Source organism: Rahnella contaminans, from assembly GCF_011065485.1.
In the GTDB taxonomy this organism is placed as follows: Bacteria; Pseudomonadota; Gammaproteobacteria; order Enterobacterales; family Enterobacteriaceae; genus Rahnella; species Rahnella contaminans.
In genome coordinates this window covers 115,343-230,685 of sequence record NZ_JAADJS010000004.1, presented here as the reverse complement: position 1 = coordinate 230,685, position 115,343 = coordinate 115,343, and the positions used below count along the sequence as shown (strand labels likewise).

Sequence of the window (115,343 nt, the reverse complement as noted above, 5' to 3'; positions counted from 1 at the left end):
TATTTCCGTCCCGATGCGCCTGACGCACCCGGTGATTTCACCGATGGCGCATTTTACGGGTTGGGCGTGCATCTTATCGATCAGGTCGTCAGCCTGTTCGGCCGACCGGAATTCGTGCATTACGATATCCGCTCTGTCAGGAATAAAAATAACCCTGACGATACGTTTGAATTGCAACTTTATTACGGCGATATCAAAGCGATCGTGAAATGCAGCCATCTGGTCATGCAGCCTTATCCGAAATTCATTGTTAACGGTGAAAACGGGTCATTTATCAAACTGAATATCGACCAGCAGGAAACCTGTCTTAAAGCCGGAATAATGCCGGGCAGCCCTCATTTCGGGCAGGAGTCAGAATTCGGCTTGCTGAAATATCAGAATCAGCGCGGTGAAATTATCACTGAAAAAGTCAATGCCGGTACCGGCGATTATGGCCGCGTTTACGACGCGGTTTACGCCACGCTGGTGCATAGAAAACCGCCTTATATTTCGCAGCAGGACGTCATGACCACCATGGAAATTCTGCATCGCGCCTTTGAGCAACCGGCTCCGGCGCTGATAAAACTCCGTTAGCCCCTCAGCGCGCCGCGCATTTTTCACGGCGGCGCGCCCGGATGACACCTCTGCGTGTTCTGTTTATACTGCCCGAAAATAAACCGCTGCAAGAAGGCGTTACGCCATGGCCGCCCGTTACATTGATATTAAAAACAGCCTGAAACAGGCGATCCTCAATAAAGAATATCGTGTCGGGGATAAAATCCCTTCTGAGCGGGAATTAGCGGCGCACTACGACGTCACGCGCGTCACCCTGCAAAAAGCGATGCATATGCTTGAACAGGAAGGCTTCATCGAGCGCATCCACGGCAAAGGCATGTACGTCACCAAAGTGATTGAAGATAACGTTTATTTGCTCAATAACGGCACCAGCGATTCTATTCTGGGTTTTTCGCGTGAATTTAAAAATCAGGTTAAAGTCTCCAGCAAGCTGATTACGTTGAACAAAATCGCTGCGGGAGAATATATCGCCGCTCAGCTGGATATTCATCCGGATGACGACGTTCATTATATCCGCCGTATCCGGCTGGTTGATAATATCCCGGTGCTGATTGAAGACTCGTATATTCCCTGCGCTGTCATAACGTCAATTCCAGAAGCCGTTTTACAAGAAGCGTCTTTATATGAATATATTGAAAACAAAACGGGCCGGAAAATTAAATTCTATAATTCGGTGATCGAGGCCGCGCTGTTCGACGAAACGCTCTGCGCATTGCTGAACATTGAAACCGGTAGCCCGATGCTGAAAGTCTCCGGCGTCACCAAGCTGGAGGACGGCAAAGCCTTCAATTACTCCATCAGTTTTAACCGCGCAGACATGTTCAAAATTAAGAACAGCTGGGTCGGGAAGTAAGATGGCGGCGTTTTACGGGCAACTTGAAGGCCGAATGTTTATACTGTCCGCAATACGCCACTCCGGAATGATAAAGTTATGTTGAGTTACCGCCACAGTTTTCACGCCGGCAACCATGCCGACGTCCTTAAACACACCGTTCAGAGCCTGATCATTGAATCTCTGAAAGAAAAAGAAAAACCCTTCCTTTATCTCGATACCCACGCGGGTGCCGGGCGCTATCAGCTGAGTGGCGAACACGCCGAACGTACCGGCGAATATCTGGAAGGTATCGCGCGCATCTGGCAACGTGATGATATTCCTGAAGAACTGGCGGCGTATATGTCTGTCGTCAATCACTTCAACCGCAATGAAAACCTGCGTTATTACCCGGGTTCGCCGCTGATTGCCCGTCAGCTGTTGCGTGAAGACGACAAACTGCACCTGACCGAACTGCACCCGAGCGATTTCCCGCTGCTGCGCAGTGAATTCCAGAAAGATGACCGTACCCGCGTTGCGCGTGCCGACGGTTATCAGCAGCTGAAAGCTCAGTTACCGCCGCCGTCACGCCGCGGGCTGATCCTGATGGACCCGCCGTACGAAATGAAAACCGATTATCAGGACGTGGTAAAAGGCATTCAGGAAGGCTACAAGCGTTTTGCCACCGGCACTTACGCGCTGTGGTATCCGGTCGTGATGCGCCAGCAAATCAAAAAAATGCTGCGTGACCTCGAAGCAACGGGTATCCGCCGTATCCTGCAAATCGAACTGGGCGTGCGTCCGGACAGCGATCAGCGCGGCATGACGGCTTCCGGCATGATCGTGATTAATCCGCCGTGGAAACTCGAGCAGCAGATGAATAACGTGCTGCCGTGGCTGCTGAAAGTGCTGGTGCCTTCCGGCACCGGTCACACCACGGTTAACTGGGTTGTCCCTGAGTAAGTAAAGATTTCCCCCTCGCTGAGACCTTTTTCTAAGGTCTCAGCTATCAAACCTATTGCAGCCATCGATCCAAACTTTGCGACAAAACGCATTCACGCGCTAAACTCACAAGCAATTTTTAAGATTAGCGACGCCGGTATGGCGTTCTTCATTTTTGACAACTCATGGAAAATCCGATGACCAAACATTATGACTATCTGGCAATTGGCGGCGGCAGCGGCGGTATCGCATCAATCAACCGTGCAGCCATGTATGGGAAAAAATGTGCGCTGATCGAAGCTAAAGAGCTGGGCGGCACGTGCGTCAACGTGGGTTGTGTCCCGAAAAAAGTGATGTGGCACGCTGCACAAATCGCTGAAGCGATCCGCAACTACGGCCCGGACTATGGCTTTGATACCACCGTAAACAGTTTCAACTGGAAAACGCTGGTCGCCAACCGTACCGCTTACATTGACCGCATTCATACCTCGTACGACAACGTACTGGGTAAAAATAAAGTGGACGTGATCAAGGGCTTCGCACGCTTTGTTGACGATCACACCGTTGAAGTGAACGGCGAGAAGATCACGGCGGATCACATCCTGATCGCCACCGGCGGTCGTCCGAGCCACCCCCATATTCCGGGTGCGGAATATGGCATCGATTCAGACGGTTTCTTTGATCTGACCGAAATGCCAAAACGCGTTGCCGTGGTTGGCGCAGGTTACATCGCGGTAGAAATCGCCGGTGTGATGAACGCGCTGGGTGCTGAAACGCACCTGTTCGTGCGTAAACACGCGCCGCTGCGTACTTTCGATCCGCTGATTGTCGAAACGCTGGTGGAAGTGATGGAAACCGAAGGCCCGGCGCTGCATAAAGAATCCATTCCGAAAGAAGTGGTAAAAAATGCCGACGGCAGCCTGACGCTGAAACTGGAAAACGGTCAAGAATTTGAAGTCGACAGCCTGGTCTGGGCGATTGGCCGCGAACCGGAAACCGACAATTTCAACCTGAAAGCGACCGGCGTGAAAACCAACGAAAAAGGGTATATCGTCGTCGATAAGTTCCAGAACACCAGCGTAAAAGGTATTTATGCGGTGGGCGATAACACCGGTGCGGTTGAACTGACACCCGTGGCCGTTGCAGCAGGCCGTCGTCTTTCCGAGCGCCTGTTCAACAACAAACCGGAAGAACATCTGGATTACAGCAACATCGCCACCGTCGTGTTCAGCCACCCGCCAATCGGCACCGTCGGCCTGACTGAACCGCAGGCGAAAGAGCAGTTCGGCGAAGACAACGTAAAAGTGTACAAATCCGCATTTACCGCGATGTACACCGCTGTCACGCAGCACCGTCAGCCGTGCCGCATGAAACTGGTATGCGTCGGTAAGGAAGAGAAAATCGTCGGCATTCACGGTATCGGCTACGGCATGGACGAAATGTTGCAGGGCTTCGCGGTCGCACTCAAAATGGGCGCAACCAAGAAAGACTTCGACAACACCGTCGCTATCCACCCGACCGGTGCGGAAGAGTTTGTGACCATGCGTTAATTCGCGGGCATTGCGCAGTGACGTAATGCACTGAAAGGCTGCCGGTTGGCAGCCTTTTTTATTGCAGTCAGTCCAGCAAAATCACTTTCGAACTGTCCGTCTCGAACATCGGCCTGCAGAGAATTTTATAACTGTCGCGGTCAAAGTGCGGTACAGCGATATCAAAGGCTTTCGCGGCCTCCAGCGTTTTGACCGTGCCCAGATAAAACCAGTGATTGATGACGTGATAATCCGTCTGGCCGCTGGCTTCTTCGACGATAGCGATCCGACCAGGATATGGCCAGCTGCGGATTTTCAGGGTACTGAGCGCATTTCTGAGACGTTCCTGATGCGCCTCAGGCGTTTCTTTACCACAACAAACGCCCGCGCATTTGCCCAGTGAAAAGCGGAAACAAGCGCGGTTTTTCGTCAGTCTTTCCAGCCCCAGCGCGCCGTAACACAGCTTTTCCTGATCGGCGATATCGCGGATTTTCTCGATTGCCGACATTTTCGTTTTAAACAGGCCAAACAGATCTTCGCTGTGAGAAAAATCCACGTCATCACTAAAGACAATTTGCGCACTTAATCCCTGAAGCCGGATGGAACACAGCTTGCGGGCGGTGCGCAGGCGTTTGTTAAACAACGGACGCCGGGTTTTGATCAGGTCAGATTCCAGCAACAATGCTCCGATCTCACCGGTTGTTTCGATGTGTTCGATATCGCGGGTCATATGCAGAAGTTTGGCTTCAGCAGGATTGCGAAAGTGCGACATCACGCGGCTGCGGATATTCACGCTTTTACCGATATACAGCGGAAAGGCGTTATCGTCGCCGTAAAAAATATAGACACCGCTGCTGCCGGGTAGATTTTCTAAGGTATGACGAAGATGTTCAGGGTACTGGTAGAGCTCGGTAAAAAGCGCTTTTTCGGGATTCCACAAATTGGCTGACCTGTTTTCTCTGCTAACTTTAACAATAAAAATGCCGTATAAAAAACAGACGAATGATACTGGTAATGCATACAGTCATCAACCTCTGGTTAACTATTTGTTGCGTTATAACTGTAAACAAGACGAAATGGAGCAGCCATTGCTACCGGAAATGATTGTCCGGCGTTCAACCATTATGGGGTGGGAAAATAAATGCGATTAAGCCTTGAAGCGCTGCTGATCCTTGACGCGTTAGACCGTCACGGCACCTTTGCCGCAGCGGCTGCCAGACTGTTTAAAACGGCTTCCGCACTGAGTTACACCGTGCAGAAAATGGAAAGTGATCTCAATATCAAACTGCTGGATCGCTCAGGCCATCGCGCCACCTTCACCCCCACCGGTCGTCTGATGCTGGATAAAGGCCGCGTGCTGCTGCGTGCCGTCAGTGAGCTGGAGCAACAGGCGCAGTATGTTGAAAGCGGCTGGGAGAGCAAACTGACTATCAGCCTTGATGCTTCCGTGCCCTTCGCGCTGCTTACGCCGCTGATCGAGCGGTTTTACGCTGAGCATCAGCATACTCAGCTGTTATTCCGCCACGACGTGCTCGCCGGTTGCTGGGAAGCGCTCAGTTATGGCGAAGCCGATATCCTGTTCGGTGCAGTTCAGGAGCCACTCACGCGCAGCGGCATTGAATATCGCCCTATCGGCTGGCTGGAATATGTGTTTGCCGTTGCCCCGCATCACCCGCTCGCCTCGATGCCGGAGCCGCTGGTGCGCGAGCAAATCCGCCAGTACCGCGCGGTAGTGGTTCACGATACGTCCCGCCACAGCACAGGCGCGGATTTGCGCGTACTTGATGAGCAGAAGATGATTAGCGTTCATGACTTTAATGCCAAAGTTCATGCCCAAATCGCCGGGCTGGGTTGCGGCTATCTGCCCCGTTATCTGGCTGCACCTCACCTTGAAAGCGGAGCGCTGGTGGAGCGCCGTCTTGATACCCAGACGCGCCGCGATCAGGCTTTTATGGCCTGGAACGAAAACGCCACCGGCAACGCTGCAATGTGGTGGCGGGAGAATTTACAGGATTTCGAGGGGATAAATACCGTTTATAGCCCGGAATAACCGGGCTGTAATTTCGGCTATCATGCCTTACGCTGCGGGGCTTTATGCACCATGGTGTAGGCATAATCGACGCCCATGCCGTATGCACCGCTGTGTTCACGCACGAGATCCATCACCGCGTCGTAAGTCTCTTTACGTGACCAGTCGCGCTGATATTCCAGTAACACTTGCTGCCAGGTCACCGGCACTGCGCCAGCCTGCACCATACGGTCGATAGAACGTTCGTGCGCATCTACGCTGGTGCCGCCGGAGGTGTCGGTCACCACATACACTTCATAGCCCTCTTTCAGCGCCATCAGCGCCGGGAACGTCAGACACACTTCGGTCCACAGTGCAGAGATAATCAGTTTTTTGCGTCCTGTTGCTTCCACTGCTTTCACGAAGGCTGCATCTTCCCATGAGTTCATCGAGGTACGTTCTATCGGTTTTACATCAGGATGTACCGCCAGTAACTCCGGCCAGATATAACCGCTGAAACTTTCCGTTTCGACCGAGGTGTAAATCACCGGCACGTTAAAAACTTTGCCCGCTTTGGCGAGAGCGACAGTATTATTTTTAAGCTGCTGGCGATCGATATTTGCAACGCCGAATGACATCTGTGGCTGATGGTCGATGAAAATCAGAGTGGAGTTCTGTGGGTCGAGCAGATCGAATTTAGACATTTTCATTTCCTCGCAGAGAGCATTGTTGGGGGACGTGTTTGTATTTAACGTTGTGCTGTTGTGCTGCTGGAATTAACAATAAGGCAGGGGATGAAAAGCAGATAGCGGAAAGAATTTGGCAACTTGTTCAGATTTTTTTGACAGGAAAGACGCAAAAGAAAAAGGCATTCCCGCCAGGGAATGCCTTTTTCTTTTGCGCTTTTTTGAAAACTTCTATTAAAAATCAGGCCGTCACGCCACCGGCAGTTTATCCAGAATAGCCTGCGCGGTATTCACGTCGGTGACCAGCGAATTAATCATACCCGAACGTACTGCACCGATAATCCCGGCGGCTTTTTCCGGCGTGGCAGCCACGCCAATGGTCAGCGGCGTTTTTCGCAGTTGTTCGACCGAAGCCGCAATCATTCGCTCCTCGCCTTCCCAGTGCAATAACTCGCCGGACTCAGTGAAGTAATGGCGCAGCACATCGCCCGCCGCGTCGCTGAGCGCCTGTTCGCCCGGCGTGGCGGTGGTGGATTCGCTCGGTTTTGGTGTATGCGTCAGTCCCACGCCGACAATCGCTGCATCGAGGCGGTCCCACAGCGAAATAATTTCTTTCACGCTCGGGTCGGCGAGAAATGCATCACGCAATTCTGCCGAAGAAATATAAGGCGCATGCAGAAAATACGGCGTGCCTTCCATCTGTTCTGCCGCGCGACGCACGAACTCGGTGATCTGAAAATGCGGCGCAGACTGCTGCATTCCGCCATTGAGCGCCACGGTCATAATGCCTGGCAGACGCGGCATACCGGCCAGCGTCACCTCGCGCACCGCCCTGCCCCAGCCGATACCCAACACCGATCCCGCACCCAAACCGGCTTCCTGTAAAAGAGAAGCCAGCGGCGTCGCCAGCGCGCCGAGCACATTACCCGGCGGCGCATCCACAACATAGGCATGTTTCAGTCCGAGACGTTTTATCAGGTCTGAAGTCATGTCTTCAGGAGAAGATAATCCCACTACTTCAATGCGCACAATCCCCGCCGCACGGGCTTTATTCAGCAGCCGGGAGATGGTTGCCGTCGACACATCCAGCTTGCGTGCAATCTCCACCTGAGACATATCAGACTCGTAATGCAGCTTGGCCACCAGGTGCATCATGGCACGCGTTGCTGCAATATCTTGCAAAATTGGCTCTTTCAGCTTGAAATTCCTTTCAGTAATGAATTACACTCAAATCGTCGATTGAGGGATTATTGCGCAACACCTGTAAAAATGCAATGTGCCGGATCGGGCTTCAACCCTTGTAAAACGGCGTGTTACGCGATTTTCCGCCCCTTTTCGTCAGGGGGAAAAGACAGAACGTCCAGTGTAATCGAGATTTTTTCATCTGTAATAAATTTCACGCAAAGGAGAGTTCCATGTCAAAAATGTCTACTTCAGAATTACGCAGCTATCAGCAGATTTGTGGCAAAAATGGCGCCATGCTGGTGATCGCCTGTGACCAGCGCGGTGCCATGCGCAGCCTGCTCGCCAGCGATCCGCAACAACAATCTGCCATTTCAGAACACGAGCTCGGGCTGATTAAAGCCGATATCACCCAATATCTCGCCAGTAAAGCGTCCTGTGTTCTCGTCGATCCGGTCTGCGCCGTGCCACAGCTGGTGGACAACGGTATTATTGCCCGCGACACCGCCCTGCTGATTGGCCTTGATGCATCAGGCTGGGATAATTCACCGGAAGGCTACCGCCAGTCACGGCTGGTGGCGAACGTTGATGCGCGGCGCGTGCGTGAACTGGGTGCGACCGGCGGCAAAATCATGGTGTATCTGCGTTCGGATCAGGAAGCGGCGAACCGTCACAACATCGATATTTTGCGTCAGTGCATTGACGATTTCGCCCGCGAAGACCTGCTGCTGGTGGTGGAGTTCCTCACCTATAAACTCGACAATGAAACCGAGGAAGAATATAAAGAAAAAGTCCCGTCACTGATTTATGGCGGCACGAAGATTTGCCTGGAATGCGGCGCGAAGGTGCTGAAACTGCCTTATCCGGGTTCAAAGCAGGCCTGCGCAAACATCACTAAACTGGCCGGCGACGTGCCGTGGGCGGTGCTTTCCGCGGGCGTAGATCATTCCACCTTCCTCAAACAAGTGGCGGATGCCATGAGCGAAGGCGCATCAGGCGTGATTGCCGGGCGTTCTCTGTGGAAAGACTGTATCTCGCTGGATCGCAGCGCGACAAAATCCCGGCTCGAATCGCTGGCGGTTCCGCGGCTGAACGAACTTCAGGCTGTTATTCAGCAATATTTCCATGCCCCGACCCGCAACCAAACTGAACAGGTGGAACATGTCTGAAAACAGAAGCGCCTCACGAAATGGCTTTACCGGCAAACGCGTCATCCTGGTAAACGGGATCCCGGCGTCAGGTAAAAGCCGGCTCGCCGTTGAGCTTTCTGAATACAGCGGCTGGCTGCAACTGTCGCTTGATGGCATCAAAAACCCGTTTCTTCAGCGGCTGCAAAATGTCGATCGCCCTTTTAACCGCGTGCTCGGGCTGGCAAGTTATCAGGTTATCTGGGATATCATCGGCGGCGCACCGCAGGGCAGCACCTTTATTGCCGATGCGTGGTTTGGTTTCCAGCCAAAAGAGGTGTTGCAGGATTATCTGCAACGGGCGGGCGTCATGCAGGTTCTCGAAATCTGGTGTCAGATTGATGCAGAACTCGCTGCGGAACGTTTTGCTTCACGACTCGGGGAACGTTTACCCGGACACGTCGGGGCAGAATATATTCCCGAATTAAAAATTCTCGCCGGAAATGCACGACCAATGACGTTAGGGCCAGTTTATTGTGTTGACCAGAATGTTATTGGACAAAATAAGCCTGTTAATATTGTTGGTATTCACGAATGGATAATGAATTCCTTCAATACACAGATTCAATAAATACGTCCATGAGGAAATATTCATTTACTGAAAAGTAAGCTAATTCTGATATCAGGACCTTGTTAATACACTACTATCATTGATTCCTTCACGTCGCCTGAAATTAATATCTTTCATTGATGACTAACAGGACTGGATAGATCACAGTTTTTATTTTAATTAAATATCATACTGAGAAAAGACCCTATTCATATGAAGAGGTATTATGTTAAGCGACTGGATTAATGAAAGTAACACCACGATTATTACCAAAATTGATGACTGGAAAAGTGCCGTGGCATTAGCTGTGCAGCCTTTAATTGATTCCGGCGCCGCCGAAAGTCGCTATCTTCAGGCGATATATGATATGCACCGCGAAATCGGTCCTTATTATGTGCTGGGAGAAGGTATTGCCATGCCTCACGCCAGGCCGGAAGAAGGTGTGGTAAGAACGGCACTCTCTCTGGTGATTGTTTCAGAAGGAGTCGAATTTGGCAGCGAAGATAATGATCCGGTTTATGTCATCTTCGCGCTGGCCGCCGTGGACAGCCATTCTCACATTGAAATGATCGCCAGCCTCTCTCATCTTTTCTGCGATGATGAAGCGGCTGAAAAATTAAAACTGAGTAAAAACAAGCAGGAAGCTTTAGACATTATCCGGCAGTTTTAGACGTGAAGTGTAGAGAGACGAACATAACCCTTAATGAACACCTACAAAGAACCTAAGGAAACGTAATGAAAAAGTTATCTATTCTTGCGGTATGCGGTGCGGGTTTAGGCAGCAGTTTTGCCTGTGAAATGAGTATTGAAGCCGCGCTGAAAGATTTAGGCGTGGAGGCGGATTTATCGCACTGCGATATTTCCAGCGCTACCTCATCCAGAGCCGACATTATTATGACCGGCGAAAACTTCAGATCACAGTTCCAGCATTACACCATCAGCGCCAATATTATTTACCTCAAACGCCTGGTGGATAAAAATGAAATAAAAACCAAGCTGACGCCTGTCCTTCAGGAAATGGGTCACCTGGCAATCTGATAATAATAACGTTTTGACTCACAGAACGTATAAATCTACAGAACAATTACCGTGAACTCTACAGGGGACACTTATGTCTTTCCTTCACTTTATTGTCAATGATGTATTAGGCCAGGCATCAATATTAATTTCGCTGATTGCCATGATTGGCCTGATTGCATTAAAGAAAAGTCCGGGGCAAGTTATTACCGGCACATTAAAAACGCTGCTCGGATTTCTGGTTTTACTTTCCGGCGCCAGTATTATTGTCAATGCGCTGACCTTCCTGGGCGAAATATTCCAGAAAGGTTTTCATATGCGCGGCGTGGTCACCGACGTCGGTTCAATCGCCGGTATCGCACAACAAACGCTCGGGCGGGAAACCGCATTAATTATGGTTCTGGCGTTTATCGTCAATATCCTGATTGCCCGTCTGACCCGCTTTAAATATATCTTCCTCACCGGTCAGGCGTCATTGTGGATGGCGACCGTCTGTTCCGTTATCGGCTATATGGGCGGCCTGCGCGGTGCGGAGCTGATCATTACCGGCGGCGTGATTGCCGGTGTGATGGCGGTCGGTATGCCGGTGCTGGCACAACCGATTGTGCGCAAAATTACCGGCTCTGATGACTTTGCGCTCGGCCATTTCTGTACTATCGGTTACATCGTGCAGGCTGGCGTGGCGAAAATCACCGGTAACGTCAACAAAAGCACCGAAGATCTCGAATTGCCGCAGGCACTCTCCTTCCTGCAAGACACCTATCTGTCGATGATGGTGGTGATGATCCCGATTTACCTGATCCCCGCCATCGCCGCCGGGCCGGAAGTCGTCGCGCCTTTCGCCAACAACGTTAACTATCTGGTCTACTCGTTCCTGCAATCCATTCAGTTTGTGGTCGGCGTTTACGTGCTGCTCTCCGGTGTACGCCTGCTGCTGGCGGAAATCGTGCCAGCATTCCGTGGCATCGCCCTGCGCATCGTGCCCAACGCCATTCCGGCGCTCGATTGCCCGGTGCTTTTCCCCTACGCACCGAACGCCGTCATCATCGGTTTTATTTCCACCACCATCGGTTCTGTCATCGGCATGTTCCTGTTTCCGAGTCTGGGGCTGGCGATGATTTTACCAGGCATGCTGACCAACTTCTTCGCGGGCGGCACGGCGGGTATTTTCGGTAATGCGGTGGGCGGACGGCGCGGCGCGATTATCGGCGGCATCTTCCACGGCCTGTTTATCACCCTGCTGCCTGCTCTTTTACTGCCGCTGCTCGGCAAGTTCGGTTTCTCGAACGTGACCTTCAGTGATTCGGACGTCATCAGCGTCGGGCTGGTATTCGGCCACATTCTCAACTTCTTTCACTAAGTGATCCGGAGGTTAAGGTTATGGACACACGCATTGAGCAAATTTTAGCGCAGCAACTGCCGCCACAGGATTCGGCGAAAGCGCTGAACGAACTGGGAAAACAGTTTCAGGAACAACAGGATCTGGACGCGGCCATTGCCTGCTGGGAACAAAGCATGGCCTGTTATGGCAAGCCGGGATTTGCACAGGCGCAATTGATGAAAGCTTATAACGTGCGGCGACGCCAGTGTTCGGAAGCCGGTGACGGTCAGGGGCTGGAGGTATATTCGGAGAAAATCGATGCGCTGATGCAAAAAAGTAAGGATGCCATCCGCTACGGTTTCTGAGGCAGAAAAAAGCCAGAACGAAGGTTCTGGCTTCTGCCATTTACTGATTCAGCGATTTCGTCCGTTGCGCAAAGCTCTTACGCAACTTTTGCAGTTTCGGTGGGATCACCGCCATGCAGTAGCGGTTCTGCTGCCCGGCACCTTCCCAGTAATTCTGGTGATAACCTTCCGCCACAAACACTTCGCCCAGCGGTTCGATACTGGTGACAACCGGATCATTATGGTCCTGCTGTGCGCGCAAAATTGCGGCTTCCGCTTCGTTTTTTTGCTGTTCACCGGCGGGGAATATCACCGAGCGATATTGCGTGCCGACATCATTTCCCTGACGGTTCAGCTGGGTTGGATCATGCGTGACGAAGTGAATATCCAGCAAATCGCCGTAACTGAGTTTCGCCGGGTCAAAACCGACCCGAATGGCTTCTGCGTGACCGGTTACGCCCGTGCAGACCTGCTCATACGTCGGGTTCGGGCGCGTGCCGCCCGTGTAAACACTTTCCACCGACTCCACGCCGATGACGTCTTTGAACACCGCTTCCGTACACCAGAAACAGCCGCCACCGAAGATAGCGTATTCGATTGTCATACAGACTCCTTGATTTAGGGGACAGAGAAATAATGGGGGCGGAACACGCAGAGATAAAGAGAAGATAATAAAAAATGCCGTATGAAATTCTTCAGTGCTGAAATTTATAATATTTTAGGCAAACTGATTTACCTTATAAAGAGTAGTGATTTTCCGTCTGATTGATCTGCATTTTTTTTCATGGCAGTATCGTTGCGATTGAAATACAGGAAATTCCCCCTATGAAAGACGTAATTGAAGGCTTCCTCAGATTCCAGAAAGAAGCGTTTCCGCAACGCTCTAAGTTATTCAAAGAACTCGCATTAAACCAAAATCCTAAGACTCTGTTTATATCCTGCTCTGACAGCCGGTTAGTGCCGGAATTAGTCACGCAGCGTGAACCGGGCGAACTGTTTGTTATCCGTAATGCCGGTAACATTGTGCCGCCATTCGGGCCGGAACCGGGCGGCGTTTCTGCCACCGTTGAGTACGCCGTAAAGGCGCTGGGCGTCAAAGATATCGTGATCTGCGGGCATTCCAACTGCGGCGCGATGGGCGCGATCGCCAACTGCACCTGCCTGGATCACATGCCTGCGGTAGCTCACTGGCTGCGTTATTCCGATGCGGCAAAAGCCATCAACGAAGCCACTGAACACGCCACACCGGAAGCGCGCGTCAACGGCATGGTGCATCAGAATGTGGTCGCACAGCTGAGCAACCTGCGCACGCATCCTTGCGTGGCGGTGGCATTAGCGAAAGGCGAAGTGACCCTGCACGGCTGGGTTTACGATATTGAATCAGGCTGTATCGAAGCATTTGATGCGAAGAGCGCCAGCTTTATTTCGCTGTCAGATAATCCGGAAGTCAGAGCCAGTTAATTAATTTTTCGCATACCGGAAAATTAATTATCATCCGGAATATTGTGGGTAATATTCCGGATGATAAATCAAAGCATCACCCCGTTCGTTATTTGAAATAATCCTTTCCAGAGCACTAAATCAGCGCCCGCTAAATCAACACTCATTATAATCTGAACGCGACACCCCCTTTTCACCAGAGTGAGAAAACCGATGCCCCTTACGCCGTTAAACCGTCTGGCCGATTTGCCTGCCGCGCAGTGGGATGCACTGGTGCCAGCGCAACAACCCTTCCTCAGCCATGCGTTTTTATCCACGCTCGAAGACAGTGGCAGCCTGGGGCCAAATTCCGGCTGGCGTGCGGAACATCTTCTGTGGGAGGAAAACGGCAAAATTCTGGCGGCCATTCCCGGCTATCGAAAACGCCATTCTTACGGAGAATACGTGTTTGATCAGGGCTGGGCGGATGCCTGCCAGCGCTCGGGCATTGCGTATTACCCCAAATGGCTGGGCGCCGTGCCGTTCAGCCCGGTGACCGGCGCACGGCTGCTGGGCGATGAGTCTGCTGCGGTCAGCCTGCTACAGGCATTACCGAATTATCTGCAAGAAAACGGCCTGACCGGCGCGCACATCAATTTTACTGACGTGCGCGCTAACCGGTTAATCGGGGCTGAACCCGTCTGGCAACACCGGCAGGGATTGCAATATCACTGGCATAACCGCGGTTATCGCGATTTTCAGGATTACCTCGATGCGCTCACGTCGCGCAAGCGTAAACAGTTTCGCAAAGAACGCGAACAGGTGGCATCACAGGGTATCGAATTTATCTGGAGGGAAGGCGCACAGGTTACTGAAGCGCAGTGGGATTTCGTCTACGCCTGCTACAGCAATACCTATCATATCCGTGGCCAGTCGCCCTACCTGACCCGCGATTTTTTCAGCCTGCTGGCAGAAAGAATGCCGGAGGCGATCCGCGTGGTGATGGCGCAGCAAAATGGCCGCGACGTGGCGATGGCGTTCAGCTTAATCAGTGGCGATACGTTTTATGGCCGCTACTGGGGCTGTCTGGCGGAGTTCGACCGGCTGCACTTCGAAACCTGTTTCTATCAGGGGATGGAATATGCGATTGCACACGGACTGGCGCGGTTCGATGCGGGCGCGCAGGGCGAACACAAACTGCTGCGCGGGTTTGAGCCGGTGATCACCGACTCATGGCACTATTTACGGCATCCGGGCCTGCGCGACGCCGTCGAAGATTTTCTGGTGGAAGAGCGTGCCGGTGTACAGCGCTGGGCCGATGAAGCCCGTGAAGTGCTGCCCTACCGGCACGTTCCGTCTTAAAGAAAGATTAATCCATCCCGACAAATCCACCGGTCTGATGCTGCCACAAACGGGCATACAGACCGCCGTGCGCCAGCAGCTCGGCGTGGCTTCCCGTCTCAACAATCTGCCCTTTTTCCAGCACCACCAGACGATCCATTTTAGCAATGGTCGATAACCGGTGCGCAATCGCAATCACCGTTTTACCGCCCATCAGCGTTTCCAGGCTTTCCTGAATCGCCGCTTCTACTTCTGAATCCAGTGCAGAAGTGGCTTCATCCATAATCAGGATCGGCGCATTTTTCAGTAACACGCGGGCAATGGCGATACGCTGACGCTGCCCGCCGGAAAGTTTCACGCCGCGCTCCCCGACGTGCGCATCCAACCCGGTTCGCCCCAGTGAATCATAAAGCTGCGGAATGAATTCATCGGCACGCGCCTGACGTATCGCCCGCTGCAATTCTTCATCCGTCGCGCCCGGCCTGCCGTACAGCAGATTGTCGCGAATCGAACGGTGCAGCAGCGAGGTATCCTGCGTGATCATACCGATTTGCGCACGCAGACTGCCCTGTGTGACATCGGCAATATTCTGCTCATCAATTAAAATCCGCCCGCCATCGATGTCGTAAAGCCGGAGCAAGAGGTTCACCAGCGTGGATTTCCCCGCGCCGGAAGGCCCGATCAGGCCGATCTTCTCACCGGGGCGGATCGCCAGATCCAGATCCCGGATCACCGGGCTGCCTTTTCCATAGTTGAAGTTCACGTGATCAAAACGGATCGCACCCCGATCAACTTTCAGCGCCGGAGCCTGCGGCTTATCCGTGACAGTCAGCGGCTGCGCGATGGTGTGCAGGCCATCCTGCACCGTACCGATATTCTCGAAAATGCCGTTCACCACCCACATAATCCAGCCGGACATATTCACGATACGAATCACCAGCCCCGTCGCCAGGGCAATAGCCCCGACGGTGATCAGCGATTGTGTCCACAGCCACAGCGCCAGCCCGGTGCTGGAAACAATCAGCAGACCGTTAAGCGTGGTAATCGCAAATGCCATGCCGGTTAACAGGCGACCAGCCAGCTGGGTTTTAATGGTTTGTTCCGTGATGGCTTCGCGTGCGTACTGCTGCTCCAGATCGGTATGCGCGAACAGTTTGAGCGTCGAAATATTGGTATAGCCGTCCACAATGCAGCCCATCAGTTTCGAACGGGCTTCGGACGATTCAACCGAACGCTGCTTCACGCGCGGAACGAAATACCACAGGCAGATTGCGTAACAGAAAATCCAGATAATCAGCGGGATCATCAGACGCCAGTCGGCTTGCGCAAACAGAAACAATGCGCTGGCAGCGTAAATCACCACGTGCCAGATGGCATCGACCATTTGTACCGCAGAATCGCGCAGCGAACTGCCGGTCTGCATGATGCGTTGGGCAATACGCCCGGCAAAATCGCTCTGGAAAAAGTTGAGGCTCTGTCTGAGGACATATTTGTGATTCTGCCAGCGGATCATGCTGGTCATGCCGGGCGTCAGCGTCTGATGAACCAGCAAATCATTCAGCCCGAAAAACACCGGCCGCATGATCATCGCCACCGCTGCCATCCACAGCAGTTCGCCCATATGGTCAGAGAAAAAACTGCCCGGCGGCGTGTCTTTGGTGAGATCAATAATCTGGCTGAGATAGCTGAACAGCGACACTTCAATCAGTGACGCCACCAGCCCGACGACCAGCAATACCGCAAAACTCGGCCAGACCTGACGCAGATAATAAAGATAAAAAGGCCAGACTTTACCCGGCGGCTCAGCCCCCGGTGCCTCCCGAAAAATGTCGATCATTCGCTCGAAACGGCGAAAAAGCATAGCATTCCCCCTCTGGAATTTCCCTGGCGACGTCGATCTTTCCCATGCCATTTCAACGCCGTAAAGGGGAAAGCTTAGTGCATTTCACCAATAACGTAGCGGCCTATTTCTTCAGCACCGCATCTTTTTGCAGCAGAGAAAGAATGAACGCCAGCACCATTACGCAGGCGGCAATCAGGTACACCGAGTGCAGCGCCGAGCCGAAAGCCTGCAAATAATCATCGCGGATGGCAGCCGGGAGTTCCTGCACCGCCTGTGCGCCCATCGAACGCGGAAGGACAGTGCCTTCCGGGATCCGCGCTATCAGCTGGTCACGCAGGACGTGGGTGAAAATCGCGCCAAACATCGCCACTCCGATGGAGCCGCCGATTGAACGGAACAGCGTGACGCCGGACGTCGCCACGCCCATCTGCTTCATCGATACCGAGTTTTGTACCGCCAGCACCAGCACCTGCATCACCATCCCAAGACCAAAACCGAGCACGCCGATGTAGAGATACAACATATGCACCGGCGTGCTGACTTTAAGACGGGCCAGTAACAACATGCCGGCGAAACTCAGCAGGGTACCGATAATCGGGAAGATGCGATAACGGCCGATGCGGCTGATCAGTCGTCCGCTGACAATCGAACTGACCAGCAACGCGCCCATCAGCGGCAACAGTTGCATGCCCGCTTCTGACGGTGACGAGCCTTTTACTACCTGCAAATACAGCGGCAGGAAGGTCATCGACCCCATCAGCGACATCCCGATAATAAAGCTGATGGCGCAGCTCAGCAGGAACGTGCGGTCGCGGAATAACCCGAGCGGAATAATCGGTTCTGCGGCCAGCGTTTCTTCATAGATGAATCCGCCGAGCGTAACGAGTCCGAACGCCAGAATGCACCACAGCTGCGGATCCGACCACTGATAGACCGTGCCACCTTCGCTGGTGAACAAAATAATGCAGGTCAGCGCCGCCGCCAGATAACCCGCGCCGAGGAAGTCAATTTCATGGCGAATACGCGCGGTCTGCGATTTCAGCGCCACGCCGATGACCAGCAGCGCGAAAATACCCAGCGGCAGGTTGATGTAGAAAATCCAGCGCCACGAAATATGCTCCACCAGAAAACCACCGATCAGCGGCCCGATGACTGTCGCCAGCCCGAATACGCCGCCGAAAAGGCCCTGATATTTCCCGCGTTCTGAAGGCGGGATCACATCGCCGACCGCGGCCATACTGACCACCATCAGCCCGCCGCCGCCCAGCCCCTGAAGCGCGCGCATCAGGATCAGCTGCGTCATGTTCTGCGCCAGTCCGCACAAAACCGACCCGAGCAGGAACACAATAATCGCGGTTTGCAGGACGATTTTGCGGCCAAGCAGATCGCCGAATTTACCGTACAGCGGTACGACAATGGTTGACGCCAGCAGGTAAGACGTCACCACCCACGAAAGCTGATCCAGCCCGCCCAGCTCGCTCACAATCGTCGGCAGCGCGGTGGAGACAATCGTCTGGTCGAGCGCGGCCAGCAGCATTACCAGCATCAGTGCGGAGAACAGCAGCTTTATCGACGGCTTCTGTTCTGCGACATCACTCTGCGCTGAATGTATAGTGGTCATGAATAGCTTCCTGACTTGTAATTAATTAACTGTATAATTAATATTGAAGCATCCACCCTATCCGGTCAATGGATCAAACCGCTTATGACAGACAGAAAAATCTCAGAAACGACAGGAACCGCACAAAAGGATCAAACGCCAGCACGCCGTCCGGGCCGCCCACGCAGCGCCAAAAAAGGTGCGGACAAGCGGGAATTGCTGCTGGATGCCGCTCTGAAACTGTTTGCCCAATACGGTATCGCCGAAACGCCGCTGAGCCAGATTGCCAAAGAAGCAGGCGTGACTACCGCCATGCTGCATTACTATTTTAATACCCGCGAGCAGCTGCTGGACGTCATGATTGACGAACGTTTTCAGCCGGTGCGCGCGGGGTTTACCGATATTTTTGAAACCCACGCCGACGATCCGCTGATGGCGATTACGCACATGGCGCAATGCATGATTGATGCCGCGGAAAAATACCCGTGGGTGGCGCCACTGTGGGTACGTGAAGTGATCAGCGAAAGTGGCATGCTGAAAAAGCGTATGGAAGAACGTAATGGCGACAAAAACCGCAAAGTCGTTCATGAATCGATAACACGCTGGCAGGCAGAAGGACGTTTGAACCCCGACCTGAATCCGGCGCTGCTGTTTATTTCATTGTTCGGCCTGACGCTGTTCCCGATGGCTTCCATGAAAATGAGAAAAGAAGGCGGCTCGCTGATTTCTCCCGACATGCTGCGCCAGCACGTCTCCCTGCTGCTCTTTAACGGGCTGGGGCCGCAGAAGCGGTAAGCGAAATTCTGGCAAGCACCGGGATAGCCGCGCAACTCTCTTAAATCCCTCTTTTTTGTAATGAAAAATACTGCGCAGACTCCTTTATGATGTAACGAAAATGTTGCTGTTACTCAGGGAATGCCGTTAAACATGAAGGGAATGCCGCCGCTGATCCTCGCTCTGCTTGCCAGTTCGTTAGTACTCACTATCGGACGCGGCGTCACGCTGCCTTTTATCACTATTTATCTGACTGAGCACTATCATCTGTTGCCGAAGAGCGTCGGGATTATTCTCGGGGCCAGTCTGGCGATCGGTATTCTCAGCAGTCTCTATGGCGGCTATCTGGTGGATAAATTCAATCACCGGACGCTCATCACCGTTTCCGTCAGCCTGTTTGGTTTGAGCTTTCTGCTGCTGCCGTTTCTGCCCAATGTGACCGGCGTTCTGCTGGTTCTGGCGTTGCTCAATGCCTCTTACGCCCTGCTCAGTATTACGCTCAAAGCCTGTATCGCCAGCTGGTTGCCGGTGGAAAAACGGGTTAAAGCCTTTTCGATGAACTACACGCTGGTGAACGTCGGCTGGGCGGTGGGATCTTCGCTGGGTGTCTGGCTGGCGGGTTTCAGCCCGATGCTGCCGTTCGTGATTTCCGGCATGCTGGCGCTGGGCACCGTGATTTCCCTGACCTGGGGACTGCGCAATATTCCGCACAAACCACCGCAGACCACGCCTGAACAAAAACCACTGCCCAAACCCAATCTGCGCCAGACACTGAGCATTCTCGCGCACGACCGCCGCTTGATTTACTTCACGCTGGGCAGCACCTTGGGGTCGATAGTGTTCGGGCAGTTCGCCGGTTATCTGTCGCAGTATCTGATTCTGGTTTCCAATGCAGCGTTTGCCTACAAAATTATCGGCGCCGTGATGATCACCAACGCCGTCATCGTGATCGCCTTTCAGTACGTTTTAAGCAGCCGGATGAAACAAAAAAGCCTGCTGAAATGGCTGCTGCTCGGCACTATTTTCTTCATCATCGGCCTGATTGGCTTCATGACGGCCGGGCAATCCGTGCTGTTCTGGATCATCGCGATGGCGATTTTCAGCTTTGGCGAGCTGATCGTTATTCCGGTCGAATACATGTTTATCGACTATATCGCGCCGGAAAACATGAAAGGCAGCTACTACGGCATGCAAAACCTGAGCAATCTTGGCGGCGCCATCAACCCGGTGATGTGCGGATTCCTGCTCAGTTACGCCGCGCCGCCGGTGATGTTTATTGCGCTGATTGCCGCTTCAGCGGGCGGGCTGGTGTTCTTCTGGATGGGCCACCGGCTGGCGTCGCGGACAGCATAAAAAAGCCCTGAACGTTTACACGGTCAGGGCTTTAAGGATCCCGAAACTTACTCTTCCAGCCCGCGGTTTTTCAGCATCGGCTCAATCGACGGTGCTTTGCCACGCCAGGTTTCATAGAGCTTTTCGAGGTCTTCGCTGTTACCGCGCGAGAGGATCTGGTCGCGGAATTTTTGACCATTTTCACGCGTCAGCCCGCCCTGCTCCGTAATGCCCGCAAAGGCATCATCGGCCAGCATTTCTGTCCACAGGTAGGCATAATATCCGGCGGCATAACCATTCCCCCAGATGTGCTGGAAATAGCTGGAACGGTAGCGCGGCGGCACATACGCCAGATTCACTTTGTCTTTCGCCAGCGATTCGGCTTCGAACTTATCCACATCCTGCTGCGGTTCCGTAGCGCTCAGGCTGTGCCAGTGCATGTCCAGAAGTGCAGCGGCCAGCAGCTCAGTCATGTCATAACCTTTATTAAACTTGCTGGCTTTCTCGATTTTGTCCTGCAAAGCCTGCGGCATGACTTCGCCGGTCTGATAATGCTTCGCGAAGTGAGTAAACACTTTCGGGTCACTCGCCCAGTGCTCGTTAAACTGGGACGGGAATTCGACGAAATCGCGCGGCGTTGCGGTGCCGGAAAGGCTCGGATATTGCTGGTCGGCAAACAGCCCGTGCAGCGTATGACCGAACTCGTGGAACATCGTGATCACGTCATCCCACGACAACAACGCCGGTTGCCCCGCCGCCGGTTTCTGGAAGTTAGCGACGTTATAAATCACCGGTTTGGTGCCGAGCAGTTTGGACTGATCGACGAAATTACTCATCCACGCGCCGCCGCCTTTATTATCGCGCTGATAATAATCGGCATAAAACAGCGCCATGGATTTACCGTCTTTATCGAACACTTCAAAAACCCGCACATCTGGGTTCCAGACGGGCAAATCTTTGCGCTCTTTAAACGTAATGCCGTACAGCAGATTCGCCGCATAGAACACGCCGTTTTCCAGCACATTATTCAGCTCGAAATAAGGTTTGATCTGCGCGTCATCAAGATCGTATTTCTCTTTGCGTACCTGCTGGGCGTAATGCTGCCAGTCCCAGGCCGCAACGCTGAATCCGCCCTTCTGTTTATCGATTTCTGACTGAATATCTTTCGCCTCACGCTCAGCGCGGGCGGTCGCGGCTGGCACAATTTTGTGCATGAAATCCAGCGCAGCCTGTGGCGTTTTCGCCATCTGGTCTTCCAGCTTCCACGCCGCATAGCTTGGGAAACCCAGCACCTGAGCCTGCTGCGCACGCACTTTTGCCAGTTTCGCAATCAGCTCACGGGTGTCATTCGCATCGCCCTTTTCGGCGCGATTAATGGAAGCTTCATAGAGCGCCTTGCGGGTATCGCGGTCATCCAGCGACTGCAATAACGGCTGCTGAGTGGTATTTTGCAGCACCAGTAGCCAGGCGTTATCCAGCTTGCGGTCTTTGGCCGCCTGCGCCGCCGCAGAAAGCTCGGCCTCGCTCAGCCCGGAAAGCTGCGCTTTGTCTTTCACCGTCAGCCCGCCCGCTTTGGTCGCCGCCAGTAATTTATTGGTAAATTGCGTACTGAGCGTCGCCGCCTGCTGGTTCAGCGCTTTGAGTTTGTCTTTACCGGCATCCGAAAGATTCGCACCTGCCAGCTCGAAATCTTTATACGTGACTTCAATCAGACGCTGCGATTCCGCATCCAGTTTCAGCGTATTGCGCTGGTCATACACCGTTTTCAGACGGGCAAACAATTTGCTGTTGAGGTGAATGCTGTCGTCCATCGCCGCCAGTTTTGGCGAGGTATCTTCATCAATTTTTTGTAGCGTATCGTTGGTATTCGCGCCAGTCATCGCGCCGAAAACGCTCTGAACACGCTGCAACGTGACGCCGGATTTTTCCAGCGCAACATAGGTATTTTCGAATGTCGGCGGTGAAGAGTCGTTGGCAATTTTATCGACTTCAGCCAGTTTCTGGCGGATTCCTTCAAGCAGCGCAGGTTCATAATCGCTGTCTTTATAGAGATTAAATTGCGGTGCCTGATATTCCAGCGGGCTGGGTTTCAGAAATGGATTATCTTTACTGATGGCATGGTTCATGACGGGCTCCTGCGTGGCGGGCTGCACGCTCTGCGCAGCGCCTGCAAACTGGCTCATGGCCAGACTGGTTGCCAAAAAGAGGTAGGACAAACGCATTTCAGTCTTCCTTATCTGATTAAGAGAAATTGCTCCGTTAAGCCATTGAGAATAGACCCCGGTCGCCGATCCGGCAAAAGAAGTGCGTAAGGAAATCGTGTGATGACAAGGGGTTTCAATATTTTCAGGGGAATTTTTCTGTCAGGATATTGCCCTTCGCAGCGCGTAAAAAAGGCAGGAAAACATCATGATTAAAGACCAGACTTTCACCGGCCAGCGCTTTGGTGTGAAACAATTCACCGGCGAAGCGCTGGAAAACTGCCGCTTTTACTGCTGCCATTTCGACAGCTGCGATTTATCAGAAACCGCTTTTACTGACTGTATGTTTTACGATGACGACGAACAAACCGGCTGCTCGTTCCAGCACGCAAAATTACAGGACGCCAGTTTTAAACACTGCGATCTGACAATGGCTGATTTCAAAAATATCCAGGCACTCGGCCTGGAGATCCGCGAAAGCAAAGCCACCGGCGCAGATTTCAGCGGCGCCAGCTTTATGAATATGATCACTACCCGTACCTGGTTTTGCAGCGCGTTCATGACCAAAAATAACTTCAGCTACGCCAACTTCAGCAAAGTCATTCTGGAGAAATGCGAGCTGTGGGAAAACCGCTGGACCGGCGCAAATGTGCAGGGCGCAAACTTCAGCGGCTCCGACCTTTCCGGCGGCGAATTCACCGAGTTCGACTGGAATAATGTGAACATCACCCACTGCGACCTGACAAACTCTGATCTGGGCGAATTAAACCTCCGTAAAGTTGACGTCGACGGCGTGAAAATCGACGACTGGCAGCAAAGTCATTTGCTGGAGAAGCTCGGGGTGATTGTGATTCATTCGACGTGAGAGTATTCCAAGTGACAGGGATTGAAATACGCATTATGGAAACCGAAAAGTGCGCTTCTCGCCCGTACGTCATCAGGATTTCACCGCAATATGCTATAACAGGCATTCGCATTAGCCACTAAATTAACCTCATGAAAGATAATAGTATTTACTCTCCTCAGGCGTCTGTGCCGGAAAAGTCACGGGTGCTGGGCTGGTCTGATTTATTCTCGCTGTGGTTCTCGCTTGGTATGGGTCTGATGGTATTGCAGGCGGGGGCGATTCTGGCACCCGGCCTCGGGCTGGCAGGATCGCTGGCAGCGATTGTGCTGGGTTCTGCCGTTGGCGTCGCACTGCTGGCACTGGTCGGGGTGACTGGCGGCCAGACGGGCATGTCATCTATGGCGTCTCTGAAACTGAGCCTTGGCAAACGCGGCGTGGCGTTGCCGGTGCTGTTCAATCTGATCCAGCTGATCGGCTGGGGGGCGTTCGAAATCGTCGTCATGCGCGATGCGGCCACTCTTCTGGCAAAACGGGCGTGGGGCGATGGCGGTTTGTGGGCCAATCCGACACTCTGGACATTTATCTTTGGCGCAATCGCCACGCTGCTGGCGGCAAGCGGACCTCTGGCATTTATCCGCGTGGTGCTGCGGCGCTGGGGCATCTGGTTATTGCTGGCGAGTTGCGCATGGCTTACCGGTTATTTGTTCCTGCATGCGGATTTATCCACGCTCTGGCACAAAGCGGGAGATGGTTCGATGCCGTTCGCGCTGGCCTGTGACATCGTGGTCTCGATGGCCTTTTCGTGGCTGCCGCTGGTGTCGGATTACACCCGTTTCGGCAAATCTGCACGACAGAATTTCTGGGGGACCGCCTGTGGATATTTTCTCGGCAGCGTATGGATGATGTCGCTCGGCGTCGCGTATACGCTGGCGTTTGTCAGCACATCGACCGATGCCAATGCGCTGCTGCTGGCACTTTCTGGCGTTGCGCTGGGTATTCCCCTGCTGCTCATTCTGGTGGATGAGCATGAAAATGCCTTTGCCGATATTCACTCGGCGGCGGTTTCTGCGGGTACTTCCGTACCCGTCGGAATCGGTAAGCTGACGCTTGGCATCGGCCTGTTGTGTACGCTGATTGCCTGGTCGGTGCCGCTGACGCAATACGAAAACTTCCTGCTGCTGATCGGTTCGGTCTTTGCGCCGTTGTTCGGCGTGGTGCTGACACAGCATTTTGTTCTGCGCCGTCAGACCAAAGAAAACCTGAACCTGCGTTCTGTCGCGGCCTGGTTTACGGGTATCGCGGTCTATCATCTGATGGCCAATCTGCTGCCTGACGTGGGGGCGACTATTCCGTCGCTGCTGGTGGCAGGGCTGGTGTGCTGGGGATTGGGGCGTAAAAGCTGAACTAAGAAAACCGCCCCTGAGGGCGGTTTTTTTGTGCCTGAAATTCAGCCCTTACTCACTCATTTCCTCTGCCCGAAAAAATCGTTGTACAGCATATAAAGATGCGCTGCGCTCCATGAGAAATTGGGTGCCCCCTGCTGCTGGCCGTTAAGCGGATTGTAGTTTTCGCGGATCGGGCCGTCAGTCATCAGCCCGTCGGCGTGATCGAAAAAGGCCTGCGCCATGGTAATGGCGTCATTGCGATAGCCGTATTGCTCCATGCCTTTCAGACCGAAATACAGCTGGTCAACCCAGACGCGGCCGCGCCAGTAAATATCAGCGCCGAACGCAGGATTGGTCAGTGCGGCGGTGCCGAGCGGCACATAGGTGTTAAATTCGCGCACATCTTTCATCACTTTCACCACGGCGTCGGCGTGTGCCTGCGTCGCTGCGCCGTTAAACAACGGTGACCAGCCTTCAGGCCCTTTACCGCGTTCGGCGATGGGTTTGCCGGCACAGCCGTTGGACAGCGGCTTGTCTTCAATCCGGATGTCGTAAAAGAAGCCGCTGCGGTCATCGAACATGCAGGTATTTATGTAATCCGCCAGTTTGCTGGCTTTTGTGCGGAAGTCTTGAGCGTCGGTTTTCTTACCCAGGATGTCAGCCATTTCAGCCAGGTACTTGTTGTCGCTGAACATGTAGCTGGCTTCATCGACCGACTCTTGCAGCAGGGAATATCCCAGCAACATTCCGTCATCCGAACGATTTTCGGCGAATTTGACCTGCCAGTCCTGCTTTTTACCGCCATTTTTAATGTATTTCGCCAGCTGATCCGCATCGATAAAACCGAAAGCCGCCGCATCGTCACGGCCTGACTCCCAGGAAGCGGCAACCTGCGCGGGGATTTCGATACTGTCGTATTTGCCGGATTTCACCACGCGGTCGTAGCTTTCCAGGCCGGATTCGGTCTGCTCTTTCTGCCCTTCCCTGACGGTAAACAGCATTTTCCCGTCAGCGGTATTGTGCGCTTTATCGCGCGTTGCGCCGTATTCCGGCACTCCGTTGTGGTTGTGATCGCGGTTGCGCAGCCACCAGTCGTGATAAGCGACCAGTTTCGGGTACATTTCTGCCAGCCACTGTTTATCGCCGGTCGTTTTATAGACCTCCATCACCGACCATGCCGCCAGACTCGGCTTGGTGTTGCGCTCATTCCAGTTGGTACCGTCGCCGCCACGTTCGGGGCCCGGGTTGTAGGCAATCAGGTCAGGCACAAAACCGGCATCCCACGGACGAACCGGGTCGCCGGGCTGGATCTGAAAGGCAAACACCGCACGAATATTGTTTTTCGCCACCTCAGGATTGAAATGCGCCATCGCATACGCCTGTTTCCAGGTGTCCCACGGCCAGGTCTGATTACCGGAGAACCAGCGCCCCGTGACCGAAGGCGTCACGGAATCAAATTTCATCGCACCCGCCGCACCGCGCCAGTTGCCGTTCAGGGTTTCGATCGCTTTCACCGCCACGCGCTCCTGCGCCGCCGTCGCGTGAGGATTGGTCAGCCCTTTATTGAGATAACCTTCCCAGCGCTTCTCCGAGGCAGCGAGATAGGTTTGCGGATGTGCCAGAATGTCGGCGATTTTCGGCTGTTCCCGCTGTACTTCGGCGGCAGTCAGCAAATGCGAATAGGTGGTGTAAATCGTGGTGGAACCGGCGATTTTGGCCTTCGCGGTAAACTGATGGCCTTGCGCGATAGTCTGCGCCGGCAGCGATTTATGGATCTGATATTCCGACTCACCGGACGTCATCAGGCTGGAAGCCGCACGCACCTTGCCGAAAGTCACTTTCAGGCCATAGGCGGTCGGGATGATTTTTCGGGTATAACCCGGGTACTCCTGTTCGATGGTTTTATCCGACTGCGGTTTTCCTTCCTGAGCATGAAGTTTTTCCAGCAGCTCGCCATCCCAGACCAGCTCCAGCGGCGTTTCGGTGGTGATTTTGGTTTCCAGCAGCGAGGTGCGGTTAGTGACAAACCGCAGCGTCAGAACGACATGGATTCCGGGCGCGGTCAGCGTCTGAATTAATGCGCCGGGAATGCTGTAAGCGGTCATGCTCATCGCGACTTTTTTGCCGTCTTTCAAGAGTGTCAGGCGGTCAAAATTATCCGCCATAAAGTTGATGTATTCTTCCGTCAGCAGCGCCGGACCGGGGAATCCGCCAGCCGCTTCCGCGCTGGCCGGTAATAAATGCCCGTGCCACGCACCGTCATCAAATAAAGGATTAAAACGCTGATGCTCGTCGAAATCATAATCGAGCATATATTGCGGCGCACCGGTGCGGTTAATCACATTTTTATATTCACCGGCGCGCAGGGTATTCGCGTTTTCGGCCAAAACGTTGCCGGAAATAAATAATGTTGCGGCAATAAATAAAGCAACAGGTTTAAGCTTGCTGACGGTTTTCATTATGATTTGCCCCAATAGAAATATTGCATAAGAAATATGGAATTGCTGGCACCGGTATTGTCGTTGCTCATATAGAATTTACTGTCCAGCGCCGTGGCGAACCGGCCACCGTAATATTCGTACCAGATACCGGCTTGTGCGTAGGATGTCGTGGTGTCCGATGCGTTATCTAAATGGTGTTCGGCGTAACTGTAGGCAGTGGAGAAATAGAGGCCGGATACCGCTTCAACCATGGCGCTGACCATCACGCCCGATTCGCTCCCCGGATGATTGCCGTCGCCTTTTCCGGTGTGATGCCAGACGCGCCCGGCCAGGTTTTTGCCCTGCAATCCGGCGAGAAATAATTGCCCGGTGCCGTCGGTAAGTTCGAGGCCGTTGAGCAGCGTCAGCCCTTCCGTCAGGTCATACTGCGTGTAGCCGTTGACCATCGCGCGGTATGTGTATTTATCTGAATAGCGGTCATATTTTCCGAAATGCAGCAACGCGGTACTTTCATTCACGCGGCTTTCCGGTGCGGCAGTCACGCTGTAGCGGAATTTTCCGGTGAGATTCTGGATTTTTGCCGCCTGCGTCAAATCGCGCGTATTGGGGATCACGTAACCGTATTCCGGCGTGAAATCGCCCCACCATTGCAGGTCGTCCAGCGAAGAATCGTTCCGCATACTGAGGATCATTTCGGTGCCGTTATCCGTGCGGTAACCGCCATAAAAACGGTTCAGACCGCCTTCAAATCCGCCCCAGCTGTGGTCCGGCACCCAGGCGTTTCCGTGATGATCGGCCTGCACCGTCCAGCCTTCGCCATAAATAAGCCCGAACCAGTTGCCGTGTTTTATTTCCAGACCGCCTTCGATATAGGTGCCGTCGCTGTATTTATGCTGGTCTTTACCGTTCAAATATACGCTGCCACCGCCGCCCATTTCGCCATAAAATCGGTAGGCAGTGTTATTGGCGCTTTGTGGTGTTATTTCCGGTGGCGGTAAAACATTATGTTCAGCGGGCACGACAGATTCCTGCGCCCATGAACTCATTGGCGAGGCGAATAATAAAATCATGAACATTTTGTGGAATGATATTTTCTTCATGGTATGCGCTTCACTTAAGGTGAGTATTTAGAATTCAGAGGAACTGAGCTAAAAAGTAAAAACGCAGTCTAGTAAATATTTTACTAAATTATACTTAAATATCGGTAAAGCGTTAACCCTGTCACATTGAGATTTTGGGGGCTTACGCATCCGGGGCTGGTGTACATAAGCCGCTGATCACATTAAGCTACGGCTTTGGTTTACCTGATTATGAGACGCTGATGGCTACTTTGAAGGAAATCGCTGAGGCCGCGAACGTATCCGTTGCGACGGTTTCACGTGTGCTAAATGACGACCCGAGCCTGAGCGTGAAAGCGCAAACCCGGCAGAAGATTTTAGAAGCGGCAGAACGCCTGGAATATAAACTGTCGCCGTCCAAACGTAACGCCACGCACCGGATGACCTTCGCCGCGCTTTTCACCTACCGGCAGGGGCTGGAAATCGACGATCCTTACTACCTTTCCATGCGCTATGGCATTGAAACACAGTGCGAAAAACTCGGCATCACCCTGATTTCCGGCTATGACTTCACCGGCGATAAACCACTGCCTGCCGCCGACGGTTTTCTGGTTATCGGCCAGCCGCAAACGGCGCTGCACACCCAGCTCAGTCAGCAGTCCAGCCCGGTGGTTTTCATTGATGGCGTGATGGAAGACGCACAGTTTGACTGCGTGAACGTCGATCTCTTTAAGATCAGCCAGAAAGTGATCGACTTCTTTATTGACCAGGGCTATTCACGGATCGGTTTTATCGGCGGGCGCGATCTCCCGGAATTTGCCGACCAGCGGGAACAGGCTTTTGTAGAATATGGCCGCCTTAAAAACGTCGTGCAGCCGCAGGATATTTACTACGGCGATTTCACCAGCCAGTCCGGCTACCAGTGCGCGAAGAAAATGTTGCAGGAGAATACGCCGTTTCCTCCGGCGCTGCTGATCGCCACCGACACCATAGCGTTGGGCGTTACCCGCGCGCTGCTGGAACACGGCGTGAAAATCCCGCAGCAAATCGCGCTGATCAGCGTCAACGACATCCCGACCGCGCGTTTTGTTTTTCCTTCTTTATCAACAGTTCGTATTCATTCCGAAACTATGGGCGCGCAGGCCGTTAACCTGCTGACCGAACGTCTGCGTGATGAACGCAACGTCCCGCTTTCCGTGTTTGTGCCCAGCTCTCTCCAGCTGCGCGACACCACCCGTCGCTAGAGTCCCCGGCCTTAAAAAGGATCATCAGTCGCAGTGAAAATTAACTGCATGATCCTTCTGCGTATTTTTTAATTTTTGTGATCCTCTGAACAATCGGTAAATGTTTTTAGTTATTTTTACTAAATATTTACTATCTTATTTCCCATAGAAACACGTCTCAGGAGAGTTCACGTGAATAATTGGGAAAACATCGACAAGCAGTCAGAAAACCGTTTACCGCCGCGTGCCAGCTTTTTCAGCTATGAAAATGCGCAGCAGGCACTGAGCTTTGACCGCGCGGCCAGTCAGCATTTTCAGTTGCTCAGCGGCCGCTGGCAGTTTCGTTATTTTGAGCACCCGGCTTTAGTCCCGGACGAATTTTATAATCAACCGATGGCAGAATGGGGCGATATCACCGTCCCCGGCATGTGGCAGATGGAAGGCCACGGCCAGTTGCAATACACCGATGAGGGTTTCCCCTTCCCAATCAACATTCCTTTTGTTCCAACCAATAACCCGACCGGCGCATACCAGCGGAAATTTCATCTCGATGCTGCGTGGGAAAATGCGCAAACCCTCATAAAATTCGACGGCGTCGAAACCTACTTTGAAGTGTATGTGAACGGCCATTACGTTGGGTTCAGCAAAGGCAGCCGCCTGTGCGCGGAGTTCGATATCAGCACCTTTGCAAAACCGGGTGAAAACCTGCTGTCGGTGCGCGTGTTGCAGTGGGCGGATTCGACCTATATCGAAGATCAGGATATGTGGTGGATGGCCGGAATTTTTCGCGATGTATATCTGACTGGCCGGGATCCTGTTCATCTCAACGATTTCACCGTGGTGACAGCGTTTGACGAGAACTACTGCGACGCCGTGCTTAACATTGATGCCGATCTGTGTAATTTGCACGAGCCAGTCAGCGGCTATCGTCTGCACGCGCAGTTATTCGACGATGGCATCTGTGTGGCGCAATTGTCAGCAGATAACCTGACTATTGGCGATAAAACGCGCTGTCGCCTGGATATTCCTGTCAGCCAGCCACGCCAGTGGAACGCCGAACATCCTGCGTTATATCAGTTGCTTTTGACACTGTACGACGAGGCGGGGAACGTGATTTCCGTGGTGCCGCAGCGCGTGGGTTTTCGGGATATCTGCGTGCGCGACGGGTTGTTTTACGTCAACGGGCGCTACCTCAAACTGCACGGCGTAAACCGTCACGATCACGATCATCGCAAAGGCCGCGCGGTCGATATGGCGCGGGTTGAGCGCGATATTATTCTGATGAAACAGCACAACATCAATTCGGTACGCACCGCGCATTACCCGAACGATCCGCGCTTTTATGAATTGTGCGACATCTACGGTTTATTCGTGATGGCCGAAACCGATCTGGAAAGCCACGGTTTCGCGAACGTCGGCGATCTGAGCCGCATTACCGACGATCCGCGCTGGGAACACGCCTATGTGGAACGTATCGGGCGTCACGTGATGGCGCAGAAAAATCACCCGTCCATCATTATATGGTCGCTCGGCAACGAATCCGGCTATGGCTGTAACATCCGCGCGATGGCTGCGCGCTGCAAAGCCCTTGATCCGACCCGTCTGGTTCACTACGAAGAAGACCGTGACGCAGAAGTCACCGACGTCATCAGCACCATGTATTCCCGTGTGCAAATGATGAATGCATTCGGCGAATACCCGCACGCCAAACCGCGCATCCTCTGTGAATACGCCCACGCAATGGGCAACGGCCCCGGCGGATTAGCGGAATATCAGGCCGTCATGAACCGCCATGCCAGCCTTCAGGGGCATTACATCTGGGAATGGTGCGATCATGGCCTGCTGGAAACCGGTGAAAACGGTCAGTCGCGTTACGCCTACGGCGGCGATTACGGCGATTATCCGAACAACTACAACTTCTGCATGGACGGCCTGATTTATCCGGATCAGACTCCCGGCCCCGGCCTGCGCGAATACAAACAGGTGTTGTGCCCGGTGGAAATCAGCCACGCCGGCAATACGCTGCGGGTCAAAAACCGTTACTGGTTCAGCTCACTGGAAGACATCACGCTGACGCTCACCGTGCAGGTAGCAGGTCGCTGTCTGGAAGACCGTCAAATCGCCCTGCCGCATCTGCAATCCGGCGAAAGCGAAACGGTTCCGCTGCCGGAATTCACCGACAACGGGCAGGAAACCTTCCTGAATATCCGCATCAGCAAAAACAGCCCGACCGCTTACAGCGAAGCAAATCATCCGCTCGGCCATTACCAGGTGCTGTTGCAGGCAGCTCAGCCGCTGGAAACTTTGCCTGACCTTAAAGCCACCGGAGCGCTGGTCTGCGACGAGCAAAAACATCAGTTGATCGTTCGCGGCGAAAACTTCCGTCTCGAATTTTCCCGTCTCGACGGCGAACTGAAATCCTGGCAGGCGGACGGCGTTGAGATCACCGGCCGCGCGCCGAAACTCAATTTCTTCAAGCCGGTTATCGACAATCATAAACAGGAGTTCGAAGGCATCTGGCAGCCCAACCATCTGCAAATCATGCAGCAACATTTCCGCTCACTGAGCTGGAAAAATCAAAATAGCGACGTAGTAATTGAAGTTCACAGCATCATTGCACCGCCGGTCTTTGATTTCGGGATGCGCTGCGTTTACCGCTGGCAGATAACGCCTCAGGGCGCGGTGAGCCTCGATTTATCCGGCACACCCTACGGTCATTTCGATGCAATTATCCCGAAGATCGGCCTCGATTTTGGCGTCAGCCGCCGCTTCACGCAGGTGGAATATTACGGGCGCGGACCGGGTGAAAACTATCCGGACAGCCGCCAGGCCAACCTGATCGGCCATTATCAGCAGCCGGTCAGCCGCTTATTTGAAAATTATCCGATGCCGCAGGACAACGGTAACCGGCAGGATATCCGCTGGCTGAGCCTTCGCGATGACGCGGGAAAAGGGATTTTCATTCAGCCACGCCGGCCGCTCAATTTCAGCCTGTGGCCGTACAGTTCGCAGATGCTGCAACAGGCGCAGCACATCGACGAACTCACGCAGGACAGCTGCCTGACGCTCAATCTCGATCACCAGATTATGGGGCTCGGCTCGAACTCGTGGGGCTCGGAAGTGCTCGATTCCTACCGCGTGTATTTCACGGCATTTCGCTACGGCTTCACGATGCTGCCATTCCGCCAGCAGGACAACGACAGCCTGAGTCTCGCGCAATTCAGCATCCAGCCGCAGGAGGCAAACTGATGATTATTCTCGGGTCTTTGGCTGAATTTCAGCAGCTTTATCATACAGGGAAAAAATGGCAGCGCTGTATGGAAGCCATTAATAATATTGAAAAAATCCACTCCGGCGTCTTTCACTCCATCGGGGATTCGCTGGTGTACCGGTTAGCGTCCGGCGCAGAGTTTCAGCGTGAAGAATTCGAAGGTCACCGCCGGTATTTCGACGTGCATTACTACCTCGAAGGCGCAGAAGAAATCGAGTTTGCTGCCAAATCTGCCCTGCATTGCATTTCGCCTTATGACGATGAAACGGATCGCGAATTTTTTAGCGGTCAGGGTGAAACGGTAAAGGTGAATAAAGGCCGCGTGGTCATTTTTGAAAACCACGAAGCCTGCCGGTTCAGGCCGGAAAAAGACGTCAAAAAAGTCATATTAAAAGTGACCGTCGAACAGAGTTATTTCGTTAATAAATAATAAAAAAACAAGAACCACTTACCCTACAAACATCGCAGTTGGAGAGTATTTATGGCCGGGTCCAGTCGAAATACCATAGGCAAATTTGGATTATTATCCATGACATTTGCCGCCGTGTTTAGCTTCAATAACGTCATCAACAATAACATCCAGTTAGGCATCGCCTCCGCTCCGGTATTTCTGGTGGCGACGATCATTTACTTTATTCCGTTCTGTCTGATCATCGCCGAGTTTGTCTCGCTGAATAAAAACTCGGAAGCCGGAGTTTACGCCTGGGTAAAAAGCGCACTCGGCGGACGCTGGGCATTTATGACCGCGTACACTTACTGGTTCGTGAATTTGTTCTTCTTCACGGCATTACTTCCGCGCGTCATTGCCTATGCGTCGTACGCTTTTTTAGGGCACGACTATATCTTTACGCCAATCACCACAGCAATTATCAGCATCTGTCTGTTCGCCTTCTCGACATTAATTTCCAACAGCGGCGCGAAATTACTCGGTCCGATGACGTCGGTAACATCCACATTAATGTTGCTGCTGACGTTCTCTTATATTGTGCTGGCAGGCGCGACATTAATGGGCGGCGTGGAACCGGCGAATCCGATTAACGTGGAGGCCATGACGCCGCACTTTAACTGGGCATTCTTAGGCATTATCGCGTGGATATTCCAGGCGGCAGGCGGAGCAGAATCCGTGGCGGTTTATGTGAATGACGTCAAAGGCGGCAGCCGGTCGTTTGTGAAAGTCATTATCATTTCCGGGCTGGTGATTGGCGTGCTTTATTCCATCGCGTCATTGTTGATTAACGTTTTTGTGGCACAGTCCGCACTGCATTTCACCGGCGGTACGGTACAGGTTTTTGAAGGATTATCGGCGCACTTTGGTTTACCGGCCGTCCTGATGAACCGTTTTGTCGGCGTGGTTTCTTTCACCGCCATGTTTGGATCACTGCTGATGTGGACGGCCGCGCCGGTTAAAATCTTCTTTACTGAAATTCCTAAGGGGATTTTTGGCGAGAAAACCATTCGTCTGAATAAACATGGCGTTCCGACACGTGCGGCGTGGATACAGTTTTTAATTGTCATCCCGCTGATGTTAATTCCAACGTTAGGCTCCAACAGCGTGCAGGAACTCATGAATACGCTGATCAACATGACTGCCGCAGCGTCCATGCTTCCGCCGCTGTTTATTATGCTGGCATACCTGAACCTGCGGCTGAAATACGACAACGTCGAACGCGATTTCAAAATGGGTTCCAGAATGCAGGGCATCACCATCGTCAGCACGCTGATTGTGATTTTCACCGTCGGATTTATCGCTTCAACCTTCCCGACCGGTGCCAGCATTATTACCATCGTGTTTTATAACGTCGGCGGGCTGGTACTTTTCCTCGGCTATGCGTGGTGGAAATACAACAAATATTCCAAAGGACTGGATGATAAAACGCGTTATCACGAAGACACGCCGCTGGCGAGAATAGTGCTGGAATCACAGAACGAAACGGCGCGTGTGAAAGCAGAAAATATCGCAAAACCATTGTCCGGCATGTAGATCGGAATTATGGGCATAAAAAAACCGCCTGTGAAAAAGGCGGTTTTTGTTTTTCTGAAATCCGAATTTACAGTGCGATATCCGCAGGCTTTTTCGGTTCTTCTTTGGCTTCGGCTTCAAGCGGGCGCAACTGAATCACTTCGGCAACCGGCGTCGTTTTCATTGACGGGGTTTCCAGTTCGAGAATGCGGCTGGTTTCCAGCAGCTCTTTCTCGGTCGCTTCCACGTTACCATTCAGTTTTGTGCCGTAGGATGGAATGATTTCGCGGAATTTCGCCTGCCATTCAGCACTGGCAGCCCGCTCTTTGAAGACCGTTTCCAGCAATTTCATCATGATAGGCGCTGCCGTGGACGCGCCCGGAGAGGCTCCCAGCAATGCCGCAATACTGCCGTCTTTCGCACTGACCACTTCCGTGCCCAGACGCAAAACGCCGCCGTGCTTGCCATCTTTTTTGATGACCTGCACACGTTGTCCGGCGACCCAGCGTTTCCAGTCTTTCTGCTCGGCCTGCGGGAAGAATTCCTTCAGTGCGGCATGACGGTCTTCATCGCTGAGCATCACCTGCCCGACCAGATATTTTACCAGGTCGAAGTTGCCCATGCCCACGTGAGTCATCGGCAACAGGTTGGAACTGTTCACACTGCCGAACAGATCCCACAGGGAGCCGTTTTTCAGGAACTTGCTGGAGAAGGTAGCAAACGGCCCGAACAGCAGAACCTGTTTGCCATCGATAATGCGGGTGTCGAGATGCGGAACGGACATCGGCGGCGCGCCCACGGCGGCTTTGCCGTATACCTTAGCCAGATGACGTTTCACAACGTCCTGATTTTCAGTCACCAGGAATTCACCGCCGACCGGGAAACCGCCGTATTCACGCGCTTCCGGGATGCCGGATTTTTGCAGCAATGTCAGCGATGCACCACCCGCGCCGATGAAAACGAATTTCGCATTCACGACGTGGTGTTTGTGACTGTGCTTCAGATCGGTAATGGTGACGCGCCAGGTCTTGTCGCGGTTGCGCTGGATATCGCGCACTTCCTGACCGTTTGCCAGCGTGAAGTTGGATTTTTTCTGTAACGCGTCCACCAGCTGACGGGTCACTTCACCGAAGTTAACGTCCGTGCCTGCCGTGGTGCGTGTCGCAGCGACTTTCTGATTCGGGTCACGGCCATCCATTACGGCCGGGATCCACTGTTTGATTTGTTCCGGGTCTTCCGAATATTCCATCCCGCGGAACAGGGTGCTTTGCTGAAGCGCAGCGAAGCGTTTGCGCAGGAAATCGATGTTTTCATCGCCCCAGACAAAGCTCATGTGCGGCACGCTGTTGATGAATGAGCGCGGGTTATTCAGCACGCCTTTCTGAACCTGATACGCCATGAACTGACGGGAAACCTGGAAGGCTTCGTTGATCGCCACGGCTTTCGTGATATCGACAGAGCCGTCGGGCATCAGCGGGGTGTAATTCATTTCTGCCAGCGCCGCATGACCGGTGCCCGCATTGTTCCAGCCGTTGGAGCTTTCCTGTGCCACGCTATCCATGCGTTCGATCATGTGGATCGACCAGTCCGGCTCGAGTTCCTGGAGATACGTCCCCAGCGTTGCACTCATAATTCCGCCGCCGACCAGCAATACATCAACGGATTTTTCGTCTTCTGCGGCCGCAGGCTCGCTGGCACCCAGTGAGTCACGGTTGAGAAGCATACCAAGTATCTTTCTCATGACGTCTGTTTCTCTAAATGTTCAGTTCTGTTTTGTTAAGACTATCGAACAAGAAATTAGCAAAAAAACACGCGGGATCGTTACTGAAACTTCATTTTTTCAAATGATGGCTACGAATATAACATTATCACTACAAAATTTAAAAAAGGATTTAACGTTTCAAAAAAACGGCAGCTGATGATGTGATCTCCCTCACAGCCCGCAGCCCGCAGCCCGCCAAGGTTTTTTCAAGGGTTGAAGAGCTTTTGGGGTTATGCCACGTAAACATTTGAAGTTCGGCAAAAGCTACATTAGCGATCAGCAGAAAGTCGGCAGTCTGGCCGGGAGGGGCTGCGGCCTACAGAACGTTTATGCCGACAAAAGGCTCGATTGAGCAGAGGCACAAGCCGAATGCCCAACGGTGAAGTGCGGAATAGAGTCAACCCAAATACCGTGTCTCGCCATCATGTCTTCCTGATTACGCAGGCCCGGGGAACAAGTCAGACACCAGCAAACGCATTGGGTAATAGTGCGACGGGATAATGCAGAAGACAGAAGTATTTCCGGAGCAAGCTCATAGTCAGGTAACATCACAGAAAAAAACAGGATGCTACCTGGTGCAACCTTGATGTGCCAAAACCACAAGTTGCTTGCTGTACTTGAAATCGGTGTGGATCATGCCCCCTGTATCTGCATTTATATGCTCAAGACTAAGGAGGAATTTTCTATCGTACAAGTATTATATAAGCGACTATAATAAAAGTATTTTGAATTTCATAAATTAAATTATTAACCAGCCATTTAACAACATATATTTGTCCAAATCTGTAACACCACCCACGCAAACTGGATTTCCCGTTGATTCCAGCATAGGGATAACAGAAAAATCGTCACCATAGGATGAAAATATTTTAGGGTCAGTATTAAATTTATTACAAGAATTTAATACTAAAAATACATCAAGCCATTATTTTGTACCAACAACCAGAAAACCTATAAAGGATGCAAAGAAAAGACCTTTTTCATTTTTGATAACTAACTCTTCCCACCAGGCCTGCTCAGCTTTAGAAAGATGAGCCATATCTTCTTGTCCCAAAATCATAGACCGTAATACGCCGAGTGTTAAATTCACACTGATGGCTTCAACGGATACATTAACGAGCCCATGATTCAAAAACCTTCCAAATAACTGGCGACCGCTCCAATTATTTTTAGCTTTATTAGATAGCCTCTCTACTATTTCTCTGGTAAGTTTTACATCTGAGTGATCAATTAATAGCCCATCAAAATCATGGTCGAAAATAGCAACTTTACCATTAGGCTTAACAACCCTAATAAGTTCTGACAATGTGGTATCAATGCTATCACAATGCATTAGTACTAACTTTGCACGAGCGGCATCAAATCTATTATCATCAAAATGAAGATGCTTACCGTCACCTTTTTCAAATCTAATACGAGACCCCTCTATTATCCGACTATTTGCTTCAGCAATCATAGCTTCACTTAAATCGACCCCGACGATCTCAGTTACGTCTGGATAAATTGACAGTAAATAGCGAACGTCATTCCCTGTCCCACACCCTAACTCAATAATGCTTTTATAATCCAGTGGCTCCAGCACTTCAGCTAATTTGCGATTAATTATTTCGTGATCAGGCAGACAATTTGCCTCATCCATAAAGTTAATAAACCACTTAGGATCATGTGTCATATCTACAGACGTAAATTTTCCTACAGAATCTATAGTATTTTTAACAGCTTTAGAAATAGCCATAATTGAATCCTTTCTGTTTTGAAATTAAAAAATGATAATACAATAACCAGACTATTGTTTTTTACTTCTTGAACGCTCTTCTTCCAGACGAAGATCTTGTGCTTTATAGTCAAGTGAAGCCCGTTTAACTGCTTCCTCCATTGACATTACTGGATGCAGATTTAAATGGTCAGATATATCCTTAACTCTTTTCTCTACACTACCACTTACAATATAGTATGGAGTTCCTATTTCATTTAATACTTCAATTAAACGCTTGTCGACCACATCGCGGAAATCAGTGTTCATGGGGCGATGACCGTCTTCTGTAATAGGTAACTCATGTGTAAGGTGGAAGAAAACGTCAAATGTATTTGCTACATGGAGTTTTATAGAACGACTAAATTCTTTTAACATTCTAGCAAAGAAGGAAGTATCATTTTCATACTTTGCATTATCTAAACTACCTACTGATGGATTGATTCCGTAAACTAACCTTGCTTCACCATACAACAACTCTTGTAAGGAAGACCCATCTGATACATAGTTATTACCCATTTTAATTTCCGATTTTAGTCGGCCTATATGGCGAGCAATCATTAGATGAAGAAACTCTTCAGGAGTTACTTCAGAGAGACGTTTACCAGGCATCAGTCCTGGCATGATTTCTCTTATGGCTTTTGAAAGAAGGCGGGGAACTCCTGTATAGTAAGCCAGCACCATCGCCGTAAAAGTTTTACCAGAAGAGTAAGTACCCGATATAGCAATTTTCATATTTTCACCCAGTATGTATTTATATCAAATTTTTATTGGAGGCAGAGCATGTGCAAATGTTATTTTGGCTTTTTTATTTCCAAGTGTTCCTAACACTTCGGCATTACGCCACTGCTTTCCATTTAATTCAATTATTTGACTTTTTGATATTAATGCTGTGACTTTATCATGATTTTTAATTTCTCCAGCATCTTCTGAAAAATGGGTTCTAATCATCCACAGCGTTGAGGTCTCACTGCGAGATAGTCCATCTAAAGAATATAGAAGGACTTGAGCAAGCTGTGCACAAGTAACAAATACATCTATATAGCTAACTTTTTCAGGAGTAATGGCTTGAGATTCTTCTTTACTAAGGATAAATTCGACCTGTGCGTCTGCCGTCAGATTAGCCATATCTAAACAAACTGCAGAAAGGGTATGTTTTTGTTCTTTATACCCGAGGCCATAGTAACGTTTTTTTATATTTGAATTATCCAAAATATTAATTTCTAACTTATTATTCTCCTTTCCGCAGGATGGGTGTTCAATTTGACAGACTGCCCGCATCAAACCTACTCGGCATTCATATGTAGATACTTTTCTTGAGGAATCATCAGCTTTTTCTACACTACGCCGTAACACAAGCGAAACAGGGATATCGTTCAGATCTTCCTGTGGTTTTGTACCAGCATGGATAGCAATCTCATTAACATGATTAGTATCCAGATCATCCATACTGAGACCTAAATGAAATGAAAGGTGTGTTTCTACCATTTGAATAGCAAGGACGAGCATATCAACAGTACTTAAATGCGGAGTAACATCCATACCTGCATTTTTAACTGACCAGTTCGACGGGTAAAAAAGTGAAACGGTTGCTTCTAAGCAACAATTATTTTCTCTTGGTTCAGGGAATGTCAGATTGGATACTTTATGCTCTGAACATCGGTAGCCTGAGGAAAAAAAACGATTCTCCGAGGGACCAAGTATTTCATCGACAGAAGAAAACTTTTTTTTAGAATTCATATCTTATCCTAATAGAAGTGACTTTTCATTTTTTGTAAATATATCAATAATATCGGAAATACAATGAATATCTGATAGTAATGAGTTACCCTCACCCAAAGGATCAAAACCAAATAGCATTTCCAACTCGATAAAAAGCATTGCGAGGCTTAAAGAATCAAGTCCAACCTCATCAAAATTAGCTTTAATATCTATATCCACTACGTCAACCGTTATCAATTCTGAGACTTTGTTGAGAACGCCATATTCAATTTTTTCTTGATTTAGCATATTAGACCTCCATCCACGACTATTGATTGACCTGTTATAAAGCTCCCATGCGGTGAGATAAGAAATGACAACACATTTAGGATGTCTTTAAGTTCTGCATATCTTCCCAGAGGGGTGCGTTTAGCAATTTTCTCACGATTAATATCAGATACATTCTCTGAAAGCTTCGAGTCAAAAAGACCTGGGACAATAGAATTAACACGAATATTTAGCTTCCCCATTTCTCCGGCGAGACTTCGTGTAAAACCATCAAGCCCAGCTTTAGTTGCAGAATACACAGCAGTTCCGCGATAACCTCGGATCGCTCCTACAGAGGAAATATTTATAATACTACCGCTGGTTTTCTGTTTAGCCATTACACGCACACATGCTCTGGTGAGTTTGATGGGGCCAAGTAAATTTACCAACACCATTTCATCAATAGCTTCAAGAGATGTACTTAAAAAAAGACCTTGATATAAAACAGCACTATTATTTACCAGAAGATTTATTCCACCAAACCGAACAACTACCGACTTTATGAAAATAGACAACTCCCTTGGGTCTTTTAAATCAAGTTCATACCAATAAAATTGGTCAGGATATTTATTCTGATATTGGGAAATAAACCCGTTCTCATGTCTGCTGAATGTTGCAACTTTCCACCCTTCCAAAATCAACTTTTCCACAATCGCTTTTCCAAGACCACGACTGCCGCCACTAACAATTGCAACTTGTGCAGAAATCATGTTCATACGGTTGTTCCAGACCTGATCATTTTAAACCGTTCTGAGTGGAGATCAGATTGGGTAACCTCAATGACAACAGGAATTTTAAAAGGAGCTAAGTGCGTCTTGCAATGCTCTCTCACTCGAACTTTAAACAACCCAATATCTTCGTATTCCACGAGCTGGAAAGTAGCACGTATTACATATCCAGTGATATGACTAGGATAGCCACTAACACGAACAGCAGCGATATTTGGCATTGTCAAAAGTACATTCTCAACTTCATTTGGATAAACTTTTTCGCCTCCGACATTGATTATTTCTGATTTACGACCGAGAATTTGAACATAATCCCCATCAACAATAACAACATCCTGCGTGTTAAAATAACCATCTGAATCGATAGGTGAATCAGCATTTAGATATCCAAGCATTGCCATATTAGATTTAACCCATAAAATGTTGTCCAATATTTTGTAATCAAATCCACTTCCCCCTAGTTTCATCCAAAGAGACCCATTACCCTTCGATTTCGTTGGCATAATCCCTAATTCCGTTAGACCATATGTCTGTTTTAAGCGTACATGAGGCATAGTTATTTTTATAATATCTAACGTACGCTGCGGCATGGGTTCTGTACCATATGTGATTAGCTCTAATGAACTGGTATTATATTTTTCACAAACGTCAGAGAGTAAAATCATGTTTAGGAAGGTTGGAGTCGTAGGCAGTACTTGCACACGATGATTTTGTATTGCTTCAAAAACTGTTCTGGGGTTTCGTTCCGTTACTGTAACGAGTACCCCTCCATTAGATAGTGTATGAAGTAAAGTATTTATTCCCCCAATGTGATCCAAACTCAGAAAGGCAAGAATTATCTGAGGTCTCTTATTATCGGGATAACGAGCAATCATCTTGTGCACGTCGAGCAAAGATGCTTTGGGGCTCCCTGTTGTTCCTGAACTAAAAAGGACCAGGCCAGCATGATCACTCTCTATAATCTGGTGATAGAGTGGATGTTGCTCTATAGAATGGTTCTGAGCTGCTATTCTCCGCTTTATACTATATGGCGGCAAATGTGTTTCAGTATTAATAAATACCGTCCATTCAACATGTGCTATCTCATAATAGTCAGTTCGTTCTCCTTTAGCGTTCGGAGATAGGGGGATAACAATCACTCCACGTAAAAATAGCGCGAGCATTGCTGTTACCATATCTAAGGAGTATGCACCTTCTAAAGCAGCAACCGAGCCTTGAGTTATACCATAGTTAGAAAATTCAGAATCCCATCGTTGAATACCATCAACAACATTTCGATACGTAAAACACTGGCCATTAATGATGAGGCATTTCGCGTCACCGAGTGTGTGCATAAATTCAATAAATTTCAGATTCATCGGAATCTCCTTTTCCATCCCAATTTGCGTGTCAAAGACAAAGGTTAATAATTAGTGCTGTCTAGTTCCCTATTTATCTATTCTAAAACAGAGAGTTCACGCTAATATAAATTCCTATTTTCAGGCATCACCCTTAAGGGTGATGCCTGAAAATAAAATTTAATAGATCTTGAAGGTGCATAGAAATTTTAGTTAGTTTCGAATAGCCATTTTTAATTAATTGCACACCCGTCATAATGGAATGTTGATAGCAATTCTTCTATGCAAGAGAGTGATATTTTTTAGGAATGAATTTCTAATGGATTTTTTTGCACCATCTTCTTCTAAGGTAGGAAAAATTTTGACATGAATAATTATTCAAAAAATAAATTACCCTGGTTTGGTTTATTGGCTTTGTCTATGGCTTGCTTTATCACAATGTTGACGGAAGCCATGCCTGCGGGGCTCTTGCTATGGATTAGCCAAGACTTTGGGATTTCTGCTAGTTACGGAGGCCAGCTGGTAACTGTTTATGCTGCGGGTTCATTGTTAAGTGCAATTCCATTGATTACTTTAACTCAAGGTATGCGTCGCAAACCTTTATTGTTACTGGCTATCTTTGGATTTGCGATCGTCAATATAATCACAGCATTTTCTACCAGCTATATGCTGACTCTAGTGGTACGTTTTTTTGGTGGTGTTTTTGCCGGATTAGTGTGGTCTTTAGCTGCTGGGTTTGCCATTCGCATGTCACCTCCTCATCTTGCCGGGCGTGCGATTGCAATTGCAATGCTGGGAACCCCCTTAGCCCTGACAATTGGTATACCCACAGGTTCATATCTTGCAGGATTAATAGGTTGGCGTACTGACTTTATAGTTATGAGTGCGCTTACTATGATTTTGTTTCTTTGGGTTATTATGTCAGTGCCAGATGCGGCAGGCCAAAAAAAACGTGAACACCTTTCTCTTTTTCAGGTAGCAAAAATGAAAGGTGTATCAGTTGTTTTATTTGTAACTCTACTATTCATTCTTGCCCATAATACAATTTTCACCTACATCGCATCATTTATTTCAAATATAGGGCTATCGGAACATATTGATTTAGTATTATTTATTTTCGGCATAGCCGCACTGGCAGGGGTCTGGGGTGCCGGTCTCACCGTTGACCGGTGGCCTAGAAAATCGATGATATTAAGCATTTTACTTTTTGCAGTATCAATCTTCGCATTAACGGTAACTAGTCAGAGCTGGTCAATATATGCGTCTATAGCCGTGTGGGGTTTCGCCTTCGGAGGCGCTCCAACACTTTTGCAAGCCGCATTAGTAAAGACCGCGAGTGATGCTATTGATGTTGCCCAATCAATGATGGTGACTATTTGGAATATTGCGATTGGTGGGGGAGGTATCCTGGGTGGGGCGCTCTTAATGAAAACAGGGGTGTTATCTCTGCCATATTTTGTCACAGGCCTCTTGATTATTGCTTTTTTTATTACATTTTTAGCGCGTAAACATGGTTTTACTGATAAAGTAGAATAAATAGTAAATCAATGTGATCGATTAGTGTGAAGGAACATGCTATGAAAATATACAGCCAACAGCCCAACAACTTATTAAGATAGGTATCAGATATGGAAAGTCGTGATATCTTTTCTTCAGTATTGCGTCCACTTTACGGAGTGGACGATACCCAATACTCAATTCAAAGAGTACTTAATAACATTAATGCTCTATTTTGTGTTTCATCTAGTTCCCTTTCATTACGAATAAGCAACACAAAAAAACCTGTAGATTTGATTTGTCATACCGGAGTTGATAGTTTTTTCTCTGATTTTTACCTTAAAAAAAGAAGCTATCATGATCCTATATCTGAAAGAGTCACCCGATACGAACTGGATACCGGATTTACTATGGCTGACCTATGTAATCAAGACCCTGAATGGGGCAAAGTTCATAGATCTTCTTTTCAGTCCTTTGGATATAAAGATGCACTACTTGTCAATTTTTACTCTCAAAATGGAGACCGGGGAATTCTAGCTGTACGAAGTGATCCTCGCCGTGGAGAATTTAAAGTGGCAGATTCTGATACCATATCTCAATTATCTCCGCTTCTCAGAACTGCGCTACATGTACATTTACAGTTATGTAATCAATCTCTAAATGAAACAGATGTACCTGATGCATTCAGTAATTCAGCAACTGCAATCATTAATATATCGAAGTCAGGCCGACTCATTAAAATGAATTCAGAAGGGCATGGAATACTCGTCAGAGAAGATGGCATATTGCTTCAGAAAAACCATATAAAAATGCAAGACAGCCATAGCCATTTTCAGTTTAAGAAATCGTTGGTGGATATTTTCACCGCAACCAATCAATACACAAAATTAATAAAAGTCCAGCGCGACAGGGATAGGTTTTATCTGGTTCGCATAGTGGCTAACAATTCAATATCGTCAAATGATCATAATGCCACATTAATTATATGTGACCCATTCCATAATGTTCGTAGTGAATCTATTTTATGTACGCTTTTTAATCTCACACTTCGGGAAGCCAACGTTGCTACCCATTTGGGGAATGGGAGTAAGCTTAGCGACATTGCGACCCAAAATGGGGTTTCAATTAACACAGTGAAAAGCCAACGTAATATTATATATGAGAAAATAGGCATTAGAAACCAAATCCAATTGGTGCGAATTGTCTGTTATCTGGAGATTATTGTGGAAACAGAGATTCAAACTCTTCATGAAAACAAATGGATATCATCTTCATTACATGATTCCATATTTCAAAACTAACCTTTGATAAATAAGTTACTTTTTTATTCCTTCACATTTTATCTAGGCGAAGGGTGCCAACCACTGAAGCCTCTGTAAGCACATCGGTCTTAGTTCCACGCATTTTTTATATTTCCGTATTTTCAGGAAAATGGTGGAAAGCAGAAACAAAAAAGGCGCGGTCTCCCGCGCCTTCAAAATCACTGCTTAATAAATTCGATCAGAGCGCGACGTCAGCGACGACTTTTTGCTCTTTTTTCGGTGCAGCATTTGTCTCGGCCGCCGGTGCAGGTTCAGCCGCTTTGGGTTGCGGGTTGTCCAGCATCAGAACGCGGCTGGTGTCGCCCAGTTCTTTCTCGGTGGCGGCGACGTTGCCGTTCAGCTCAGTGCCGTAAGAAGGGATGATTTCCTTCAGTTTCGCCTGCCATTCCGGCGTCGCAACTTTGTCTTTGAACACTTTTTCCATCAGGTGCAGCATGATCGGCGCCGCGGTAGACGCGCCCGGTGATGCGCCCAGCAGCGCGGTAATGCTGCCATCTTTGGAGCTGACTACTTCAGTGCCCAGACGCAGAACGCCGCCTTCTTTCTCATCTTTCTTGATGATCTGCACGCGCTGACCGGCTTCCCACAAACGCCAGTCTTCTTTCTTCGCATCCGGGAAGTATTCACGCAACGCATCGAAACGGTCTTCGTCGGACAACATCACCTGGCTGACCAGATATTTCACCAGATCAAAGTTGTCGATACCCACGTGGGTCATCGGCATGATGTTGGAGAAATTGACGCTGCCGAACAGATCCCACAGGGAACCGTTTTTCAGGAATTTGCTGGAGAAGGTCGCGAACGGCCCGAACAGCAGAACCTGTTTACCATCAAGAATACGGGTGTCGAGGTGCGGAACGGACATCGGCGGGGAGCCGACGGCAGCTTTACCGTACACTTTCGCCAGATGGCGTTTCACGATTTCCGGGTTCTCAGTCACCAGGAACTGGCCGCCAACCGGGAAGCCGCCGTAGTTATCCGCTTCAGGAATACCGGATTCCTGCAACAGGGTCAGGGACGCGCCGCCCGCACCGATAAAGACGAATTTCGCCTTGATGACGCTTTCTTTGCCGTCATTTTTCAGGTCAGCCACCGTCACGTTCCAGGTGTTATCCGGGTTACGTTTGATACCGCGCACTTCATGGCCGAGGCTCAGCGAGAAGTTGGGGTTTTTCTGTAGCGAGGCCACCAGCTGACGGGTGATTTCACCGAAGTTCACGTCGGTGCCGATCGGAATACGGGTCGCCGCGATTTTCTGTTTCGGGTCACGGCCTTCCATCACCAGCGGGATCCACTGTTTGATTTGCGCCGGGTCCTCTGAATATTCCATGCCGCGGAACAGCGTGCTTTGTTGCAGCGCCGCGAAGCGTTTACGCAGGAAATTGATGTTGTCATCGCCCCACACAAAGCTCATGTGCGGCGTGCTGTTGATGAAGGAACGCGGGTTGTGCAGAACGCCGTTCTGTACCTGATAAGTCCAGAACTGGCGGGAAATCTGGAAGGATTCATTGATTTCGACCGCTTTGGAAATGTCGATGCTGCCATCGGCTTTTTCCGGCGTGTAGTTCATTTCAGCCAGCGCAGAGTGCCCGGTACCGGCGTTGTTCCAGCCGTTGGAACTTTCGAGCGCCACACCGTCCAGACGCTCGACCATGTCGATTGACCAGTCCGGCTCTAATTCCTGAAGGTATGTCCCCAGCGTCGCGCTCATAATGCCGCCGCCGATCAGTAACACATCAACGGGCTTTTCATCTTCTGCGAACGCTGACTGGCTGAATGCAACCACGTTAAGGCAGAGGATCATGGCGAGTATCTTTCTCATGACGTCTGTTTCTCTGAATGTTTAGTTTTAGTTTTGCAGGTGAAAGCTATCCAGATTCCCTGGATAAACGAAATCAACAACCCGGTGCGGTGGGGAAATAAGCGATTATTTCCTCAGAGTCTGAAAGGACAATAATGGGGAGTAACGAAAACCGCGGTGAATAACGACAAATCAACCACACAAATGTTACCGAATACTCATATTATCGAGATTTCGTAAACAATTTAACATCGTCGTTACGTGCATTAAAAATAGTTTAATACTTTAAATAATTACATAAGTTAGTTTCGGAGAGAAACTACTCAGGTGAGATTAGCCCGCAAAGCCGCGGCCAGCGCGGCCATAACGGCTGCGGGACTGTGGCCGATCAGCATGAAGTTGTAACCCGCCTCGCGCCAGTAAACGACGTTCATTTTTTGCCGGATTTCACTTTCCTGCGCCGTATTATTCCGGTGTTCGCTGCGGGTAATGCACAGCGCCATCGGCCCGTAGCGCGCATCAAGGTAAGTGATCTGCGCAATATCGTAGTCGTCGTAATGCAAAATACGGGCGTTTTTCAGCTCAGCGCCCTGCACTTCCAGCGCTGCCGGGCTAAGCCCGATGCCCATCGTTTTATGTACCCGCGCCAGCTGAATTTGCTGTTGTTCAGCAGAGTCATTCACGTCCGCCAGTGTCTGCGCGGTGTACAGCGACATGTAATCCGCCACGCGATCACGCCAGTTGTCTTTGGAAGATTCACCGGAAAGCAGCGCGGAATAGCGTCCGGCGAGCAGCCCGACGGCCATAAAGCTGACCGACGCCGCCAGCAACGCACGGCGGCTGAATCCGCGCGAACGGGCAACCGGTGCATCCGGTATCGCGTCCAAAGCTGCCTGCAAACGCCCCACCGGCGCGTCCTGCAACATCGACCCGAACGCATCGTGGAAAGGCAAATTGCTGCGCGCCATCTGCTCCAGACGTCCGGCCAGCAGGTCGTCTGCGGCGAGCCGTGCATCAAACTGCGCCCGCTGATTTTCGCTCAGCCGGTTATCGAGGTAGGCGACCAGAACTTCATCGGAGAATGGCGCTGGCGGGATTTCGCGGGTCATTTTTTCTCTCCCTGTTGTGGCTGAGCGCCGGAACCGGTGTCTTTTGCCAGCGAAAGCCGGGCAGCCGCCAGACGGCTCATAATGGTGCCAATAGGCACTGACAGCGTCATTGCCGCTTCCTGATAGGTAAAACCTTCGACATACACCAGAAACACCGCGTTCCGCTGGGCTTCCGGCAGGGCATTCACCCGCTGCATCACCTGCGTATGCCAGCGCCGGTCTTCAAAAGAGAACGCATCGGCGGGCACGTCGGTTTCACTGACATCGACAAATCCCTGCCCCTGGCGGACGTGCTGCGCCCTGAGTTCGTTGACCCATATGGAATGCAGAATCGAAAAGAACCAGCGATCGGCACCGGCGCGATCAACCACCTGCGCGCAGCGTTCAAGTGCCCGCACGCAGGTCGATTGCACCAGATCATCTGCCACGTCCGGCTTGCGCGATAACACCATCGCGTAACGCCACAGACGCGCCAGACACTGACTCAGTTCATGACGTAAATCGGTGGGTGAAATTTAGCGTTTCCCCGTTTCAGGATTCAGGATGTCCGTCGATAGCCGCGCTCAGATCGCGATACTCTTCGCAGCCGGTGCCGCACAGGCCTCTGATGGTCGCCAGTTGCGCTTTCGCGAGATCAGGACGCCCTTTAATCATATAAGCCTCGCCGAGATATTCCCGGACTTTGGCGTAATTTGCGTCAATCGCAATCGATTTCTGATAATAGCGGATGCCTTCGTCGGTACGCCCGAGTTTGCGGGTGGCGTAGCCGCGATAGTTCCAGGCTTCTTTGGTGTTCGGGTCTTTCAGCGTGTCGAGCACCGTCAGCGCTTCCTGATACCGGCCCGATTTCGCCAGATGGTAGGCGTACTGGGTTTTGTCCTGATCGGAAATCATGCCGCCTTTATCCACCATGCAGCTTTTGGTTTTGCTGTCGTAGATTTGCCCTTTCGGGCAGTCCGGCGTTTTTTTCTCATCAGAATCATCACCCATCGCGTGCGCGGCGACACTGAACATCAGCAAATTACCCGCCAGACACACCACCGACAACGCCTGAATCACTGTTTTTGTCTTCATAGTTTTTGTCTTCCTGTAGGGGAGAGATTATTTACGGGCGGCTGACGCGGCCCGGCAGCATGCGGCGCAAAATGCCGTCGCGGAGAACGTAGTGATGGAACAGTGCGGCCAGCGCATGTACGCCCGCCAAAACAATCAGCGCCCAGGCCACATTGTTGTGTAACGTGCCGAAGGTTCGGGTCATCACACTGTCGAAATTGAAAACGTCAGGAATGGGGAAAAGCCCGAAGAAGTAGAAAGGCTCGGCCTGAGACCAGCGGAACAAAAAGCCCAGCACGATCTGCGTGACCAGCAAAATGTAGAGCGCCAGATGGGTCAGATGCGCCGCCGCTTTCATCATCACCGGCATGGCGACAGGTTCCTGTTTGCTGCGCCCGGTGCTGACCGTAAACAGACGCCAGAGCAAACGCCCGAGGATAATCGCCGCCAGTAAAATCCCGACAGAAATATGCACGGATTGCAGCCCTTTGCGCAGCGGCGTGCCGCGCTCAAGCACTTCCCAGATATGCGCGCTGGCAAACAGAAAAATGACGCACAGCGCCGTCAGCCAGTGCAGAAGAATGGTCAGCCCGTCGTAACGGTGGCGGGAAACAGAAGTGGAAGTTTGCATAAAAAACGGTGCCCGTAAGTGTTCGATATGAGGTAAACACCTGAGCACCGCTTTTTATTCGGTATGAGGGAAAAATAATTTTCAGAAATCGTTAAACGCTGGTCGTCCGGTTGCGTCCGTTGGTTTTGGACTGATACAGCGCACTGTCGGCCACAATGATATTTTCCTGCCAACTTTTGTCTGGCTGGTAGTTCGCCACGCCCAGCGATACGGTGATCTTGAAGGGTTCGCCGTCGGCGTTGGTAAAGACCGTGCTTTCGACCGCGCGGCGGATACGCTCACAGCATTTCACGCATTCGTACGTGTTGCCGCTGGCAATCAGAATCACAAATTCTTCGCCGCCAAAACGCGCCAGAACGTCGTCTTTTCGCAGCATCATCCGCGCCACATTCGCCACGCGCACCAGCACGTCATCGCCGATCGCATGCCCGTAGGTATCGTTCACTTTCTTGAAGAAATCGATATCCAGCATCGCCAGTCCGAATCCGCTGTGGTTTTTCTGCACCGCTTTCAGGTGTTCTTCCAGCCCCATACGGTTAAAGGTTTTGGTGAGGAAATCCATCGACGAGTTTTCTTTCTCGCGGAAGAACGCGCGCACGTAGCGGAATTTACCTCCCAGCCCGTGGTAACAGATAAACATGCAAAAAAGCGTGACCAGCTGGTAGCCAAGTGAACTCCAGATAATTGCCCAGGAATTCAGATAAGGGGCCGAGACAATCAGCCGGATCACGAGGACTATCGACGTCGCGATAGCGAAGGTGCGGATGTTGTTGTCGCGCCATGGCCGGAAATAGCAGATGCCCGCAATCATCACCGCGACAAACAGGTTATCGATAGTGAACATTCCGGTGAGGAAGAATTTCAGCATAAACCCACAGAGCACGCTGAACCAGCCGACGTAGAACACGCAAATCACCAGCGGGATCATCTCAAAGCTGTAATACACCGTGCCGCTGAGTCGGAACAAATCGCGATCCAGAAAAGCCGCCACGGCGCCGCAGAGCACTCCGAACAACACACGCTTGTAGAGCGGGGAGTTAGGCCCGAGCGGGCCGTCGCTGCTGAGGAAAAAATAGAAAAACACCAGGCTGGCGTAAGTCACGCAAATATTAATGTAAAGCGCATCCAGCGACTTGATCACTTGTTCCATACAACTCCTGAAACCCGTTGCGAACCGGACAACAAAAAATCCGTGACAAGGGCGGAAAATAACCTTCGATAGTGTGAAAGATAGCCTATATATAAAGTGAAGACGGCAGCAACTCCGGCCTGTCTTCGGCGGAATTTCATCTTAAGCCGGAGAAAATACCCGTTATTACACATTAAAGTTTTGTTTTGAATAACCGATATCCGTAATAGGCACTTTTTATTTCGAGGGCTGTACGAACATATTGTGATCATTGCATATAGAGGTGTGGCAGGTGAGCGAAGTATCCCGAGAGTCGTTTGCTAAGCGGAACACGCTGGCAATCTTGTCCGTACTGCGTGACTTGAAGAAGAACCAGACGCTGGTCATGGTCAGTCACGCCCGCGGGCAATTTATCAGTAAAATTTTGGACGTTGATTCTGACAACCATCAGTTTTTGTTCGATCTGGGCAGCTCAGATTATGAAAACGGTCTGGCGATCAATGCCGGGACGCTGAACTTTGTCGCGGAACCTGCCGGTGCGAAAGTGGAATTTGCCTGCGGTCAGGTACGTCAGGTGACGTACGAAGGTTTGCCGACGTTTACCTGCGACATTCCCCCCGTTCTGTATTTTATCCAGCGCCGCGAGTATTTCCGCGTGAACGTTCCCTGGCTGCCGGATTACCGTTGCAGCGGAAAGCTGCCGGATGCCTCAGAGTTTGCCTGGCGCGTGCGCGATATTTCCCTCGGCGGTCTTGGTCTGGAAATTGACGGCACAACGCCACCGGAAATGGCTTCCGGCGCGGTGCTGAAAGATTCGCTGATTCAGCTGGCGGAACTCGGCTCGTTCAAGCTGGATTTGCAATATATCGGCTCGATGCCGCGTAAATCTGTCAGCAACAAAGGCGAAACGGTCAGCACGCAGCGGCTGAGTTTTAAGTTTCCGCATTTGTCGCCCGCGCAGGAACGTGACCTGCAACGGGCGATTTTCGAGCTGGAAAAACAGCAACATCTCAAAGCCAGACGTTTCCAGGAAAGTTAACGTTCAGATCTGAGAGAAACGGCTCAGATAAACATTCCGCCCGACGCTTCTACGCGCTGGGCGTTCATCCAGCCAGCTTCATCGCTGAGCATCAGCGCCACCATCCCGCCGATATCATCCGGCAAACCGGCACGCCCGAGTGCGGTGTTCGCGGAGACAATCTGGTTCACCTGCGGATTGTCACGCACCATTCCGCCGCTGAAATCCGTTTCAATCGCTCCCGGTGCCAGAACGTTGGCGGTGATACCGCGCGCGCCCAGCTCTTTCGCCTGATACCGCGTCAGCACTTCGATTGCGCCTTTCATGATGGCGTAAGCCGAAGAGCCCGGCAGCGCAAACCGCGCCAGACCGCTGGAAATATTCAGAATACGGCCACCGTCGGCCATCAGCGGCAACAGTTTTTGCGTGAGGAAGAACGGCCCTTTCAGATGGACATTCATCATCAGGTCAAACTGTTCTTCGGTGGTGTCAGTGAACGCTTCATGCAGCCCTACGCCCGCATTGTTGACCAGAAAATCAAAAGTTTCGCGCTGCCAGACCTGCTGAAGCTGCGTTTTCACATCAGCCACAAACGCATTAAACGAACCGGTTTCGCCGGTATTGAGCGCTAAAGCCACCGCCTTTCCACCTGAGGCTTCCACGTTCTGCACCACGGCTTTCGCCGCGTCGATCTGACTGTGGTAAGTGAAAATGACGTCTACCCCCTTTTTCGCCAATTTTTCAATGGCATTCCGGCCTAAACCACGGCTTCCGCCGGTTACGATAGCGATTTTACGATTCATTTCAGACCTCATTGGCATTTGGTAGGTTTTCGTTGTTTAAAACACAGCCTATTGGACTCCTCTGTAATGATAAATAGTCCATAATGAGTTTCACTGTCTCAAAACCAACAACAATCGGGCAAAATGTGGATAAAATTCAATCAATGAAGGTTTTCGTTCGCGTCGCGGAATTGAGCAATTTTACCCGCGCCGCCGAAAGTCTGGGATTACCCAAAGGCAGCGTGTCGCGGCTGGTCCAGCAACTGGAAATCCGCATGTCCGCCCGTTTGCTGCACCGTTCCACGCGCCGCGTTCAGCTTACGCAGGACGGTCAGGTGTTTTATCAGCGCTGCAAAGAACTGCTTTCGAGCATGGACGAACTCGAATCGATGTTTCAGTCGAACCCGGCGAGCATCAGCGGGCGGCTGCGCGTGGATATGTCAGTCGGCATGGCGACGCATCTGGTGTTGCCGCGTCTGGCGGAGTTTCTGAACCGCTATCCGGCGCTGGAAATCGAACTGAGCAGTACCGATCACCGTGTGGATGTGGTGCGCGAAGGGTTTGACTGCGTGGTGCGCAGCGGCACGTTGAAGGATTCCGGCCTGATCGCCCGCCCGCTGGGGCATCTGAGCGTGATTAACTGCGCAAGCCCCGGTTATCTGCAACGCTACGGCACGCCGGATCATCCCGATCAGCTGGCGCAGCACGCGATGGTGCATTACGAACAAACGCTCGGCAGCCATACGTCTGCGTTTGAATATCTCGACGGCAAGCAGGTGAGAACCGTCAAAAGCGGCGGTGCGGTGACGGTCAACAGCACGGAAACCTATGTTTCAGCCTGCGTGGCCGGTCTGGGGATTATTCAGGCGCCGCTGATTGGCGTTCGTAACGCGCTGGCGGGTGGCCAGCTGGTGAGTATTTTGCCGCAGTTCCGTGCGCCGCCGATGCCCGTGACGCTGGTTTATCCGCACCGCCTGAACCTTTCGCGGCGCGTCAAAGTCTTCATGGACTGGCTGACAGATATAACCCAAACGTTCATTGCCTGAGCGGTTAAACCCGCCAGACATCACCCGGACGGCTCAGGCGTCTATACTTAAGGCTGGATGCACTTTTAAGGACAACATGGATCAATGCCCATTATTTCTAAGCAAGAACCGGTAAAACAGGAAACACCCGCCCCGCTGATTAACATCAAAACCGGCAATTCGACGGTGGATAAAAACATCGGCAGATTCTCACGGCTGGTGGAATACGTTCAGTCCTGGGGCTGGGTCGCGCATTTGCTGCGGGCCACGGAACGTTTCAACGATCGTCTGGGCAGCCAGTTTGGTGCGGCGATCACCTATTTCTCTTTCCTCTCGCTGATCCCGATTCTGATGGTTTCCTTCGCCGCCGTGGGTTTCGTGCTGGCGTCCAATCCGGATCTGCTGGCCGGTCTCATCAATAAAATCGTGAACAGCATCAGCGACCCGAATCTGGCGAATACGCTGAAAAGCACGGTCAATACGGCCATTCAGCAACGCACCGCCGTCGGGTTATCCGGCCTGCTGATTGCGCTGTACTCCGGCATCAGCTGGATGGGAAATCTGCGCGAGGCGATCCGCGCGCAGTCGCGTGACGTCTGGGAACGCAATCCGCAGGATCAGGAGAAGATTTACCGCCGCTACATTCGCGATTTTATTTCGCTGACCGGGCTGGTGCTGGCGCTGATCATCACGCTGTCGCTGACGTCTATTGCCGGTGCGGCGCAAAAAACCATTGTGGATGCGCTGGGGCTCGGCGGTATCGAGTGGCTGAGACCGGTGATGACCAGTATTGCGCTGGTAATTTCCATTGCGGCCAACTATCTGCTGTTCCTGTGGATTTTCTGGATGTTGCCGCGCCATAAACCGCGCAAGAAAGCCCTGCTGCGCGGCACGCTGCTGGCGGCGATTGGCTTTGAGGTGATTAAATTCGTGATGACCATGACACTGCCGAAACTGGCCACCTCGCCTTCCGGCGCGGCGTTCGGGTCGGTCATTGGCCTGATGGCGTTCTTCTATTTCTTCGCCCGCCTGACGTTGTTTGTCGCCGCGTGGATTGCCACCGCGAAATACAAAGATGACCCGGTAATGCCCGATCATGGGAAAAAAGGCGCAAAAACGGCCAAAACGACATCGGGAAACGACAGCGAATACACGCCTGACGACCTCATCGTGCCAGATGAAATGCATATAACCGCCGTTAACTCTGGAAAAGAAGTCAAAAAGCAGTGAATAACACCAGATAGCACTTCTCACTGCCCTTAAAACCAGAATAACTGACTAATGGCCGTACTTTTATTTCACGGTTTTGCAGTCAGTTACTCTGAATTTGTTCCATTGAGCAAACTTATGATTTGCAAACGGGCAACGCCAAAAAAGATTCCCCCGATCCCGCCCGAAATGCCGTTTTTAGGCATTTCTCCCTCGTTGAAAACCCGTCTGGCTGTGCATAAGATGCCCTTTCACCACACATTTATTTACAAACCCTCTATTTCATCAACAACAAATAAGAAACACTTATGCAAGCCTCCATCGCTCAAGAATTAGAAGCTGACGCCAACCTGGTGAATCAGAACTCACGCGGAAAAGTCATCGTTGCGTCGCTGATCGGGACGGCCATCGAGTTTTTCGACTTTTACATTTATGCCACCGCTGCGGTGATCGTGTTCCCGCACATCTTCTTCCCGCAGGGCGACCCGACGGCCGCCACGCTACAGTCGCTCGCCACATTCGCTATCGCCTTTATTGCGCGTCCGATTGGCTCCGCGCTGTTCGGGCATTTCGGCGACCGCGTAGGGCGTAAAGTGACGCTCGTGGCGTCCCTCCTGACCATGGGTGTTTCCACCGTTGTCATTGGCCTGCTGCCGACTTACGCGACGATTGGCGTTTTCGCACCAATGCTGCTGGCGCTGGCGCGTTTTGGTCAGGGTCTCGGTCTGGGCGGCGAATGGGGCGGCGCGGCATTGCTCGCAACGGAGAATGCGCCACCGAAAAAACGCGCGCTGTACGGTTCTTTCCCGCAGCTTGGCGCGCCGATTGGCTTCTTCTTCGCTAACGGGATGTTCCTGCTGTTGTCCTGGCTGCTGACCGACGAACAGTTTATTTCCTGGGGCTGGCGCGTGCCGTTCCTGCTTTCTGCGGTGCTGGTGCTGGTTGGCCTTTACGTGCGTGTTTCCCTTCACGAAACGCCGGTCTTCGCTAAAATTGCCAAAGCCGGTAAACAGGTAAAAGTGCCGATTGGCACGCTGTTCACCAAATACAAAAAAGCGACCCTGCTCGGCACGTTCATCATGGTGGCAACGTATACGCTGTTCTACATCATGACCGTGTATTCACTGGGTTACGGCACGGCAGCTCAGCCCGCGGGCCTGGGCATTCCGCGTAATGAATTCCTGCTGATGCTGATGATTGGCGTGGTCGGTTTCGGCGTAATGGTACCGATTGCCGGTCAGCTGGCGGATAAATTTGGGCGTCGCAAAACGATGATCTGCATTACCTTGCTGATGATTGTTTTCGCACTGTGCTTCCCGACCATTCTCGGTTCAGGCTCGCAGGCGCTGGTGATGGTCTTCCTGCTGTGCGGTTTTATGGTGATGGGGCTGACGTTTGGTCCGATGGGCGCGCTGCTGCCTGAACTGTTCCCGACAGAAGTCCGCTACACCGGCGCATCCTTCTCCTATAATGTGTCTTCGATACTGGGTGCGTCCGTCGCGCCGTACATCGCCACCTGGCTGGCAACTCATTACGGGTTGTTCTATGTGGGCGTTTATCTGGCCTTTATGGCAACGCTGACGCTGATCGCGCTGCTGCTGTCCAAAGAAACTGCCCATCAGTCGCTGTAACTGATCCGGACACCGTGCCAGGTTTTTCGCCTGGCACGGTGCCTTCTGCGAAGGTTTCTTATGCGTTTACGACGATTAGTTTTGCCTGCCCTGCTCCTGCTTATCATCATTGCCGCCGCTTTCTGGTATTTCTGGCCCCACTCTTCCAATCCTAACGCCTTGTGGAACATCATCAGCAAAAAATGCGTGCCGAATCAGCGCAGCACGGGCAAACCCGATCCCTGCGCGCAGGTGGATGAACAACACGGATTTGTGGTGCTGAAGGATCTGAACGGGCCATTGCAGTATTTACTGATGCCCAGCGCGCGGATCACCGGTATGGAAAGCCCGGCGCTGCTGGAGCCGGAAACGCCGAACTTTTTCAATCAGGCCTGGAATGCGCGGCATTTTATGGCGGATAAATACGGCAAACCGATTGATGACAGCAATATCTCGCTGGCGATTAATTCACAATACGGACGCTCGCAGAATCAGCTGCACATCCATATTTCCTGTCTGTTGCCGCAGGTAAAAACTACGCTGGCCAGAGAGGGCGCGCAGATGGGATACAACTGGCAGGAACTGCCGGACAAACTGCTGGGCCACACGTACCTGGCGCGTAAAGTGACGCCCGCCGAGCTCAATGAGAAAGGCGCGTTCAGAATTCTGGCGCAAGGCGTGCCGGACGCAGATAAAAAAATGGGCCACTTCGGCATGGCGATGGTCAGCCTGCCGGGCGGCGACTTCCTGCTGCTCGCCAGCGAGCGCGATTTACTCAAACTCAACAACGCCTCGACCGAAGAAATCCAGGATCATAGCTGCGCAGTACTGGATCCGGTGCCCCGGTGAAATCAGCTCCTCCCTTTCGCCGGGAGGAGCGTATCAATCACTTCTCTTTCATCTGCTGCAATATCGGACCGCACTGGTTTTCTTCGTTGTCGCTTGGGGAAATCAGTGCGAGCAATGCAGCGGCCGGGGCGACGACCGCGCCGAGCGCGACGGCAGCAGCGCCACGGGCGATCAGCGGGCCGGGTTTTACACCGGCGTCCGGATTTTTATACGTGCCGCGGACATACAGCGGTGAACGCAGCGTCAGAATACGCACGCCCTTGCTTTCGGGGTTGATCGACAAATCCAGACGTTCCGTCGCCATATTGGTGCTACCGGTAATGTTGATCACCGCATTCTCGGTATCGAACACAAACAACCGTGGCGTTACCAGCCCGTTTTTGACGTTCACGTTGGCGGCGGCGCAGTTGATCGCCACTTCGTCATCGCCGAACAATTTGCTGACCACGTAGTTCCCCACGTTCAGCCCGGCCAGTTCCATCAGACCCCGGCTGATCACGCCGTCGTTGATGAGAATTTTCATGTCGCCGTTGCTGGTGCCGAGCAACGCGGCCACCGAATTCCCGGTGCCGGTCAGCGTCGCATCGCCGTTGAGATCGCCCAGACTGCGCTCCATCGACTGTACGCTCGGCAGCAACTGTTTCAGTTTCAGCTTACGCGCATGAATATCCGCACGCGCCTGCATCGGCGATTTGTCGCCCTCCAGCCGGATGGTGGAATTGAGATTACCGCCCGCCACGCCAAAACGCAGAGGGTCGAGCAGAATTTCGCCGTCGGTGAGTTTCAGGTGCGTGCTTAAATTGCTCAGCGGCAGCGATTTACCGTGCTCAATACGTTTGGCGCTAAATTTCACATCCGCGTCCATCACGCGCCAGCTTTTGGTATCAAACTTCTCTACCGGCAGCACTTTGTCAGAAGGCTGACGGGTCGTTTCGCCACGTTTCGCTTTATCCGTATTGGAATCAGCCCCGATCAGCGGCGCGAGATCGGCAAAACGCAGCTGTTTGGACACCACGTCGCCGGTCAGTTTTGGCCTTGGTTTGCTGGCCTCATAGGTCAGCGAGCCGTGAATATCGCTGTCGCCAATCTCGCCGTTAAAGTTCTGATAACGGTAAATGGCGCCGTTCTTCGCGTGCAATGTTGCCGACAAATGGCCGTCGGTAGAATACGGCGGCGTTTGCGGCAGCAGGACGCCGGTCAGACCGTACAAATCAGACAGCGTCTGCCCGGAGAATTTCAGGCGTAAATCCAGACCGCCGAGGTTCATCGGATCCTGCAATGTCCCGGCGACGGCTACGCGGGTTTTCCCCGAACGCACATCCGCCTGTAACGGAAACAGCGCGTCAGGGTCTTTCAGCGCCAGCATTCCGCCAATTTTCCCGCTGCCCGACAGGGATTCGCCGTTGTATTTCCCGTCCACTTTCCAGCCAAACACGTAAGGCGGGGTTTTGGTTTTCGGCGCATCTTTCTTATCGCCGATCACTTCCGTAAACGGCAGCGGTTTACCCAGCGGATCAATCACGGCGCGGAAATCGGCTTTGAGTTTGGCGTCTTTATAGTCAATCTGCCCGCGATCAAACACGATATCGTTGAGAGTAAATGACCAGGCTGATGGCGGCTGCGCTGGGTCTTTGGTGTCGCTGTTAGCGAGATTGAACGTCCAGTTATTTTTGCCGTTATCCAAACGCAACAACGAGGCATCCGGCTGTTTCAGCCAGATGCGTGGTATCAGCACTTCTTTGTGCAGCAGCGCGAGCGGCGCAATGCTGGCATCAACGCGGGCGAGTTTCACCATCTGCGCGTCTTTTTCGCCGGTCTGAACGTCGGAAGGGTTTCCGAGCACGATATCTTCCGCATGGATGCGAGGCCAGGGAACCCACGCCCGCCAGCCCGCTTCATCTTTTTGCCGCGACCAGTCCACGCCCAAATCACCGCGGATCGCGAATTGCCGGTTGAGCTCAGTACTGACCTTTTGATTTATCGTGGGTTTGAGGCGGTTCCAGTCGAACATCGCGATGAAAATCACGATGGCAATCAACAGAATAACAATCACACCGACAACCCAGGAGATCACTTTACCTGTGCGCGTCATAACGCTGTTCCTTTCAAACAGTTAACGAATCCCAGAGTTTAACCATAGTTGAATTCGTCACAGCTTGCCGGAAACGGTCTGCATCAGGAGGGATAAAACGTGAAGGAGGGGCAGTGATAACGCCTTAAAAATCAGCGTGATGATAATGCATCACACCACATCAACTCACCCGGCATTTTGAGACTTAGCCTCAGCGAGTTAGGTGTGATTCATTATCCTTTGAAATGTATTGGCAGATTATCCAGATGGTCGAAAACAACGGGTCGCGCCAGATAATAGCCCTGAGCGGCCAGCGCATCAGAATTACGCACCATCGCCCATTCAGCGGCGGTTTCGACCCCTTCGATAATGACGCCTTTGCTGTAGCGCTTCATCAGCGTCACCAGCGTGTAAAACAGGCGCGAGCCTTCTTCGCTCTGACCCAGCAGAATAAACAAATCGCGGGCAATTTTGATGTATTCGTAGTGCCAGGTGGTGAAGGAAGAGAAGTTGGCAATGCCCTGACCAAAGTCATCGAGCCACAACCGGTCGGATTGTTCAATCTGGGACAACGGAATGCTCAGCGCATGTTCAGCACTTTCGACCAGTTCAAAACGGACGTACGGCATCGCGTTGATTTGCGCTTGCAGCGCGGAATCAGACTGCAACATTTCCAGCACCTGACCATCGACGTTGATTGACGCCAGTAATTCGTTATCGATGAACAGATTTTGCCAGCGCTGCAACAGGTTAAGTTGTTCCTGAACGATTTGCAGGCGTTTACCGACAGCGATCGCGACAAAATATTCTTCGGGCGAAATGAATTTATGCGGGTTCGCAGGGTGGAAAACCCCGGTCAGCAATTCAATCCCCAACAGTTTTCCTGTAGTGCGATAAATCGGCTGAAAACGGTACACTCTCTGACATTGACGCCAGTAAGACTGTGCTTTTACGCGTTCGATAGCGGTAAAAGAAGGCGTAATCAGCCCTAACATCATCTTAGTTATCATATTTTTCTGCCGTCATGAATAAGAATCAGATCATCAGGGGACATGCGGCAACATGTGTTGCGTGACTACAAGGTGATTAGTAGCCCGATTTCCTGGCTTTCATTAGTAGAGATATCTATCGGCGCTGCGCGGGGAAACTTTAATCACTCCGCATTTCTCGCCGTTCTGCCCGCATAAAAAACCAAAAAGGCAGGCTGGCGGTTCTTTTCATCCGCTTCTACAGTGGAGAACTGACCGCACGTTATTTCCCTTTTGCTTACCCGATACGGAGAAAAAAAATGCCCTACGTGAATATCAAAATCACCCGAGAAGGCGCAACCGTCGAACAAAAAAAGGCACTTATCGCCGGCGTGACCCAACTGCTGGCCGATACGCTGGGTAAAAATCCGGCCACCACGGTTGTGGTCATTGATGAAGTCGATACCGATAACTGGGGGATCGGGGGCCGACCGGTGACCGAACTGCGTAAAGAAAGCCAGTAGCCTTCCCACGGTGATGCCCAGGTGGAAGTTCTGCTGCTTCCACTTTTACCCTCCTTTTATTTCATTTTTTCGCTTCCTGCCTAAAAAAATAAAACCTCGTTTTAATTTATTTGACTGACCGCATTCTTATGAAGAGACTAGAGCGCAATAATGACGGTCTTTTCTTTCGTTTTAATGTTTCAGACATAGGCCAGGTACAATGACCAGCAAAAATATTGCCGTTATCGGCGAATGCATGATCGAATTGTCTCAGAAAGGCGATGCCCTTCACCGTGGTTTTGGTGGCGACACGCTGAACACGTCTGTTTATATTTCCCGCCAGGTTTCGCCTGAAGCGCTGAACGTTCACTACGTGACAGCGCTCGGCAATGACAGTTTCAGCAATGAGATGTTGCAGGCGTGGCAGCAGGAAGGTGTCCACACCGCGCTGACGCAGCGTCTGGAAAACAAACTACCTGGCCTGTATGTGATTGAAACGGACAGCACCGGTGAGCGCACGTTCTACTACTGGCGCAACGATGCCGCCGCGCGTTACTGGCTCGACAGCCCGCAATCCGAAGAGATTTGCCAGAAGCTGGCAGAGTTTGATTATCTGTATCTGAGCGGGATCAGCCTGGCAATTCTGAACGATGAAAGCCGTAAACGTCTGATGACACTGCTGCAAGCGTGTCGTTCACGCGGCGGAAAAGTCATTTTCGACAACAACTACCGTCCGCGCTTATGGGCGAACAAAGAGCAAACGCAGGCGGCTTACAACGCCATGCTTTCCTGCACGGACATCGCATTTCTGACGCTTGATGACGAAGATATGCTGTGGGGCCAGAAGCCGTACGACGAAGTGATTGCCCGCACCCACGCGCTTGGCGTCAGTGAAGTCGTGGTAAAACGCGGCGCTGACAGCTGCATCGTATCCAGCGCCGAAGGCGAACTGCACGACGTTCCGGCGGTTAAATTACCGAAAGAGAAAGTGATTGATACCACTGCGGCGGGCGATTCATTCAGCGCCGGGTATCTGGCGGTCAGGTTAACCGGTGGCAGCGCGGTGGAAGCCGCCGTGCGCGGGCATGAGACTGCGAGTACTGTGATTCAGCATCGCGGGGCGATCATTCCTGTGGAGTTTATGCCAGAGCGGGTATAACGATTTTTCACTTGCAGTGGGGCTGCCAAAATTGACCGTGGGTATTTCGGTTTCTTTATTGCAGTGATCACTTAACTCGCTGCGCCGAAACCGCCCAAAAGGGGCCATGACGGGCCCCTCTTGGATCTCCCACGTCTTTTTACTGCGCGCTACCGCAGGCAATACGGACATGTTCTGTCACTTAAGCGAGTGGCGCAAATCCTGGTGCTTCGCACTTCCTTCTCTCGGTCTTCGAGCCGCAGGTCTCGAAGCCGCTCCGTTCAGCAGGATTTTTGATCACGCCATTTTTAACTTTCTAAAAGCATATTGGTTTTGAATTTAAGATCGTACGGGCGTTTCAGAAAGCTTGCTGCGCGAGAGGTTCGAGACCTATGGCTCGAAACCCGAGCAAAGGTACCGCGCAGCGGCAAGATTTCCAGCCTGTCACTGCGGTTGCTGAAACATAGCCAGCGAGCGATAGCGCGGAGTGAAAAAGCGAGGAGAGATTAAAGAGAGGAAAAGCACTTTCCTCTCTTTATCGGTTTCGGCGCGGTGAGTTAAGTGAGCGCTGCACTTAAAAAACCGAAACTTTCACCCATCCCAACCGGGAATAAATAAGGGATTCTCCCTTATTGCGCACTCGCCGCCGCCGATGCCGCCGGCACATCACCCGCTGCCGGAGCGCTCTCCACCGGTGCCATCACTTTGTCATATACCGCCCGCAGTTCACCCGCATTCAGTTCTGGCTCACCTTTAGGTTGTGCGATAAGCATGGCAGGTTCGCGGGAAAGCTGTTGTTTCAGCTCCTGATTCAGCACCGGCAGCGTCAGCGTACTAAGGAACTGCTGACGCAACTGCTGGTACTGCTCAGGCGCGATGTCGACAACGCCATTTTGCTGCGAGCGTAAACGCTGGCTCATCAGCACGTCGGTGTCGGTACGCGCGTAAGTGGCGAAAAGTTTGCTCAGCTGATCGTTCTTCTGCGCAATCAGCGCATCAAACTCAGCCTGGGAAATCCCTTTGTCACGCACGGCCAGAAGTTCTTCGGAAAGACGCTTGAACAGTTCGGTCAGCTTAGCCTGTGGCGCTTCAATACGAATAGCGCACTGCGCACGCTGATACTGGACGTTGCAATCAAAACCAAGGCCAGGGCCCGGTGTTGTGGCGTCTTTTTTGTTTTCAAAAGCGCTTTTCAGGGCTTCCTGAAGATGCCAGAACAGCGCTTCGCGGGCCAGATCACTGCGCCAGTAAGCGGCCAGCGCCTGCGAATCCTGAATCGGCTGCCACGCGTTATCCCACATTAATGAGAGACGATCTTGCGTCAGGTTGCCGTCCATCGTGGTCATGGATTTGGTGGTGACTTCCGACAGCGTCGGCAACGTTTGTGGCGTCTGACGGCTGCCTTTCAGCGGCGAGAATGTCCGGTTGATTTGTTCACCCAGCGCGCGGCTGTCGACATTACCCACCACAAACAGCGTCATGGCGTCCGGTGTATACCACTGATGATAAAACTTCGTCAGGGCTTCAATATTGACCGGTTTGGTCGGCAGCTGATCCGGGCTATGCCCCACCAGCGTTGAGCCGACGATACGGGTACGCCACCAGGCATCCTGCGTATTTTGCGGCAATGAACCCACCGGATCCTGCGTTTCCTGCCGCGCGGCGCTGACCAGCGCAGGCGTTACAGAGATTTTACCCGCCGTATTCGCCAGCCAGTTCAGCGCATCTTTCAGCAGCTCCGGACGGTTATTCGGCAGGCTCAGGTTATACATCGTGAAATCATAGGAACTGACCGCGGGCGGCAATGGCCGTTGCGGATTGATACTTTGCTGCCAGAGTGATTGCAGCTCAGACGTGCTGAATCCTTCGCTGTGCATCAGCGCCAGACGCGGCAGGAAATGGGCGTAGCCCGCCTGCTGGGCAGATTCTGCCAGCGAGCCGGTGCGTACCACCAGACGTAATTCGATACGATCGCTCGGACGTTGCGGCGTGGTCAGCAACTGCCAGGTAAATCCATTATCCAACTTGCCCTGCTGCCAGGCCGGGTCAGGTTGTAATGCTTCAGCTTGCACATGACTTGCGGCTGCTGCCAGCAACAATCCACCAACGAGTAAACGGATTTTGGTGCCCTGCATGTGAACCCCTACGTAATGACAATCTAATGTTCAAATATGCTGTCCTGCCGGTGCTGTTCGGCGAGCCCACAGGAACTGAATGCGTAAGTTAAGGACGTAAATTACAGCCCTTCGTTAGACCGCGCGTTTTTCGCAATGTCGCGCAGCCCGTGAAAATATTCTGGTAAAAAGCGCCGGAGGTGGCCTTTGAGGGAGTTATTATGAAGATAATCCACCGGTTACATCAAGTAACCGGTGGTTATTAGGGGATTTTGAGCCTAAATAAATGCGTTTTTTGGAACGGTTAGCGATATTTTCATCCGTTCAGAGACCATTATTCAGAAACCTGACGCCGATTTCTCAGCTTCCGTCAGACCTTTCTGACCATTCAGCGTCGCTTTTAACTGACCTTCGTCCAGCTGATCACACCATTTTGCAACCACGATGGTTGCCACGCCGTTACCCACCAGATTGGTCAGCGCACGTGCTTCTGACATAAAGCGGTCAATGCCCAGAATCAGCGCCAGCCCGGCAACCGGTAAATGCCCGACCGCTGACAGCGTCGCCGCCAGAACGATAAAACCACTGCCGGTCACGCCCGCCGCCCCTTTCGAGGACAACAACAGCACGACAATCAGGGTGATCTGATGCCAGATATCCATATGGGTATTGGTCGCCTGTGCGATAAACACGGCCGCCATGGTCAGGTAAATCGAGGTGCCGTCGAGGTTAAACGAGTAGCCGGTCGGGATAACCAGCCCCACCACTGATTTCTTACAACCCAAACGCTCCATTTTATCCAGCATCCGCGGCAGCGCGGATTCAGAGGACGACGTACCCAGCACGATCAGCAGTTCTTCTTTAATGTAGTTAACAAACTTGAAGATGCTGAAGCCGGTAAAGCGGGCGATAAGCCCCAGCACCACGACCACAAACAGAATACAGGTCAGGTAGAAACACAGAATCAGCTGACCGAGCTGCACCAGAGAACCGACGCCATATTTACCAATCGTGAATGCCATCGCCCCGAATGCCCCTAACGGCGCGAGACGCATGATCATATTGATGATGCCGAAAATGACCTGTGAGAAGCTTTCGATGACGTTGAAAATCAGCTGGCCCTTGTGGCCCATGCGGTGCAGCGCGAAGCCGAACAGCACGGCAAACAGCAACACCTGCAAGATATTGCCACTGGCAAATGCGCCGATCACGCTCGACGGAATGACATCCAGCAGGAACGGAATAATGCCCTGGCTCTGCGCCTGCTCGGCGTAAACCGCGACCGCCTTGGCATCCAGCGCCGCCGGATCGACGTTCATTCCCGCGCCCGGCTGGACGATATTCACAATCACCAGGCCGATAATCAGCGCCAGCGTACTGACGATTTCAAAGTAGAGCAGCGCGATCGCCCCGGTGCGCCCCACGGCTTTCATGCTTTCCATGCCCGCAATGCCGGTCACCACCGTACAGAAGATGACAGGGGCGATGATCATTTTGATTAATTTAACAAAACCATCACCCAATGGTTTCATTTGAGCGCCGAGTTCGGGGTAGAAATGTCCCAGTAAAATTCCGAGGGTGATTGCCAGAAGAACCTGAAAATACAGACTCTTGAAGAGTGATTTTTTCATAAATACCCATCCTGAAGTGATTGCGCCGCCTTCTATTTTTGTAAGGTCAAAGGTAATGAGCGGCAGCAGGGAAATAACACACACACAACATGATGGAAATATTTCGTTTCGCACTGCAATAACGGTTCATGAAAAACCAGAGCGGAAAGCATTCAGCAATAAGTAATGTAATTAAAAAAAGTAAAGGAGGGGTAAAAAAGGCCGGACAGAAAGGGGTTTCCTGCCCTTTATCGGATTCAGGCGGGCTGACAGAATTTCTCTTCGAACTCTTCTTTAGAAAGCGGCGCAGAGAATAAATAGCCCTGCCCGAACCGGATATTTTCTTTCAGCAGCCACTGGCGCTGCGCTTCGGTTTCAACGCCTTCTGCAATAAGCTGAATATCCATCGCGCGGCCAATTGAGGCCACAATGTTTACCATCACTTCGTCTTCCGGCAGAACGCTGACGAAACTGCGGTCAATTTTGATCACATCGATAGGTAAAGAACGCAGGCGGTTGAGATATTCCAGCCCGGAATAGCCCAGGCCGAAATCATCCAGTTCAATCGAGACGCCCACGGCGCGGAGTTCGCTGAGCAACAACAGCGCGCGATCCAAATCATCAATGCGCGCCGTTTCGGTGATTTCCAGCACCAGCTGACCCGGATTAATTTTGTAGCGACTGAGCAGGCTGCGCAGTTCCGGCAGGAAATTACGCTGCTGAACCTGGACGCCGGATAAATTCACCGAGAGCGGTAAGGTAATGCCGCGCTGTTGCCAGTCGGCAAGAATGCCGCAGCCCAGTTCGAGGATTTTGTAACCCAGCATGCTCATTACGCCGATTTCTTCGGCCAGCACGATGAAATCGCTTTCCAGACCATAACTGCCGTTGGCCATTTTTCTGCGCAACAGGGCTTCAGCGCCCAACACCGTGCCGGTTTCCATATTGACCTGCGGCTGGATGAACAGCGTGAAATCGTTCTGTTCCATCGCGTGCAGAATTTCATTTTCCTGCAACAGGCGTTTCTGAATTTTCTCAGTGAGTTCCGGTTCGAAAAACAGAATCTGGTTTTTGCCCTGCTGATACGCCGACACTCTGGCCGCACGGGCATTCGCCATCAGCTGCTGTGCGGTCACCGGCGTTTCGCCCGTGTGCTGAACAATGCCGATGCTGCCGGTCGGATGCAGGGACATATTCCCGGAATCGCTTTCCTGCGGCGCATTAATGCGTTCCATGATTTGTCGCGCAAGGCGCATCGCCATAAATGGCCGTGGCACATCGCCCGCCAGCAACGCAAATTCGTTGTAGCTCAGACGCGCCAGCAAACAGTGTTCCGGCAGCACATCCATAATAGAAGAGATCAGCGGGCAGCTGACATGGCCGTCGTCACGCAGGCTTTCAATGCCGATCAGTAGCAGGTGGAAGCCCTTTTCCGGCTCCGACGAATGCAGCCGGTGTTGAAGGCGCAGCATAAACTGCTCGGCATTATTGAGGCTATCTTCCGCGGGCAGCAGCGCGTCATTCATGCTTTGCTGCGCTTTTTCCAGCTGCTGCTGATTACGGTTATAACTGCGCACCAGCATGCCAATTTCATCGTCTTCATGGCGCTCCGGCAGCACCAGCTGGTGATAAGGCACTTCACTTTCCGGCAGCGATTCCAGCTCTCTGGCAATGGTGCGCAGCGGTTTGACGATCAGGCGGTTCACCACCCAGCTCACCGAGATGGTGAGGATCAGTGACAGCAGGAGATAGGTTGTCAGCATGGTCGACAGCGCGCTGACGATAAACTGATACATGCGGTACGAATCCGCCTGAAGAACCAGATACGCCAGCGGCTTGGGGGCTTTAGGGCTGGCAGCCGCAGAATAAAGGGGAACAGAAATGGTGACGGGCAGATTGAAACCGCGGGTAACCCACTGCGGCACCGGTCTGCCCGGCGGGAAATGCGTGTGCAATGCAGCAATCTGATTAGGCATCACGACGTCGGCACGGCTCAGAATCCCGACCGGTTGCAGGGTATTGAGAATGTCCTGCGTTTCTTCCAGATCGACATCGAGCACCGCCTGCGACAGCGGTTCGCGGACAGAATGTGCAATATTTTCAAGTTGCTGGGCGTAATCGTCCCTCCGCTGTTGCACAAAGTGAAACAACTGGATGACGATAAAAATACAAATGGTGACTGCAGCAATACTGGATACCGCCGCCATCTGTTTAATCGTTAATGAACGCCTGACCCGCAACTTATTTCTCCATCAACTGCCGGGCTGATTTGCCCCGCATACACTAACAGGAACGGTACTTCTGCGCAGTATACCTCATAACCGGTTATTTCGAGGTGAAACACAATGTTTTGGCTATAAAAAACAACACGTTTGACCGTCAGCATCTACACTCATTATTCACAAGGGTATTTCACTGACGAAAAACATACATTACGGGTCGTAATTGAATACTTAGCAACGTAAGAAGATCCTAACATCAACTTAACTAATGTTGTTTGTGTGCTACCGATTTCAACACGGGCAACGCATTACTCTGCTTTAACGAAAAAATACAGATAATTAATATCTAAATCTTTCTGTAACAGGCAGTTATAGGGGCGTTGTTATTTATGCGTGATAATCCTATTTTTTGTAAAAAGTGCTCTATGCTGTAAAAGAGCTGATATATTAAGAAGAGTCTTATTCCCACTAAAAACTTAAACATAATTAAACTTTTCTTATGCTTTGTTAGCGGCCTTTTAAGGTCCGTTTTGACGTCCAGAAAACACCGATATATATAATCCTAGCGGGCGGGATTTATGAATAAATATGACGACATTAAACGTTTTATGGATAAAACGAAGTTGGAAAAGCTTGATTATAAAGAGCTTAACGAAAAATCAACGGGTGAATCCATTACCGGTTCTATGAACCAATGGACGTTGATTAAACAAGTGTCAGCCAGCGAAAATCCGGCCGGACCGCTCGACAATGGCCGCACGACACAACCTACGCCTCAGTCTATTTCTGCCGATGAGTTTTCACTCGCTGCGTCGCAGCCCATGAGCGAACCTTCGTTCACGCACCCCCCGGTGAATCAGCCTCAGCAACCGTTGCCACAAGCCGCGGCCGCACAGCCCGTGCAGCAAAATCAGGCCGCACCGTTGTCATCGGAAGTCCCTCCGCCCGTGGCGGGTTTTGGATTGCTCGAAGCCTTGCGTGAAACGCTGCCTCCGGTGCCGCCACAGCCTGCTCCCGTGCAGGCCGCGCAGCCCGGAAAACATCAACCGGTTCACACCGCGCCGACGTTCCACGCCCAGTCAGTTATTCCTGACAACGGCGGAAGTCTGCTCGATTCACTGCGTAAAGTCATGCCTGAAGCACCTGTGCGGCCCGCGCATGTTCAGCCGGCCCCGGCTCAGCAAGCCGCCCCGGTTCGCAGCCAGCCCGTACAGCCTGCAGCACCGGCGTATCAACCGGCACCGGCCAGCCCGTACACAACCAGCACGGCGCCTGTTGCACCCGCGTCCCCGGCGTCTGCTGATGCTAACCAGCGCTTTAAACAAATGTTTAAACAGCGGGCTCCACAGCCTGTCAGCGCCTATTTACATCGCGACACACCGCTTCAACCCCTGTTAGAGATGATTGCCTCATGCCGTTAGTTTGCGTTTGTTCACCGAAAGGTGGGGTAGGAAAAACCACGGTGGCCTCCAACCTGGCCTATTCGCTTGCCCGCAGTGGCAGCAAAGTTCTGGTCATCGATTTTGATGTGCAGAATGCCCTTCGCCTTCATTTTGGTGTGCCTATTTCCGATACCCGCGGCTTTGTCGCCGGTTCAGGCAATGAATCCGACTGGAGCCAGTTTATTCTCAAAGCGGGTTCAAATACCTTTGTTTTACCTTACGGCGAAGTGACGGAAGATCAGCGTCTGGAATTCGAACACCAGTTAGCCAGCGATCCGCATTTCTTACAGCGGGGATTAAATACCGTACTGAATTATCCGGGTTTAATTATTGTCGCCGATTTTCCTCCGGGCCCGAGCCCGGCGTTAAAAGCCGTTCAGGCGCTTGCGGATTTACATATTGTGGTGATGTTAGCGGATACCGCGTCATTATCTTTATTGCCATTAATGGAAAAAAATAAATTAATTGGCACGCCTTTAAATAATAAGAAAGGTGAATATTACGTCGTTAACCAAAGTGACACTCGCCGGACATTAAGCCGCGACGTGACGCAATTTTTTGAACAACGTCTGAACGAAAGATTATTAGGCACGATCCACAGGGATGAATGTGTGCCAGAGGCAAATGCCTCGCAGCGCTCTATTATTGATTTTAGTCCGGTATCGGCTTCGGCATTTGATATTGAACTGATCAGCAAAAAAGTCGCCGCTATTTTAGGGATTAAAGTCGGTGATGGTGAATTACACGCCGCGCCTAAATCTGGCAGTTATTAACTATCACTGTTAACAGCGACCCCAAAGCGATGAATAAATTCCTGTTTTCCTTACTTGTGCTTCTGCTGCTGCCGGTGGCAGCAGTGATCATCATCACCCCTATGGACAGCCAGAAACAGTACATTTTTGGTCTGATCAGCATCGGGCTGTTATTCCTGCTCGGTATCAGCAAGAGCCGCCGTATCAGTGTGGTCATGGTCATCATGTCCGTTATTATGTCGACGCGTTATATTTACTGGCGCGCGACAGAGACGCTGCATTTTAATTCAACGATAGAAGCCATCTTAGGGATCGGGTTATTCCTCGCCGAACTGTATGTCTGGATTATTTTATTGCTGGGCTACCTGCAAACCACGTGGCCGCTGAAACGTACCATCGAACCATTGCCGGATGACACCACCCTGTGGCCAACCGTTGACGTTTATATTCCGTCTTATAACGAAAGTCTGGATGTGGTGCGTGATACCGTTCTGGCCGCGCAATGTATCGATTATCCGAAAGACAAAATCAAAATATACGTGCTCGATGACGGTAAACGCGATGAATTCGCCGTGTTCTCCGCCGATGCGGGCGTGGGTTATATCACCCGTAACGACAACTCCCACGCCAAAGCCGGTAACCTGAACCATGCGATGAAACTCACCAAAGGTGAACTGATTTGTGTGTTTGACTGCGACCACGTCGCGACACGCGCGTTTTTGCAGGCGACCGTGGGCAGTTTTCTGAAAGACCCGCGACTGGCGCTGATCCAGACGCCTCACTATTTCTACTCGCCGGACCCGTTCGAACGTAACCTTTCCGCCGGCCGCACCATGCCAAACGAAGGCGCGCTGTTCTACGGCCCGGTTCAGCAAGGTAACGATAACTGGAACGCCACCTTTTTTTGCGGTTCGTGTGCGGTTATCCGCCGCGTGGCGCTTGAAGAAGTCGGCGGTTTTGCCGTTGAAACCGTGACAGAAGATGCGCACTCCGCGCTGAAAATGCAGCGCCGTGGCTGGAATACCGCGTTTCTGGATATTCCGCTGGCCGCCGGTCTGGCGACAGAACGTCTTGGTCTGCACGTCATTCAGCGTACCCGCTGGGCGCGTGGCATGACGCAGATTTTCCGCGTCGATAACCCGCTACTGGGCCGTGGCCTGAAATGGCAGCAACGCCTGTGTTATCTGAACGCCATGCTGCACTTCCAGTTTGGCCTGCCGCGCGTGGTGTTCCTGACCGCCCCGCTGGCGTTCCTGCTGTTTAACCTGAACATCATTTCCTCGTCAGCCAGCCTGATTTTTGCGTACGCGCTGCCGCATCTGGTGATGTCGCTGTACATCAACTCCCGCATGAATGGCCGGTTCCGCTATACGTTCTGGGGTGAAATCTACGAAACCGTCATGGCTTTCCACCTGATCCTGCCAACGCTGGTCACGATGTTCGCGCCAAAACGCGGGAAATTTAACGTGACCGACAAAGGCGGCCTGCTGGACGTCGGCTTCTTCGACTTCAACATTGTCAAACCGCACCTGATTGTCGCGATTCTGATGATTATCGGCATCGGTTACGGCGTAGTGCGGGCGATTTTCCATGACTACTTTGCCATCGATCCGAACGTTATTGCCCTGAACGTCGCATGGGGGAGCTTCAGCGTGCTGATTTTGCTGGCGGCGATTGCCGTGGCGAAAGAAACCCGTCAGGTGCGTAAAACCATCCGTATTGATGTCGCTATTCCGGCCATCATTCATTACGCCAATGGGATTTCACTGCGCACCACCACGATTGATATGTCGATGGGCGGCGTGCAGCTGGTAACGCCGGATGTGCGTTACATCGACGAAGAAATTGAAGAAGTTGAAATTCAGCTTTCTTCCGGTGCAGAGAGTTTCCCGGTGACGCAAATCAGCGGCAATAAAGAACGCCTGCGTCTGCAATTTGAAAACCTGCCGCTGTCGAAACGCCGCGAGCTGGTGCGCGTTGTGTTATGCCGAGCTGACGCCTGGATTGGCGAAGAGTATCCGCCGGACAACCCGTTCAAATCTCTGGTCAGCATTATCCGTTGCGTGTTTGAGCTGTTCTACAACACCTGGAAAGAGCGCCGTGCCAAAAATAAACCCGCTGACGCCACCAGCAAGAGTGAAGCAGCATGAATCGACCACGTAAACAGACCGTAAAACGCCGTTTATCTGCTGTGCCGGGCGCGTCCCTGCTCAGGAAAATCTCCGCAGGTGTATTGCTGACCTTCAGCAGCCTGCCGTTTACTCATGCTGAAGACGCCGCGGCGCCAGCCGTGGATCCGGCGACCAGCCTTCCCGCTGCGCCATCATGGTTGCCGCCCGTCACGCCGATGCCGGATGAAAGCGCACCGGCCAGCGCAGCACCAGCCACGGCAGCTCCGGCGGGCGACACACCTCAGACCGATACAACGCCGTTGAATACCAGCAGCTCCGCGCCCGACGCCGATCCGTCGGCAGCCCCTGCGCCGGTCATTCCGCTGGTTCAGCCGGTGACCAGCACTATCACCGTGGCTGAAATGGGGCAGACCAACGGCCTGACCCTCAGCGGCGGCCAGTTGCAGTCCGGGATTATCTTTACGCTGCCTGCCGATGAAGTGGTCACCAACGCCCACCTGTCGCTGGCACTGAAAATTTCCCCGGCGCTGATTGCTCGCGATACTACGCTGGAACTGATGCTTAACGGTCAGCCTCTGGGCAATCTGCCGCTCAATCAAAGCAGCAACGGCGGCGATGTTTACGATCTGGATATTCCGTCGGCGATGGTGGTGTCCAACAACAACCTGAGCTTCCGCGTGCATGACAGCAACACCATGACCTGCGAGAAAGATCAGTCAGACAAATATTGGGTCACAATTTTGCCGACCACCAGCATTGGTCTGGAAGGTCAGCAGCTGAATATTGGCCGCAATCTGGGTAACTTCCCGCGTCCGTTCTTTGATGGCCTGCAAATGCAGGAATCGAAAATTACGATGGGTTTCTCTGCGGCGATGAAACCCGGCGATGTCAGCGCAGCGGCGATGGTCTCTTCTTATCTCGGCATGTTGTCCGATTATCGCAGCGTCGATTTCCCGGTCATCCTGAACGATTTACCGGACCAGAACGGCATTCTGTTTGGTAAGCCAGGCGATAAAATCGGTTCACTGACGTTGCCAGCCAGCAACGGCGCATCGATTCAGATTATCGATAACCCGATTAACCCGGTTTACAAACTGCTGCTGGTACTGGGCAATGACGATAACGAACTGCGTCAGGCCGCATACCGCCTGATCAGCGGCGGTATGCCGAACAATGCCGAACGTCTGGATGTCACGCAGCAAACTATTCCGTCGAGCAAACCGTATGACGCACCGCGCTGGATTGATACCTCGCGCCCGGTCACGCTGGGCGAACTTGCGGGTAAAGATCCGGACTCCCTGATTTCCAACGGGATTTACCACGATGGCATTCAGGTCGCCTTCCGCGCCGCGCCAGACTTGTTCATGTGGGATGGCCACAACATTCCAGTGCGCATCGATTACCGTTTCCCGACGGAAAACTGGATTGATGAAGACAGCTCCCGCCTCAATGTGTCCATCAACAGCAACTTCCTGCGCAGCCTGACGGTGAACAAAGTCGGTCTGGTGGAAAATATCTGGCGTCGTCTGGGCGGTGACAGCCGTCAGGAACGTTATACCCTGCAACTCGCGCCATACCTGATTTACGGCGATAACCAGCTGCAATTCTATTTCGACATCAGGCCGAAAAAAGATGCGCCGTGCAGCATTCTGACCAGCGACAACATCAAGAGCCGTATCGATCCGAAATCCTTCATCGACCTGAGCGGAAGCTACCATTTCGCACAGTTGCCGAACCTGTCGTATTTCGTCGGTGCGTCTTATCCGTACTCCAAACTGGCTGACTTCACCGACACGCTGATGTTGCTGCCGGAAGTGCCTTCTGCCGGTGAAATCCATACGTTGCTGAATCTGGCCGCACGCGCCGGGAAAGCCACGGGTGTACCGGTGAATCACGTGCAGGTCGCCTTTGGCCTGAAAGGCGATGAAAGAAATAACGCGTTGTTTGACCGCGATATTCTGGCCGTCACCACGCTGGGCGATACGCCGTTCAACCAGCAGTTACTGGCCGATTCGCCGTTCAGCGTGAATGCCGGTTCGATGGGCGTGAAAACGCCGACGCAGGTTCAGCGCATCGTGGCCTGGCTCACCGGCGACTGGTACCGCCAGCCGGTGGATGCTGACCGTTATCTGTCCTCAACCGGCGCATGGCGCGGCTTCGTCAGCTACCGCTCACGCTGGTCAAACGATCACGTCGTGGTCGTCGCAACGGGCACGGACGATCAGCAACTGCTGAAAATTCATAACGACCTGAAATCGCCGAAAATCAACGCCAACGTGCGTGGCGATCTGGCGATTATTACCGATGAAAATGGCATCCGCAGCTTCTCCGTCGGCCAGCAATTCCCGACCGGACAGATGCCGTGGTACATGATGGTGCTCTGGTACGCCAGCACACATATTGTGATCCTCTCGCTGATTGCCACACTGGTTTCACTGCTGATTGGCCTGAGCCTGTTCGTCGTGTTGCGTCGTCATGCTGCTAAACGTCTGGGTCAGAAATGAAAAGCGTCGTCTCAAGAAGAACAACAATAACAATGAAGGTAGCCGTTACTCCCGGCTATAACCTGGCGATTACCGGAGCTGGAAAATGAAAAAACATAAACTGTCCCTGGCGGTGATCAGGGCTATTTATCTGGTAGGGATCGCCGGAGTTACAAGTTTCAGTGCCACCGCTTTTGCGGCGGACACCACCAATCCGGCCATGAAAGCTCTGTTTGATCAGGCCGCTTACTGGCATGAACGCGCCCACGATGATCTGGCGAAAGATGCCTTGCAGAAAGTCCTGCTGGTAGAACCGAATAACGCGCAGGCGTTGTACCTGATGTCGCTGTATTCCATGCAAAGCGGCGACAAAACGGCGGCAAACCAGTGGCGTCAGAAACTGTCCAGCGTATCGCCGGATGACCCGCGCCTGGCGTCGCTCAACAGCGCCAAAGCGATGCAATCCATTCCACCGGCGCAGCTGGCGTCTGCCCGTCAGATGGCGGCGCAGGGGAACGTCAGCGGCGCGCTTTCTGCCTACCGCACTATTTTCAACGGCAACCAGCCCCTCGACAGTCTGGCGACCGAATATTACCTGACCATGGCGGGCGACAAATCGCTCCAGCCGCAGGCCATTCAGGGATTGCAGCAGCGCGTCGCCGCCCGTCCGGACGACACGCAGGCGCGTCTCGGACTAGGCAAAGTGCTGACGTATCAGGAATCGACCCGCCGCGACGGGATCAAACTGCTGAGCACGATGGCCGGTTCCAGCACGGAAGCCGACCGCTCGCTGCGTCAGGCGTTGTTGTGGATGGCACCGCAGGAAGATGATCGCGATTTGTATCAGGGCTATCAGGCGCGTCATCCGAATGACACCGCCGTGATGGCGTACTTCCAGAAAAATATTGGCGGCGCGGCGAAGGGTCAGGGCTTTACGGCGCTCAACAGCGGCGACGTCAACAGCGCGAAAGCCAAGTTTGAAAGCGTGCTGGCCGATAACCCGAACGACGCCGATGCACTGGCCGGTCTGGGTTACATCGCGCAGCGCAGCGGAAACTTTGAAGAAGCGTCGCAGTACCTGAGCAAAGCCGCGGCACAGGGCGGCGCGAACAGTGCGCAGCTGAGCAATCAGGCGCAGGATTCTGCGTTTTATGCCCAGCTGGCGAAAGCCAAAGCCGCCGCCGCGTCTGGCAGTTATGACGCCGCGCTGGCCGCCGTTACCCCGCTGGCGTCAGTCGGCGGTGAAAAAGGTCAGTCAGCCGGTTTGCTGCGTGCAGATATTCTGCGCCGCAAAGGCGATCTGGCCGGTGCGGAACAGCAGTACAGCGCACTCGGTGACAACGCCGATGCCCGCGCTGGCCTGTTCTACGTACTGCGTCAGCAAAACAAAACGGCTGAGGCCAATCAGGTTCTGAAAACCCTGCCAGCCAGTTTGCAGGCGAAGATGAATCCGCCGACCGTGGCCGACGTCATCGAACCGATGCGCCGTCAGGCCGCGCAGGCCGTAGCAAACAACGATCCGCAGCGCGCGCTGAATATTCTCCAGCAGGCGCAGGAACGTCAGCCGTCTAACGTCTGGGTAAAACTGGATATGGCGCGCATTCTGCAATCGCAGGGGCAAACCGCACAGGCGCAGTCCATCATGGCGCCGTCTTCGCGTCCGGGCGCGTCATCGGCAGACCTTTACGCCGCCGCGTTGTTTGCGTCCGAAACCAAAAACTGGTCCACCGCCAATGCCCTGCTCTCGCGCATTCCGCGCAGCAGCCAGAATCAGGGTATGCGTGAACTGGCGCAGCGCGCCAACTTCAATGCACAAATGGCGGATGCCGAAAATTATCTGCAACAGGGTAATACCGCCGCGGCCGCCAATACTTTGCGCGCACTGGCGCAGAATCCGCCGACGGCACCAGCCGATGTCGGCGCACTGGCAAAAAATCTCGCCGCGACCGGGCAAGTTCCGCTGGCTGTGCAGCTGGTTCGCCAGAACATGCGTCAGGGCGTGAACGGCAATGCGGGCGATTATGCCGATCAGATCACCGTGCTCAATTCCGCCGGTCTGGGCAACGAAGCGCAGGCTTTCCTGCAAAATCCGCAAATTCAGTCCGGCACATCCGCAACCGCACTGGCTAATCTGCGTAACGGATACGTGATCACTCAGGCCGATCAGCTGCGTGAGCAAGGTCAGTACGCCGCCGCTTACGACAAACTGGTCGTCGCGCTCCAGGCCGATCCGCAAAACCGCGATCTGATGCTGGCGATGGCGCGCCTTTATCAGTCCGGCAAACTCAATAAACAGGCCGGTCAGGTTTATAACTACCTGATGCTTAACGATACGCCGACGCAGGATGCACGCGTCGGTGCTATCAACGTTGCGCTGGGCGAAGGCGATAATAAACGGGCGCAGGAACTGTTAACCGGTCTGCGCGGCGAACGTACGCCGGACCGTTTGTTACTCGAAGCCCGCGTGGCCGAAGCACAGGGCGATCACCAGCAGGCGCTGGCGTTACTGCGTTCCGCAAAGGGCAAGATGATTGGTCTGGAAGGCGCAGACAGCACGGCGCAGGTGGCCGGATTGCAGATCAGCGACAACCCGTTTATCAACCGCTCAACGCGAACTTCACCGGGCCGTCCGGCAACACAATCGTCCTACGGAACGGTATTGCCGTGGCAGGTCTCTGATCAGGTCTCGGTGCCGGGCAATATTCCGACACCTGCCGTACCAACCGCCGTCGCGCAGCGTACCGCGACGGAAAAACAGATCGACGACATGCTCGACGATTTGCAGGGCAAAACTGCGACCTGGGCGCAGGGCGATATGTCAATTCGCGGACGTGACGGTGAAAGCGGTCTCAGCCAGCTGACCGAAGCGAAAGCGCCGATGACCTTTGCCTTCGTGCCGTTTGATACGTCGCGTCTGAGCATCGGCGTCACGCCGGTTTCCCTCAGCGCAGGCAGCCCGTCCGGCACCGGCAATACCCGGTTTGGTCAGGGTGCGCTGGCACAGGCGCAGTCGGCGCAAAAAGATGTGGCCGCAGCCGCCGCAGCCGCCGGTCTGGATATCGCAAACTACAGCACCTTTGCCAAATTGCAGGCAGCCGCAGCGGCGAACTCAAGTACAAACTGTACATCGACCAATGCAACGTCCGATCAGTGCGTGGCCTACAACACGATTACCGGCACCGATCCGACAACGTATTCCGCTCCCGCCGCAGGCAACCAAAGCGCGACCGGCGTAGAAGTGAACGCCGCGCTGACCGGCGACAGCTATAAAGCGGATATCGGCAGTACCCCGCTCGGACAGGATCTGAACTCACTGGTCGGTGGCGTGCAATGGGCACCGAAACTGACTGATTTCACCACCCTGCGCGTGACCGCTGAACGTCGTGCCGTCACCGACAGTATTCTGTCTTACGTCGGCACCAAAGATAATTACAGCGGCAAGGAATGGGGTCAGGTCACCAAAAACGGCGGCAGCATCAATCTGTCCTATGACGATGGCGACGCCGGTTTCTATGCCGAAGGCGGTTACTACAGCTATCTGGGTAATAACGTGAAGAGCAACCAGTCGGTGAATGCCAACGCCGGGTTGTACGTTCGTCCGTATCGTTATGACGACCGCGAGCTGAAAACGGGGATCAACGTCGGCTACATGAATTTCGACAAGAACCTCAGCTACTACTCCTACGGCCAGGGCGGTTACTTCAGCCCGCAAAACTACGTCAGCGTCTCCTTCCCGGTGGAATACACCCAGAAGTATGACGACTGGGATTTGAAACTGTCAGGCTCCGTGGGTTATCAGTCTTACTCTCAGGATAAGAGTGCGTACTTCCCGAATAACCCGGACTTGCAGAAACAGCTGGAAGATCTGGTGGCAGAAGGTTACGGCACTGAAGCCTATTACGGCGGGAAAACACAAAACGGCATCGGCTGGAACGCAGGCGTTGGCGGCAACTATCATCTGAACAAAAGCATGCAGATTGGCGGACAGGTTGGCTACGATACTTTCGGCGACTACAACGAAAGCACCGCGCAGGTCTACTTCCGTTATCTGATGGGCCAAAATTAATCGCGGTGAAATAAAACCATGCAAGAACATAACTATACTCAGGTCGCGCAGGAATATTACCGCCAGCGTCACACCACGCCTGGCTGGCAAAGTCTGGTGCAGGTGCTTTTTTCAGGTATTCTGGCGTCGGCTGACGATGACGATGGCCGTCGTTTTATCACCCTGATGGGCAATAATCTGGCGCGACAACATGCGTTACCGGCTTCTTCAACGCTGGGTGAACTGGAAGATAACATTAACCATATCCTCAGCCATTTTGACTGGGGTGTGGTGAAGCTGGAAGCCACTCAGCAACAGCTCGCGCTGGTTCATATTGCCTGGCCGGTGTCGCCACAAGGACAGGATGACGAATTATGGCGTATCGCCCTGATTTCGTTGTTTGAAGGTCTGTATGCCGAATGGTTGTTATCACAAGGCGGGCAGCCTTATGTTCCCCTGCGCTGGCAGGAAAGCACACCGGAAGGCGCCTTTGTTTTCCGCTATCAAAATGGTTTGTAAGGAATTTATATGTGGTTATTTCGGCGCTACAGTCTGGTGCTGTGGTTCAGCCTCATTGTTGCATTTTTCAGCTCTTCAGTAATGGCGCAGGATGCAGGCTGGTCGGCTTATAAAAGCCGCTTTCTGATGCCAGACGGTCGAATTATTGATACCGCCAATAAAAATGTCAGCCACACAGAGGGCCAGGGTTTCAGCATGTTGCTGGCCGTGTTCAATGACGATCAGGCGACGTTCGACAAACTGTGGCAGTGGGCAAACACAACGCTTTACCGTAAAGATATCGGTCTCTACTCATGGCGCTATGACCCGAATAGCAGCGTCCATGTCGCGGACAAGAATAACGCCTCTGATGGCGACACGCTTATCGCCTGGGCGCTGTTGCTGGCGGGGGATAAATGGAATGAATCCCGCTATACCCAGGCTTCTGACAAATTGCAGGCCGCGCTGATTAAACATAACGTGATTGATTACGCGGGCTACAAAGTGATGCTGCCCGGCGTATCAGGTTTCAATCAGACCAGCAATATCACGGTCAACCCGTCTTACTTCATCTTCCCCGCCTGGCAGGCGTTCTTTGCGCGCAGCCATTTAAAAGTGTGGAAAGATCTGGACGAAAGCGGCACCGCGATGCTCAGTAAAATGGCGTTTGGTGAATTCCGGCTGCCGACTGACTGGGTTGATATGCAGGCTGACGGCACGATGAAACCGGCGAGCCGCTGGCCAACGCGTTTCAGCTATGATGCCGTGCGTATTCCGCTGTATCTCGGCTGGGCACATCCCGGCAGCCCGCAGATGGCGCCGTTTATTTTGTGGTGGCAGAAGTCTCCGCGTGACGCCACACCTGCCTGGATTGACGTCATGACCGGCACCAAAGCCAGTTACAACATGTCGCCGGGCCTGTTAGCCATCCGCGACTTCACCATGGCCAATGCCGGAGCCATCAGCCCGAACCTGGCACCGAAGGACGATTACTACTCTTCCACTCTGCAACTGCTGAGCTGGTGGGCAAGTCATAAAGGGTAAAAACGGTTTGAATTGACCCTCACTATTTTTATAACGTGTTGGGTTTATAAAGATCATCGCCACAAAATGGATATTTAATATTCATTTTGTGGTTTTTTTAAGATTTCATCATCATCTATCAAATAAGAAATTTTATTATTTTCATCATGAATAATTGTCATTATCTGATCATTCTTTGAAAAGGAATACCATGATGTAAATCTTGCCTCTGATACTTTTATAAACCCTACGCCAAGATCTTCTATTCCTACAAAATAGTGACCATATTCATCGACATCAGATATCTTATTTTTAATAAGAGGGCTATCCTTATTACTTTCCCACCAGTAAATCTTTCCCCTCTGCGTAATGGGAAATTTTCTAACTATGATAACGGTACTATCCTCATCTTCGTGGACGTAGATAATTTCCGGTTTTATTAAAACGAAAAAAAAGTCACTATAATTAGTATAATGATTGTAAGAATAACGAATTTTTTGTTCATCGAATGCCTCCTTGAATGGAAATATTTTATTCCATTTCGTTAGAGAATGGTTTGAATCAAAATTTTCCCCATCTTTGCAAAACAAACCAGATTCGAAAAATCTGATAGTGCTATGTTTTACTTTCAGCATGTCATATTCACTCCGACCTAAGTAATTTTAAAAAACCTCACTGTTATACTTCACCAGAATATTTTGATAAATTTAGTCACCATCGAATATGTAACTCGTCTCACCCATTTTTTTCCTTGTTACTCGCATAAGAATACTTTTCTCGATACACCTGTCTTCTGATTTAATTTCATCAAAACAAATCAGATCAGTAGTAGAAAAAGAAAACCATATGGAATCAGCCTCTGAATTTTTTTTGAATCCATCTCCTATATCAAAAATAAAAATATGATAATGGCCGAATTCATCAGCTTTTGGTATTCCATATTTTTCCTTTAAATATAACTTGTTATCACCCCACCATTTAACTCTTCCTCTCTGAGTCAAAGGAAATTTTTTCACCACTATATCTGTGAATTCATTCCCCTGGTGTACAAATATAACTTCAGGCTCCCTTAAAGAAATAAGTAAAGAAATTACAAAAAGTAGTGTTGCAATAACGAATAGTGTTATCTTAATCCTCATGGCTTACGCCCTGAAATACTTATAGTACACTCCATCTCTGTGACAAAAGGTTTGAAAGCCATTTTGTTATAGTGCTGTAAAAAAAACCAAACTCTGAAAAACCTGAAGGTATGATATTCTGATTTCATAATATCCCATTTATCTAATCCAAAATGATCCTGAACTTTGTAATGTAGAGAAGCTTCAAACTCGCCTTTTTTGATCGACAGATAATTTAGCGTTATTTGTGTAGAATAAGTATCGTGAACTGTAATTCCCATTCCATTAAATTTATCTTTGAATCGAGTGAATTTAGGTGTTCTCCCAGCTCTAACTTCTGCATTTAAATCTAATATAGATGATTCTGGTAAGATATTAGCATTCCAGTCAATGTTATCAGACAAACCTTTAGCGATTCTGTTTAAAGTACTCCCCCCAGAAAAATCATGTCTTATCTGATCCTCAAGTGCCCTGTTTAAAAGATAATCCCGGAATAGCAACCCGCTGTTCTTTTGCATATGGTTGATCATCTTCACGATCAGCCCGCTGTAAACGCCATATAAGGCGAAAGGTTTAGACAGTTCCCTCATTTCATCAAAAAGAATGTCGCTGCATTGTTTTAATGAAAGGGTACTTTTTACTTCCGGATAAGAATGAAGGAAACGTGATGTCTTTTTTGGAAAGTAATCGATGAGCAAAGAAGAGGGGCGATCGGGAAAATTATAATCCGAAAAAGGAGAAGCCTTTAACTCTTCAATTTTAGTCAGGGTATAGGGGTTCACTCTTGCTGAAACATCATCCAGTCGGTAGACAGACCTGAGTTGCTGCTCTGTCATATCACCATAGTGCAAATCCTCTGAGGACTTCGCACCTGCGGGGGTTGTATATATTCTGGCGGGCAGTCTGATTTGTGACATATAAGTTCCTTTTAATTGATGTGGTAAATATATACGAATCAATAAACTGAACTAGTCATTGATAAAGTAAATATTAATTAACAACGTATATGATTTATCCATATGAAATCAGCTAATTGTTGCTATCAAGGCCGTTATATTATTCCCAAATTTTTATTTATTATTGATCTAAGTAGTCATCCCAAATATTCCATCGTAAATATCACCCACAAAAAAGCCCGCTTTCGCGGGCTTTGTCATTTCTGCAAATCCTTCAGAATTACGCGACGGTTTGCGTGGTTCCGTTTTCATCCTGATCGACGGCGAAGCAGGCGACGAGCTGGTCGCCGTACTGTTTCAGCTGTGGCTGGAACTGTTTGCAGGTGCCGAACGCGCGGCGGCAGCGGGCGTTGAACGCGCAACCGGCTGGCGGGTTCAGCGGGCTTGGCAGCTCGCCGGTCAGCTTGATGCGCTCACGGCGTTCGTCCGGGTTCAGACGCGGCGTGGCGGACAGCAGCGCCTGTGTGTACGGATGGCGAGGATTGCTGAAGATGGCGTCTTTCGGGCCCTTCTCCACGCAGCGGCCAAGGTACATCACCATCACTTCGTCGGCGATATGTTCCACAACGGACAAATCATGAGAAATGAAGACGTATGACAGCCCCAGATCCTGCTGCAAATCCATCATCAGGTTCAGCACCTGCGCACGCACGGAAACGTCGAGCGCGGACACCGGTTCATCGGCGATCACCACGTCCGGATCCAGCATCAGACCGCGGGCGATGGCAATACGCTGACGCTGACCGCCGGAGAACATGTGCGGATAACGATCGTAGTGTTCGGTTTTCAGACCCACTTTCGCCATCATCGCCAGCGCTTTTTCGCGACGTTCATCGCGGGTCAGTTTGGTGTTGATCAGTAAGGGTTCTTCGAGGATCTGACCGACTTTCTTACGCGGGTTCAGCGATCCGTAAGGATTCTGGAACACGATTTGGATCTTCTGACGGCGCAGCTTTTCAGCTGTTGCGTCAGGTTTCAGCAAATCCTGCCCGCGGTAATACAGTTCACCGCCGGTCGGCACTTCGATCATGGTCAGCAGACGGCCCAGCGTGGATTTACCACAACCGGATTCCCCGACCACCGCCAGCGTTTTACCGCGTTCGAGCGTAAACGACACACCGTCGAGCGCTTTCACCGTACGTTCCTGGCCGAAGATGCCCTTCTTCACCGGGTAATGTTTTTTCAGGTCAATCGCGTGCAACAGCGGCTGCGATTGGGTGTTATCAGGACTCATAAGTAGGTCTCCCGGCATCATCCAGCGGATAATGGCACTTCGACTGACGCCCGTTCGCGAGGTCACGCAGCGCGGGTTCTTCTGTACGGCAACGGTCGGTTGCATACGGGCAGCGCGGATTGAGCAGACAGCCGTTCGGACGATCATATTTACCCGGCACTACGCCCGGCAATGACTGTAAACGGGCTTTGTCTGCCGCAAATTCCGGCAGCGAGCGCAGCAGCGCCTGGGTATACGGATGGCGTGGCGCACGGAAGATTTCCGTGGCTTTGGCCGACTCCACCACCTGACCGGCGTACATCACGATGATGTGATGCGCAGCTTCCGCCACCAGCGCCAGGTCATGGGTGATCAGCATCAGCGCCATGTTTTCTTTCTGTTGCAGTTCAAGCAGCAACTCGATGATCTGCGCCTGAATGGTCACGTCGAGTGCAGTCGTCGGCTCATCGGCAATCAGCAGTTTCGGGCGACAGGCGATCGCCATCGCAATCATCACGCGCTGGCTCATCCCGCCGGAAAGCTGATGCGGATACACGTCGAGACGCGAAGCCGGGTCAGGAATACCGACCAGATTCAGCAAATCGATGGTGCGCTGACGACGGGTCTTTTTGTTCCCGCCCTGATGCACTTTAATGGCTTCCATTATCTGGAAACCCACGGTGTAACACGGGTTCAGGCTGGTCATCGGATCCTGGAAAATCATCGCGACTTCGGCACCGACAATCTGGCGGCGCTCTTTTTCGCTGATCCCCTGAAGATTACGGCCACCGAACTCCAGTTTTTCCGCCATCACTTTCCCGGGAAAGTCGATAAGCCCCATCAGCGCCAGTGAACTGACTGATTTACCGGAGCCGGACTCGCCGACAATTCCGACCACTTCGCCCTGCTTCACGCTGTAGCTGATACGATCTACGGCGCGGAACGGCGTCCCTTCGTCACCAAAGTGAACAGAGAGTTTATCCACGGTCAGCAACGTTTTGCCGACCTGAACGTCATTCGTTAATGTTGTTTCCATCTCCAACCCCTTACTGCTTAAGTTTAGGGTCGAGGGCATCACGCAGGCCATCACCCATCAGGTTAAATGCCAGCACCGTCAGCAGAATGATCACACCGGGGAAGGTCACGACCCACCAGGCACTTTGAGCAAACTGTAAGACGTCAGACAGCATGGTGCCCCACTCAGGCGTTGGCGGCTGTGCGCCCATCCCGAGGAAGCCCAACGCTGCCATATCGAGGATGGCGTTGGAGAAGCCGAGCGATGCCTGAACAATCAGCGGCGCTAAGCAGTTAGGTAAAATATTGATGAACATCTGGCGCGCAGAACCGGCACCGGCGACGCGCGAAGCGGTCACGTAGTCACGGTTCACTTCCACCAGCACCGCCGCGCGGGTTAAGCGAACATAGTGTGGCAAAGCAACAAATGTCAGCGCCAGCGAGGCGTTAACAATCGACGGACCGAAAATCGCCACCAGCACCAGCGCCAGCAACAGACTTGGCAGGGCCAGCATGATATCGACCACGCGCATGATGATGGCGTCCACGACACCGCCGTAGTAACCGGCAAACAGCCCGAAAACCACACCGAGGATTAACGACAGCACCACAACCAGACAACCGACCAGCAGCGATAAACGCGCGCCGTACATCAGACGCGAGAGAATATCGCGGCCCACGTCGTCGGTGCCCAGCAGGAATTTCCAGCTGCCGCCTTCCATCCAGACCGGCGGGCGCAGCAGCGCGTCACGGAACTGTTCAGCAGGCAGGTGTGGTGCAATCACGTTCGCGCCAATCGCAATGACCAGCATAATAATGATGTAAGCCAGGCCGACAACGGCCCCTTTGTTACGCTTGAAGTAATGCCAGAATTCGCGCAGAGGCGGCATCGGCACTGGCGCAGCCGTCACTAACTCGTTAGCGACCGGCTCAGTGGTTTGAGACATTGTGCGCCCCTTATTTCTTGTGGCGAATACGCGGGTTGACCACGCCGTAGAGCACATCTACCAGCAGGTTAACCACAATGATCAGAGTAGCGACCAGCAACACCCCGCCCTGCACGACCGGATAGTCGCGGCGCTGGAGTGCGTCGATCAGCCACCGGCCAAGTCCTGGCCAGGAGAAGATGGTTTCGGTCAAAATGGCACCGCCGAGCAGCGTACCGACCTGCAAACCAATGATGGTCACTACCGGCAACAGCGCATTACGCAGTGCGTGGATGACGATCACCCGCATACGGCTCACGCCTTTGGCGCGCGCGGTACGGATGTAGTCTTCGCCCAGTACTTCCAGCATGGAAGAACGGGTCATACGCACAATCACCGCCAGCGGAATGGTTCCGAGCACGATAGCCGGTAAAATCATGTGCATCACAGCATCAACGAAATCACCCGGTTCGCCCCAGAACAGCGTGTCGATCAGCATAAAGCCGGTCAGCGGCAGGCTGTCATCCAGGAAAACAGTGTCGCTTATTCGCCCCGACACCGGCGTCAGGTTAAGCTGCACCGAGACCAGCATAACCAGCATGATCCCCCACCAGAATATCGGCATCGAGTAGCCGGTCAGCGATATCCCCACGGCCGTGTGGTCGAATATCGAGCCTCGTTTTACCGCCGCCAGCACACCTACCGGGATCCCGACAATGATGGCAAAAATCATTGCGCAGATACCCAGTTCCAGGGTGGCTTTAAAGCGCGGTACAAACTCCTGCCAGACAGGGGTGCGGCTTTTTAAGGAAGTGCCCAGGTCGCCATGCAGCACCCCGTTCACGTATTTGAAGTATTGTTGATAGAGAGGCTTGTCGAGCCCCATATCTGCCATTAACTGGGCATGACGTTCGGGAGAAACCCCGCGCTCGCCTGCCATGATAGTGACCGGGTCGCCTGGTATCATGTGTACGAAGGCAAAAGTCAGCAAAGTAATGCCGATAAACGTTGGGATAACTAACCCCAAACGTCGGAGTATGAACTGCAACATATCCCGTACTCTCTGTATAAAATGCCCGGAGAACCGTAGCGCTCCGGGCTTATTAGTAGCTCACAAAACTCTTAACAAGTGGATTCAATAGCGAAGCGCTATTACTCCATGCTTACGTTTTCGAAGTGGTGTTTGCCCAACGGATCAACGACATAGCCTTTGACTTCTTTGCGTACTGGCTCATACACAGTAGAGTGGGCGATGATCAGCGCAGGTGCCTGATCATGCATCACAACCTGAGCCTGCTGGTACAGCGCAGCACGTTTGGCGTGATCAGATTCAGCACGGGCTGGCTGGATCAAATCTTCAAACGGCTTGTAGCACCAGCGGGAGTAGTTGGAACCGTCTTTTGCAGCCGCACAGCTGAACAGGGTCGCGAAGAAGTTATCCGGATCCCCATTGTCGCCGGTCCAGCCCATCATCACAGACTGGTGCTCACCGTTCTTCGCACGCTTGAGGTATTCGCCCCACTCGTACGTCACGATGTTGGCTTTCACGCCAATTTTCGCCCAGTCAGCCTGGATCATTTCAGCCATACGGCGCGCGTTCGGGTTGTACGGACGCTGTACCGGCATCGCCCACAAATCGATAGTGAAACCGTCTGCGTGACCTGCTTCTTTCAGCAGCTCTTTGGCTTTGGCCGGATCATACGGGTAATCCACCACGTCTTTGTTGTAGCCCCACATTGTTGGTGGGATCAGGTTTTTAGCCGGCTGGCCAGCACCCTGATAAACCGCGTCGATGATGGCTTTTTTGTTCACAGCCATGGTCAGTGCCTGACGCACTTTCACTTCATCCAGGGGTTTTTTCTCAACGTTGAAGGACAGGTAACCCACGTTCAGACCTGGCTGTTGCATCAGGTTGATGGATTTATCTTTCTTCATTGCCGCGATATCTGCCGGGTTCGGGTACGGCATGACCTGGCATTCGTTTTTCTGCAATTTCGCGTAACGCACGGAGGCGTCAGGCGTGATGGAGAAGACTAAACGGTCGATCTGCGGCTTGGTGCCCCAGTAGCCCGGGAAGGCTTTGTAGAGGATGCGCGAATCTTTCTGGTATTGCAGAAGCTGGAACGGACCGGTACCGATTGGATCCAGATCCACTTTCTCAGGCGTTTTCGCTTTCATCATGTTGTCAGCGTATTCCGCAGACAGGATTGATGCAAAGTCCATCGCCAGGTCAGCCAGGAACGGAGACTCCGGGCGGTTCAGCACGAACTGCACGGTGTTGTCGTCCACTTTCACGATCTTGTTGATCAGATCGCCCATTCCCATACCTTCGAAGTATTCATAGCTGCCGCCGGAAACACCGTGGTAGGCATTATTTTTGTCCAGCTGACGTTCGAAGGAGAAGATTACGTCGTCCGCATTCAGATCACGGGTCGGTTTGAAGTCCTTGTTGTCCTGCCATTTCACGCCTTTGCGCAGATGGAAGGTGTACGTTTTGCCGTCAGCGGAAACGTCCCACTTCTCTGCCAGACCTGGCTGGATTTCTGTGGTCCCGATTTTGAACTCGACCAGACGGTTGTAGATAGGCACGGAGCTTGCGTCATACGTGGTGCCGGAGGTGAACAGCTGAGGGTTAAAGCCTTCAGGTGAACCTTCAGAGCAATACACTAACGTTTTTGCCTGGACACTGGCCGCAACGGTCAGCGCAATCAGGCCCATACTGAATTTCAGTAGCCCCGACTTACCTAAAGAGATTGTCATCGCTTCTGCTCCATCGATTAATGGTGATGTGGATGTGTGTGTTGTGTTTTACAGCTCACGTCACCCTTTATTTTTATATGCGGGTGACTGTGTTTGCTCGTGCGCTGCAATAAGTCCAACCAGAGCATGGTGAACTGCCATTTTTTTCCTGCGTTCTGTAAAGCTGGCTTTACAAAACCTTACCGGAAATAATCACTGGTCTTCCTTGGGGCTATCAATTTGGCAACTCCTTTCCTTGACGTCAATATAACCATCAGGCATTTACACAGACTGTGAGTTACAACAAACAAACATAAAAAAACATTTCATTAACCAAATCAGGATGAATGTTCAGTCCGGACATCAAATAGCCACACAATCCACTTTGTAAAAGAATATTCCTGGCGGTTTAGCCCATATTAATTCCCTAAAAATTTCTGGCTAAATGATGAATATATGAACGGTTATTTTTGAGATTGGGGTGGAAACCAGCTGAAAATGCTGAGAAGTGCAGCAAACAGCGCGCGGCTATCAGCGAACGTGTTCATCTGAGCACTGTTAAAAAACCCCAAAATAGCGCAATTGCACACTGATGGTGCAGGTGATCATCCATACGTATTTTGTCTGTTTTTACGCCATAAGTGAGGGCGAGGATGGACATTAATTGAAAAGAATATGTTAAGGGATTTTTAAATTCTGGCTTACTTTTTGCTTGTTCGTAAGAGCGTACTACTTGCCCGATTTGCGTGAAAGTCCCAGAAGTCGGCTGGCGGGAAGAGAAAATAGAACTGTATCTGCTGAGCCTGGATTCTCATGAGAACTTCTATCAGGATCATAAAAATCACCGTAAAGGTGATTTGAAGATGATGAAATGAAATCTCAGAAGCTAAAACCCGCAACCGGAAGGGCGTGGGCTTTTTACAGACGAAAAAAAACCTGCTTTAAAAGCAGGTTTTTCAAATGTGGTCGGCGAGAGAGGATGACTGGCATCTTCGATGCCGCCCTGCGGGCCGTTGCTGAAGCAACGTTGTCTCGCTTCGCTCGGCTCAAACCTCCTTCGGAGGCTCTCATCCTCATAAACTCCGGACGAAAAAAAACCTGCTTTAAAAAGCAGGTTTTTCAAATGTGGTCGGCGAGAGAGGATTCGAACCTCCGACCCACTGGTCCCAAACCAGTTGCGCTACCAAGCTGCGCTACTCGCCGAATGGGGCGCATCTTACTGCGACCCCCTCAGAGCGTCAACGGCTTTTTCAGACATCCGAACTGACTGACCAGATTTTATCCGATACGCCGCCAAAATGACCTACAACTGCTGTTCTGACTAAGGTTTTGCACACCAGTTGTTCGCCGGATTGATGCCGCCGTCTGGCGACGTATAACCCAGACAACCCAGAATCGAATCGAACAGTTCAACGTGACGTTTCTTCGCGCCCACACGCTGCTGTGCCTGTAACTGCTCAAACGCCCGTTTATGATCAGGCTGTTCGAGGAAGCTGTCGGACGCCCACACCATCATCGGCACCCGGAACTGCTCCGGCGGCGCCATTTCGCGCGGCGTGCCGTGCAGGTGTGAGTTTTCATCGATAGATTCACCGTGGTCAGCAGCATAAAACACCAGTGCTTTTTTATCGCGCAGCTGATCAATCACGCTGTCGATAAAGGTGTCGGTATACAACACGCTGTTATCAAAGGCGTTAATCAGCTCGGCTTTGCTACAGGTGTTGCCCATACATTCCGGGGTAAAACGGGCATAGCTGCGCGGATAACGCTGGGAGTACATGTAATGCGAGCCTTTGGTATGCAGAATCACCAGATGTTTGCCTTTCGGATAGTTCTTCAGCGATTCCTGTAATTCATTCACCAGCAGCATGTCATCGACCGGTTTACCGTCGTTGCGCTTCTCTGATGCAATAATTTCGCGGAAAGAGAAGTTATTGGTATCCGCATTATTGTAGAACCACAGCTCGCTTTGCATCGCGAACAGTTCAGACGTAAAGCCCAGAGACTTCATCACGGCAAAAATATTCTGCTCTTTCAGGGTACGCTGCGGATTATCCGCCGTTCCGCCCTCACGCACGAACATACAGCGCAGCGACAGTTTGGTCGCCGTATCGCATGACGTGCCACGGAATGCCACCAGGTTTTTCTCTTTCGACAGACGCGGCGTAGTGTCGCGCTCATAACCCAGAATCCCTAAGTGATCCCAGCGGGTGGTTTCACCGATGATAAACACGACATAGGTATCGTCGATATCGGCAGGCGGCACATAGGTAAATTTCTTCGCCGGATCAAAGTAATTGCTCGCGTCCTGACTCTCATCAACCTGCGTATAGGCGTATAAACCCAGCGCGGCCAGCCAGTTAGAAGGCAGATACGAGTGCGCGACGACGCCGCCGTAGCTTGGCAAATCGATATTGGTTTTTTTCTCATTCACGCTCTGCGCATGATCGAGCGTACGCAGCGGGATCCAGACCAGCGCCGCCGCCATCAGTAGCACAAGCAGGGGCAACGCACGTTGCCCCGGTGTTTTCATCTGCTCGATCAATGTCAGACTCAGGTTGTTTTTCCAGATGATGAACAGCGGCACCGCACTGACCAGCGCCATCCAGATAAACAGATGCAGCCCGATGATTTCCTTACTGAGATCGATATCCGTCGTCATGACCGAAACCACAATGCCGTACCCGATCACGACGTTGAACATCACCATGTAATAACTGGCTGCGACAGAAATCAGAACCAGCAACGAGGCGATAATGCGGAAAAACAGTTTTCCCCCCAGCGAAATTAAACGCAGAACGAAAAAGGTGAACAAAACGATGGCACACACTTCGGTGACCGCCTGAACCAGTTCAGCGGAGGTGAAATGATTGACCAGAGCGGCAAAGCGACGCTGGAAAACGGAGACATTCAGGAAAATGCCAATGTAAATCGCTAACAATAAAGAGATATTTTGTTGCGATAGAGTCTTCACTCTATTCATGAATTGTTACTTATCCAGTATGTTTTTTAAAATTCCGAATCATTGTGACATGTTTAAAAGAGACTGGTTCACGGAATATGCTGAGATTGAGGTTTTATGCGGCTTTCAGGATATTTCTGCCGTTATATGGCGTCTTACCCCTTTGCGAAAAAGCAGGGAATTTTACGTAAAAAAAGGGAGGCCTTAGCCTCCCTGCGGGTATTACTTTATTATTTTATGGATATCTGAAAAGCGGCCCCTGGTGAAGGCGCTAATTCTAAAACGTTATTTTACGTTCAGTGTGACGTCGATGTTGCCACGGGTTGCATTGGAGTACGGGCAAACCTGATGGGCTTTCGCCACCAGCGCTTCGGCTTCACTGCGCTCAAAGCCCGGCAGGGTGATATCCAGCTGTACTTCAATACCGTAACCGCCTGGAATGGCGCCGATGCCTACCGCGCCTTCAATTTTGGCATCCGCAGGGATCTTAATTTTTTCCTGAGCGGCAACGGCTTTCAATGCGCCGAGGAAACAGGCGGAATAGCCCGCTGCGAACAACTGCTCAGGGTTGGTGCCGCCGCCCATACCGCCCATTTCTTTTGGAACACCCAGTTTGACGTCAAGAACGCCGTCGTCAGAAGTCGCACGACCATCACGACCGCCGGTGGCTGAGGCATGAGCACGATACACAACTTTTTCAATAGACATATTTCGTTCCTTAATCATTGAGAGTCAGAAAATTTTAAACGATTTAATAGCACACTACTTATTAGATTCTATCAAACGAGTCTGTGTTGTTCCTTCAGACTCATCTGTTTAACACGCTTCCTGCAAAGCAGACCCTTACGCTTTATCCTGAAGCTTAGCCCGTAAGACTTCGAGCTGCTGCTTCAGCGCCACAATTTCACCGACCTCACAGTCTGTCGCACACAATATGGCTTCGGGAATGCCCTGTGCTTTTTCGCGCAGCGCCCTGCCTTCGGCGGTCAGGGAGATAATCACCTGACGCTCATCCGCTTTCGCCCGCTGACGCATCAGCAAACCGGCGGTCTCCAGACGCTTTAACAGCGGCGTTAACGTGGCGGAATCGAGAAACAGTTTTTCGCCGATTTCAGACACCGTGACTTCATCACGCTGCCAGAGCACCAACATCACCAGATATTGCGGGTAAGTGAGATCGAGCTGCCCGAGCAATTTACGGTAAACCTTATGCAATGCCAGATTCGCGGAGTACAGCGCGAAGCACATCTGTTGATCCAGATGCAGCATGCCGTTTTGGGTTGAGTCGGTGTCTGTTGTCATGTTCATGCCGCCAATATATATAGCGCACGATATTATCGCAAGCGCTTTTTATCCTTTTCTAAACCCGCCGGTTCAGAAGCCTTCAATTCGCTGCAACATATACGGATAAAACGGGTTAGAGGAAACACGCATCAGCTGATCCATACTCACGACCAGCGCGCCGCTCTCTCCCCGTGCGGCCAGTGTTCCCAGCCGGACTCCAAACTGTACCGGGCCTTGCGGATTACGTCCGTAAAGTGAATCGTCTGTCGGGAAAGGCAGCGCCACATGCGATAACGAATAGAATTCCGACGGATAATTCAGCCCGAGCGGCATGACCGCCGCACTGTTCTGCCCCGCCTGCGTGATTTTCGCCACCGTCGCCGCATCATCCGGTGAAGCATTGGTGATCACTGTCGTCTGATACGCGCGCGGCGGCGCAGGCAACAGCCGCTCTGCCGCGGTTTCTGAAGACGGACGCAGCAACGGGCCGACGTACGCACTGCGGTTTATATCAAACAATACCAGCTGGCTGCCGTTCGCAGGGAGCTGATTAAACAGCGCCGTCACCACTGCACGGGCGCTGACCGTAGAATCGACCACCGACTGAAAAGCCAGCACCGGCGGCAGTTGCGCCAGCTTACCAGACTCCACGTCTTTACTGATCTGCTGCTGCAAAACATGGGTCAGCAGATAAGACTGACGCGCCGCTTTCACCGGGAATGAATTGTATTTGAAGGGATTAAATTCCGGCATCAGATTCAGCCAGGCGGTTTTGGCAAAGGCCGGGAAAATCGCCGGCCATCCCGCATAACCGGCAAAGCGCGCAAAACTCGTTACGCCGATCATCGGAGAAATCAGGATCACGCGCGAAGGCCGCGCCAGCGCCGGATCATCTAGCGAATCCAGCGTGTATTTCATGGCGAGCGCGCCGCCGTTGGAGAAACCCACCAGTTGCAGCGGCACATCCGGTCCGGCTACACGCCGTGCCTCACGGATTGCCAGCCTTGTCGCGGCGAGCCACTGTTCCCAGTCCACGCGGGTCAGACCGCCAGGCACCGTTCCATGGCCGGGCAAACGGATACCGACCGCCACAAATCCGCGACGGCGATAATCCTGCGCAATATGCCGCAGGCTGTAAGGCGAATCGGTCAGACCGTGCAACAGCACCACCGCCCCCACCGGTTTTCCATCGGGCATCAGCTCATAAGACCGGTTCCAGTCCTGCGCAAAATGTTCGGGATAAATCGGGCTGCGGTCGTAATAACGGTTCAGCGGGATGCGGTCTTCCCTGTCGAGTTTGTCCGTCACTTCCTGCTTCACTTCTGCAAACGCCTGCTGCTCGGCGCGCAGATAGGCCGCCCAGTCGCTTTTATCGAGCTGCGTGGCACTCAGTTCGTCCGGCACCAGCTTGTGCCACGGCTCAAGCGGCGGCCCCTGTAAGGCGTCATAAGTCCGCACACCCAAAAGGGTAATGATCACCAGAATCAGCGCCAGTAACAGTTTTTTCAGACGTTCAAAAAGACGACGAAGTTGTATCAAGTCGGAAGTTCCTCTGGCCAATGCTGAGCGGTATGCACAAGCCTGACGATTTGAATTTCTGTATCTGTAATGCGATATACCATTCTGAAATGAGCACGGATTATACATTCCCTCGTGCTGGCAACACGCCCTGCGGCATACATGGCGGGACGCTGAAAAATGCGCTCAGCGGCGGCATCAAAGTCATCATCAAGTTCAATGGCAGCTTGAGGATTTTCACGCGCGACATAACTGAATATAGACCCGCGATCTTCCTGCGCATGGGGTTTCCATACCAGCATTTTGGTCATCCGTTACTTTTCCTGTTTCTTAAGTAACGCGGCTTTCCGGGCAGCAAACTGCGCCTTCACCTCTTCGTGAGGAATTGCCGGGCGCGGATCATCTAATGATTCCTGAACCCGCTCGCGAAACCAGAGATCATACGTGGCTTCATCCATCGCCGCCGCTTCATGCGCGCGTTTTAGCGCGGCTGACCGGTCAGGCCGCGTTCCTTTACCGCTACCTTCAGGATCATAGTCGGTAATATCCACTTCGAACTGCTTTATCCCCATGTCTTTCAAATAAGCCGCCACGGCGTCAAAGCGTTTGAAAACCCGAACCTTGCCACTGCGCTGGGCGATAAGTGTGCGCTGATGCTCGCCGTATCTGATCATGATTACCCATCCTCCCTGTTGCGCGACCACCTTTAACCGGCTGACAGCGCCAGCTTCTGCCAGACAAATTAATATGGAATGGTCGATCGTTTCCTTAGACATAACCCTGCAGCCTCTCTGCAAACAATAATAAATCATCTGTTCATACAACTATATACCGACACCACTCACGAGCTACGTTTATCTTTTCGATGCGAGGCATCGCGCAAATTTTCGCCCCATTTTTGTTCAGTTGCATTCCGTCCATGGTGCAACAAATAGACGATGCGGTCATGCGGAAATAATTAAACCTAATAAATTCAAAGGTTAATAATCTGGCACAGGCTTTGCTTAGATGAATTCAATCTTGTATACCAGATGGGATTCCAAAATGCTTTCAGCTTCAGACACCGTCGCATCACCGTATCGTGGTTTTACCCTTCGGGAATGGCAGCAGCATTATCGCAGTGCGCCGGACAGCCTGCGCACCACGCTTTCTCTGGTTCTGGGAAGCCTGAGTAAGGCCGACAATGCCTGGATTTATCTCGCCACAGCAGAGCAGCTTGAAGCGCAAATCATTCGTCTGGAAACCCTTCTCGCTCAGGCCGAAGGCTCGCTGAGCACCCTGCCATTGTTTGGCGTGCCGTTCGCCGTCAAAGACAATATGGATATCGGCGGCTGGCCGACGACGGCGGCCTGTCCGGCATTTGCCTATACCGCAGAAGCGGATGCCACGGTGATTGCCAATCTCAAAGCCAGAGGCGCGGTGGTGGTCGGCAAAACCAATCTCGATCAGTTCGCCACCGGACTGGTCGGCACGCGCTCCCCTTACGGCGCAGTGCGCAATACGTTCAATCGGGATTACGTCAGCGGCGGTTCCAGTTCCGGTTCAGCCTCCGTTCTGGCACGTGGTCTGGTGGCGTTTTCACTGGGCACCGACACCGCCGGTTCCGGGCGCGTTCCGGCAGGCTTTAATAATGTCGTCGGACTGAAACCGACCAAAGGCTGGCTGTCGAATACCGGCGTGGTTCCGGCCTGCCGTCTGAACGATGCCGTCTCGATTTTCGCTCTCACCGTGGGCGATGCTCAAACCGTTGCCCACGCAGCAGGCGGATATGATGCCGCCGATGCTTATTCACGGAAAAATCCCCATACCGCGCCGGTGGCGTTTTCCGCCCAGCCGCGCATCGCTATCCCCGATCGCGTGGAATTTTTTGGTGATGAACTGGCACAGGCGGCGTTCAGCGAAGCACTCGATCGCCTGCGCCATAATGGCGTGACGCTGGAAATGATTGATTTCACGCCGTTTCGTGAACTGGCGGAGCAACTGTATTACGGCGCATGGGTGGCGGAACGCACCGTCGCTGTCGGTAAGATTTTCGAAGATAGCCCGGAAGTGATGGACCCGGTAGTACGGGAAATTGTCGCCAGCGGCCTGAACTACAGCGCGTGCGATGCATGGCGGGCGGAATATTTGCGCGCTGAGCTCTCACGCAAAATCAATCAGGTGCTGGAAGGGTTTGATGCGCTGGTTGTGCCGACCTCCCCGACCATCCGCACGCAGGCAGAAATGGGGCAGGAGCCGGTGCTCTATAACTCACAGTTCGGTATTTACACCAACTTCACTAATCTGGCGGATTTATCCGCGCTGGCGCTGCCCTCCGGTCTGCGGGCAGACGGTCTGCCCGCCGGTATCACGCTGATCGCCCCTGCCTGGCACGACGATGCGCTGGCCAGTTTTGGCCGTCAGTGGCAGCGCAGCCTGAGCCTTCCCCTTGGCGCTACAGGCCTTGCGATGAAGCCCGAAGAATTCATGACTCCCGCGCCGGTCAGTGCCGCCAGCGTGCGCGTCGCCGTGGTCGGCGCACATCTGACCGGAATGCCGCTCAATTTCCAGCTCACCAGCCGGAACGCCGTTCGGGTCGAACAAACGACCACCGCCGCCACCTACAAACTTTACGCCCTCGCCAACACTACGCCGCCGAAGCCAGGACTGGTACGGGCTGAAAACGGCAGCGCGATTATCGTCGAACTGTGGGATATCCCGCTGGCACGTTTTGGAGAATTCGTCGCTGAAATTCCGGCACCGCTCGGTATCGGATCGCTCGAACTGGCCGATGGACGCATCGTAAAAGGTTTTATCTGCGAGCCGTGGGCGGTTGGCGATGCCACCGATATTACGGCGTCTGGCGGCTGGAGAAGTTACATCCAGAGCCTGAATTCATCACCGGTTAAAAGCTGAGGGCGCGCATATGTTTAACACCGTTTTAATTGCTAACCGTGGCGAAATCGCCTGCCGCGCCATCCGCACGCTGAAACGTCTGGGCGTCACCAGCGTGGCCGTTTATTCCAACGCTGACCGGAATGCGCCACACGTCGCGCAGGCGGATATCGCCATTGCGCTGGGCGGTGAAAAGGCCAGCGAAAGCTACCTGATGATCGACAAAATTCTCGCCGCCGCGAAGGAAACCGGCGCACAGGCGATTTATCCGGGATACGGATTTTTATCCGAAAGCGCCGAATTCGCCGACGCCTGCGAAGCCGCGGGCATTGTGTTTATCGGGCCCACTGCCGGACAAATCCGCGAGTTTGGTCTCAAGCACCGCGCCCGTGAATTAGCCGGCGCCGCGAATGTGCCCATGACGCCGGGCACCGGTTTGCTCGCCAGCCTTGAAGATGCGGTAAAAGCTGCCGCAAAAATTGGCTATCCGGTCATGCTGAAAAGCACTGCAGGCGGCGGTGGCATTGGCCTGACGCGCTGCGACAGTGAAGACGCATTACGCGCCGCGTGGGACAGCGTGAAGCGTCTCGGCGAGCAATTTTTCCGCGACGCCGGGGTGTTTCTGGAACGCTTTGTCGATCGCGCCCGTCACGTTGAAGTACAGATTTTTGGCGACGGCAAGGGCCGCGTGGTGGCGCTCGGCGAACGCGACTGTTCGTTGCAGCGCCGCAATCAGAAAGTCGTGGAAGAAACGCCTGCGCCGAATCTGCCGCAGGCCAGCCGCGAAGCCCTGCACCGCGCCGCCGTGCAGCTGGGTGAATCGGTGAATTACCGCAGCGCCGGAACCGTTGAATTTATCTATGACGCCGCACGCGACGAATTTTATTTCCTCGAAGTGAATACCCGTTTGCAGGTGGAGCATCCGGTCACCGAAATGGTCACCGGTTTAGATCTCATCAGTTGCATGCTGAAAGTCGCCGCAGACGAGCCGCCCGACTGGCCTGCGATGGAAAAAACCCCGCAGGGCGCGTCGATGGAAGTGCGAATTTATGCCGAAGATCCGCTGAAGAATTTCCAGCCAAGTCCGGGCGTGCTGACCGAAGTGTTTTTCCCCGAAAATGTGCGCGTTGACGGCTGGGTTTCTACCGGCAGCGAAGTCTCCGCATTTTACGACCCGATGATCGCCAAACTGATTGTTCACGGCACCGACCGTCAGGACGCGCTGGCGAAAATGTCTGCCGCGCTTGCTGCTACACGTCTGCATGGTATCGCCACCAACATTGATTATCTGCGCCAGGTGGTGGCCACGCCGGTGTTCCGCGACGCCCAAATGTGGACGCGGATGCTCGACAGTTTTGCTTACGCGCCAAACGCCGTCGAAGTCATTGCGCCCGGCACGTACAGCAGCGTGCAGGATTATCCGGGACGCCTCGGTTACTGGGATATCGGCGTCCCCCCTTCCGGCCCGATGGACGATTTTGCCTTCCGTCTCGCCAACCGCATTGTCGGTAACCATCCTGATGCTGCCGGTCTGGAATTCACATTACAGGGGCCGGTGCTGCGTTTTCATTGTGACGCAATTATCGCCCTGACCGGCGCACGTTGTCCGGCAAATATTGATGGCGAGCCGGTTTCTTACTGGCAGCCGGTGAACGTAAAAGCCGGTCAGACGCTGACGCTCGGCCGCGCCACGCAGGGGTGCCGCACCTATCTGGCGGTACGTAACGGATTTGATGTGCCGGTGTATCTCGGCAGCCGCTCGACCTTTGCGCTCGGGCAGTTTGGCGGCCATGCCGGTCGCACGCTGCGCGTCGCCGATATGCTGACCGTTTCTCAGCCGGAACTCGCGGCCTGCACCACGCCCGCACCGGTCGGTTTACCGCAGGCCGCTGCCGAAAATATCGTGTCGCCTTACGGCGATATCTGGAATATCGGCGTGCTTTACGGGCCGCACGGCGCACCGGATTTCTTCACCAAAGCATCCATCGACACCTTCTTCGAATCCGAATGGCAGGTGCATTACAACTCCAACCGCCTCGGCGTGCGGCTGCTCGGCCCGAAACCGCAATGGGCGCGGCAGGACGGTGGCGAAGCCGGTCTGCATCCGTCGAACGTGCATGACTGTGAATACGCCATTGGTGCAATCAACTTCACCGGCGATTTCCCGGTCATTCTGACCCGCGACGGGCCAAGTCTCGGCGGTTTTGTTTGTCCGGTGACCATCGCTAAGGCCGAATTATGGAAAGTCGGACAGGTGAAACCGGGCGATAAAATCCGGTTCCATCCGATCAGTTTTGAACAGGCCCAGGCACTTGAACTGGCGCAGCAGGGCACGATTGATTCGCTGATGCCTGTCAACGCGATGGCGCTGCCGGTGCCGTCGCTGCTGCCCGATACCACTGCTTCTGCCACGATACTTGCGGCGCTTCCTGCGACAGCCGACCGGCCTTCGGTGGAATACCGTCAGGCGGGCGACGGCTACGTGCTGATTGAGTACGGCGATAATGTGCTGGATCTGGCGGTGCGTATGCGCATCTACCTGCTGATGAACGCCATCAAAGCCGCCGGACAGCAGGGCATTGAAGAACTGTCGCCGGGCGTGCGCTCGCTCCAAATCCGCTATGACAGTGGCGTGCTGCATCAGACGGCGCTGCTGCAACATTTACTGACGCTGGAACACAATCTGCCTGATGTCAGCCAGCTCAAAATCCCGACCCGTATCGTACATATGCCGATGGCCTTTGAAGATTCCGCCACACTCGGCGCAGTTGAACGTTATCAGCAAACCGTGCGTGCCGGCGCACCCTGGCTGCCGAATAACGTCGATTTTATCCAGCGCACCAACGGGCTGGCGAGCCGCGACGAAGTGAAAAACATCATTTTCGACGCCAGCTATCTGATCCTCGGGCTGGGCGATGTGTATCTCGGTGCGCCCTGCGCAGTGCCGGTCGATCCGCGTCATCGTCTGCTCAGTTCCAAATACAACCCGGCGCGTACTTTTACCGCCGAAGGCACGGTCGGTATCGGCGGCATGTACATGTGCATTTATGGCATGGATTCGCCGGGCGGTTATCAGCTGGTGGGCCGCACGTTACCTATCTGGAACAAGTTCCTGAAAAATGAACAGTTTAAAAACGGCGAACCGTGGCTGCTGCACTTTTTCGATCAGGTGCGTTTCTACAAGGTCAGTGAAGCCGAACTGGACATTCAGCGCGACGCGTTCCGCGAAGGCCGCGCACAAGTTCGTATCGAAGAGACCGAATTCGACTTTGCGCAATATACGCAATTTCTCGCCGACAACGCCGCCGATATTGCTGATTTTCGCGAGAAACAGGCCGGAGCCTTTACCCGCGAAGTGGCGCACTGGCACGAAGCGGAAAGCGCCGCAGTGGAAGCCGCCGCCAACGCCGTGCAGTTAGTGGAGGACGATGCGGATCAGGACGGGCATCTCGTCAGCGCCGACCTGAACGGAAACGTCTGGAAAATCCTGGTCGAGCCGGGTCAGCAGGTCGAAGAAGGCCAGCCACTGATCGTCGTCGAAGCCATGAAAATGGAACTGTCGGTTACCGCGCCGTGCGCCGGCACCGTTCTGAAAATCAGTTGCCAGCAGGGTCGTCCGGTCGGTCCGGGTGATGCCTTGCTGTGGCTGGACGCAGCCGTTTAACGCTACCGACAAACAGGGAATATTTCATGCAACTGACGGGCTCTAAATCTTCACGCAGTAAAAGCCGTCCGGAAGGGCTGGCAGAACGTATTTATCAGCAACTGAAAGACGACATTTTCAGCTTCCGCCTGCTGCCGGGTGACCGGTTCAGCGAAAACGACATCGCTGACCGGATGGAAGTCAGCCGCACGCCGGTGCGTCAGGCGCTGTTCTGGCTGGAACACGAAGGTTATGTCGAAGTGTTTTTCCGCAGCGGCTGGCAGGTTCGTCCGTTCGATTTCGACTTTTTCGAGCAGCTTTACGATCTGCGCATCGTACTGGAACTGGAAGCGGTGAAACGCCTGTGCGCGCTGCCGCCGTCATTGCAGCCGTTACAACTGGCCGAACTGAAAGCGTTCTGGATTGACCAGCCGCAGCTCGAAGATGGCCAGCGGGTTTCGCGTTATGACGAAGAGTTTCATATGACGCTGGTGGCGGCGGCGGGTAACGCCGAAATGGCGCGTATCCACCGCGAACTGACGGAGAAAATCCGCATCATCCGGCGTCTGGATTTCACCAAAGGTGAGCGCGTCAACGCTACCTATAAAGAACACGCGGGCATTTTGCTCGCCATCATCCAACAAAAGACTGAGGAGGCACAGCGCCAGTTACACGACCATATTGCCGTCAGTAAAGCCGAGGTGCGCAAAATTACCCTGCATATGCTGCACCGGGCGCGGGCGGAGAGTGACGAGGGCAACCCGTCATGACTTTTTTAAATGTTTTTTCGACTTCCTACATAACAGCGTTCTCTTAACTTTTTCCAGAGGGTACATCTATGCAACGTCGACGTTTTATTAAAGCCTTTGCTCTTTCCGCCACCGTAGTCAGCATGGGTTTAGCCTGGAGCGCACAGGCTGCCGACACCATCAAAGTCGGTATCATGCATTCGCTTTCCGGCACCATGGCTATTTCCGAAACGCCGCTGAAAGACGTGGCGCTGATGACCATTGACGATATCAACGCGCACGGCGGCGTGCTCGGCAAAAAGCTGGAGCCGGTGGTGGTCGATCCTGCGTCTAACTGGCCGCTGTTCGCTGAAAAAGCCCGCCAGTTGCTGACGCAGGATAAGGTCGCGGTGGTGTTCGGCTGCTGGACGTCGGTGTCGCGCAAATCCGTGCTGCCGGTCTTTGAAGAGCTGAACGGCCTGCTGTTCTATCCGGTGCAGTACGAAGGTGAAGAGATGTCGCCAAATGTGTTCTACACCGGCGCCGCGCCTAACCAGCAGGCCATTCCGGCGGTGGAATATCTGATGAGTGAAGACGGCGGCGCCGCCAAACGCTTCTTCCTGCTCGGTACAGACTACGTGTATCCGCGCACCACCAACAAAATCCTGCGCGCCTTCCTGCATTCCAAAGGCGTGAAAGACAGCGATATCGAAGAAGTCTATACGCCGTTCGGTTACAGCGATTACCAGACCATCGTGTCCAACATTAAAAAATTCTCCGCAGGCGGCAAAACCGCCGTGATCTCAACCATCAACGGAGACTCCAACGTGCCGTTCTATAAAGAACTGGCCAATCAGGGCGTGAAAGCCACCGACGTACCGGTGGTGGCATTCTCCGTCGGCGAAGAAGAACTGCGCGGCATCGACACCAAACCGCTGGTCGGTGACCTCGCGGCGTGGAACTACTTCCAGTCCGTCGATAATCCAACCAACAAGAAATTCGTTGCCGAATGGAAGGCGTACGCCAAAGCACACAACCTGCCAAACGCCGGTACTGCGGTGACCAACGACCCGATGGAAGCCACCTATGTCGGCATCCATATGTGGGCGCAGGCGGTGGAAAAAGCCGGGACGACGGACGTGGATAAAGTCCGTGCCGCGATGGCCGGACAGACCTTCGCCGCCCCTTCTGGTTTCACGCTGACCATGGATGCGACCAATCACCACCTGCATAAACCGGTGATGATCGGCGAGATTGAATCCAACGGCCAGTTCAACGTGGTCTGGCAGACTGACAAACCGATCCGCGCCCAGCCGTGGAGCCCGTACATCGCGGGTAACGATAAAAAGCCAGATACCCCGGTGAAAACGGCTCACTGATCACTCATGAGTCGCCATTAATACCCCACCCCAACCCTCCCCTTCGCAGGGGAGGGAGCAGATCGGCGCCTTTCACTCCTCCCCCTGCGAAGGGGGAGGCTGGGAGGGGGTTTAGCAACGAACTCCGGGCAACAGGAAAATATCATGACGCATTTTTTATCTCACTTCAGGCCACTGCTTTTCCTGCTTTGTTGCCTTCCTTTGCTGGCCGAGGCGGGTGCGGCGAATGACTTTGCTGCCGCCAGCCGCAGTCAGCAGGCCACGTTATTACAGCAATGGGCGGCGGATCCGCAGCCGGAAAGGCTGCCGCTGCTCGAAGCGCTGAAGCAGGAAAACGTCGTCACCGACGAAGCGAAACACGCATTCATCCAGAACGGCGACCGGCTGACACCGCTGGAGGGCGGCGTCAAACCACAGGGCGATACTAAAAAAGTCTGGCTGAACAACCGCCTGCGCATTCTGATTGCCAATGCCCTTTCCGCACATCGTCTGGTGAGCACTGACAGCACCGTCCGTTTACAGGCGGCCAGAGCCTTACAGCGCGAAGCGCAGGCCGATCAGTTGCCGCTGCTGACGCGTCGTCTTGAGCTGGAAAAAGACCGCACGGTTCACGATGCCCTTTCCATCGCGCTGGCGAATTTACAGCTGGCCGATGCCAGCCCGCAGGTGCGCCTGAAAGCCGTTGAACTGCTCGGCACCTCGGGCGATCCGGATACACAAGGCCGCCTGCAAAGTCTGACTGACCCGAAAACAGAGCCTGATGCCACGGTACGCAATGCCGCACTGACCAGTCTGAAAGCCGTGCAGCATCGTCTGATGATCGGCGATTTACTCGGTCAGGCTTTTACCGGTTTATCACTTGGCTCAATTCTGCTGCTGGCCGCGCTGGGACTGGCGATCACTTACGGTTTGCTGGGCGTGATCAATATGGCGCATGGCGAAATGTTAATGCTCGGTTCTTACTCCACGTACATGGTGCAGTCGCTGTTTCAGCACTACGCGCCGGGGCTGCTGGCGCTGTATCCGCTGGTGGCGCTGCCGGTGGCATTTTTTATCACTGCCGGAATTGGCATGGCGCTGGAGCGCACCGTTATCCGTCATTTATACGGTCGTCCGCTGGAAACCCTGCTGGCGACGTGGGGCATCAGCCTGATCCTTATCCAGGGCGTGCGCGTGCTGTTTGGCGCGCAGAACGTGGAAGTGGCGAACCCCGGCTGGTTGTCCGGGGGCATTCAGCTGCTGCCCAACCTGGTACTGCCGTACAACCGCATCGCGGTGATCATCTTCGTCATGCTGGTCCTCGGTCTGACCTGGCTGCTGCTCAACAAAACGCGACTCGGCATGAACGTGCGCGCCGTCACGCAAAACCGTGCGATGGCGGCCTGCTGCGGCGTGCCGACGGGACGCGTCGATATGCTGGCGTTCGGCCTCGGTTCCGGGATCGCCGGTCTGGGTGGCGTCGCGCTGTCGCAGCTGAGCAACGTCGGCCCGGAACTTGGTCAGGGCTACATCATCGATTCCTTTTTAGTCGTGGTGCTCGGCGGCGTCGGACAACTGGCAGGCACCGTGGTGGCGGCCTTTGGTCTGGGCATTGTGAACAAAATTCTTGAGCCGGAAATCGGCGCGGTACTGGGCAAAATCCTGATCCTCGCGCTGATAATCCTGTTTATCCAGAAACGTCCGCAGGGACTCTTCGCCTTTAAAGGCAGGGTGATTGACTGATGAGCCAGCCGCTGACGATTACCGGCGTACAAAAAGCGCCGAAGATTGCAATTTCTGTGGGCACGCTGGTGCTCATCCTCCTGATTGTGATGCCGTTTCTGGCGCTGCTGCCCGCCACCAGTCCGCTGGCGATTTCCACTTACACGCTGACGCTGGCCGGTAAGATCCTCTGTTATGCGATCGTCGCGATCGCACTCGATCTGGTGTGGGGCTATGCCGGTTTGCTGTCACTCGGTCACGGGCTTTTTTTCGCGCTCGGCGGATATGCGATGGGCATGTATCTGATGCGACAGGCCGCAGGCAGCGGGCTGCCGGACTTTATGTCGTTTCTGTCGTGGACCGAACTGCCGTGGTTCTGGGCCGGTACGCAACATTTCGCGTGGGTGCTGTGCCTGATTGTACTGGTGCCAGGCGCGCTGGCATTTGTGTTCGGCTATTTCGCCTTCCGCTCAAAAATCAAAGGCGTCTATTTTTCCATCATGACGCAGGCGCTGACCTATGCCGGTATGTTGTTGTTTTTCCGCAATGAAACCGGCTTCGGCGGCAATAACGGTTTCACCGGTTTCACCACCCTGCTCGGCTTTCCGGTCACGGCTACCGGCACGCGCGTGGGATTATTTCTGGCGACGGTTTTGGTGCTGGTCGCCAGCCTCGCGCTGGGTTTTGCGCTGGCGAGAAGCAAATATGGCCGCGTGCTGACGGCAGTACGCGACGCTGAAAACCGGCTGATTTTCTGCGGCTACGATCCGAAAGGTTTCAAGCTGTTCGTCTGGACGATTTCCGCCATGCTGTGCGGCCTGGCGGGCGCGCTGTACGTACCGCAGGTCGGGATCATTAATCCGGGCGAAATGTCGCCAACCAACTCCATCGAAGCCGCCATCTGGGTGGCACTCGGCGGACGCGGCACGCTGATCGGCCCGGTTATCGGTGCAGGCATCGTCAACGGCGCGAAAAGCTGGTTCACCGTCGCCATTCCCGAATACTGGCAATTTGTTCTCGGCGGCATGTTTATTCTGGTGACGCTGTTCCTGCCGCATGGTGTGATTGGCCTGCTGCGCAAATGGAAATCCTGATGAGCCCGATGACCATGACTGAAGACCTTTTTACCCAACCGCATCTGGCGGACAGGCACCGCGAGCAGACCGATCCGATTTTGCAGCTGGAAAACATCAACGTCAGTTTTGACGGTTTTAAAGCGCTGACCAATTTGTCGCTGAACATCGGCGTCGGCGAGTTACGTTGCGTGATAGGCCCTAACGGCGCGGGGAAAACCACGCTGATGGACGTGATCACCGGCAAAACCAAACCGCAAAGCGGACGCGTTTTTTACGATCAGCGCACCGATCTGACAAAGCTGGATCCCGTGCGCATCGCACAGTCCGGCATCGGGCGGAAATTCCAGAAACCGACGGTGTTTGAAGCGCTGACAGTATTCGAAAATCTGGAAATCGCGCAGAAAACCAATAAGTCAGTATGGGCGTGCCTGCGCGCAAAAATGAACAGCGAACAGCGCGACCGCATTGATGAAATGCTAGGGACGCTGCGCCTGGCGGCGGAGCGTCATCGTCCTGCCGGCCTGCTCTCTCACGGTCAGAAACAGTTTCTGGAAATCGGTATGTTGCTGGTACAGGAGCCGCATTTGTTGCTGCTCGACGAACCGGCGGCGGGCATGACCGATGCCGAAACCGAATACACCGCCGAACTGTTTAAACAGCTGGCGGGCAAACATTCTCTGATGGTGGTTGAGCACGACATGGGTTTTGTGGAAACCATTGCGGATCACGTGACGGTGCTGCATCAGGGACAGGTTCTGGCCGAAGGTTCACTGCGTGACGTACAGGCCAACGAGCAGGTTATCGACGTGTATTTAGGGCGCTGAGGAATCGCATTATGTTGCAGGTAAATGAACTGAATCAGTTTTACGGCGGCAGCCACATTCTGCGCGGCCTGTCTTTTGAGGCAAAAATCGGCGAAGTGACGTGTCTGCTCGGGCGAAACGGCGTCGGCAAAACGACGTTGCTCAAATGCCTGATGGGGCTGATCCCGGCGAAATCCGGCACCATCAGCTGGCAGGATCAGGTGATCAATGCCCGCAAGCCGCACCAGCGCGTGCAGGCGGGCATTGCCTACGTCCCGCAGGGACGCGAAATTTTTCCGCGCCTGACCGTCGAAGAAAATCTGCTGATGGGCCTGTCGCGTTTTTCCGGCAGCCGGGCAAAGCAGGTGCCGGATGAAATCTATCACCTGTTCCCGATCCTGCTGGAAATGAAACATCGTCGCGGCGGGGATTTGTCGGGTGGTCAGCAACAGCAGCTGGCGATTGGCCGTGCGCTGGCCTGCAAACCGACTCTCCTGATCCTCGACGAACCCACGGAAGGTATTCAGCCGTCAGTGATTAAGGAAATCGGTGCCGTCATTAAACAACTCGCCGCCCGCGGCGACATGGCCATTCTGCTGGTAGAACAATTCTACGATTTTGCCGCCGAACTCGCCGACAGCTATCTGGTGATGTCGCGCGGCAGCATTGTTAAACGGGGACGCGGAGAAGAAATGGAGGCGGAAGGCGTGCGGGGGCTGGTGGCGATTTAGCCGATACACACTTTTTCAAGACAAGCTGATACTTTTCAGCCACATTGACAGCTATTTTCGAATCCGCTGAAAAGAATACTAAGTATGAAAATCAAAAGTCAGGAAGCCCTGGGGCGTCAGCGTAAGCGCTGGGTAATGCTGGCGGTACTGCTCGCGCTGATGACAGCAGGCTATCAGTGGTGGAAGCAGGGAAAACTCGTCTCCGAGCAGTGGAGCCCGAACAAGCAGTATGTGGTGCGTGAGTACCGGACTTTCGAATTTATCCCGCGCATGACCATGCCGGGCGATGGCGGTCATTATTCCGGTTATATGCGCGTGTACAACCGCGACGGCAAGCAGTTTTACGAGGAGTATTCTGACCTGCTCGACTTTATCGAAGGGCCCTTCTGGGCGAAGGAAGGCGTTTACTGGATGGGCAATGAAAATCAGGACATCGTGCGTCTGCCGACTTCACCGGTAGAGTGATTAACAGACACAAAAAAAGCCGCGACTTACGCGGCTTTTAACACTTCAACGTCAGGTCGAAACCTTAACTTCTGATTTTACGGTAGATAAACAGAACGACGATCGCACCGATAACGGCGACAACGAAGCTGCCAAAATTGAATCCGTCCACGCGGCCAAAACCGAAGAATGTACTGATATAGCCACCCACCACAGCACCGACAACACCCAGTACTACAGTCAGAATGAAACCACCGCCATCTTTGCCCGGCATGATCCACTTAGCCAGAATACCTGCAATAAGACCAAAGATGATCCAGGATAAAATTCCCATTTTCGACTCCTCCGAATAGATTTCCGTTACCGTGAATATTGTTCAGCCAAGTCGGCCAAACAAAAGCAGAACCGTTGAGACTCTGCAAACCGGGTGGCAGGTTTATTTTCATGCCCCACGCACAACCCTCTCTCAAACTACCCTGAAAGCGTAGCACTGAATCGACAAACCCGCCAAAAATCAGCAGGAAGGAGAAAATAGCAGCAAATGATAACGTTTTTAAAGGCAACGTCAGCATCAACAGGGCTTTCGTCAGGTACCCGCAGAGGGACGTAAAATTGCGTAAAAAGTACGCCAAATATTTTGAATGACTTACTCAAATCAATCCGTTTTTCATCTCCATTCATCAGGCCTATTATACCTCCATCGAAAGGCAACCACCTTTCACTCATACAAACCTGAATGGAATACTTATCATGAAAAACGTCAAAATTTTTGCTCTAGCTGCTACCCTCTCCCTGATTTCTTTCGGTAGCTTCGCGGCTCAGCAGGTCACTCAGCCTTCCGGTGACATGCAGAAAATCGGTGTTATCTCCGCGGCTAACTCCACCACTCTGAGTGGCCTGGAAGCAAAACTGTCACAGCAGGCGAAAGACGCCGGTGCTTCTTCTTACCGTATCATTTCCGTGACCGGTAACAACAAACTGCACGCTGACGCTGAAATCTACAAATAATCGCCGCGCAGAACCGTAGCCCGATAAAACCCTCTTAAAAAGCCTGTGGAAGCGCATCTTCCACAGGCTTTTTGTTTATCTGCGCCGCCCCCTCAGAATTTCTTTTACATCCTGATTGCATCTTACCTATTTTGTTAACTATTCTGGTTTTTTCGCTCATCAGGAAAAGCCATGACCGTCACCGAATCCCTTATTTCTTACGCGTTTGCCGCCGGCATTTTGACCCTCACGCCTGGCCTGGATACCGCATTAGTACTGCGTACCGCCGCCAGTCAGGGCAGTAAAAAAGCGCTGTCTACCGCCATCGGGATCAGCAGCGGTTGTCTGCTGTGGGGGGCGATGGTCGCACTCGGCCTGGGTGCCGTGCTCGCCGCGTCTGAAATCGCGTTCAATGTACTCAAATGGATCGGTGCCGCATATCTCGGCTGGCTGGGCCTGCAAATGTTGTTCAAACCCCGCAGCGAAATGAACATGGCGGCGCCTGAAGGCAGCGGAAAAATGCGACGTATCGGTAATTCACCGTTCCTGAGAGGGCTGTTTGGCAATGTGCTGAACCCGAAAGTCGGTGTGTTTTATGTCTCTTTCCTGCCGCAGTTTGTCGCTACCGGCTATCCCGTCGGGCCCTATATTTTCGGGCTCGCCGCCATGCACGCCGTGATTGGCACACTCTGGTCAGTCACAATGATTTCTGCCACGCGCCCGCTGTCGCGCTGGTTACGCCGTCCGGGGGTAGTCAGAACGCTGGATCGTCTCACCGGTACCGTTTTTATTGCTTTTGCAGTCCGACTCGCTACGACCAAACGCTAACGAAAAAGGAAGAATGTCATGAAGACCCGACTCAGCCATGCCCCGACCGCAGACGATCTCGATGAAATCAAAGCCGGTCTGCGCAGTTTCAACAGAAACTTCATTCCGCAGCCGAAATTTCGCGAGTTAGGGATTTTTGTTGAAGATGAAAATGGTCACAAACAGGCAGGAATTGTGGCTGAAACCATCGGTAATTGGATGTATATCCAGATGCTGTGGGTCAATGAGTCGTTACGCGGAAAAGATGTCGGGACACAGCTGATTACAGAAGCGGAAGAAGAAGCCAAAACGCGGGGCTGCCGGTATTCGCTGGTCGATACGTTTAGTTTTCAGGCTCGGCCTTTCTATGAGCGCATGGGTTATGCGACGCAGATGACGCTGGAAGATTATATCCGCGATACCCGTACACCTGATGATGCACCGTCAACCCATACCCGCTATTTCCTGACGAAAACACTAGGCTGAAAGAGCAACGCGCGGCTAAACAGGCCGCGCACCTTTTTAGTTATTTAGCAGACAGCGCTAACCACTCCAGAACAGCGGGTCGTTGCCACTGCGCCTGTGCGTAAGCCGCCAGTTTTTCCGGCATCGCATCACCATTGAGAAGCAGACGGTTCAGCATCAGCGCCAGATCCACATCCGCAATACTCCATTCACCAAACAAATGCTCTTTATCCCCCAGTAAACGTTCGGCGGCGGCATACAACTTTTCTGCGGCCTGCTGGCCCTCAGCAGAAAGCGGCGGACATTTAGCCCCCGCAAAGACCACTTCCGTTGAACGTTCCTGACGGATGGGCATCAGATCGCTGCGCAGCCACGCCTGCACTTCACGCGCTTTGGCACGATTTTCCGGATCCGCGGGATAGATAGCCGGAAACGTCGGCGCCGGGAACAACTCTTCAACGTATTCATCAATCGCGGAAGATTCGGATAATACAAACGTGCCATTGGTCAGCGTCGGAACACGACGGGTCATGGACAGTGCTGAATAGGTTTCTTTCAGGTTCTCCGCATCCGCCAGACTGACCGTTTCCAGTTCAAACGGGATGCCCTTTTCTGTCAGCGCCACAAAAGCTGACATCACGTAAGGACTGAAATAATTCGCATCAGAATACAAAATCAGCGAAGGCTGGCTCATGGAAATCTCCTGAAAAAATACAGCAAAGGAGAAAAACATAGCGCAGAAAGGGGGACGTGTCGTTTAAAAAACCGATATTTCAGTTCTCCTGCCCGGTGTAAAACCCCCTCCCAGCCTCCCCCTTCGCGGGGGGAGGGTTGGGGTGGGGTATTAATAGCATCTGCGTCGCTATTATTTCAGCCGGAATACCTGAACTATTTCATTCAGGCGACGCGCCTGATCTTCCAGAGAAGCCGAAGCAGCTGATGCTTCCTGAACCAGCGCGGAGTTTTGCTGCGTCACACCGTCCATTTCGTGTACGGCCTGCGTCACCTGGCTGATCCCGCGCGATTGCTCGTCGGAGGCCGCGACAATTTCGCTCATGATATCGCGCACGTCGGTGACCGCTTTCATGATCTCTTTCATCGTTTCCCCGGCGCTTTTCACCAGCCCGACGCCGTGATCAACGCGGGACGTCGATTCCTCAATCAGGGCAGAAATCTCTTTTACGGCGTCGGCGCTGCGTTGCGCCAGACTGCGCACTTCAGTTGCCACCACGGCAAATCCGCGCCCCTGCTCGCCCGCGCGGGCGGCTTCTACCGCCGCATTCAGCGCCAGAATATTGGTCTGGAAAGCAATGCCGTTGATGACCGTCGTGATGTCGCCAATTCGCCGCGAACTGTCGTCAATCGCGCTCATTACGCCGACTACGTCGGACATAATGCGATCGCCCTTTCCGGCGATTTCCGTGGCGTTCGCCGTCAGTTCGGTCGCAACGTGTGCATTATCGGCATTCTGTTTTACCGTCGCCGTCAGCTGTTCCATGCTGGCGGCGGTTTCTTCCAGCGCGGCCGCCTGCTGCTCGGTTCGCGAAGCCAGATCGATATTCCCCGCGGCAATCTGCGATGCGCCGCTGCCGACCGCATGGCTGGTCGAAATAATGTCGTTCACCACATGCCGCAGTTGCGCCTGCATGGTTTGCAGGGCAAAGAAGATGCTGCTGTGATCGTTTTTCTGCGTGACGATCGGGTGCGTTAGGTCACCGTCTGCGACCGTCAGCGCGATTTTCGCCGCATCCGCAGGCTCGCCGCCCACCGGGCGCAAAACTTTGCGGGTGAAAATCACGCTCAGCACGGCAAACACCACCACGATGCTCAGCACCATCAGCACCAGCGCGTAATAAAGCTGACGCGTACTTTCTTTCATTACCGCTTTTACCGGCGCCACAATGCCCAGCATCCACGGCGTGCCGGTATTACCGATCTGAATCGGCACAAACTCGGCAAAGGCATTTTCGCCCAGCACCGGATCCTGCTGTTCGCGGCTGGTCATTTGCCCGGTCTGTATGCTTTTCAGCAACGGCGCATCGTTTTCAAGCTGGTGCGTGACCTGCTCTTTTTTAGGCGAAGAGATGAAATGGCCGGTCTGCGAAAACAGCATTGCGTAGCCGGTTCCCTGATACGGTTTAATGCCGTTGACCAGCGTCTGCAAGGTTTGCAGCGAGAAATCCGCCGTTACCGAACCCAGAAATTTCCCGTCCACGATAATCGGTACGGCAATGGACGTCAGCAACGTATCCACGCCGTTATACGGGTAACTGTATGGCTCCAGAATGACTTCTTTTTGCAGCTTTCGTGGCAGCAAATAGTAGTCGCCGCTGCCCGGCGTTTCGTAGTCGGTGAGATTGTGCAGCACGATATTTCCGCTGGTATCGCGGTCAACGTAGCGGACATAACGCCCGTTGGGATCCTGCCCTTCTTTTGCGGCGAAATCGCCGTCTTTGCCGTCAAACGCGTCCGGCTCCCAGGCCAGTGACATCGATAAAAAATCCGGATGACTTTTGAGCGCATTTTGTAACAGCGTATCGGCGAGTTTGCGGTCAGTATGCCCGGCTTCACGCAGGCTGATCATGCTCTGAACCAGGTCACGCGCGGCATGCAGGGCCGTGTCGAGTTTCTGGCGGGCAAGATAGCCGTCGGTATTGGCGGTCTGCTGGAGATAACGGCGGGCGATGTCGCGCTGCTGTCCGGCGGACTGCCAGCTCAGCAATCCGACCGTAATGATGTAACCGAGACTTATCGTAAGTAGCCCGACAATCAGCATCAGCGTACGGGTACGCATGGTTTTTTTAGGAACAGTTTTCTGTGGTGCAACCCCAACTCCGGCTGCCGGTGAAAGCGCCTGCATCTGACTCATAATTACCCCGGAACAGTCAACGTACTGTGAAATTCACGATGAAAAAACGCGGATTATCTGTCCCTGATTTGTGCCCCCTAAAGATAAGCAGGAATTCCCTTATCGCCTGAATTATCGGCATCACAGGGGCGGGTCTTTAGCCAAAACGGTAAAAAACTGTCCCGCAAAGATAAACGTTCGCATCCTGCCGGTGTCTCCCTATACTGCTGTTATGTCAGCTGGCTCAGCACCTTGTTTGGGAAACTCCTATGAAGTCATGGCTCTTATCGCTTTTGTTGCTTGTTCCGCTGTGCTCGCAGGCGGCATCTACGCCGAAAGAAATCAAAGCACGTTTCAGCCAGTTTAAGGTCGGGGATAAAACTATTTGTCTCGATGATGTGACCTACGCCAACAACAGCAAAATGAAGGTCATCGAGAATGGCTTTGTGGTCTCGAAGCAAAAAAACGTGCTTATTTATCAGAGTAATACGCTGTTTTTGCTGGGTAACGAGGTCACGGTGAACATCAAAGCCGTGATTGAAAGCAAGATGGGGAAAACGTCATTCTCCAACCAGTTCAGGCAGGCCATGATTCAGGTCGAGGGAATGGATGACCCGGCGCGCGCCGGCGAGAAAGCCAAAATCATTCAGTCTTTCGAAGATGTTATTTCCGACAAGCACAATGAAACACCCTACAGCTCAGTGGCGCTGACTGAAAAAGGCTACATCATCACTCAGGTTGATAGCCATTCCACCACCATCAGCGAATGTTATGTAACGCCGTATAAAAAGGCAGAAACTGCCCGATAAATCAGAGGGAAATGATGACTGTTTTAGTACCGATGAGCGCTGCATTTTATGAAGAATTTGCAGAACTGCTGGCGAAAGATTATGCCGAAGAGAATGTGACTGCCGGGCTGTGGCTGCCGGATACGGCCCTGGAACGCGCGCGCAGCGCCACACAAAACGCGCTGCCGCAGGGCGTTGAAACACCGGATCACTATTTGTATGAAATCAGGCAGGAAGAACCTGGCGAAACCTTGGGATATCTGTGGTTTGCCAATATTGAACGCTACGGCGTGCGCAGCGCTTTCGTGTATGAACTGACGGTTTATCCGCAATTCCGTCGTCAGGGACATGCCATCGCGGCGTTCCGGCTGATGGAAGAACACCTGCGCGAGCTGGGCAGCGTGGCGATTGAGCTGAACGTTTTCGCCAGCAATCCCGGCGCGCAGGCACTTTATGCCAGCCTGGGTTATGTCACGACAAAAATGAATATGCGTAAACCGCTTTAGCGGATGTATTTCATAAAGTTAGTCGGTTTACCCACGCGGTCATAAAGCTGGCGCGCGGTGTAATTGGTGGTCTGCGTCATCCAGTACACGTTGGCTTTTTCGTTCTTGTCAGCATGAGCGTAGACCACTTCAATCAGTTTCTGCCCGATACCCAGTTTGCGCGCGGACTCATCGACGTATAAATCCTGCAAATACACCACCTGATTCATGTGCCAGCCGTGATCGTGATTCAGGCAATTCACCAGCCCGACCAGCCTCCCCTGATATTCCGCCACATAGCCAAACATGCCGTCATAGTCAGGATCCGACAACCGCCGGAACGTGAAATCAAACTGCGCCGGATCCAGCTCCGACTGGTAAAAATCCAGATAACCGCGCCACAAATTTTCCCAACCTTCGCGGTCGGCAGGCGTTAACGGACGGATAACAACATCTTGCGGCTGGCTCATCGGTCATTCTCCTCGGTAAATGAAATCGTTACGGGCGGGACTGCGGATAATGTATCAGGTCGTGGAAACGCACGGAATGTTCACTCTTATTGCGGTATGCGTGCGCGCAATCCGCCGCAAACCGCAGCGCTTCTCCGGCGCTCAGTACGCGGGTCACGCCATCCACGGTCAGCGTCAGTTCGCCATCAATCACAATCACATGCTCGATAACACCGGCTTCATGAGGCGTAGACTCGCTGCAACCGCCGGGTTCGAGATCGATAACAAACATATCCATGCGCAAAGTCGTGTCGTAGGGGAATAACGGCACGACGCGCATTCCTGAAGTGTCGCTGTTAAACGTGGTCAGCAACCCGTGGCGATGCAGCGCGGCAGATTGCTCCGGCGGTGTTTCGAGAAACTCTGAAAACGAGACATTCAGCCCGCTGGCGATTTTCCATAAAGTCGCCACGGTCGGACTGGATTCGCCGCGCTCAATCTGCCCGAGCATGGCCTTACTGACGCCGGTTTTTTCTGCCGTCTGGGTGAGACTCCATCCGCGTTCGCTGCGCACGGCTTTCAGCTGACTGCCAATATGGCGGGTAAGTTCCTGCATTGTGTCTCCTCTGCGACGATGATCGTTCATCGCGATTGTGCGTTATAACGCACAGTGATATCTTGAGCGCATCATATGTGCGCTATAACGCACAACAGCATACCGCCAGCGTCCGCTAACCCGAAGGATTTTCACAAATGACCATGCGTATCAGTTTGCACGATGTCACTTTTTCGGCGGTGATCGCCGGATTTGTCGCAGTTTTAGTCGGCTATACCAGCTCCGCGGCAATTATCTTTCAGGCAGCTGAAGCGGCGGGTGCCAGCGCGCCACAAATCGGTGGCTGGCTGAGCATGCTGGGCCTGGGAATGGGCGTGA

At 52.5% G+C, this 115,343-nt stretch carries 99 protein-coding genes, 1 tRNA gene, 1 other RNA gene and 1 pseudogene (2 of these 102 running past the window's edge); 52 read left to right on the top strand and 50 right to left on the bottom strand.

Translation table 11 applies throughout. The annotated features are described in order from the left end of the window. The 4 genes from GW579_RS18305 to gorA form a co-directional block, all read left to right on the top strand. A protein-coding gene (locus tag GW579_RS18305; RefSeq protein ID WP_165060905.1) for an oxidoreductase crosses the window boundary here: on the top strand, window positions 1–573 show its 3' portion. It extends 465 nt beyond the left edge of the window; the window shows 573 of its 1,038 coding nt (coding positions 466–1,038); its start codon lies off the left edge, out of view; its stop codon occupies window positions 571–573. 106 nt (window positions 574–679) lie between these two features. After that, window positions 680–1,408 (top strand): GntR family transcriptional regulator, encoded by a 729-nt coding sequence (locus GW579_RS18300; RefSeq protein WP_165060902.1) that lies wholly within the window; start codon window positions 680–682, stop codon window positions 1,406–1,408. A gap of 78 nt (window positions 1,409–1,486) precedes the next feature. Further along, window positions 1,487–2,329, top strand: a complete 843-nt coding sequence (locus GW579_RS18295; RefSeq protein ID WP_013573521.1) for a 23S rRNA (adenine(2030)-N(6))-methyltransferase RlmJ — start codon at window positions 1,487–1,489, stop codon at window positions 2,327–2,329. 176 nt (window positions 2,330–2,505) lie between these two features. Further along, window positions 2,506–3,858 carry a glutathione-disulfide reductase gene (gene gorA / locus GW579_RS18290; protein WP_152327593.1) on the top strand — a complete coding sequence of 451 codons (1,353 nt, stop codon included), beginning with the start codon at window positions 2,506–2,508 and terminating at the stop codon, window positions 3,856–3,858. A gap of 67 nt (window positions 3,859–3,925) precedes the next feature. On the opposite strand, the gene cho is transcribed toward gorA, so the two are convergent. Beyond that, entirely contained in the window at window positions 3,926–4,777 is an 852-nt protein-coding gene (cho, locus tag GW579_RS18285) for an excinuclease Cho (RefSeq protein WP_152327594.1), read from the bottom strand. Window positions 4,778–4,978: 201 nt separating this feature from the next. Here cho and GW579_RS18280 point away from each other — a divergent pair, with 201 nt between their 5' ends. Then, window positions 4,979–5,887 carry a LysR family transcriptional regulator gene (locus tag GW579_RS18280; protein ID WP_152327595.1) on the top strand — a complete coding sequence of 303 codons (909 nt, stop codon included), beginning with the start codon at window positions 4,979–4,981 and terminating at the stop codon, window positions 5,885–5,887. Between the two features lie 20 nt (window positions 5,888–5,907). Here the strand turns inward: GW579_RS18280 and GW579_RS18275 are convergent, their stop codons facing one another. Then, window positions 5,908–6,549 carry a hydrolase gene (locus GW579_RS18275; RefSeq protein ID WP_129953873.1) on the bottom strand — a complete coding sequence of 214 codons (642 nt, stop codon included), beginning with the start codon at window positions 6,547–6,549 and terminating at the stop codon, window positions 5,908–5,910. Between the two features lie 231 nt (window positions 6,550–6,780). After that, window positions 6,781–7,713 (bottom strand): sugar-binding transcriptional regulator, encoded by a 933-nt coding sequence (locus tag GW579_RS18270; RefSeq protein WP_165060899.1) that lies wholly within the window; start codon window positions 7,711–7,713, stop codon window positions 6,781–6,783. A gap of 233 nt (window positions 7,714–7,946) precedes the next feature. Here GW579_RS18270 and GW579_RS18265 point away from each other — a divergent pair, with 233 nt between their 5' ends. From GW579_RS18265 to GW579_RS18240, 6 genes are all read left to right on the top strand, one after another. Next, on the top strand, window positions 7,947–8,882 hold the full coding sequence (locus GW579_RS18265; RefSeq protein WP_165060896.1) for a tagatose-bisphosphate aldolase: 936 nt from the start codon (window positions 7,947–7,949) through the stop codon (window positions 8,880–8,882). After that, window positions 8,875–9,471, top strand: coding sequence for a P-loop nucleotide/nucleoside kinase family protein (locus GW579_RS18260; protein WP_165060893.1), 597 nt, complete (start codon window positions 8,875–8,877; stop codon window positions 9,469–9,471). The genes GW579_RS18265 and GW579_RS18260 overlap by 8 nt, the downstream gene beginning before the upstream one ends. Before the next feature lie 205 nt (window positions 9,472–9,676). Then, window positions 9,677–10,120 (top strand): PTS sugar transporter subunit IIA, encoded by a 444-nt coding sequence (locus GW579_RS18255; protein ID WP_165060890.1) that lies wholly within the window; start codon window positions 9,677–9,679, stop codon window positions 10,118–10,120. Between the two features lie 65 nt (window positions 10,121–10,185). Beyond that, window positions 10,186–10,488 carry a PTS sugar transporter subunit IIB gene (locus GW579_RS18250; RefSeq protein WP_165060888.1) on the top strand — a complete coding sequence of 101 codons (303 nt, stop codon included), beginning with the start codon at window positions 10,186–10,188 and terminating at the stop codon, window positions 10,486–10,488. 73 nt (window positions 10,489–10,561) lie between these two features. Beyond that, window positions 10,562–11,827 (top strand): PTS sugar transporter subunit IIC, encoded by a 1,266-nt coding sequence (locus tag GW579_RS18245; protein ID WP_152327602.1) that lies wholly within the window; start codon window positions 10,562–10,564, stop codon window positions 11,825–11,827. Window positions 11,828–11,847: 20 nt separating this feature from the next. Then, on the top strand, window positions 11,848–12,153 hold the full coding sequence (locus tag GW579_RS18240; protein WP_152327603.1) for a hypothetical protein: 306 nt from the start codon (window positions 11,848–11,850) through the stop codon (window positions 12,151–12,153). A 40-nt stretch (window positions 12,154–12,193) separates the two neighbouring features. Here the strand turns inward: GW579_RS18240 and msrA are convergent, their stop codons facing one another. Continuing rightward, on the bottom strand, window positions 12,194–12,736 hold the full coding sequence (msrA, locus tag GW579_RS18235) for a peptide-methionine (S)-S-oxide reductase MsrA (RefSeq protein WP_152327604.1): 543 nt from the start codon (window positions 12,734–12,736) through the stop codon (window positions 12,194–12,196). Between the two features lie 221 nt (window positions 12,737–12,957). Here msrA and GW579_RS18230 point away from each other — a divergent pair, with 221 nt between their 5' ends. Then, window positions 12,958–13,593: a carbonic anhydrase gene (locus GW579_RS18230; protein WP_152327605.1), complete on the top strand. Its 636-nt coding sequence runs from the start codon at window positions 12,958–12,960 to the stop codon at window positions 13,591–13,593. A 192-nt stretch (window positions 13,594–13,785) separates the two neighbouring features. Continuing rightward, entirely contained in the window at window positions 13,786–14,913 is a 1,128-nt protein-coding gene (locus GW579_RS18225) for a GNAT family N-acetyltransferase (RefSeq protein ID WP_165060886.1), read from the top strand. A gap of 7 nt (window positions 14,914–14,920) precedes the next feature. Here the strand turns inward: GW579_RS18225 and GW579_RS18220 are convergent, their stop codons facing one another. After that, window positions 14,921–16,753 carry an ABC transporter ATP-binding protein gene (locus tag GW579_RS18220; protein WP_165060885.1) on the bottom strand — a complete coding sequence of 611 codons (1,833 nt, stop codon included), beginning with the start codon at window positions 16,751–16,753 and terminating at the stop codon, window positions 14,921–14,923. Between the two features lie 103 nt (window positions 16,754–16,856). Further along, window positions 16,857–18,356, bottom strand: coding sequence for an MDR family MFS transporter (locus GW579_RS18215; RefSeq protein WP_152327608.1), 1,500 nt, complete (start codon window positions 18,354–18,356; stop codon window positions 16,857–16,859). An 84-nt stretch (window positions 18,357–18,440) separates the two neighbouring features. On the opposite strand from GW579_RS18215, the gene GW579_RS18210 reads away from it, so the two are divergent. Further along, window positions 18,441–19,130, top strand: coding sequence for a TetR/AcrR family transcriptional regulator (locus tag GW579_RS18210; RefSeq protein WP_152327609.1), 690 nt, complete (start codon window positions 18,441–18,443; stop codon window positions 19,128–19,130). A 132-nt stretch (window positions 19,131–19,262) separates the two neighbouring features. Beyond that, entirely contained in the window at window positions 19,263–20,462 is a 1,200-nt protein-coding gene (locus tag GW579_RS18205) for an MFS transporter (RefSeq protein ID WP_165060883.1), read from the top strand. A 47-nt stretch (window positions 20,463–20,509) separates the two neighbouring features. Here GW579_RS18205 and dcp read toward each other — a convergent pair whose 3' ends face one another. Continuing rightward, complete coding sequence (gene dcp / locus GW579_RS18200; RefSeq protein ID WP_165060881.1) at window positions 20,510–22,663, bottom strand: peptidyl-dipeptidase Dcp; 2,154 nt, start codon at window positions 22,661–22,663, stop codon at window positions 20,510–20,512. Between the two features lie 187 nt (window positions 22,664–22,850). Between dcp and GW579_RS18195 the strand changes: the two genes are divergently transcribed. Beyond that, window positions 22,851–23,507, top strand: a complete 657-nt coding sequence (locus GW579_RS18195; protein WP_165060879.1) for a Qnr family pentapeptide repeat protein — start codon at window positions 22,851–22,853, stop codon at window positions 23,505–23,507. Between the two features lie 131 nt (window positions 23,508–23,638). Further along, window positions 23,639–24,892, top strand: a complete 1,254-nt coding sequence (gene cytX / locus GW579_RS18190) for a putative hydroxymethylpyrimidine transporter CytX (RefSeq protein ID WP_165060877.1) — start codon at window positions 23,639–23,641, stop codon at window positions 24,890–24,892. 59 nt (window positions 24,893–24,951) lie between these two features. Here the strand turns inward: cytX and ygjK are convergent, their stop codons facing one another. Together ygjK and ygjJ are read right to left on the bottom strand one after the other, a co-directional pair. Then, window positions 24,952–27,333 carry an alpha-glucosidase gene (gene ygjK / locus GW579_RS18185; RefSeq protein ID WP_165060875.1) on the bottom strand — a complete coding sequence of 794 codons (2,382 nt, stop codon included), beginning with the start codon at window positions 27,331–27,333 and terminating at the stop codon, window positions 24,952–24,954. Then, window positions 27,333–28,415: a protein YgjJ gene (gene ygjJ, locus GW579_RS18180; protein ID WP_152327614.1), complete on the bottom strand. Its 1,083-nt coding sequence runs from the start codon at window positions 28,413–28,415 to the stop codon at window positions 27,333–27,335. Before ygjJ ends, ygjK begins: the two co-directional genes overlap by 1 nt. Window positions 28,416–28,636: 221 nt before the next feature. Between ygjJ and ebgR the strand changes: the two genes are divergently transcribed. The 4 genes from ebgR (at window position 28,637) to GW579_RS18160 (ending at window position 34,848) form a co-directional block, all read left to right on the top strand. Then, on the top strand, window positions 28,637–29,617 hold the full coding sequence (ebgR, locus tag GW579_RS18175) for a transcriptional regulator EbgR (protein WP_165060872.1): 981 nt from the start codon (window positions 28,637–28,639) through the stop codon (window positions 29,615–29,617). A 171-nt stretch (window positions 29,618–29,788) separates the two neighbouring features. Next, entirely contained in the window at window positions 29,789–32,845 is a 3,057-nt protein-coding gene (ebgA, locus tag GW579_RS18170; protein ID WP_165060869.1) for a beta-galactosidase subunit alpha, read from the top strand. Next, on the top strand, window positions 32,845–33,297 hold the full coding sequence (locus tag GW579_RS18165) for a beta-galactosidase subunit beta (protein WP_165060867.1): 453 nt from the start codon (window positions 32,845–32,847) through the stop codon (window positions 33,295–33,297). Before ebgA ends, GW579_RS18165 begins: the two co-directional genes overlap by 1 nt. Window positions 33,298–33,348: 51 nt before the next feature. After that, entirely contained in the window at window positions 33,349–34,848 is a 1,500-nt protein-coding gene (locus GW579_RS18160) for an amino acid permease (protein ID WP_165060864.1), read from the top strand. Between the two features lie 67 nt (window positions 34,849–34,915). Here the strand turns inward: GW579_RS18160 and mqo (GW579_RS18155) are convergent, their stop codons facing one another. From mqo (GW579_RS18155) to GW579_RS18125, 8 genes and pseudogenes are all read right to left on the bottom strand, one after another. Continuing rightward, window positions 34,916–36,568 carry a malate dehydrogenase (quinone) gene (gene mqo / locus GW579_RS18155; protein WP_165060861.1) on the bottom strand — a complete coding sequence of 551 codons (1,653 nt, stop codon included), beginning with the start codon at window positions 36,566–36,568 and terminating at the stop codon, window positions 34,916–34,918. Window positions 36,569–36,900: 332 nt separating this feature from the next. Continuing rightward, window positions 36,901–37,125: pseudogene (locus GW579_RS23850) on the bottom strand (IS6 family transposase); the annotation flags it as partial. Window positions 37,126–37,514: 389 nt separating this feature from the next. Further along, a complete protein-coding gene (locus tag GW579_RS18150) occupies window positions 37,515–38,324 on the bottom strand; it encodes a methyltransferase domain-containing protein (RefSeq protein WP_165060858.1) in 810 nt (269 codons plus the stop codon). Between the two features lie 51 nt (window positions 38,325–38,375). Beyond that, complete coding sequence (locus GW579_RS18145) at window positions 38,376–39,077, bottom strand: AAA family ATPase (protein WP_165060855.1); 702 nt, start codon at window positions 39,075–39,077, stop codon at window positions 38,376–38,378. A 24-nt stretch (window positions 39,078–39,101) separates the two neighbouring features. Beyond that, on the bottom strand, window positions 39,102–40,082 hold the full coding sequence (locus tag GW579_RS18140) for an AvrD family protein (RefSeq protein ID WP_165060852.1): 981 nt from the start codon (window positions 40,080–40,082) through the stop codon (window positions 39,102–39,104). Window positions 40,083–40,085: 3 nt separating this feature from the next. Then, window positions 40,086–40,352, bottom strand: coding sequence for an acyl carrier protein (locus tag GW579_RS18135; RefSeq protein ID WP_165060849.1), 267 nt, complete (start codon window positions 40,350–40,352; stop codon window positions 40,086–40,088). Then, window positions 40,346–41,086 carry an SDR family NAD(P)-dependent oxidoreductase gene (locus GW579_RS18130; RefSeq protein ID WP_165060846.1) on the bottom strand — a complete coding sequence of 247 codons (741 nt, stop codon included), beginning with the start codon at window positions 41,084–41,086 and terminating at the stop codon, window positions 40,346–40,348. The genes GW579_RS18135 and GW579_RS18130 overlap by 7 nt, the downstream gene beginning before the upstream one ends. After that, a complete protein-coding gene (locus tag GW579_RS18125; protein ID WP_165060843.1) occupies window positions 41,083–42,456 on the bottom strand; it encodes an ANL family adenylate-forming protein in 1,374 nt (457 codons plus the stop codon). The genes GW579_RS18130 and GW579_RS18125 overlap by 4 nt, the downstream gene beginning before the upstream one ends. A 345-nt stretch (window positions 42,457–42,801) precedes the next feature. On the opposite strand from GW579_RS18125, the gene GW579_RS18120 reads away from it, so the two are divergent. Together GW579_RS18120 and GW579_RS18115 are read left to right on the top strand one after the other, a co-directional pair. Continuing rightward, a complete protein-coding gene (locus tag GW579_RS18120) occupies window positions 42,802–43,971 on the top strand; it encodes an MFS transporter (RefSeq protein WP_235937431.1) in 1,170 nt (389 codons plus the stop codon). Window positions 43,972–44,063: 92 nt separating this feature from the next. Continuing rightward, window positions 44,064–45,233, top strand: a complete 1,170-nt coding sequence (locus tag GW579_RS18115) for a helix-turn-helix transcriptional regulator (RefSeq protein WP_165060840.1) — start codon at window positions 44,064–44,066, stop codon at window positions 45,231–45,233. Window positions 45,234–45,432: 199 nt separating this feature from the next. Here the strand turns inward: GW579_RS18115 and mqo (GW579_RS18110) are convergent, their stop codons facing one another. From mqo (GW579_RS18110) to GW579_RS18085, 6 genes are all read right to left on the bottom strand, one after another. Next, entirely contained in the window at window positions 45,433–47,076 is a 1,644-nt protein-coding gene (mqo, locus tag GW579_RS18110; protein WP_165060837.1) for a malate dehydrogenase (quinone), read from the bottom strand. Window positions 47,077–47,378: 302 nt separating this feature from the next. Then, window positions 47,379–48,164, bottom strand: coding sequence for an anti-sigma factor family protein (locus GW579_RS18105; RefSeq protein WP_165060835.1), 786 nt, complete (start codon window positions 48,162–48,164; stop codon window positions 47,379–47,381). Continuing rightward, window positions 48,161–48,616 (bottom strand): sigma-70 family RNA polymerase sigma factor, encoded by a 456-nt coding sequence (locus GW579_RS18100; RefSeq protein WP_235937430.1) that lies wholly within the window; start codon window positions 48,614–48,616, stop codon window positions 48,161–48,163. The genes GW579_RS18105 and GW579_RS18100 overlap by 4 nt, the downstream gene beginning before the upstream one ends. 79 nt (window positions 48,617–48,695) lie before the next feature. Continuing rightward, on the bottom strand, window positions 48,696–49,238 hold the full coding sequence (locus GW579_RS18095; RefSeq protein WP_165060832.1) for a tetratricopeptide repeat protein: 543 nt from the start codon (window positions 49,236–49,238) through the stop codon (window positions 48,696–48,698). 31 nt (window positions 49,239–49,269) lie between these two features. After that, window positions 49,270–49,848, bottom strand: a complete 579-nt coding sequence (locus GW579_RS18090; RefSeq protein WP_165060829.1) for a cytochrome b — start codon at window positions 49,846–49,848, stop codon at window positions 49,270–49,272. Between the two features lie 91 nt (window positions 49,849–49,939). Further along, complete coding sequence (locus GW579_RS18085) at window positions 49,940–50,998, bottom strand: GGDEF domain-containing protein (RefSeq protein WP_165060826.1); 1,059 nt, start codon at window positions 50,996–50,998, stop codon at window positions 49,940–49,942. Between the two features lie 271 nt (window positions 50,999–51,269). Between GW579_RS18085 and GW579_RS18080 the strand changes: the two genes are divergently transcribed. Beyond that, window positions 51,270–52,016, top strand: a complete 747-nt coding sequence (locus tag GW579_RS18080) for a flagellar brake protein (protein ID WP_152323643.1) — start codon at window positions 51,270–51,272, stop codon at window positions 52,014–52,016. Between the two features lie 23 nt (window positions 52,017–52,039). On the opposite strand, the gene GW579_RS18075 is transcribed toward GW579_RS18080, so the two are convergent. Next, complete coding sequence (locus GW579_RS18075) at window positions 52,040–52,798, bottom strand: SDR family NAD(P)-dependent oxidoreductase (RefSeq protein WP_165060824.1); 759 nt, start codon at window positions 52,796–52,798, stop codon at window positions 52,040–52,042. Window positions 52,799–52,923: 125 nt separating this feature from the next. Between GW579_RS18075 and GW579_RS18070 the strand changes: the two genes are divergently transcribed. The 4 genes from GW579_RS18070 (at window position 52,924) to GW579_RS18055 (ending at window position 57,470) form a co-directional block, all read left to right on the top strand. After that, window positions 52,924–53,823 carry a LysR family transcriptional regulator gene (locus GW579_RS18070; protein WP_165060821.1) on the top strand — a complete coding sequence of 300 codons (900 nt, stop codon included), beginning with the start codon at window positions 52,924–52,926 and terminating at the stop codon, window positions 53,821–53,823. 84 nt (window positions 53,824–53,907) lie between these two features. Continuing rightward, window positions 53,908–55,032, top strand: a complete 1,125-nt coding sequence (gene yhjD, locus GW579_RS18065; protein ID WP_152323646.1) for an inner membrane protein YhjD — start codon at window positions 53,908–53,910, stop codon at window positions 55,030–55,032. 287 nt (window positions 55,033–55,319) lie between these two features. Then, window positions 55,320–56,642 carry an MFS transporter gene (locus GW579_RS18060; protein ID WP_152323647.1) on the top strand — a complete coding sequence of 441 codons (1,323 nt, stop codon included), beginning with the start codon at window positions 55,320–55,322 and terminating at the stop codon, window positions 56,640–56,642. A gap of 60 nt (window positions 56,643–56,702) precedes the next feature. Beyond that, window positions 56,703–57,470 carry a CDP-diacylglycerol diphosphatase gene (locus GW579_RS18055; RefSeq protein WP_165060818.1) on the top strand — a complete coding sequence of 256 codons (768 nt, stop codon included), beginning with the start codon at window positions 56,703–56,705 and terminating at the stop codon, window positions 57,468–57,470. A 37-nt stretch (window positions 57,471–57,507) separates the two neighbouring features. On the opposite strand, the gene GW579_RS18050 is transcribed toward GW579_RS18055, so the two are convergent. After that, window positions 57,508–59,562: an AsmA family protein gene (locus GW579_RS18050; RefSeq protein ID WP_165060815.1), complete on the bottom strand. Its 2,055-nt coding sequence runs from the start codon at window positions 59,560–59,562 to the stop codon at window positions 57,508–57,510. Between the two features lie 212 nt (window positions 59,563–59,774). Next, window positions 59,775–60,551 (bottom strand): cyclic-guanylate-specific phosphodiesterase, encoded by a 777-nt coding sequence (gene pdeH, locus GW579_RS18045; protein WP_152323650.1) that lies wholly within the window; start codon window positions 60,549–60,551, stop codon window positions 59,775–59,777. Window positions 60,552–60,781: 230 nt separating this feature from the next. On the opposite strand from pdeH, the gene GW579_RS18040 reads away from it, so the two are divergent. Continuing rightward, window positions 60,782–61,033, top strand: coding sequence for a 4-oxalocrotonate tautomerase family protein (locus tag GW579_RS18040; RefSeq protein ID WP_268959649.1), 252 nt, complete (start codon window positions 60,782–60,784; stop codon window positions 61,031–61,033). Between the two features lie 199 nt (window positions 61,034–61,232). Continuing rightward, window positions 61,233–62,171 carry a 2-dehydro-3-deoxygluconokinase gene (kdgK, locus tag GW579_RS18035; RefSeq protein ID WP_165060812.1) on the top strand — a complete coding sequence of 313 codons (939 nt, stop codon included), beginning with the start codon at window positions 61,233–61,235 and terminating at the stop codon, window positions 62,169–62,171. Between the two features lie 608 nt (window positions 62,172–62,779). Here kdgK and GW579_RS18030 read toward each other — a convergent pair. The 3 genes from GW579_RS18030 to hmsP form a co-directional block, all read right to left on the bottom strand. Then, window positions 62,780–64,285 (bottom strand): M16 family metallopeptidase, encoded by a 1,506-nt coding sequence (locus GW579_RS18030; RefSeq protein ID WP_165060809.1) that lies wholly within the window; start codon window positions 64,283–64,285, stop codon window positions 62,780–62,782. A gap of 317 nt (window positions 64,286–64,602) precedes the next feature. After that, window positions 64,603–65,895: a dicarboxylate/amino acid:cation symporter gene (locus tag GW579_RS18025; protein WP_165060806.1), complete on the bottom strand. Its 1,293-nt coding sequence runs from the start codon at window positions 65,893–65,895 to the stop codon at window positions 64,603–64,605. Between the two features lie 236 nt (window positions 65,896–66,131). Beyond that, window positions 66,132–68,114, bottom strand: coding sequence for a biofilm formation regulator HmsP (hmsP, locus tag GW579_RS18020; protein ID WP_165060803.1), 1,983 nt, complete (start codon window positions 68,112–68,114; stop codon window positions 66,132–66,134). Window positions 68,115–68,674: 560 nt separating this feature from the next. On the opposite strand from hmsP, the gene GW579_RS18015 reads away from it, so the two are divergent. From GW579_RS18015 to GW579_RS17985, 7 genes are all read left to right on the top strand, one after another. Then, a complete protein-coding gene (locus tag GW579_RS18015) occupies window positions 68,675–69,517 on the top strand; it encodes a cellulose biosynthesis protein BcsO (RefSeq protein WP_165060800.1) in 843 nt (280 codons plus the stop codon). After that, the gene (gene bcsQ, locus GW579_RS18010) at window positions 69,508–70,311 is read left to right on the top strand and encodes a cellulose biosynthesis protein BcsQ (protein WP_165060797.1); all 804 of its coding nucleotides are present in this window, start codon (window positions 69,508–69,510) and stop codon (window positions 70,309–70,311) included. The genes GW579_RS18015 and bcsQ overlap by 10 nt, the downstream gene beginning before the upstream one ends. A 29-nt stretch (window positions 70,312–70,340) precedes the next feature. Continuing rightward, window positions 70,341–72,440, top strand: a complete 2,100-nt coding sequence (bcsA, locus tag GW579_RS18005; RefSeq protein WP_152323658.1) for a UDP-forming cellulose synthase catalytic subunit — start codon at window positions 70,341–70,343, stop codon at window positions 72,438–72,440. Continuing rightward, entirely contained in the window at window positions 72,437–74,926 is a 2,490-nt protein-coding gene (gene bcsB / locus GW579_RS18000; protein ID WP_165060795.1) for a cellulose biosynthesis cyclic di-GMP-binding regulatory protein BcsB, read from the top strand. The genes bcsA and bcsB overlap by 4 nt, the downstream gene beginning before the upstream one ends. Window positions 74,927–75,011: 85 nt before the next feature. After that, entirely contained in the window at window positions 75,012–78,971 is a 3,960-nt protein-coding gene (locus GW579_RS17995) for a cellulose biosynthesis protein BcsC (RefSeq protein ID WP_165060792.1), read from the top strand. An 18-nt stretch (window positions 78,972–78,989) separates the two neighbouring features. Further along, the gene (gene bcsD / locus GW579_RS17990) at window positions 78,990–79,469 is read left to right on the top strand and encodes a cellulose biosynthesis protein BcsD (RefSeq protein WP_165060789.1); all 480 of its coding nucleotides are present in this window, start codon (window positions 78,990–78,992) and stop codon (window positions 79,467–79,469) included. 9 nt (window positions 79,470–79,478) lie between these two features. After that, window positions 79,479–80,492 (top strand): family 8 glycosyl hydrolase, encoded by a 1,014-nt coding sequence (locus GW579_RS17985; RefSeq protein ID WP_165060786.1) that lies wholly within the window; start codon window positions 79,479–79,481, stop codon window positions 80,490–80,492. Window positions 80,493–80,566: 74 nt separating this feature from the next. Here GW579_RS17985 and GW579_RS17980 read toward each other — a convergent pair whose 3' ends face one another. From GW579_RS17980 to relB, 16 genes are all read right to left on the bottom strand, one after another. Beyond that, window positions 80,567–81,106 (bottom strand): DUF943 family protein, encoded by a 540-nt coding sequence (locus tag GW579_RS17980; RefSeq protein ID WP_165060783.1) that lies wholly within the window; start codon window positions 81,104–81,106, stop codon window positions 80,567–80,569. 72 nt (window positions 81,107–81,178) lie between these two features. Next, the gene (locus GW579_RS17975; protein WP_165060781.1) at window positions 81,179–81,610 is read right to left on the bottom strand and encodes a DUF943 family protein; all 432 of its coding nucleotides are present in this window, start codon (window positions 81,608–81,610) and stop codon (window positions 81,179–81,181) included. Then, window positions 81,607–82,506, bottom strand: coding sequence for a DUF3289 family protein (locus tag GW579_RS17970; RefSeq protein WP_165060779.1), 900 nt, complete (start codon window positions 82,504–82,506; stop codon window positions 81,607–81,609). Before GW579_RS17970 ends, GW579_RS17975 begins: the two co-directional genes overlap by 4 nt. A gap of 259 nt (window positions 82,507–82,765) precedes the next feature. Then, a complete protein-coding gene (dppF, locus tag GW579_RS17965; protein WP_165060777.1) occupies window positions 82,766–83,779 on the bottom strand; it encodes a dipeptide ABC transporter ATP-binding subunit DppF in 1,014 nt (337 codons plus the stop codon). Next, window positions 83,769–84,794 carry a dipeptide ABC transporter ATP-binding protein gene (dppD, locus tag GW579_RS17960; RefSeq protein WP_152323665.1) on the bottom strand — a complete coding sequence of 342 codons (1,026 nt, stop codon included), beginning with the start codon at window positions 84,792–84,794 and terminating at the stop codon, window positions 83,769–83,771. The genes dppF and dppD overlap by 11 nt, the downstream gene beginning before the upstream one ends. A 10-nt stretch (window positions 84,795–84,804) precedes the next feature. Then, complete coding sequence (gene dppC, locus GW579_RS17955; protein WP_013573446.1) at window positions 84,805–85,719, bottom strand: dipeptide ABC transporter permease DppC; 915 nt, start codon at window positions 85,717–85,719, stop codon at window positions 84,805–84,807. A gap of 10 nt (window positions 85,720–85,729) precedes the next feature. After that, window positions 85,730–86,749, bottom strand: coding sequence for a dipeptide ABC transporter permease DppB (gene dppB / locus GW579_RS17950; protein ID WP_152323666.1), 1,020 nt, complete (start codon window positions 86,747–86,749; stop codon window positions 85,730–85,732). A gap of 101 nt (window positions 86,750–86,850) precedes the next feature. After that, window positions 86,851–88,458, bottom strand: coding sequence for a dipeptide ABC transporter periplasmic-binding protein DppA (gene dppA, locus GW579_RS17945; RefSeq protein WP_152323667.1), 1,608 nt, complete (start codon window positions 88,456–88,458; stop codon window positions 86,851–86,853). A 942-nt stretch (window positions 88,459–89,400) separates the two neighbouring features. Beyond that, a non-coding RNA gene (locus GW579_RS17940) (RtT sRNA) lies at window positions 89,401–89,528 on the bottom strand. 35 nt (window positions 89,529–89,563) lie between these two features. Beyond that, window positions 89,564–89,640: transfer RNA gene (locus GW579_RS17935), tRNA-Pro, on the bottom strand. Window positions 89,641–89,758: 118 nt separating this feature from the next. Further along, the gene (eptB, locus tag GW579_RS17930; protein ID WP_165060776.1) at window positions 89,759–91,420 is read right to left on the bottom strand and encodes a kdo(2)-lipid A phosphoethanolamine 7''-transferase; all 1,662 of its coding nucleotides are present in this window, start codon (window positions 91,418–91,420) and stop codon (window positions 89,759–89,761) included. A gap of 264 nt (window positions 91,421–91,684) precedes the next feature. After that, the gene (locus GW579_RS17925) at window positions 91,685–92,107 is read right to left on the bottom strand and encodes an organic hydroperoxide resistance protein (RefSeq protein WP_013573432.1); all 423 of its coding nucleotides are present in this window, start codon (window positions 92,105–92,107) and stop codon (window positions 91,685–91,687) included. 135 nt (window positions 92,108–92,242) lie between these two features. Then, entirely contained in the window at window positions 92,243–92,707 is a 465-nt protein-coding gene (locus tag GW579_RS17920; RefSeq protein ID WP_371819720.1) for a MarR family winged helix-turn-helix transcriptional regulator, read from the bottom strand. 66 nt (window positions 92,708–92,773) lie between these two features. Next, window positions 92,774–94,219, bottom strand: coding sequence for an alpha/beta fold hydrolase (locus GW579_RS17915; RefSeq protein WP_165061169.1), 1,446 nt, complete (start codon window positions 94,217–94,219; stop codon window positions 92,774–92,776). After that, window positions 94,219–94,512 carry a type II toxin-antitoxin system RelE/ParE family toxin gene (locus GW579_RS17910; RefSeq protein ID WP_152323670.1) on the bottom strand — a complete coding sequence of 98 codons (294 nt, stop codon included), beginning with the start codon at window positions 94,510–94,512 and terminating at the stop codon, window positions 94,219–94,221. The genes GW579_RS17915 and GW579_RS17910 overlap by 1 nt, the downstream gene beginning before the upstream one ends. A 3-nt stretch (window positions 94,513–94,515) precedes the next feature. After that, window positions 94,516–94,977, bottom strand: a complete 462-nt coding sequence (relB, locus tag GW579_RS17905) for a type II toxin-antitoxin system RelB family antitoxin (RefSeq protein ID WP_165060774.1) — start codon at window positions 94,975–94,977, stop codon at window positions 94,516–94,518. 268 nt (window positions 94,978–95,245) lie between these two features. On the opposite strand from relB, the gene atzF reads away from it, so the two are divergent. The 9 genes from atzF to GW579_RS17860 all read left to right on the top strand — a co-directional run bounded on the left by atzF (window position 95,246) and on the right by GW579_RS17860 (window position 107,601). Next, window positions 95,246–97,096 (top strand): allophanate hydrolase, encoded by a 1,851-nt coding sequence (gene atzF / locus GW579_RS17900; RefSeq protein WP_165060772.1) that lies wholly within the window; start codon window positions 95,246–95,248, stop codon window positions 97,094–97,096. Between the two features lie 10 nt (window positions 97,097–97,106). Beyond that, a complete protein-coding gene (gene uca, locus GW579_RS17895; RefSeq protein ID WP_165060770.1) occupies window positions 97,107–100,739 on the top strand; it encodes an urea carboxylase in 3,633 nt (1,210 codons plus the stop codon). A gap of 26 nt (window positions 100,740–100,765) precedes the next feature. Beyond that, window positions 100,766–101,488 carry a GntR family transcriptional regulator gene (locus GW579_RS17890; RefSeq protein ID WP_165060768.1) on the top strand — a complete coding sequence of 241 codons (723 nt, stop codon included), beginning with the start codon at window positions 100,766–100,768 and terminating at the stop codon, window positions 101,486–101,488. Between the two features lie 68 nt (window positions 101,489–101,556). Continuing rightward, entirely contained in the window at window positions 101,557–102,825 is a 1,269-nt protein-coding gene (gene urtA, locus GW579_RS17885; protein WP_152323675.1) for an urea ABC transporter substrate-binding protein, read from the top strand. 144 nt (window positions 102,826–102,969) lie between these two features. Beyond that, entirely contained in the window at window positions 102,970–104,547 is a 1,578-nt protein-coding gene (gene urtB, locus GW579_RS17880) for an urea ABC transporter permease subunit UrtB (RefSeq protein ID WP_165060765.1), read from the top strand. Further along, a complete protein-coding gene (gene urtC, locus GW579_RS17875) occupies window positions 104,547–105,620 on the top strand; it encodes an urea ABC transporter permease subunit UrtC (RefSeq protein WP_165060762.1) in 1,074 nt (357 codons plus the stop codon). Before urtB ends, urtC begins: the two co-directional genes overlap by 1 nt. An 8-nt stretch (window positions 105,621–105,628) precedes the next feature. After that, a complete protein-coding gene (gene urtD, locus GW579_RS17870; RefSeq protein WP_152323783.1) occupies window positions 105,629–106,426 on the top strand; it encodes an urea ABC transporter ATP-binding protein UrtD in 798 nt (265 codons plus the stop codon). 11 nt (window positions 106,427–106,437) lie between these two features. Next, on the top strand, window positions 106,438–107,136 hold the full coding sequence (urtE, locus tag GW579_RS17865) for an urea ABC transporter ATP-binding subunit UrtE (protein ID WP_165060759.1): 699 nt from the start codon (window positions 106,438–106,440) through the stop codon (window positions 107,134–107,136). A gap of 84 nt (window positions 107,137–107,220) precedes the next feature. Then, a complete protein-coding gene (locus tag GW579_RS17860; protein ID WP_165060757.1) occupies window positions 107,221–107,601 on the top strand; it encodes a hypothetical protein in 381 nt (126 codons plus the stop codon). Window positions 107,602–107,665: 64 nt separating this feature from the next. Here GW579_RS17860 and GW579_RS17855 read toward each other — a convergent pair whose 3' ends face one another. Then, complete coding sequence (locus tag GW579_RS17855) at window positions 107,666–107,914, bottom strand: GlsB/YeaQ/YmgE family stress response membrane protein (protein WP_056775793.1); 249 nt, start codon at window positions 107,912–107,914, stop codon at window positions 107,666–107,668. 416 nt (window positions 107,915–108,330) lie between these two features. Between GW579_RS17855 and bhsA the strand changes: the two genes are divergently transcribed. From bhsA to GW579_RS17840, 3 genes are all read left to right on the top strand, one after another. Next, the gene (gene bhsA, locus GW579_RS17850) at window positions 108,331–108,588 is read left to right on the top strand and encodes a multiple stress resistance protein BhsA (RefSeq protein WP_165060754.1); all 258 of its coding nucleotides are present in this window, start codon (window positions 108,331–108,333) and stop codon (window positions 108,586–108,588) included. 171 nt (window positions 108,589–108,759) lie between these two features. Then, window positions 108,760–109,395: a LysE family translocator gene (locus GW579_RS17845; protein WP_152323681.1), complete on the top strand. Its 636-nt coding sequence runs from the start codon at window positions 108,760–108,762 to the stop codon at window positions 109,393–109,395. A gap of 18 nt (window positions 109,396–109,413) precedes the next feature. Then, window positions 109,414–109,860: a GNAT family N-acetyltransferase gene (locus GW579_RS17840; RefSeq protein WP_165060751.1), complete on the top strand. Its 447-nt coding sequence runs from the start codon at window positions 109,414–109,416 to the stop codon at window positions 109,858–109,860. A gap of 40 nt (window positions 109,861–109,900) precedes the next feature. Here the strand turns inward: GW579_RS17840 and yfcF are convergent, their stop codons facing one another. Together yfcF and GW579_RS17830 are read right to left on the bottom strand one after the other, a co-directional pair. Then, window positions 109,901–110,533: a glutathione transferase gene (gene yfcF, locus GW579_RS17835; RefSeq protein ID WP_152323683.1), complete on the bottom strand. Its 633-nt coding sequence runs from the start codon at window positions 110,531–110,533 to the stop codon at window positions 109,901–109,903. Between the two features lie 171 nt (window positions 110,534–110,704). Beyond that, on the bottom strand, window positions 110,705–112,699 hold the full coding sequence (locus tag GW579_RS17830) for a methyl-accepting chemotaxis protein (RefSeq protein ID WP_420821555.1): 1,995 nt from the start codon (window positions 112,697–112,699) through the stop codon (window positions 110,705–110,707). A 257-nt stretch (window positions 112,700–112,956) separates the two neighbouring features. On the opposite strand from GW579_RS17830, the gene GW579_RS17825 reads away from it, so the two are divergent. Together GW579_RS17825 and GW579_RS17820 are read left to right on the top strand one after the other, a co-directional pair. Next, complete coding sequence (locus GW579_RS17825; RefSeq protein ID WP_152323684.1) at window positions 112,957–113,496, top strand: hypothetical protein; 540 nt, start codon at window positions 112,957–112,959, stop codon at window positions 113,494–113,496. Between the two features lie 11 nt (window positions 113,497–113,507). Continuing rightward, window positions 113,508–113,981, top strand: a complete 474-nt coding sequence (locus tag GW579_RS17820) for a GNAT family N-acetyltransferase (RefSeq protein WP_235937428.1) — start codon at window positions 113,508–113,510, stop codon at window positions 113,979–113,981. On the opposite strand, the gene GW579_RS17815 is transcribed toward GW579_RS17820, so the two are convergent. Then, complete coding sequence (locus tag GW579_RS17815) at window positions 113,978–114,430, bottom strand: GNAT family N-acetyltransferase (RefSeq protein WP_165060747.1); 453 nt, start codon at window positions 114,428–114,430, stop codon at window positions 113,978–113,980. The two genes, GW579_RS17820 and GW579_RS17815, sit on opposite strands and share 4 nt — an antisense overlap. 28 nt (window positions 114,431–114,458) lie before the next feature. Next, on the bottom strand, window positions 114,459–115,025 hold the full coding sequence (locus GW579_RS17810) for a helix-turn-helix domain-containing protein (protein WP_165060743.1): 567 nt from the start codon (window positions 115,023–115,025) through the stop codon (window positions 114,459–114,461). 137 nt (window positions 115,026–115,162) lie between these two features. On the opposite strand from GW579_RS17810, the gene GW579_RS17805 reads away from it, so the two are divergent. Then, window positions 115,163–115,343: the 5' portion of a benzoate/H(+) symporter BenE family transporter gene (locus GW579_RS17805; protein ID WP_165060740.1), read on the top strand. Its footprint extends 1,022 nt past the window's final position; 181 of the gene's 1,203 nt are visible here — the first part of the coding sequence; it begins with the start codon at window positions 115,163–115,165; the stop codon falls past the right edge of the window.

Bases quoted from the DNA above. Each gene is read 5' to 3' on its own strand.
- GW579_RS18300 (WP_165060902.1), top strand. From the start codon at position 680: ATGGCCGCCCGTTACATTGATATTAAAAACAGCCTGAAACAGGCGATC.
- GW579_RS18295 (WP_013573521.1), top strand. From the start codon at position 1,487: ATGTTGAGTTACCGCCACAGTTTTCACGCCGGCAACCATGCCGACGTC.
- gorA (WP_152327593.1), top strand. From the start codon at position 2,506: ATGACCAAACATTATGACTATCTGGCAATTGGCGGCGGCAGCGGCGGT.
- GW579_RS18280 (WP_152327595.1), top strand. From the start codon at position 4,979: ATGCGATTAAGCCTTGAAGCGCTGCTGATCCTTGACGCGTTAGACCGT.
- GW579_RS18275 (WP_129953873.1), bottom strand. From the start codon at position 6,549: ATGTCTAAATTCGATCTGCTCGACCCACAGAACTCCACTCTGATTTTC.
- GW579_RS18265 (WP_165060896.1), top strand. From the start codon at position 7,947: ATGTCAAAAATGTCTACTTCAGAATTACGCAGCTATCAGCAGATTTGT.
- GW579_RS18260 (WP_165060893.1), top strand. From the start codon at position 8,875: ATGTCTGAAAACAGAAGCGCCTCACGAAATGGCTTTACCGGCAAACGC.
- GW579_RS18255 (WP_165060890.1), top strand. From the start codon at position 9,677: ATGTTAAGCGACTGGATTAATGAAAGTAACACCACGATTATTACCAAA.
- GW579_RS18250 (WP_165060888.1), top strand. From the start codon at position 10,186: ATGAAAAAGTTATCTATTCTTGCGGTATGCGGTGCGGGTTTAGGCAGC.
- GW579_RS18245 (WP_152327602.1), top strand. From the start codon at position 10,562: ATGTCTTTCCTTCACTTTATTGTCAATGATGTATTAGGCCAGGCATCA.
- GW579_RS18240 (WP_152327603.1), top strand. From the start codon at position 11,848: ATGGACACACGCATTGAGCAAATTTTAGCGCAGCAACTGCCGCCACAG.
- msrA (WP_152327604.1), bottom strand. From the start codon at position 12,736: ATGACAATCGAATACGCTATCTTCGGTGGCGGCTGTTTCTGGTGTACG.
- GW579_RS18230 (WP_152327605.1), top strand. From the start codon at position 12,958: ATGAAAGACGTAATTGAAGGCTTCCTCAGATTCCAGAAAGAAGCGTTT.
- GW579_RS18225 (WP_165060886.1), top strand. From the start codon at position 13,786: ATGCCCCTTACGCCGTTAAACCGTCTGGCCGATTTGCCTGCCGCGCAG.
- GW579_RS18220 (WP_165060885.1), bottom strand. From the start codon at position 16,753: ATGCTTTTTCGCCGTTTCGAGCGAATGATCGACATTTTTCGGGAGGCA.
- GW579_RS18215 (WP_152327608.1), bottom strand. From the start codon at position 18,356: ATGACCACTATACATTCAGCGCAGAGTGATGTCGCAGAACAGAAGCCG.
- GW579_RS18210 (WP_152327609.1), top strand. From the start codon at position 18,441: ATGACAGACAGAAAAATCTCAGAAACGACAGGAACCGCACAAAAGGAT.
- GW579_RS18205 (WP_165060883.1), top strand. From the start codon at position 19,263: ATGAAGGGAATGCCGCCGCTGATCCTCGCTCTGCTTGCCAGTTCGTTA.
- dcp (WP_165060881.1), bottom strand. From the start codon at position 22,663: ATGCGTTTGTCCTACCTCTTTTTGGCAACCAGTCTGGCCATGAGCCAG.
- GW579_RS18195 (WP_165060879.1), top strand. From the start codon at position 22,851: ATGATTAAAGACCAGACTTTCACCGGCCAGCGCTTTGGTGTGAAACAA.
- cytX (WP_165060877.1), top strand. From the start codon at position 23,639: ATGAAAGATAATAGTATTTACTCTCCTCAGGCGTCTGTGCCGGAAAAG.
- ygjK (WP_165060875.1), bottom strand. From the start codon at position 27,333: ATGAAAACCGTCAGCAAGCTTAAACCTGTTGCTTTATTTATTGCCGCA.
- ygjJ (WP_152327614.1), bottom strand. From the start codon at position 28,415: ATGAAGAAAATATCATTCCACAAAATGTTCATGATTTTATTATTCGCC.
- ebgR (WP_165060872.1), top strand. From the start codon at position 28,637: ATGGCTACTTTGAAGGAAATCGCTGAGGCCGCGAACGTATCCGTTGCG.
- GW579_RS18165 (WP_165060867.1), top strand. From the start codon at position 32,845: ATGATTATTCTCGGGTCTTTGGCTGAATTTCAGCAGCTTTATCATACA.
- GW579_RS18160 (WP_165060864.1), top strand. From the start codon at position 33,349: ATGGCCGGGTCCAGTCGAAATACCATAGGCAAATTTGGATTATTATCC.
- mqo (WP_165060861.1), bottom strand. From the start codon at position 36,568: ATGAGAAAGATACTTGGTATGCTTCTCAACCGTGACTCACTGGGTGCC.
- GW579_RS18150 (WP_165060858.1), bottom strand. From the start codon at position 38,324: ATGGCTATTTCTAAAGCTGTTAAAAATACTATAGATTCTGTAGGAAAA.
- GW579_RS18145 (WP_165060855.1), bottom strand. From the start codon at position 39,077: ATGAAAATTGCTATATCGGGTACTTACTCTTCTGGTAAAACTTTTACG.
- GW579_RS18140 (WP_165060852.1), bottom strand. From the start codon at position 40,082: ATGAATTCTAAAAAAAAGTTTTCTTCTGTCGATGAAATACTTGGTCCC.
- GW579_RS18135 (WP_165060849.1), bottom strand. From the start codon at position 40,352: ATGCTAAATCAAGAAAAAATTGAATATGGCGTTCTCAACAAAGTCTCA.
- GW579_RS18130 (WP_165060846.1), bottom strand. From the start codon at position 41,086: ATGAACATGATTTCTGCACAAGTTGCAATTGTTAGTGGCGGCAGTCGT.
- GW579_RS18125 (WP_165060843.1), bottom strand. From the start codon at position 42,456: ATGAATCTGAAATTTATTGAATTTATGCACACACTCGGTGACGCGAAA.
- GW579_RS18120 (WP_235937431.1), top strand. From the start codon at position 42,802: ATGAATAATTATTCAAAAAATAAATTACCCTGGTTTGGTTTATTGGCT.
- GW579_RS18115 (WP_165060840.1), top strand. From the start codon at position 44,064: ATGGAAAGTCGTGATATCTTTTCTTCAGTATTGCGTCCACTTTACGGA.
- mqo (WP_165060837.1), bottom strand. From the start codon at position 47,076: ATGAGAAAGATACTCGCCATGATCCTCTGCCTTAACGTGGTTGCATTC.
- GW579_RS18105 (WP_165060835.1), bottom strand. From the start codon at position 48,164: ATGACCCGCGAAATCCCGCCAGCGCCATTCTCCGATGAAGTTCTGGTC.
- GW579_RS18100 (WP_235937430.1), bottom strand. From the start codon at position 48,616: ATGGTGTTATCGCGCAAGCCGGACGTGGCAGATGATCTGGTGCAATCG.
- GW579_RS18095 (WP_165060832.1), bottom strand. From the start codon at position 49,238: ATGAAGACAAAAACAGTGATTCAGGCGTTGTCGGTGGTGTGTCTGGCG.
- GW579_RS18090 (WP_165060829.1), bottom strand. From the start codon at position 49,848: ATGCAAACTTCCACTTCTGTTTCCCGCCACCGTTACGACGGGCTGACC.
- GW579_RS18085 (WP_165060826.1), bottom strand. From the start codon at position 50,998: ATGGAACAAGTGATCAAGTCGCTGGATGCGCTTTACATTAATATTTGC.
- GW579_RS18075 (WP_165060824.1), bottom strand. From the start codon at position 52,798: ATGAATCGTAAAATCGCTATCGTAACCGGCGGAAGCCGTGGTTTAGGC.
- yhjD (WP_152323646.1), top strand. From the start codon at position 53,908: ATGCCCATTATTTCTAAGCAAGAACCGGTAAAACAGGAAACACCCGCC.
- GW579_RS18060 (WP_152323647.1), top strand. From the start codon at position 55,320: ATGCAAGCCTCCATCGCTCAAGAATTAGAAGCTGACGCCAACCTGGTG.
- GW579_RS18055 (WP_165060818.1), top strand. From the start codon at position 56,703: ATGCGTTTACGACGATTAGTTTTGCCTGCCCTGCTCCTGCTTATCATC.
- GW579_RS18050 (WP_165060815.1), bottom strand. From the start codon at position 59,562: ATGACGCGCACAGGTAAAGTGATCTCCTGGGTTGTCGGTGTGATTGTT.
- pdeH (WP_152323650.1), bottom strand. From the start codon at position 60,551: ATGATAACTAAGATGATGTTAGGGCTGATTACGCCTTCTTTTACCGCT.
- kdgK (WP_165060812.1), top strand. From the start codon at position 61,233: ATGACCAGCAAAAATATTGCCGTTATCGGCGAATGCATGATCGAATTG.
- GW579_RS18030 (WP_165060809.1), bottom strand. From the start codon at position 64,285: ATGCAGGGCACCAAAATCCGTTTACTCGTTGGTGGATTGTTGCTGGCA.
- GW579_RS18025 (WP_165060806.1), bottom strand. From the start codon at position 65,895: ATGAAAAAATCACTCTTCAAGAGTCTGTATTTTCAGGTTCTTCTGGCA.
- GW579_RS18015 (WP_165060800.1), top strand. From the start codon at position 68,675: ATGAATAAATATGACGACATTAAACGTTTTATGGATAAAACGAAGTTG.
- bcsQ (WP_165060797.1), top strand. From the start codon at position 69,508: ATGCCGTTAGTTTGCGTTTGTTCACCGAAAGGTGGGGTAGGAAAAACC.
- bcsA (WP_152323658.1), top strand. From the start codon at position 70,341: ATGAATAAATTCCTGTTTTCCTTACTTGTGCTTCTGCTGCTGCCGGTG.
- bcsB (WP_165060795.1), top strand. From the start codon at position 72,437: ATGAATCGACCACGTAAACAGACCGTAAAACGCCGTTTATCTGCTGTG.
- GW579_RS17995 (WP_165060792.1), top strand. From the start codon at position 75,012: ATGAAAAAACATAAACTGTCCCTGGCGGTGATCAGGGCTATTTATCTG.
- bcsD (WP_165060789.1), top strand. From the start codon at position 78,990: ATGCAAGAACATAACTATACTCAGGTCGCGCAGGAATATTACCGCCAG.
- GW579_RS17985 (WP_165060786.1), top strand. From the start codon at position 79,479: ATGTGGTTATTTCGGCGCTACAGTCTGGTGCTGTGGTTCAGCCTCATT.
- GW579_RS17980 (WP_165060783.1), bottom strand. From the start codon at position 81,106: ATGCTGAAAGTAAAACATAGCACTATCAGATTTTTCGAATCTGGTTTG.
- GW579_RS17975 (WP_165060781.1), bottom strand. From the start codon at position 81,610: ATGAGGATTAAGATAACACTATTCGTTATTGCAACACTACTTTTTGTA.
- GW579_RS17970 (WP_165060779.1), bottom strand. From the start codon at position 82,506: ATGTCACAAATCAGACTGCCCGCCAGAATATATACAACCCCCGCAGGT.
- dppF (WP_165060777.1), bottom strand. From the start codon at position 83,779: ATGAGTCCTGATAACACCCAATCGCAGCCGCTGTTGCACGCGATTGAC.
- dppD (WP_152323665.1), bottom strand. From the start codon at position 84,794: ATGGAAACAACATTAACGAATGACGTTCAGGTCGGCAAAACGTTGCTG.
- dppC (WP_013573446.1), bottom strand. From the start codon at position 85,719: ATGTCTCAAACCACTGAGCCGGTCGCTAACGAGTTAGTGACGGCTGCG.
- dppB (WP_152323666.1), bottom strand. From the start codon at position 86,749: ATGTTGCAGTTCATACTCCGACGTTTGGGGTTAGTTATCCCAACGTTT.
- dppA (WP_152323667.1), bottom strand. From the start codon at position 88,458: ATGACAATCTCTTTAGGTAAGTCGGGGCTACTGAAATTCAGTATGGGC.
- eptB (WP_165060776.1), bottom strand. From the start codon at position 91,420: ATGAATAGAGTGAAGACTCTATCGCAACAAAATATCTCTTTATTGTTA.
- GW579_RS17925 (WP_013573432.1), bottom strand. From the start codon at position 92,107: ATGTCTATTGAAAAAGTTGTGTATCGTGCTCATGCCTCAGCCACCGGC.
- GW579_RS17920 (WP_371819720.1), bottom strand. From the start codon at position 92,707: ATGAACATGACAACAGACACCGACTCAACCCAAAACGGCATGCTGCAT.
- GW579_RS17910 (WP_152323670.1), bottom strand. From the start codon at position 94,512: ATGACCAAAATGCTGGTATGGAAACCCCATGCGCAGGAAGATCGCGGG.
- relB (WP_165060774.1), bottom strand. From the start codon at position 94,977: ATGTCTAAGGAAACGATCGACCATTCCATATTAATTTGTCTGGCAGAA.
- atzF (WP_165060772.1), top strand. From the start codon at position 95,246: ATGCTTTCAGCTTCAGACACCGTCGCATCACCGTATCGTGGTTTTACC.
- uca (WP_165060770.1), top strand. From the start codon at position 97,107: ATGTTTAACACCGTTTTAATTGCTAACCGTGGCGAAATCGCCTGCCGC.
- GW579_RS17890 (WP_165060768.1), top strand. From the start codon at position 100,766: ATGCAACTGACGGGCTCTAAATCTTCACGCAGTAAAAGCCGTCCGGAA.
- urtA (WP_152323675.1), top strand. From the start codon at position 101,557: ATGCAACGTCGACGTTTTATTAAAGCCTTTGCTCTTTCCGCCACCGTA.
- urtB (WP_165060765.1), top strand. From the start codon at position 102,970: ATGACGCATTTTTTATCTCACTTCAGGCCACTGCTTTTCCTGCTTTGT.
- urtC (WP_165060762.1), top strand. From the start codon at position 104,547: ATGAGCCAGCCGCTGACGATTACCGGCGTACAAAAAGCGCCGAAGATT.
- urtD (WP_152323783.1), top strand. From the start codon at position 105,629: ATGACCATGACTGAAGACCTTTTTACCCAACCGCATCTGGCGGACAGG.
- urtE (WP_165060759.1), top strand. From the start codon at position 106,438: ATGTTGCAGGTAAATGAACTGAATCAGTTTTACGGCGGCAGCCACATT.
- GW579_RS17860 (WP_165060757.1), top strand. From the start codon at position 107,221: ATGAAAATCAAAAGTCAGGAAGCCCTGGGGCGTCAGCGTAAGCGCTGG.
- GW579_RS17855 (WP_056775793.1), bottom strand. From the start codon at position 107,914: ATGGGAATTTTATCCTGGATCATCTTTGGTCTTATTGCAGGTATTCTG.
- bhsA (WP_165060754.1), top strand. From the start codon at position 108,331: ATGAAAAACGTCAAAATTTTTGCTCTAGCTGCTACCCTCTCCCTGATT.
- GW579_RS17845 (WP_152323681.1), top strand. From the start codon at position 108,760: ATGACCGTCACCGAATCCCTTATTTCTTACGCGTTTGCCGCCGGCATT.
- GW579_RS17840 (WP_165060751.1), top strand. From the start codon at position 109,414: ATGAAGACCCGACTCAGCCATGCCCCGACCGCAGACGATCTCGATGAA.
- yfcF (WP_152323683.1), bottom strand. From the start codon at position 110,533: ATGAGCCAGCCTTCGCTGATTTTGTATTCTGATGCGAATTATTTCAGT.
- GW579_RS17830 (WP_420821555.1), bottom strand. From the start codon at position 112,699: ATGCAGGCGCTTTCACCGGCAGCCGGAGTTGGGGTTGCACCACAGAAA.
- GW579_RS17825 (WP_152323684.1), top strand. From the start codon at position 112,957: ATGAAGTCATGGCTCTTATCGCTTTTGTTGCTTGTTCCGCTGTGCTCG.
- GW579_RS17820 (WP_235937428.1), top strand. From the start codon at position 113,508: ATGATGACTGTTTTAGTACCGATGAGCGCTGCATTTTATGAAGAATTT.
- GW579_RS17815 (WP_165060747.1), bottom strand. From the start codon at position 114,430: ATGAGCCAGCCGCAAGATGTTGTTATCCGTCCGTTAACGCCTGCCGAC.
- GW579_RS17810 (WP_165060743.1), bottom strand. From the start codon at position 115,025: ATGCAGGAACTTACCCGCCATATTGGCAGTCAGCTGAAAGCCGTGCGC.